General features: G+C 41.3%; 100 protein-coding genes, 3 tRNA genes and 1 riboswitch (1 of these 104 running past the window's edge). Of the genes, 47 read left to right on the forward strand and 56 right to left on the reverse strand.

Features of this window, described 5'->3' with window-relative positions; translation table 11 throughout:
• Nucleotides 1-50 precede the first annotated feature (50 nt).
• The 5 genes from C9J47_RS19680 to uvrY all read right to left on the reverse strand — a co-directional run bounded on the left by C9J47_RS19680 (nucleotide 51) and on the right by uvrY (nucleotide 3,626).
• A tRNA-Gly gene (locus tag C9J47_RS19680) sits at nucleotides 51-126 on the reverse strand.
• A gap of 21 nt (nucleotides 127-147) precedes the next feature.
• A tRNA-Cys gene (locus C9J47_RS19685) sits at nucleotides 148-221 on the reverse strand.
• A 294-nt stretch (nucleotides 222-515) separates the two neighbouring features.
• A complete protein-coding gene (gene pgsA / locus C9J47_RS19690; RefSeq protein WP_006233650.1) occupies nucleotides 516-1,073 on the reverse strand; it encodes a CDP-diacylglycerol--glycerol-3-phosphate 3-phosphatidyltransferase in 558 nt (185 codons plus the stop codon).
• A gap of 58 nt (nucleotides 1,074-1,131) precedes the next feature.
• Nucleotides 1,132-2,901, reverse strand: coding sequence for an excinuclease ABC subunit UvrC (uvrC, locus tag C9J47_RS19695; protein ID WP_245903554.1), 1,770 nt, complete (start codon nucleotides 2,899-2,901; stop codon nucleotides 1,132-1,134).
• An 80-nt stretch (nucleotides 2,902-2,981) separates the two neighbouring features.
• Nucleotides 2,982-3,626, reverse strand: a complete 645-nt coding sequence (gene uvrY / locus C9J47_RS19700; RefSeq protein ID WP_006233648.1) for a UvrY/SirA/GacA family response regulator transcription factor — start codon at nucleotides 3,624-3,626, stop codon at nucleotides 2,982-2,984.
• A 942-nt stretch (nucleotides 3,627-4,568) separates the two neighbouring features.
• On the opposite strand from uvrY, the gene C9J47_RS19705 reads away from it, so the two are divergent.
• From C9J47_RS19705 to C9J47_RS19745, 9 genes are all read left to right on the forward strand, one after another.
• Entirely contained in the window at nucleotides 4,569-5,120 is a 552-nt protein-coding gene (locus tag C9J47_RS19705; RefSeq protein ID WP_107255165.1) for an ECF-type riboflavin transporter substrate-binding protein, read from the forward strand.
• A gap of 3 nt (nucleotides 5,121-5,123) precedes the next feature.
• On the forward strand, nucleotides 5,124-6,818 hold the full coding sequence (locus tag C9J47_RS19710; protein ID WP_107255022.1) for an ABC transporter ATP-binding protein: 1,695 nt from the start codon (nucleotides 5,124-5,126) through the stop codon (nucleotides 6,816-6,818).
• Nucleotides 6,818-7,657, forward strand: coding sequence for an energy-coupling factor transporter transmembrane component T family protein (locus tag C9J47_RS19715; protein WP_107255023.1), 840 nt, complete (start codon nucleotides 6,818-6,820; stop codon nucleotides 7,655-7,657). The genes C9J47_RS19710 and C9J47_RS19715 overlap by 1 nt, the downstream gene beginning before the upstream one ends.
• Before the next feature lie 319 nt (nucleotides 7,658-7,976).
• Nucleotides 7,977-8,723: a GntR family transcriptional regulator gene (locus C9J47_RS19720; RefSeq protein ID WP_107255024.1), complete on the forward strand. Its 747-nt coding sequence runs from the start codon at nucleotides 7,977-7,979 to the stop codon at nucleotides 8,721-8,723.
• Between the two features lie 755 nt (nucleotides 8,724-9,478).
• Nucleotides 9,479-10,927 carry a xanthine dehydrogenase small subunit gene (gene xdhA, locus C9J47_RS19725; protein WP_107255025.1) on the forward strand — a complete coding sequence of 483 codons (1,449 nt, stop codon included), beginning with the start codon at nucleotides 9,479-9,481 and terminating at the stop codon, nucleotides 10,925-10,927.
• The gene (gene xdhB, locus C9J47_RS19730; protein WP_107255026.1) at nucleotides 10,920-13,322 is read left to right on the forward strand and encodes a xanthine dehydrogenase molybdopterin binding subunit; all 2,403 of its coding nucleotides are present in this window, start codon (nucleotides 10,920-10,922) and stop codon (nucleotides 13,320-13,322) included. The genes xdhA and xdhB overlap by 8 nt, the downstream gene beginning before the upstream one ends.
• A gap of 23 nt (nucleotides 13,323-13,345) precedes the next feature.
• A complete protein-coding gene (gene xdhC, locus C9J47_RS19735) occupies nucleotides 13,346-14,179 on the forward strand; it encodes a xanthine dehydrogenase accessory protein XdhC (protein ID WP_107255166.1) in 834 nt (277 codons plus the stop codon).
• 27 nt (nucleotides 14,180-14,206) lie between these two features.
• Nucleotides 14,207-15,544 carry a guanine deaminase gene (guaD, locus tag C9J47_RS19740; RefSeq protein ID WP_107255027.1) on the forward strand — a complete coding sequence of 446 codons (1,338 nt, stop codon included), beginning with the start codon at nucleotides 14,207-14,209 and terminating at the stop codon, nucleotides 15,542-15,544.
• A gap of 116 nt (nucleotides 15,545-15,660) precedes the next feature.
• Nucleotides 15,661-15,987: a hypothetical protein gene (locus tag C9J47_RS19745; RefSeq protein ID WP_107255028.1), complete on the forward strand. Its 327-nt coding sequence runs from the start codon at nucleotides 15,661-15,663 to the stop codon at nucleotides 15,985-15,987.
• Between the two features lie 133 nt (nucleotides 15,988-16,120).
• Here the strand turns inward: C9J47_RS19745 and C9J47_RS19750 are convergent, their stop codons facing one another.
• Nucleotides 16,121-16,534: a YybH family protein gene (locus C9J47_RS19750; protein WP_107255029.1), complete on the reverse strand. Its 414-nt coding sequence runs from the start codon at nucleotides 16,532-16,534 to the stop codon at nucleotides 16,121-16,123.
• A gap of 163 nt (nucleotides 16,535-16,697) precedes the next feature.
• Here C9J47_RS19750 and C9J47_RS19755 point away from each other — a divergent pair, with 163 nt between their 5' ends.
• Nucleotides 16,698-17,027, forward strand: a complete 330-nt coding sequence (locus tag C9J47_RS19755) for a winged helix-turn-helix transcriptional regulator (RefSeq protein ID WP_107255030.1) — start codon at nucleotides 16,698-16,700, stop codon at nucleotides 17,025-17,027.
• A 593-nt stretch (nucleotides 17,028-17,620) separates the two neighbouring features.
• Here the strand turns inward: C9J47_RS19755 and C9J47_RS19760 are convergent.
• Nucleotides 17,621-18,541, reverse strand: coding sequence for a GlxA family transcriptional regulator (locus tag C9J47_RS19760; RefSeq protein ID WP_107255031.1), 921 nt, complete (start codon nucleotides 18,539-18,541; stop codon nucleotides 17,621-17,623).
• Between the two features lie 173 nt (nucleotides 18,542-18,714).
• Between C9J47_RS19760 and C9J47_RS19765 the strand changes: the two genes are divergently transcribed.
• The 4 genes from C9J47_RS19765 (at nucleotide 18,715) to C9J47_RS19780 (ending at nucleotide 22,208) form a co-directional block, all read left to right on the forward strand.
• Nucleotides 18,715-19,233 carry a cysteine hydrolase family protein gene (locus C9J47_RS19765; RefSeq protein WP_107255032.1) on the forward strand — a complete coding sequence of 173 codons (519 nt, stop codon included), beginning with the start codon at nucleotides 18,715-18,717 and terminating at the stop codon, nucleotides 19,231-19,233.
• A 400-nt stretch (nucleotides 19,234-19,633) separates the two neighbouring features.
• Nucleotides 19,634-20,881: a maltoporin gene (locus C9J47_RS19770; RefSeq protein WP_245903545.1), complete on the forward strand. Its 1,248-nt coding sequence runs from the start codon at nucleotides 19,634-19,636 to the stop codon at nucleotides 20,879-20,881.
• A gap of 20 nt (nucleotides 20,882-20,901) precedes the next feature.
• On the forward strand, nucleotides 20,902-21,735 hold the full coding sequence (locus C9J47_RS19775) for a MalM family protein (protein WP_107255034.1): 834 nt from the start codon (nucleotides 20,902-20,904) through the stop codon (nucleotides 21,733-21,735).
• Nucleotides 21,736-21,845: 110 nt separating this feature from the next.
• Nucleotides 21,846-22,208 (forward strand): hypothetical protein, encoded by a 363-nt coding sequence (locus C9J47_RS19780; RefSeq protein ID WP_107255035.1) that lies wholly within the window; start codon nucleotides 21,846-21,848, stop codon nucleotides 22,206-22,208.
• Nucleotides 22,209-22,367: 159 nt separating this feature from the next.
• Here the strand turns inward: C9J47_RS19780 and C9J47_RS19785 are convergent, their stop codons facing one another.
• From C9J47_RS19785 to puuE, 5 genes are all read right to left on the reverse strand, one after another.
• Nucleotides 22,368-23,576 (reverse strand): urate hydroxylase PuuD, encoded by a 1,209-nt coding sequence (locus C9J47_RS19785; RefSeq protein ID WP_107255036.1) that lies wholly within the window; start codon nucleotides 23,574-23,576, stop codon nucleotides 22,368-22,370.
• Nucleotides 23,577-23,728: 152 nt separating this feature from the next.
• Nucleotides 23,729-24,328, reverse strand: coding sequence for an ureidoglycolate lyase (locus C9J47_RS19790; protein WP_245903547.1), 600 nt, complete (start codon nucleotides 24,326-24,328; stop codon nucleotides 23,729-23,731).
• A 30-nt stretch (nucleotides 24,329-24,358) separates the two neighbouring features.
• Nucleotides 24,359-25,351 carry an allantoicase gene (alc, locus tag C9J47_RS19795; RefSeq protein WP_107255037.1) on the reverse strand — a complete coding sequence of 331 codons (993 nt, stop codon included), beginning with the start codon at nucleotides 25,349-25,351 and terminating at the stop codon, nucleotides 24,359-24,361.
• A 97-nt stretch (nucleotides 25,352-25,448) separates the two neighbouring features.
• A complete protein-coding gene (uraD, locus tag C9J47_RS19800) occupies nucleotides 25,449-25,964 on the reverse strand; it encodes a 2-oxo-4-hydroxy-4-carboxy-5-ureidoimidazoline decarboxylase (protein ID WP_107255038.1) in 516 nt (171 codons plus the stop codon).
• A 2-nt stretch (nucleotides 25,965-25,966) separates the two neighbouring features.
• Nucleotides 25,967-26,890 carry an allantoinase PuuE gene (gene puuE / locus C9J47_RS19805; protein ID WP_107255039.1) on the reverse strand — a complete coding sequence of 308 codons (924 nt, stop codon included), beginning with the start codon at nucleotides 26,888-26,890 and terminating at the stop codon, nucleotides 25,967-25,969.
• 375 nt (nucleotides 26,891-27,265) lie between these two features.
• Between puuE and uraH the strand changes: the two genes are divergently transcribed.
• From uraH to C9J47_RS19825, 4 genes are all read left to right on the forward strand, one after another.
• Nucleotides 27,266-27,619 (forward strand): hydroxyisourate hydrolase, encoded by a 354-nt coding sequence (gene uraH / locus C9J47_RS19810; RefSeq protein WP_107255040.1) that lies wholly within the window; start codon nucleotides 27,266-27,268, stop codon nucleotides 27,617-27,619.
• 315 nt (nucleotides 27,620-27,934) lie between these two features.
• On the forward strand, nucleotides 27,935-29,284 hold the full coding sequence (locus tag C9J47_RS19815) for an NCS2 family permease (RefSeq protein ID WP_107255041.1): 1,350 nt from the start codon (nucleotides 27,935-27,937) through the stop codon (nucleotides 29,282-29,284).
• A 201-nt stretch (nucleotides 29,285-29,485) separates the two neighbouring features.
• Nucleotides 29,486-30,874: a nucleobase:cation symporter-2 family protein gene (locus C9J47_RS19820; RefSeq protein ID WP_107255042.1), complete on the forward strand. Its 1,389-nt coding sequence runs from the start codon at nucleotides 29,486-29,488 to the stop codon at nucleotides 30,872-30,874.
• Between the two features lie 187 nt (nucleotides 30,875-31,061).
• Nucleotides 31,062-32,426 (forward strand): 8-oxoguanine deaminase, encoded by a 1,365-nt coding sequence (locus C9J47_RS19825; RefSeq protein WP_107255043.1) that lies wholly within the window; start codon nucleotides 31,062-31,064, stop codon nucleotides 32,424-32,426.
• A gap of 184 nt (nucleotides 32,427-32,610) precedes the next feature.
• On the opposite strand, the gene C9J47_RS19830 is transcribed toward C9J47_RS19825, so the two are convergent.
• Nucleotides 32,611-33,111 (reverse strand): MarR family winged helix-turn-helix transcriptional regulator, encoded by a 501-nt coding sequence (locus tag C9J47_RS19830; RefSeq protein ID WP_107255044.1) that lies wholly within the window; start codon nucleotides 33,109-33,111, stop codon nucleotides 32,611-32,613.
• A gap of 405 nt (nucleotides 33,112-33,516) precedes the next feature.
• Between C9J47_RS19830 and C9J47_RS19840 the strand changes: the two genes are divergently transcribed.
• Nucleotides 33,517-34,410: a DMT family transporter gene (locus C9J47_RS19840; RefSeq protein WP_107255046.1), complete on the forward strand. Its 894-nt coding sequence runs from the start codon at nucleotides 33,517-33,519 to the stop codon at nucleotides 34,408-34,410.
• A 114-nt stretch (nucleotides 34,411-34,524) separates the two neighbouring features.
• Here C9J47_RS19840 and C9J47_RS19845 read toward each other — a convergent pair whose 3' ends face one another.
• On the reverse strand, nucleotides 34,525-35,142 hold the full coding sequence (locus tag C9J47_RS19845) for a TetR/AcrR family transcriptional regulator (protein WP_107255047.1): 618 nt from the start codon (nucleotides 35,140-35,142) through the stop codon (nucleotides 34,525-34,527).
• A gap of 284 nt (nucleotides 35,143-35,426) precedes the next feature.
• Between C9J47_RS19845 and C9J47_RS19850 the strand changes: the two genes are divergently transcribed.
• Nucleotides 35,427-36,533 (forward strand): DUF6363 domain-containing protein, encoded by a 1,107-nt coding sequence (locus C9J47_RS19850; RefSeq protein WP_107255048.1) that lies wholly within the window; start codon nucleotides 35,427-35,429, stop codon nucleotides 36,531-36,533.
• A 109-nt stretch (nucleotides 36,534-36,642) separates the two neighbouring features.
• On the opposite strand, the gene C9J47_RS19855 is transcribed toward C9J47_RS19850, so the two are convergent.
• The 5 genes from C9J47_RS19855 to gcl form a co-directional block, all read right to left on the reverse strand.
• Nucleotides 36,643-37,005, reverse strand: coding sequence for a cupin domain-containing protein (locus C9J47_RS19855; RefSeq protein ID WP_107255049.1), 363 nt, complete (start codon nucleotides 37,003-37,005; stop codon nucleotides 36,643-36,645).
• A gap of 107 nt (nucleotides 37,006-37,112) precedes the next feature.
• Nucleotides 37,113-38,423: a glycerate kinase type-2 family protein gene (locus C9J47_RS19860; RefSeq protein WP_107255050.1), complete on the reverse strand. Its 1,311-nt coding sequence runs from the start codon at nucleotides 38,421-38,423 to the stop codon at nucleotides 37,113-37,115.
• A gap of 342 nt (nucleotides 38,424-38,765) precedes the next feature.
• Complete coding sequence (locus C9J47_RS19865; protein WP_107255051.1) at nucleotides 38,766-39,653, reverse strand: 2-hydroxy-3-oxopropionate reductase; 888 nt, start codon at nucleotides 39,651-39,653, stop codon at nucleotides 38,766-38,768.
• 11 nt (nucleotides 39,654-39,664) lie between these two features.
• Complete coding sequence (gene hyi / locus C9J47_RS19870) at nucleotides 39,665-40,447, reverse strand: hydroxypyruvate isomerase (protein ID WP_107255052.1); 783 nt, start codon at nucleotides 40,445-40,447, stop codon at nucleotides 39,665-39,667.
• Nucleotides 40,448-40,464: 17 nt separating this feature from the next.
• Nucleotides 40,465-42,240 carry a glyoxylate carboligase gene (gene gcl, locus C9J47_RS19875; RefSeq protein ID WP_107255053.1) on the reverse strand — a complete coding sequence of 592 codons (1,776 nt, stop codon included), beginning with the start codon at nucleotides 42,238-42,240 and terminating at the stop codon, nucleotides 40,465-40,467.
• Nucleotides 42,241-42,559: 319 nt separating this feature from the next.
• On the opposite strand from gcl, the gene aceB reads away from it, so the two are divergent.
• The 3 genes from aceB (at nucleotide 42,560) to C9J47_RS19890 (ending at nucleotide 45,266) form a co-directional block, all read left to right on the forward strand.
• Nucleotides 42,560-44,206, forward strand: coding sequence for a malate synthase A (gene aceB, locus C9J47_RS19880; protein WP_107255054.1), 1,647 nt, complete (start codon nucleotides 42,560-42,562; stop codon nucleotides 44,204-44,206).
• Nucleotides 44,207-44,249: 43 nt separating this feature from the next.
• The gene (locus C9J47_RS19885) at nucleotides 44,250-44,681 is read left to right on the forward strand and encodes a GlcG/HbpS family heme-binding protein (RefSeq protein ID WP_107255055.1); all 432 of its coding nucleotides are present in this window, start codon (nucleotides 44,250-44,252) and stop codon (nucleotides 44,679-44,681) included.
• A gap of 294 nt (nucleotides 44,682-44,975) precedes the next feature.
• Nucleotides 44,976-45,266 (forward strand): hypothetical protein, encoded by a 291-nt coding sequence (locus C9J47_RS19890; RefSeq protein ID WP_107255056.1) that lies wholly within the window; start codon nucleotides 44,976-44,978, stop codon nucleotides 45,264-45,266.
• Nucleotides 45,267-45,724: 458 nt separating this feature from the next.
• Here the strand turns inward: C9J47_RS19890 and C9J47_RS19895 are convergent, their stop codons facing one another.
• The 8 genes from C9J47_RS19895 to C9J47_RS19930 form a co-directional block, all read right to left on the reverse strand.
• On the reverse strand, nucleotides 45,725-47,008 hold the full coding sequence (locus C9J47_RS19895) for a TRAP transporter large permease (protein WP_107255057.1): 1,284 nt from the start codon (nucleotides 47,006-47,008) through the stop codon (nucleotides 45,725-45,727).
• Between the two features lie 9 nt (nucleotides 47,009-47,017).
• Nucleotides 47,018-47,530: a TRAP transporter small permease gene (locus C9J47_RS27365; RefSeq protein ID WP_107255058.1), complete on the reverse strand. Its 513-nt coding sequence runs from the start codon at nucleotides 47,528-47,530 to the stop codon at nucleotides 47,018-47,020.
• Between the two features lie 94 nt (nucleotides 47,531-47,624).
• The gene (locus tag C9J47_RS19905) at nucleotides 47,625-48,593 is read right to left on the reverse strand and encodes a sialic acid TRAP transporter substrate-binding protein SiaP (protein ID WP_107255059.1); all 969 of its coding nucleotides are present in this window, start codon (nucleotides 48,591-48,593) and stop codon (nucleotides 47,625-47,627) included.
• A gap of 444 nt (nucleotides 48,594-49,037) precedes the next feature.
• Nucleotides 49,038-49,529 carry an N-acetylneuraminate anomerase gene (gene nanQ, locus C9J47_RS19910; protein ID WP_107255060.1) on the reverse strand — a complete coding sequence of 164 codons (492 nt, stop codon included), beginning with the start codon at nucleotides 49,527-49,529 and terminating at the stop codon, nucleotides 49,038-49,040.
• Between the two features lie 87 nt (nucleotides 49,530-49,616).
• Nucleotides 49,617-51,107, reverse strand: coding sequence for a sodium:solute symporter family protein (locus tag C9J47_RS19915; RefSeq protein WP_107255061.1), 1,491 nt, complete (start codon nucleotides 51,105-51,107; stop codon nucleotides 49,617-49,619).
• A 50-nt stretch (nucleotides 51,108-51,157) separates the two neighbouring features.
• Nucleotides 51,158-52,036, reverse strand: a complete 879-nt coding sequence (locus C9J47_RS19920) for an N-acetylmannosamine kinase (RefSeq protein WP_107255062.1) — start codon at nucleotides 52,034-52,036, stop codon at nucleotides 51,158-51,160.
• A complete protein-coding gene (locus C9J47_RS19925) occupies nucleotides 52,033-52,770 on the reverse strand; it encodes an N-acetylmannosamine-6-phosphate 2-epimerase (RefSeq protein ID WP_107255063.1) in 738 nt (245 codons plus the stop codon). The genes C9J47_RS19920 and C9J47_RS19925 overlap by 4 nt, the downstream gene beginning before the upstream one ends.
• A 589-nt stretch (nucleotides 52,771-53,359) precedes the next feature.
• Nucleotides 53,360-54,232, reverse strand: coding sequence for a MurR/RpiR family transcriptional regulator (locus tag C9J47_RS19930; RefSeq protein ID WP_107255064.1), 873 nt, complete (start codon nucleotides 54,230-54,232; stop codon nucleotides 53,360-53,362).
• A gap of 369 nt (nucleotides 54,233-54,601) precedes the next feature.
• On the opposite strand from C9J47_RS19930, the gene C9J47_RS19935 reads away from it, so the two are divergent.
• A complete protein-coding gene (locus C9J47_RS19935; protein ID WP_107255065.1) occupies nucleotides 54,602-55,498 on the forward strand; it encodes a dihydrodipicolinate synthase family protein in 897 nt (298 codons plus the stop codon).
• Between the two features lie 451 nt (nucleotides 55,499-55,949).
• Nucleotides 55,950-56,037, forward strand: a riboswitch (cyclic di-GMP riboswitch).
• Between the two features lie 100 nt (nucleotides 56,038-56,137).
• Nucleotides 56,138-58,792, forward strand: coding sequence for a M66 family metalloprotease (locus C9J47_RS19940; protein WP_107255066.1), 2,655 nt, complete (start codon nucleotides 56,138-56,140; stop codon nucleotides 58,790-58,792).
• A gap of 437 nt (nucleotides 58,793-59,229) precedes the next feature.
• Here C9J47_RS19940 and C9J47_RS19945 read toward each other — a convergent pair.
• A tRNA-Ser gene (locus C9J47_RS19945) sits at nucleotides 59,230-59,320 on the reverse strand.
• Nucleotides 59,321-59,532: 212 nt separating this feature from the next.
• Between C9J47_RS19945 and C9J47_RS19950 the strand changes: the two genes are divergently transcribed.
• The gene (locus C9J47_RS19950; protein WP_107255067.1) at nucleotides 59,533-59,853 is read left to right on the forward strand and encodes a hypothetical protein; all 321 of its coding nucleotides are present in this window, start codon (nucleotides 59,533-59,535) and stop codon (nucleotides 59,851-59,853) included.
• Between the two features lie 31 nt (nucleotides 59,854-59,884).
• Here the strand turns inward: C9J47_RS19950 and C9J47_RS19955 are convergent, their stop codons facing one another.
• The gene (locus tag C9J47_RS19955; protein WP_107255068.1) at nucleotides 59,885-60,790 is read right to left on the reverse strand and encodes a DMT family transporter; all 906 of its coding nucleotides are present in this window, start codon (nucleotides 60,788-60,790) and stop codon (nucleotides 59,885-59,887) included.
• Nucleotides 60,791-60,942: 152 nt separating this feature from the next.
• On the opposite strand from C9J47_RS19955, the gene C9J47_RS19960 reads away from it, so the two are divergent.
• Nucleotides 60,943-62,403, forward strand: coding sequence for an aminotransferase-like domain-containing protein (locus C9J47_RS19960; RefSeq protein ID WP_107255069.1), 1,461 nt, complete (start codon nucleotides 60,943-60,945; stop codon nucleotides 62,401-62,403).
• Nucleotides 62,404-62,496: 93 nt separating this feature from the next.
• Here the strand turns inward: C9J47_RS19960 and C9J47_RS19965 are convergent, their stop codons facing one another.
• The 5 genes from C9J47_RS19965 to C9J47_RS19990 all read right to left on the reverse strand — a co-directional run bounded on the left by C9J47_RS19965 (nucleotide 62,497) and on the right by C9J47_RS19990 (nucleotide 69,229).
• A complete protein-coding gene (locus C9J47_RS19965; RefSeq protein ID WP_107255070.1) occupies nucleotides 62,497-63,366 on the reverse strand; it encodes a TPR end-of-group domain-containing protein in 870 nt (289 codons plus the stop codon).
• A 729-nt stretch (nucleotides 63,367-64,095) separates the two neighbouring features.
• Nucleotides 64,096-65,190, reverse strand: a complete 1,095-nt coding sequence (locus C9J47_RS19970; RefSeq protein WP_342749876.1) for an ABC transporter permease — start codon at nucleotides 65,188-65,190, stop codon at nucleotides 64,096-64,098.
• 29 nt (nucleotides 65,191-65,219) lie between these two features.
• Nucleotides 65,220-66,188 (reverse strand): ABC transporter ATP-binding protein, encoded by a 969-nt coding sequence (locus C9J47_RS19975; RefSeq protein ID WP_107255072.1) that lies wholly within the window; start codon nucleotides 66,186-66,188, stop codon nucleotides 65,220-65,222.
• Nucleotides 66,178-67,131 (reverse strand): HlyD family secretion protein, encoded by a 954-nt coding sequence (locus C9J47_RS19980; protein WP_107255073.1) that lies wholly within the window; start codon nucleotides 67,129-67,131, stop codon nucleotides 66,178-66,180. The genes C9J47_RS19975 and C9J47_RS19980 overlap by 11 nt, the downstream gene beginning before the upstream one ends.
• Nucleotides 67,132-67,618: 487 nt before the next feature.
• Complete coding sequence (locus C9J47_RS19990; RefSeq protein WP_107255075.1) at nucleotides 67,619-69,229, reverse strand: NAD(P)/FAD-dependent oxidoreductase; 1,611 nt, start codon at nucleotides 69,227-69,229, stop codon at nucleotides 67,619-67,621.
• A gap of 150 nt (nucleotides 69,230-69,379) precedes the next feature.
• On the opposite strand from C9J47_RS19990, the gene C9J47_RS27165 reads away from it, so the two are divergent.
• Together C9J47_RS27165 and C9J47_RS19995 are read left to right on the forward strand one after the other, a co-directional pair.
• A complete protein-coding gene (locus C9J47_RS27165; protein ID WP_170107551.1) occupies nucleotides 69,380-69,517 on the forward strand; it encodes a DUF6500 family protein in 138 nt (45 codons plus the stop codon).
• A gap of 127 nt (nucleotides 69,518-69,644) precedes the next feature.
• Nucleotides 69,645-69,935: a YkgJ family cysteine cluster protein gene (locus tag C9J47_RS19995; protein WP_107255076.1), complete on the forward strand. Its 291-nt coding sequence runs from the start codon at nucleotides 69,645-69,647 to the stop codon at nucleotides 69,933-69,935.
• Between the two features lie 86 nt (nucleotides 69,936-70,021).
• Here C9J47_RS19995 and C9J47_RS20000 read toward each other — a convergent pair whose 3' ends face one another.
• From C9J47_RS20000 to C9J47_RS20010, 3 genes are all read right to left on the reverse strand, one after another.
• Nucleotides 70,022-70,453 carry a hypothetical protein gene (locus C9J47_RS20000; protein WP_245903549.1) on the reverse strand — a complete coding sequence of 144 codons (432 nt, stop codon included), beginning with the start codon at nucleotides 70,451-70,453 and terminating at the stop codon, nucleotides 70,022-70,024.
• A gap of 132 nt (nucleotides 70,454-70,585) precedes the next feature.
• On the reverse strand, nucleotides 70,586-73,687 hold the full coding sequence (locus C9J47_RS20005; RefSeq protein ID WP_107255077.1) for an efflux RND transporter permease subunit: 3,102 nt from the start codon (nucleotides 73,685-73,687) through the stop codon (nucleotides 70,586-70,588).
• Between the two features lie 3 nt (nucleotides 73,688-73,690).
• On the reverse strand, nucleotides 73,691-74,818 hold the full coding sequence (locus C9J47_RS20010; protein WP_107255078.1) for an efflux RND transporter periplasmic adaptor subunit: 1,128 nt from the start codon (nucleotides 74,816-74,818) through the stop codon (nucleotides 73,691-73,693).
• A 141-nt stretch (nucleotides 74,819-74,959) separates the two neighbouring features.
• On the opposite strand from C9J47_RS20010, the gene C9J47_RS20015 reads away from it, so the two are divergent.
• The 3 genes from C9J47_RS20015 (at nucleotide 74,960) to C9J47_RS20020 (ending at nucleotide 77,536) form a co-directional block, all read left to right on the forward strand.
• Nucleotides 74,960-75,895, forward strand: coding sequence for a LysR family transcriptional regulator (locus tag C9J47_RS20015; protein WP_107255079.1), 936 nt, complete (start codon nucleotides 74,960-74,962; stop codon nucleotides 75,893-75,895).
• A 229-nt stretch (nucleotides 75,896-76,124) separates the two neighbouring features.
• Complete coding sequence (locus tag C9J47_RS27170) at nucleotides 76,125-76,262, forward strand: hypothetical protein (protein WP_170107552.1); 138 nt, start codon at nucleotides 76,125-76,127, stop codon at nucleotides 76,260-76,262.
• Between the two features lie 35 nt (nucleotides 76,263-76,297).
• Entirely contained in the window at nucleotides 76,298-77,536 is a 1,239-nt protein-coding gene (locus C9J47_RS20020) for an MFS transporter (protein WP_107255080.1), read from the forward strand.
• 146 nt (nucleotides 77,537-77,682) lie between these two features.
• Here the strand turns inward: C9J47_RS20020 and htpX are convergent, their stop codons facing one another.
• Nucleotides 77,683-78,561, reverse strand: a complete 879-nt coding sequence (htpX, locus tag C9J47_RS20025) for a protease HtpX (RefSeq protein ID WP_107255081.1) — start codon at nucleotides 78,559-78,561, stop codon at nucleotides 77,683-77,685.
• A 602-nt stretch (nucleotides 78,562-79,163) separates the two neighbouring features.
• On the opposite strand from htpX, the gene C9J47_RS20030 reads away from it, so the two are divergent.
• From C9J47_RS20030 to C9J47_RS27175, 3 genes are all read left to right on the forward strand, one after another.
• On the forward strand, nucleotides 79,164-80,654 hold the full coding sequence (locus C9J47_RS20030) for a SulP family inorganic anion transporter (RefSeq protein ID WP_107255082.1): 1,491 nt from the start codon (nucleotides 79,164-79,166) through the stop codon (nucleotides 80,652-80,654).
• Nucleotides 80,655-80,664: 10 nt separating this feature from the next.
• On the forward strand, nucleotides 80,665-81,513 hold the full coding sequence (locus C9J47_RS20035) for a universal stress protein (RefSeq protein ID WP_107255083.1): 849 nt from the start codon (nucleotides 80,665-80,667) through the stop codon (nucleotides 81,511-81,513).
• 122 nt (nucleotides 81,514-81,635) lie between these two features.
• A complete protein-coding gene (locus tag C9J47_RS27175) occupies nucleotides 81,636-81,800 on the forward strand; it encodes a hypothetical protein (RefSeq protein WP_041394385.1) in 165 nt (54 codons plus the stop codon).
• 93 nt (nucleotides 81,801-81,893) lie between these two features.
• Here the strand turns inward: C9J47_RS27175 and bioD are convergent, their stop codons facing one another.
• The 4 genes from bioD to bioB are packed head-to-tail and all read right to left on the reverse strand — an operon-like array spanning nucleotide 81,894 to nucleotide 85,613.
• On the reverse strand, nucleotides 81,894-82,574 hold the full coding sequence (bioD, locus tag C9J47_RS20040) for a dethiobiotin synthase (protein WP_107255084.1): 681 nt from the start codon (nucleotides 82,572-82,574) through the stop codon (nucleotides 81,894-81,896).
• Nucleotides 82,567-83,406, reverse strand: a complete 840-nt coding sequence (gene bioC / locus C9J47_RS20045) for a malonyl-ACP O-methyltransferase BioC (protein ID WP_107255085.1) — start codon at nucleotides 83,404-83,406, stop codon at nucleotides 82,567-82,569. The genes bioD and bioC overlap by 8 nt, the downstream gene beginning before the upstream one ends.
• Nucleotides 83,396-84,574, reverse strand: coding sequence for an 8-amino-7-oxononanoate synthase (gene bioF, locus C9J47_RS20050; protein WP_107255086.1), 1,179 nt, complete (start codon nucleotides 84,572-84,574; stop codon nucleotides 83,396-83,398). The genes bioC and bioF overlap by 11 nt, the downstream gene beginning before the upstream one ends.
• Nucleotides 84,561-85,613 (reverse strand): biotin synthase BioB, encoded by a 1,053-nt coding sequence (gene bioB, locus C9J47_RS20055; RefSeq protein WP_107255087.1) that lies wholly within the window; start codon nucleotides 85,611-85,613, stop codon nucleotides 84,561-84,563. The genes bioF and bioB overlap by 14 nt, the downstream gene beginning before the upstream one ends.
• A 173-nt stretch (nucleotides 85,614-85,786) precedes the next feature.
• On the opposite strand from bioB, the gene bioA reads away from it, so the two are divergent.
• Entirely contained in the window at nucleotides 85,787-87,049 is a 1,263-nt protein-coding gene (bioA, locus tag C9J47_RS20060) for an adenosylmethionine--8-amino-7-oxononanoate transaminase (RefSeq protein WP_107255169.1), read from the forward strand.
• A 137-nt stretch (nucleotides 87,050-87,186) separates the two neighbouring features.
• Nucleotides 87,187-87,750, forward strand: a complete 564-nt coding sequence (locus C9J47_RS20065) for an LON peptidase substrate-binding domain-containing protein (protein WP_107255170.1) — start codon at nucleotides 87,187-87,189, stop codon at nucleotides 87,748-87,750.
• A gap of 75 nt (nucleotides 87,751-87,825) precedes the next feature.
• On the opposite strand, the gene mlc is transcribed toward C9J47_RS20065, so the two are convergent.
• Nucleotides 87,826-89,040 (reverse strand): sugar metabolism global transcriptional regulator Mlc, encoded by a 1,215-nt coding sequence (gene mlc / locus C9J47_RS20070; protein ID WP_107255088.1) that lies wholly within the window; start codon nucleotides 89,038-89,040, stop codon nucleotides 87,826-87,828.
• 281 nt (nucleotides 89,041-89,321) lie between these two features.
• Here mlc and queE point away from each other — a divergent pair, with 281 nt between their 5' ends.
• The 5 genes from queE to C9J47_RS20095 all read left to right on the forward strand — a co-directional run bounded on the left by queE (nucleotide 89,322) and on the right by C9J47_RS20095 (nucleotide 95,989).
• Nucleotides 89,322-89,990, forward strand: coding sequence for a 7-carboxy-7-deazaguanine synthase QueE (queE, locus tag C9J47_RS20075; protein WP_107255089.1), 669 nt, complete (start codon nucleotides 89,322-89,324; stop codon nucleotides 89,988-89,990).
• A gap of 280 nt (nucleotides 89,991-90,270) precedes the next feature.
• The gene (locus C9J47_RS20080) at nucleotides 90,271-93,111 is read left to right on the forward strand and encodes a hydrogenase expression protein HypA (RefSeq protein ID WP_107255090.1); all 2,841 of its coding nucleotides are present in this window, start codon (nucleotides 90,271-90,273) and stop codon (nucleotides 93,109-93,111) included.
• 341 nt (nucleotides 93,112-93,452) lie between these two features.
• Nucleotides 93,453-94,853, forward strand: a complete 1,401-nt coding sequence (gene asnS, locus C9J47_RS20085) for an asparagine--tRNA ligase (protein ID WP_107255171.1) — start codon at nucleotides 93,453-93,455, stop codon at nucleotides 94,851-94,853.
• 132 nt (nucleotides 94,854-94,985) lie between these two features.
• A complete protein-coding gene (gene thiM / locus C9J47_RS20090; protein WP_107255091.1) occupies nucleotides 94,986-95,810 on the forward strand; it encodes a hydroxyethylthiazole kinase in 825 nt (274 codons plus the stop codon).
• Nucleotides 95,801-95,989, forward strand: coding sequence for a thiamine phosphate synthase (locus C9J47_RS20095; protein WP_425440611.1), 189 nt, complete (start codon nucleotides 95,801-95,803; stop codon nucleotides 95,987-95,989). Before thiM ends, C9J47_RS20095 begins: the two co-directional genes overlap by 10 nt.
• Nucleotides 95,990-96,033: 44 nt before the next feature.
• On the opposite strand, the gene C9J47_RS20100 is transcribed toward C9J47_RS20095, so the two are convergent.
• Nucleotides 96,034-96,504 carry a YehS family protein gene (locus tag C9J47_RS20100; protein WP_107255092.1) on the reverse strand — a complete coding sequence of 157 codons (471 nt, stop codon included), beginning with the start codon at nucleotides 96,502-96,504 and terminating at the stop codon, nucleotides 96,034-96,036.
• Nucleotides 96,505-96,778: 274 nt separating this feature from the next.
• Here C9J47_RS20100 and C9J47_RS20105 point away from each other — a divergent pair, with 274 nt between their 5' ends.
• A complete protein-coding gene (locus C9J47_RS20105) occupies nucleotides 96,779-97,555 on the forward strand; it encodes an enoyl-CoA hydratase (RefSeq protein WP_107255093.1) in 777 nt (258 codons plus the stop codon).
• Between the two features lie 99 nt (nucleotides 97,556-97,654).
• Here the strand turns inward: C9J47_RS20105 and C9J47_RS20110 are convergent, their stop codons facing one another.
• The gene (locus tag C9J47_RS20110; protein ID WP_107255094.1) at nucleotides 97,655-99,037 is read right to left on the reverse strand and encodes an MFS transporter; all 1,383 of its coding nucleotides are present in this window, start codon (nucleotides 99,035-99,037) and stop codon (nucleotides 97,655-97,657) included.
• Nucleotides 99,038-99,566: 529 nt separating this feature from the next.
• On the opposite strand from C9J47_RS20110, the gene C9J47_RS20115 reads away from it, so the two are divergent.
• The gene (locus C9J47_RS20115) at nucleotides 99,567-100,757 is read left to right on the forward strand and encodes an amino acid aminotransferase (protein ID WP_107255095.1); all 1,191 of its coding nucleotides are present in this window, start codon (nucleotides 99,567-99,569) and stop codon (nucleotides 100,755-100,757) included.
• A 129-nt stretch (nucleotides 100,758-100,886) separates the two neighbouring features.
• Here C9J47_RS20115 and C9J47_RS20120 read toward each other — a convergent pair whose 3' ends face one another.
• Together C9J47_RS20120 and C9J47_RS20125 are read right to left on the reverse strand one after the other, a co-directional pair.
• Nucleotides 100,887-101,192 (reverse strand): hypothetical protein, encoded by a 306-nt coding sequence (locus C9J47_RS20120; RefSeq protein ID WP_006233675.1) that lies wholly within the window; start codon nucleotides 101,190-101,192, stop codon nucleotides 100,887-100,889.
• Nucleotides 101,193-101,513: 321 nt separating this feature from the next.
• Nucleotides 101,514-101,924: a MarR family transcriptional regulator gene (locus tag C9J47_RS20125; RefSeq protein WP_107242722.1), complete on the reverse strand. Its 411-nt coding sequence runs from the start codon at nucleotides 101,922-101,924 to the stop codon at nucleotides 101,514-101,516.
• Nucleotides 101,925-102,422: 498 nt separating this feature from the next.
• Between C9J47_RS20125 and C9J47_RS20130 the strand changes: the two genes are divergently transcribed.
• Complete coding sequence (locus C9J47_RS20130) at nucleotides 102,423-103,088, forward strand: DUF2982 domain-containing protein (RefSeq protein ID WP_245903550.1); 666 nt, start codon at nucleotides 102,423-102,425, stop codon at nucleotides 103,086-103,088.
• Between the two features lie 5 nt (nucleotides 103,089-103,093).
• On the opposite strand, the gene uhpC is transcribed toward C9J47_RS20130, so the two are convergent.
• The 7 genes from uhpC to C9J47_RS20165 all read right to left on the reverse strand — a co-directional run bounded on the left by uhpC (nucleotide 103,094) and on the right by C9J47_RS20165 (nucleotide 112,051).
• Nucleotides 103,094-104,437, reverse strand: coding sequence for an MFS transporter (uhpC, locus tag C9J47_RS20135; RefSeq protein ID WP_107255097.1), 1,344 nt, complete (start codon nucleotides 104,435-104,437; stop codon nucleotides 103,094-103,096).
• Nucleotides 104,438-104,501: 64 nt separating this feature from the next.
• The gene (uhpB, locus tag C9J47_RS20140; RefSeq protein ID WP_107255098.1) at nucleotides 104,502-106,082 is read right to left on the reverse strand and encodes a signal transduction histidine-protein kinase/phosphatase UhpB; all 1,581 of its coding nucleotides are present in this window, start codon (nucleotides 106,080-106,082) and stop codon (nucleotides 104,502-104,504) included.
• The gene (gene uhpA / locus C9J47_RS20145; RefSeq protein ID WP_107255099.1) at nucleotides 106,082-106,690 is read right to left on the reverse strand and encodes a response regulator transcription factor UhpA; all 609 of its coding nucleotides are present in this window, start codon (nucleotides 106,688-106,690) and stop codon (nucleotides 106,082-106,084) included. Before uhpA ends, uhpB begins: the two co-directional genes overlap by 1 nt.
• 217 nt (nucleotides 106,691-106,907) lie before the next feature.
• Nucleotides 106,908-108,308 carry a hexose-6-phosphate:phosphate antiporter gene (uhpT, locus tag C9J47_RS20150; protein ID WP_107255100.1) on the reverse strand — a complete coding sequence of 467 codons (1,401 nt, stop codon included), beginning with the start codon at nucleotides 108,306-108,308 and terminating at the stop codon, nucleotides 106,908-106,910.
• Nucleotides 108,309-108,736: 428 nt separating this feature from the next.
• The gene (locus C9J47_RS20155) at nucleotides 108,737-109,390 is read right to left on the reverse strand and encodes an MBL fold metallo-hydrolase (RefSeq protein ID WP_107255101.1); all 654 of its coding nucleotides are present in this window, start codon (nucleotides 109,388-109,390) and stop codon (nucleotides 108,737-108,739) included.
• Between the two features lie 240 nt (nucleotides 109,391-109,630).
• A complete protein-coding gene (gene mepK, locus C9J47_RS20160) occupies nucleotides 109,631-110,179 on the reverse strand; it encodes a peptidoglycan L,D-endopeptidase MepK (protein WP_107255102.1) in 549 nt (182 codons plus the stop codon).
• Between the two features lie 153 nt (nucleotides 110,180-110,332).
• Nucleotides 110,333-112,051, reverse strand: coding sequence for a L,D-transpeptidase family protein (locus tag C9J47_RS20165; RefSeq protein ID WP_107255103.1), 1,719 nt, complete (start codon nucleotides 112,049-112,051; stop codon nucleotides 110,333-110,335).
• A gap of 512 nt (nucleotides 112,052-112,563) precedes the next feature.
• On the opposite strand from C9J47_RS20165, the gene C9J47_RS20170 reads away from it, so the two are divergent.
• Nucleotides 112,564-113,058 carry a MarR family winged helix-turn-helix transcriptional regulator gene (locus tag C9J47_RS20170; protein ID WP_107255104.1) on the forward strand — a complete coding sequence of 165 codons (495 nt, stop codon included), beginning with the start codon at nucleotides 112,564-112,566 and terminating at the stop codon, nucleotides 113,056-113,058.
• A gap of 227 nt (nucleotides 113,059-113,285) precedes the next feature.
• Nucleotides 113,286-114,131 (forward strand): LysR family transcriptional regulator, encoded by an 846-nt coding sequence (locus tag C9J47_RS20175; RefSeq protein WP_107255105.1) that lies wholly within the window; start codon nucleotides 113,286-113,288, stop codon nucleotides 114,129-114,131.
• Here C9J47_RS20175 and C9J47_RS20180 read toward each other — a convergent pair.
• Together C9J47_RS20180 and C9J47_RS20185 are read right to left on the reverse strand one after the other, a co-directional pair.
• Entirely contained in the window at nucleotides 114,091-114,861 is a 771-nt protein-coding gene (locus C9J47_RS20180) for a TSUP family transporter (RefSeq protein WP_107255106.1), read from the reverse strand. The genes C9J47_RS20175 and C9J47_RS20180 overlap by 41 nt on opposite strands.
• A 190-nt stretch (nucleotides 114,862-115,051) precedes the next feature.
• Nucleotides 115,052-115,343, reverse strand: the 3' end of a protein-coding gene (locus C9J47_RS20185) for a LysR substrate-binding domain-containing protein (RefSeq protein WP_107255107.1). 593 nt of this gene lie beyond the right edge of the window; only the last 292 of its 885 coding nucleotides appear in the window; the start codon falls outside the window, past its right edge — the gene reads right to left on this strand; it ends in the stop codon at nucleotides 115,052-115,054.

Here is a 115,343-nt window from a genome sequence, read left to right on the forward strand (position 1 = left end):
CACCATCTTATAACGGTCTGCCAATGTAACGTGACCGTTAGTACAAAATTTGGAGCGACACACGAGGCTCGAACTCGTGACCTCAACCTTGGCAAGGTTGCGCTCTACCAGCTGAGCTAGTGTCGCAATATTATTCTCAAGGAATAATGGAGGCGCGTCCCGGAGTCGAACCGAGGTACACGGATTTGCAATCCGCTGCATAGCCACTCTGCCAACGCGCCATATTCTTTAAAGCCAAAACATCTTAAAGAATTTAGTAATTTTTCAATCACTAACCGTTAGTGGGTTGCCCCGCTGCGGTATGTCGGCCATTCTACAGATTCAAATGATGCTGTCACGAAAAAAATGCAACAAAAGTGTTCGTTCGCTTACCTTTTAGCCAAAGCCACTATAACAACATCAAAGAGATGAATTAATCAGCAAATAAATAAAATTCACTTTTTCATTTGGTAATAAAAAAGCGGCTCATTAGCCGCTTCCGAAATCTATTTTAGAACAAGATAATACCTTGAGACTTAATGATGCTCAGCATTAAGCAAGTCACCTTTTGCGGCTTTAAGGTATTGGTACATAGACCAATAAGTCAATACCATTGCTACATAAAGTGATACATAACCTAACCATGTTACCCATTCGTGTGGGTGCCAAAGTAATAACAATAATGCAAACATCTGAGATGCTGTCTTCACTTTACCGACCCAAGAAACGGCAACACTTGCACGCTTACCGAGTTCAGCCATCCACTCACGTAATGCAGAAATAATGATTTCTCGACCTATCATGGTAACGGCAGGAATGGTTACCCAAATAGAGTGGTAATGTTCAACAACCAACACCATCGCCGTGATTACCATTAGCTTATCAGCAACTGGATCAATAAATGCCCCGAAACGAGTCGTTTGATTCAGTTTGCGGGCAAGGTAACCATCAAACCAATCAGTGGCACCTGCAATAAAGAATATTAACGCAGTTGCAAACGCAGACCACTCATAAGGCAAGTAAAAAGCAATAACAAAGAAAGGGATGAGTATTAGTCTAATGAAGCTTAATATGTTCGGAATTGATAAACGCATAATTCTTAATTCTTATAATTAACGACAGTACCACTACAGATACAAGAGTGCCGCAAAGCTAGCCGTGTTGCAATGCGTCATATATCTTTTCTGCCAAAGCTTTACTGATTCCGGGCACTTTAGCGATCTCTTCTCTACTTGCGCGCTTTAATTCGTGTAAACCACCCATAAATTTAAGCAACGCTTGACGGCGTTTAGGGCCAATACCTTCCACATCTTCTAAAGCACTGCGTTTTCTTACTTTGGCACGTTGTGCACGATGACCACTAATCGCATGATTATGGCTTTCATCACGTATATGCTGAATCAAATGCAATGCGGGTGAATCGCTGGGCAGAGAAAATTCTTCACCCGTGATAAAAATTAATGTTTCAAGCCCTGCTTTGCGTGTTACCCCTTTTGCAATACCAATTAATAGTGGTTGCTTAGGCCATTCATCCATAAATGGTTTTACAACATTATACGCCCTTGATAGCTGACCTCGTCCACCATCAATGAAAATAATATCGGGGATTTTTTCGGGTTCCATCTGCTTGCCATAGCGACGCTCTAATACTTGCCCCATAGCAGCGTAATCATCACCACCAGTGATACCCGTAATATTATAACGTCGATAATCTTGCTTAAACGGACCTTCTTGATTAAATACCACACAAGAAGCCACCGTTTTTTCACCCATCGTATGGCTAATGTCAAAACATTCCATACGAGTTATAGTCTCGAGGTTAAGAGCCTTACGTAGCTCAGAGAACCGTTCATGAATAGTCATCTTATGACTAAGCTTGCTAGTGAGCGCTGTCATTGCGTTGGTTTGCGCCAATTTCAAATAACGTGCACGGTTACCACGAGGGTTCACTTTTAGTTCAATTTTCCGACCCGAAATGTCAGACAATGTTTCAGTAATAACCGCAGCATCATCACCTAAATTTTCACCTAAGATAATAACCGATGGGATCACCCGACCCTCAGCTTGATTCAGATAAAACTGCGTAATAAAGCTCGATAGCACTTCCGTTAGTTCAGCATCGCTTGGCATTTTAGGGAAATAGCTGCGGCTGCCTAAGATTTTACCTTGACGAATATAAAGCGCATGAATACATGCCATACCGTTTTGATGGGCAATTCCAACCACATCAAGATCATCTTCACTATCGTGACTAACAAATTGTTGCTCTTGAATGCGTCGTAGTGCCTGAATTTGATCGCGGAAAGTCGCGGCTTGTTCAAAATTCAAACTTTGGCTAGCTTGCTCCATTTTCTCTACAAGTGAAGCGATTACTTGACGATCTTTACCTTGTAAAAATAAACGGGCAAAACTGACTTGGTCTTCGTAATCTTTCTCGGTTATCAAATTTTTAACACACGGAGCTAAACACCTGCCAATTTGATACATCAAACAAGGGCGGCTTCGGTTTGCGTAAACAGAATCTTCACATTGACGAATAGGAAATAGTTTCTGCATTAAATGCAGGCTTTCACGTACCGCCCCCGCGTCAGGGTATGGACCAAAATATTCACCTTTGCGCTTTTTAGTGCCTCGGTGAATAGAAAGACGGGGATGATGGTGATTACTCAAGAAGATATACGGGTAAGATTTGTCATCACGCAATAGTACATTGTACTTAGGCAAGTACAATTTAATGTAGTTATGCTCAAGGATCAGCGCCTCTGTCTCGGTATGGGTTACCGTGACATCCACTTTACAGATATTTTTCACTAACGCTCTGGTTTTCTCTCCAGCTACGTTAGTTCGAAAATAACTCGATAGGCGCTTTTTAAGATCTTTAGCTTTCCCAACATAAATTACTTCACCAACGGCATCATACATACGATAGACGCCAGGTTGGTGAGTAACTGTTTTTAGAAAGCTTTTTGCATCAAAGCTCTTTTCATCTAATGCTTCTGACACTACAACGTCTCTGTGTCCAACATTCCATGACGAATTGCTAGATGGGTAAGCTCAACATCACCGCCTATATCCAGTTTGCTGAATAAACGGTAACGGTAACTATTCACTGTTTTTGGGCTTAAACTGAGTTGCTCTGAAATGTCAGTGACTTTTTGCCCCTTCGTGATCATCATCATAATTTGAAGCTCACGCTCTGAAAGGTCTTTAAACGGATTTTCAGAATCAGGTGCAAATTGGCTTAATGCCATCTGTTGAGCGATTTCAGGCGAAATATAACGTTGCCCACTATTAACCATGCGAATAGCATTAACCATTTCATCAGGACCAGCACCTTTAGTAAGGTATCCAGCCGCACCTGCTTGCATCACTTTCGTTGGGAAAGGATTTTCAGTATGAATCGTTAATACAATAATTTTGATGTCGGGATTGAAACGAAGAATCTTCCGTGTAGCTTCTAGACCACCGATACCAGGCATATTCATATCCATAAGAACAATATCGGCATGTTGCGCACGACACCATTTTACGGCTTCCTCACCACTGTCGGCTTCTCCTAGCACTTTTATTCCACGGACATCTTCAAGAAGACGTCGGATCCCTGTGCGAACCAGTTCGTGATCATCTACAAGGAATACATTAATCAAGCTGTATCTCCAATATGATTTGGCTCTGCACCCAGCCGGAATTGGCGGGATTGCAATTACTAATTTTACCCTAATTTTACCTTAACTTAAAATCAGTACACATACTGATTTTGTGTGATAGCGCAAAATTTCGAATAAATACAAACAAAGACACTATATAACGAAAATGTTTTTATTGCATGCTTCAAAATAAAACAAGGCAACCAGCAGTATTTACCATATATCAAGAAAAATAAAGTAGAAAATTCAGTATATCCAATTATTTACATTACATACAGGTAAGTTATTTAACAAACAAGGTAACGATTAGAAATCCATCCACACCAATTTCAACGCTATTACTACAGTTTTTACCTAAAGAAGGCTTCTTCACCACATTTCATGATAGCTCTATCAGTAATCACTAACTAAACAGTCAGTTACAGCAAAAACATAACAAATAGAGCACTCATGTACGACAGCTAAATTATGACTAACTCTTAATACAAGATTAGTTTACCCAGCCTAACTTTCACTGAATCTAGACAAAAATGATTATTACATTCTGTAAAATATTCATCACTTCCCTTTTGTAATCATATCTCCTGTTTATATATCAAACATGAAGGCTGTTTAAGCTAGAAATACCGTAAAGTTTATGAGTTTCGCTCAATACTTAGACGTCTAGATGGAAAGTTTTTATTTCTATCACAGCTTCATGTAGTATTGCCGCCGATTAAAGGAACGCTACACATACACCATCATCGCTCTTGCACAATAATGGATTATTCGCACTCAGAATCAGAGTTTTGACGATTTACGTTCTTACCGGTGGTTAGTAGCCATAAAATTAAAGCAGTATTTGCGACATCCATTATAACGAAGATTGTTCACATCAAAGAGGTTATCCAAACTTGCCTTCCCTATGATGAACAATCACCAGAGTTGACTGAAGGTTATATCATGAATCTTTCTGCTAAAACGGTGGTTTTAATCGCCATTGGTGCTGCACTTTACGGCATTGGCGGTTTACCTATGTTTGGTATCCCCGTATTTGCCAACACAACGCTTAAGCCTGCGATGGCAGTATTGGCATTATTTTCTGTTTTATTTGGTCCCCTTGTTGGTTTTCTTGTTGGCTTTATTGGCCATTGGGTCACCGATATGTTTGCGGGCTGGGGAGTATGGCTAACGTGGGTTCTTGGTTCGGGGTTAGTCGGACTAATAATTGGTTTTTACCCCAAGATTACCCGAGATCGTTTAGAGATGGGGAAATTCACTAAATTTGATTTTTCCTTGTTTGTATTCCTTGCTTTCCTCGGTAATGTTATTGGTTATGGCTGCTCTGCCTATTTAGATTCTGTGCTTTATGCCGAACCCTTTACCAAAGTGATGGCACAACTCATCATTATTGCCGCAGGTAACACCCTCTTAATTGCTATTGTCGGTCACTATATTTTGACCGCGGTGGCAAAAAGAAAACAACAAAGCTACAACCTTAAAGAAGCTGATTAACTGATGACTATTGAATTCTCTAATTTCACGTTCAAGTATTGGGCGTTAGAAAAGCCAACCCTAAAAAATATTAACCTAACAATTGGGAAAGGCGAAAAAGTTGTTATTGTTGGTCCAAGCGGCAGTGGAAAATCAACACTAGGCCAATGCTTGAATGGCTTAATCCCCTTTGCCGTTAAAGGCGATTGCTCTGGTAGCCTCAAGATTAACGGTAAAGACACAGAATCATTAGATCTTCATCAATGTACCAATATCGTAGGCACTGTACTACAAGATACTGATGGACAATTTGTCGGTCTAAGCGTGGGCGAAGATATTGCCTTTGCACTTGAAAACCAAATGGTTATTCAAGAAGAAATGCATACTATTGTTAAAAACACCGCAAAAATGGTTGAGCTTGATGACATCTTAGATGTGTCTCCTTTTGACCTTAGTGGTGGTCAAAAACAGCGCGTATCCCTTGCGGGCGTTATGGTCGATGATGTCGATATCTTATTGTTTGATGAACCGCTAGCAAGCTTAGACCCTAAAACAGGCAAAGCCGCCATCGACATTATTGATCACCTTCATCGTGATACAGGCAAAACGGTTATCATTATTGAACACCGCCTTGAAGACGTTCTTCATCGCCCTGTTGATCGCATCATCATGATGGAACAAGGTGAAATTGTTGCCAATATGACACCTGACCAACTCATTGCCAGTGATCTACTGGAACAGCATGGAATACGTGAGCCTCTTTACATATCGGCGTTAAAAGCGGCTGGATGCCAAATAACCGAAGACGATAAACCGGCATATTTCTCGACATTAAATCTTGATAAATTTAAGCCGCAGATCGAAAACTGGTATCGCCAATCAGCAGCTGAAGGCACCCCAGAAAACAGTGAGCGCTTGCTTACTGTCAATAACCTTTCGTACTCATACGATGGCATTAAAAATACGCTTGATGATGTGAGCTTTCATATCAATAAAGGGGAATTTGTTTCCATCTTAGGTAAGAATGGTTCAGGGAAATCAACGATCACACGTTTAATCATGGGGGTATTAGAACCTGATACTGGGTCTATTTTCATGAATGGACAAGATTTAGCACAATGCTCTATTTTTGAACGCAGCCAGAAGATCGGTATAGTGCTACAAAACCCTAATCATATGATTTCGCACCATATGATTTTTGATGAGATTGCATCAGGTTTACGCAACCGAGGAATCGATGAAGCAGTAGTCGAACGTAAGGTTCTAGATATTCTTGACCTGTGCGGTTTGAAAAAATACCGCCATTGGCCAATTGATGCTTTAAGTTATGGTCAGAAAAAGCGCGTGACCATTGCCACTATCTTAGTACTAGAACCTGAACTACTGATTCTGGATGAACCTACAGCAGGCCAAGACTACCATCACTACACATTAATGATGAAGTTTGTGCGAGAGCTTAACCGTAAACTCGGCATTACCATTCTGATCATCTCGCATGATATGCACCTTGTTCTCGAATATACTCAACGTGCCATTGTCATTGCTGATAGCCAATTATTAGCCGACGCACCTGTAAACACCATTTTTAGCCAGCCAGCTCTGCTAGAAAAAGCCAACTTAACCGTAACCAGCCTGTATTCATTAGCACATGTGATGGGGATTGAACGTATCGATAACTTCATTCATTGCTTTATTGAACATGAGGCAAAGAATAAATAATGAAAACAAATAAAATTAAATTTGGCATTAGCTATGTCAATACAGGCTCTGCCTTGCATGCGTTAAATGGTATCACTAAGTTCATCTTATTCATGAGCTGGGTAACCATGGTGCTGATCACCTTTGATTTACGTGTTATTTGCGCAATGATCTTAGTCGGCTTAGCACTATTAAAAATCAGTAAAGTGCCGTTCTCAGTCTATAAGCCTCTTTTAATCGGTACGTCTGTTGTTCTTTTAATGAACGCATTATTTATGTTTCTAATTGCCCCCTTACAAGGTGTCGAGTACATGGGGAGTGAAACAGTACTGTTAACACTCTTTGGTAACTATAAAATCACGGTTGAAACATTATTCTACCTGCTAACTGTCACACTTAAGTATTTCAGTATGTTCCCCATTGCGTTAGTCTTTGTCTTTACCACTCACCCTACTGAATTTTCAGCCAGCTTGAATAAATTAGGGGTGCCTTACAAGATCGCTTACGCCGTCAGTTTGACCTTGCGCTATTTACCCGAAGTAATGAAAGACTTCATGAATATCATGCATGCGCAGCAAGCCCGTGGTGTCGACATTTCAAATAATGTTCCGGTAATGAAGCGCATTAAAAACGTTGCTAAAATTCTAGGTCCATTGATTTTCTCTAGCCTTGATCGCGCCGACGTTATTTCCAACGCCATGACATTGCGTGGTTTTGGTCGCAATAAGCGACGCTCTTGGTACAGCTTAAAGCCAATGACCAAAAATGATTACCTAACTCTATTGGTCATCGCGATTGTTCTGACGTTAGGCTTTGTCAAACGTTATCAATCAGAACAGCTGTTTTGGTATCCATTCTGAGAGTTATTTGCCTAGCATAACCTAGATTACATATTGCCAAACATCATGAAAGCCAGTTATCTCTATAGCTGGCTTTCTTGTTTTCCCCCGCCTCAACCTAACGAATGAAACCAAATCATTCAGCTCAATCGAACACACCTCACCTAAAACACAATATTGATGCTTAATTTTGATAACTAAGTCGATTGCTGTAATAAAAAAGACAATAAAGCTAAGAAATTGTACACAAAACGAGTAATATTAAAGATAACGAATTATAACAAAGTACGCCTATACCCTAGTTACCTCAAGATGCAGGATTAGAAGGTTTATCATCCGAATGACAAGTCTCAGCAAATCAATACAAAAAAAATCAAAAACTAAATCCCCAAATCAGACTCAGGATGATGTTGTTTACTGTCATATTTTTGATGCTATTTTAGAACAACGATTACCGCCAGGCACCAAGCTGAATGAAGAGGCTTTAAGTGAAATATTCAGTGTTAGCCGTACCATTATCCGCCGAGCACTGCTGCGCCTTTCTCTTGAACAAGTTGTTGTGATTCGCCCTAACCGTGGGGCTATTGTTGCTGCACCAACGATTGAAGAAGCAAAGCAAATCTTTAAAGCACGAGAAGTAATGGAACTCGCTATTACTGAATTAGCGGTTGAAAATGCAACTCAAGAGCAAATAAAGCAAATCCGCAAGCTGGTAACAGCAGAATTAAATGCCTTTGAAAAAGGGGATTTTGGTAGTGGTATTCGCCTATCTGGTGAATTTCACCTCAAACTTGCAGAGATGGCAAACAATGCCCCTCTCCTCAATTTTCAACGAAGCTTGGTTTCTCAAACGTCTTTATTAATTGCGCAATACGAAGTAGGTAACAATGCTAATTGTTCTTTAGATGAACACACCATTTTATTGGATGCCATTGAAGCTGGTGATAAAGAAAAAGCCCTATCGTTAATGGCAGAACATTTAAACCATATTCGCTCCAAACTGAGCCTAGATGGTGAAACTGCGTCTAATGATTTGCATGTCGTTTTCTCTAATGTCATTAAGAGTAATGCCTTAAACAAAGCATAATTTCACATAGGCTCTGTTACCATAAACAGAGCCAACTTACCTTCACACTGCTTCCTGTATTTTATGTACTCCTACGCTTATACCAATTCACAAGTATTCCACTTTCGTGTATCTACGGTCTTTTTTTGTTTTAAAAACCTCACCTGACATAATCCTACCCACTTATACCAAATCCATTAATTATCTGATCAGTTCAGCGAGAGTTAAAATACTTTTAGGCAAGGAGATAAATTGAGGATCTAGTGGCTCTAAATTGAAATTTATTAACGCAGTATAAAAGTATTTTAAACTCGCCCAAAGGGAACACCACTGGAAGCCAACTTCTGTGTCTAGCAATTTCAAAAGAGAACCACTCTTCTATCAAACACTATCCTTGAACTCGACTCCCAGTGGTATTCTGAATGGGCAGATAATTAATGGAATTGGTATTTAATAAACATCATGCCAAGTATCAATCAATTATTCTGATAATCCACACAATAGCCATCTATATCTCTGCCATAATTGTATTTAGTAGTGTATGCAATATAAAAAACAAAATGTAACAACTAAACATCTTTAGCATACAAAAGCATTAAAACAATAAATAAAACTCAGAAAATCTAACTTAGATTATTGATTATTAAAGAATTGATAATAAAAGTAACCCCACACGCAATTGTTGCAAAGTTGTAAAATAACAGTTGACTAAAAAGTCAACTTGAACAATATTGACTCAAAGGTCAGAAAAATCGCAACCTAGCCAAGGAGGTCTCTTGATTAAATTCTTACTGAATCAGAAAGTACGAGAAGAAACTCAACTTTCACCTAATATGACCGTGCTCAATTATCTGCGCACTCAGACAAACAAAACAGGAACCAAGGAAGGTTGTGGTTCAGGTGACTGTGGCGCATGTACGGTTGTACTCGGTGAATTAGTGAATGGGCAACTACAATATCGCTCGGTTAACTCGTGTCTTACCTTTGTTTCAGCCCTGCACGGAAAACAATTAATCACGGTGGAGGATTTGCAAAATACAGATAAATCTCTTCACCCTGTGCAACAAGCCTTGGTTGAGTTTCATGGCTCACAGTGCGGTTACTGCACACCCGGCTTTATCATGTCGATGTTTGCACTCAGTAAGAATCGCCCTCAAGCCAACAAAGAAGATATTTTAGAATCATTAGCTGGCAACCTTTGTCGATGTACAGGCTACCGCCCGATTATTGATGCGGCGATGTCACTTAGCACTGATAAACCCATTCTCGATCAGTTTGCTGAACTTGAACTACGTACCATCGAAAAGCTTAAAAGTATCAGTAATGAACCCGCTACACTTTACTATAAGAATCTATCAAGCTTTTCACCAACAACAACAGATGAACTGGCGGAACTACTACTAACCTACCCTGACGCACGCCTACTGGCAGGCGGAACAGATTTGGCTCTGGAAGTAACACAGTTTCAACGTGAAATAAAACAGTTGATTAGCGTAAATCTGGTTGCTGATATGAAAGTATTAGAGGAAACCGATAGCGACATTATCATTGGTGCAAATTTACCAATCAGTGATTGCTACGATGTAATCAGCAAACACTACCCTGATTTTGGTGAATTGCTTCACCGCTTTGCATCGCTGCAAGTTCGTAACCAAGGCACGCTGGGTGGCAATATTGCGAATGCTTCCCCTATTGGTGATGCGCCCCCTTTACTGATTGCACTCAATGCCAACATTACGCTTCGTCGTGGTAAAAAGTCTCGCACTATTCCGATTGAAGATTACTTCATTAGCTACAAAGTGACTGCACAACAACCTTCAGAGTTCATCGAAAAAATCATTATCCCTAAGCCTGAAGCCCGTAAAGAGTTCCGTGCTTACAAGCTTTCCAAGCGACTCGATGATGATATTTCTGCGGTATGCGGCGCATTTAATCTTGAATTAACTAACGGCGTAGTCGCCTCAATTCGTATTGCCTTCGGTGGCATGGCTGCAACACCCAAACGCGCAGCAGCGTGTGAACAAGCGTTACTCGGGCAGAAATGGAATGTAGCCACAGTAAAACTGGCAATGGCGATATTAGAAAACGATTTCGAGCCTCTTTCTGATTTCAGAGCAAGTAAAGAATACCGCAGCCAAACAGCCGCTAATATGCTTTACCGCTTCTTTATCGAACAGCAAAACGTGAATAATCAAATTGAAACAAGGGTGACCTCTTATGTCTAATCATCATGGTAATGCGTTGAGCCACGAAGAGATGGTGGCTCTTGTAAAACAAGATTTAACAACTGGCGTGGGTAAAAGCGTTAAGCACGACAGCGCAGGTAAGCAAGTAACAGGTGAAGCTGTCTATATCGATGACCGTTTAGAATTTCCTAACCAACTTCATTTGTATGCACGTTTAAGCACCCAAGCACACGCCAATATCACCAAAATTGACGTTAGCCCGTGTTACGAGTTCGAGGGCGTCGAGGTGGTTATCACCAGTAAAGATGTGCCTGGGCAACTAGATATTGGTGCAATTTTACCCGGCGACCCACTACTGGCTGATGGAAAAGTAGAATACTACGGACAACCTATCTTGGCCGTTGCTGCCAATGATTTAGAAACGGCACGTAAAGCTGCTCAAGCAGCCATTATCGAATATGACCCTCTTCCAGCGATTCTTGATGTTAAAGAGGCGCTAGAAAAGAAGCATTTCGTAACTGAAAGCCACCAACAAAAACGCGGCGATTCGGCTGCTGCATTAAAGAAAGCCAAACATGTGCTTGAAGGTGATCTGCATATCGGTGGGCAAGAGCACTTCTATTTAGAAACACAAGTCAGCAGTGTAATGCCAACTGAAGATGGCGGCATGATTGTTTATACCTCTACCCAGAACCCAACCGAAGTACAAAAATTGGTTGCTGAAGTTTTGGGGGTGCCAATGCATAAAATCGTTATTGATATGCGCCGAATGGGTGGTGGTTTTGGCGGAAAAGAAACGCAAGCGGCAGGCCCTGCTTGTATGGCGGCTGTTGTTGCTCACCTCACCGGTCGCCCTACAAAAATGCGCTTATTGCGTAGTGAAGATATGCAAATGACAGGAAAACGCCACCCGTTCTACAACCAATACAAAGTTGGCTTTGATGATAATGGCCGTATCCAAGGTATTGATATTACGGTTGCTGGTAACTGTGGTTATTCGCCAGATCTATCAAGCTCCATTGTCGATCGCGCCATGTTCCACTCTGATAACGCCTATTACTTGGGTGATGCAACAGTCACGGGGCATCGTTGCAAAACCAATACTGCCTCTAACACCGCATACCGCGGATTTGGTGGCCCGCAAGGCATGATGACCATTGAACATATCATGGATGAAATCGCCTGCTACCTAAAGAAAGATCCGCTAGAAGTGCGTAAACACAACTACTACGATGATAAAGACCGTAATATCACGCACTACTACCAAACCGTCGAAGATAACTTCATACACGATATAACAGAACAACTTGAAGCCACCAGCCAGTACCACGAACGTCGTAAAGAAATCGACACCTTTAACAAAACAAGCCCAATACTCAAAAAGGGCTTAGCCATTACGCCTGTTAAGTTTGGTATCTCGTTCACAGCAACGTTCTTGAACCAAGCTGGCGCCCTACTTCATATTTATACCGACGGCAGCATTCACCTCAACCACGGTGGTACTGAAATGGGACAAGGTTTAAACACCAAAGTGGCACAAATTGTTGCTCAAGAGTTCCAAGTCGATATCGACCGCATTCAAATCACGGCTACCAATACCGATAAAGTACCCAATACCTCCCCGACGGCAGCTTCATCGGGTACCGATTTGAACGGTAAAGCAGCACAAAATGCCGCGCAAACGATTAAACGCAGATTAGTTGAATTTGCGAGTTCACACTTCAAGGTTAGCGAAGAAGAAGTGGTATTCAAAAGTGGTATTGTAAAAATTCGCGATAAATACATGCCGTTTGAAGAACTGATTCAATTGGCTTATTTCAATCAAATCTCACTTTCAAGTACCGGTTTTTATCGCACACCGAAGATTTTCTACGATCACCAAAAAGCGCGTGGTCGCCCGTTCTACTACTACGCCTATGGCGCATCTTGCTCTGAAGTGGTTATTGATACCTTAACTGGTGAATACAAAATACTGCGTGCCGATTTATTACATGATGTAGGGGCATCCTTAAACCCTGCCATTGATATCGGCCAGATTGAAGGTGGTTTCATTCAAGGCGTAGGTTGGTTAACAACTGAAGAGTTAGTGTGGAATGAACAAGGCAAGCTTACGACTAATGGTCCAGCAAGCTACAAGATCCCAGCAATTGCTGATATGCCTATCGATTTTCGCACTCACTTACTGGAAAACCGCAGCAACCCTGAAGATACCGTCTTTAATTCGAAAGCTGTCGGTGAACCCCCATTCATGCTTAGCATGTCTGTGTGGAGTGCATTAAAAGATGCCATCGCGTCTGTTGCTGTAAACAATGCGATTCCAAAACTGGATACGCCAGCAACACCAGAACGCGTGCTATGGGCAGTGCAAAATGTACAACAGGTTGATCAACCAGAGTTAGAAGTAACAGTAGAGCTCAACGAACAAGAAAAATAATGCAACTGATTGGGAGCGTCAATATGTTCAATGATAACTGGATTCATGAGCTAGCGAGACTGGAAGACAAAGGCGAAGCTTGCATAATGGTCACCGTTTTAGAAGACAAAGGCTCAGTGCCTCGCGATGCAGGTACAAAAATGCTAGTGACTCGTGACGGGCTCATCGCCACTATTGGCGGCGGTCATCTTGAACATTTGGCGACAAAAATGGCACGGGAAATGCTGTTAATTGGCGATAAACACTTAAAAGTGGAACGCTTTAATCTTGGTGCACGTTTGGGTCAATGCTGCGGTGGTATGGCAACACTAAGCTTTGAGCCCATAGGTCAACAGCAAAATCACTTAGTGCTATTTGGTGCAGGTAATGTGGCGAAAGCGCTGCTACATATTGTAGCAACGCTGCCCTTTAAAGTGACTTGGATTGACGAGCGCGAAAATGAATTTCCAGAACATCTTCCAACAGGCATCAATAAGCTAGTGAGTGACGATCCTGTTGCTGAAGTAAAGCATATGCCACCCAACAGCTATTACCTTGTTATGACACACAACCACCAGCTTGATTTCGATTTGGCAAAAGCCATTTTAAAGCGTGAAGACGTCACTTATTTCGGCATGATTGGATCGGAAACCAAGCGCAAAAAATTTGATTACAGATTAACAGAGCGCGGCTATGACCAAGCAACAGTAGAACGCATGGTCTGCCCTATTGGCATCGCAGCGGTGAAAGGAAAGCACCCTGCTGAAATTGCTGTTTCTGTCGCAGGCGAACTGATTGCTCACTATCAAGGTGAAGAACTGGAGCAAAAACGCCCAGTTGATACAGCATTAGCCGTTCGACAGAACAAGCTGGCTTAATCTGAACGGACAATAGGATTGAAAGAAATGACATCACAAAAAATCGCATACCGCTCAGCCATTGTACACAGCGTGGCTGACCCTAAAGATGTCGGACTCGACGATTCTTACCAGTATTTTGAGGATGGCGTTTTGGTTGTCGAAAATGGTCATATTGTTGATATTGGTTCAGCAGAAGACGTATTAGCAAGACAACCTAAACACATCACGGTTAAGGTCTTTAAAGATAAAATCATTACATCGGGTTTTATCGATACCCATATCCATTACCCACAAACGGGCATGATTGCCTCTTATGGTGAACAGCTTTTAGATTGGTTAGAGAACTATACTTTCCCTGAAGAGTTACGTTTTAAAAATCCAATCTATGCCCATCAGGTCGCGACACTGTTTCTTGATGAACTAGCCAGTAACGGAACAACAACCGCACTGGTATTTGGCACGGTACATAAAGAATCTGTTAATGTTTTTTTCGAAGAAGCCGAAAAACGTAATTTACGCATGATCGCCGGTAAAGTGCTAATGGATCGTAATGCGCCAGATTATCTTACCGACACACCGCAATCAGGTTACGAAGAATCTAAAGAACTCATTGAACGTTGGCACAATAAAGGGCGACTGCATTATGCAGTAACACCACGCTTTGCACCTACTAGTACCAATGAGCAGCTCGCCACTGTCGGTCAGTTGTTAAAGGAATACCCTGACGTTTTCATGCACACCCATCTTTCTGAAAATAAAAAAGAAATCGAATGGGTGTTAAATCTTTTCCCAGAACGTGAAAGCTACCTGGATGTGTACGACCACTACGGTCTATTACACAAACGTTCGGTGTTCGCCCATGGAATTCACCTTTCTGATTGTGAATGCCAGCGACTCGCAGACACTGACTCATCCATTGCTTTTTGCCCCACATCTAACCTTTTCTTAGGATCTGGCTTGTTCAATCTTCCTAAAATGGAAAAATTTAATATCAACGTAGGCATGGGAACGGATGTGGGTGCAGGTACAAGCTTTTCATTGCTGCAAACCATGAGTGAAGCCTACAAAATCATGCAGTTGCAACAAGAGAAACTTCACCCCGTTAAATCGTTATTTTTAGCGACATTAGGCGGAGCAAAAGCCCTTCATCTTGACGATAAAATTGGCAACCTTGCGATAGGGAAAGAAGCTGATTTCGTTGTACTCGATCTTCATGCAACACAGCTTATGCGTTTTAGAATGAAGCAAACTACCAACCTCGAAGAAAAGCTGTTTGTATTAATGAGCCTTGGAGACGACAGAACCGTTTCTCAAACTTATATTTATGGCAAGAAAGCTTACGACATTCATGGTGAAACGCCTAAAGCACAAATTGCAGTGTAAGCGCCGTAGAAATACTAATTAATATTAAAAACGATTACCCTCTACCCACAAATTTAAGGTTGTTATGGTTACCTCAACGCAACCATAACAACCTCTATACAGGAGCTCCAATTACTATGGCAGATAATAAAAACGCTCAGACACGCGTTGCCACTGTATTACATCGTATGAGTGAAATGGTTGCAGAAGATGCACGCTATGCTGAGTTGTTTGCTCACGACCTTTCGACCATGCTTGATACGATTCAAGCAAATAAGGGGTTTGGTGAAAAAGGCGAATATGATCCTCGTGGAAATGCGACGCAAGGTAGCTTTTCACTAAATCATGTCGAAGGTGTTGATGATGCTTGCCCACATGGTAATCCAACCACCCATGACTGCGAGCTTCGTATCCAACATGGTGTTTGTGCTGGTTGCGGTCGTCAGACTGTCTATCCTAAATAGACCGTATCCACCTTCAAATCTATATCATAAAATTTGATAAAACTACCCACCGCCTGTTTACAGCAATAAGACATAAACAGGCGATTTTCTACTTCCTTAGATAATTTTGAATATTTGAATAAGTGACCAGTCTTCAGAAGCCATTAGGGTTATCAATTACGTAAAGCCAACCTCCATCAGTGTATTTCATCACTTCAAGTGCCATTCCTGTTTGTACATTCGTAATTTCCCAGTCGGAGCGGATAAGAGCAGTGTCACCATTGATGTGAATAGATACACCGTGTGTGATCATTTCTACGTCACCTTGCATATAGCCTTTCAAAGTCTGCTTGATAGCCTCTCTACCTTTAGCGAGATTTCCTTCAGCGTCTAAGACGAATACTGCATCTTCATGGAATAGCGTACCTAGTCCAGTAATATCATTATTTGAAAAATACTCTGCAAATAACTGGTGTAATTCACGCGGCGTTTGCGGTTTCTTATAATCCATTGATGCATAAGAGAAAAAAGATAGAGTGCTTAAAACAATGAACCAAATTGCTTTCATACTATTTCCTTAGTTTAAATGTTCTGTGGCGATGGAGTGATAATATTGGAGTAAGTAATTAAAAGAAATTAGGCACCCAAAAGTAACTAGTTACCTTTGGGTAACTAGTGTGGGTATAGCAATTTGATTCAAGTTAGATATGATGAAAATTGAAGGAGACAGTATGAATAAACAAGGTAAACAGCCTGAAGGCTATTGTAGTGCTGATAAATACTTAACACTGATCTCTACAAAATGGACTTCTCATATTGTTTGGTTAGTTAGTCAGAATCATGAAATGCGATTTGGGCAAATACAGAAGCAGCTAGCTCTAGTTTCTAGCAAAGTACTCAGTGAGCGATTAAAGCTGTTAAAGGAAGAAGGATTTGTTTGGCGAAGACAAGAAGAAACTGTTCCTGTGACGGTGTATTACGGGTTGACACCAAAAGGTGAAGAGCTTGCTGAAGTTGTTGAAATTATAGTAAGAAAATCTGACGACTGGAAGAAGCAATAAGGATTAAGTGTGAGAGACAGTAACAGGGCGATGCGAAACGATTGAGAAGTGAGTATGACGTTAACAATAGGAAAATTAGCGATCTTCAACGTCTTAAATCTAACCTTAGTCGCCTAATGGACCAATGCTCCAACACCTCTGGCTTATCCTGCCCGATTGTCGCTTCTTTCAAAGAATAGTAACTTGACTGAGAACCATACGTACTAAGAAAGTGATTACTGTTCAGAATGAACAACCTTAACAAGAAACATTTCTATCTTGGAATAAAGCCGGACATCTTAAAGTGAGATAAACATAATAAGTTTCCATTCAGCTTTCATTTTGGATTATGAGTATAAAATAAAAGTAATCAAATTGAGGTATGTAAGATGAAACAGAAAAAATTAGTATCTATACGATTAGCCAAGGAAGCATCGAATCGTACGCGTGATAAATTTTTACGAATAATACTTGAACAATATAAGAGTAATTTAACGCCCGCAAGCTGAATTCAAAAGGTCACCTTTAATACGCCATAACACTCGGTCAAGAATTACCCACGTTGCCAAATTCAACACCGAGCGCTCTCCCTGTAAACTCTCCCTGTAAAACATTTAGTTTCGAGTGAATCTCATACGGAACTCTCTCGGTGTTAGCCCTATAATTTTAACGAATATTTTTCGACATGCACTGGTATCTTCATAACCCACTTGACTGGCTATATACTCAAAAGAATGTTGTGAACTTTCTAGTAAATCGCATACCTTTTGTACTCTTAATCGCTGCAAATAACGGTTGGGGTTATAACCAGTAGCCTTAAAGAAACGGCGCTGCATGGTACGTACGGTAAGGTTAACTTGCCCAGCCAAGGTTTGAATAGATAATGGTTTCGTATAGTCCAAGTTCATTATTTGCTGAATCTTAACTATGGTTTGGTCGCCATGTAAAAAAGAGGGAATGAATTGCTGGTAAAAACGCTGCTCCCTTGGCGCGGTATCGACGACAAGCTGTTTTCCCAATTTGCGCATTACACTTGCAGAGGAGTATTTAGCGACCAGTTCAAAACCTAGATCTAGCCAAGACATCATGCCCCCAGCGGTAATTACATCACCATGATCAATTAAGATTTCATTGCTGTTGACCACGATATGAGGGAACTGTGCACGAAGCGAATCTGACAAGCCCCAATGCGTAGTAACAGCTCTTGTTTCTACCAACTTTGTTGCTGCTAATATAAAAGCACCTGCGCAGGCAGAAGCAAGGATTGCCCCTTGGCTATGCTGTATTCTAAGCCAGTCAATAAGCTCTGTTTTAGGGTTGACATAATCATTACGTTGCAAGCTCGGAGGTAACAATATCACGACAAAAGTCTGCGGTAGCTGTTTTGTGTCTTCAAAGACAACTGGCTCGAATATCACATCAACACTCTGCTCTTTACAGATGTTATTTGCCATTAGGAACATTTCTTCTAGGCCATAAACAGCCGATTTCAAAGCATTAGGATAGTGATAAATACCTATTAATATTCGTTTCATTGACCAAACCACTTTTGTCGTTTTTAACTTGTTTTATGTCATTTTAGACTCTGACGTAAAGCCTGCAAGCTAAGATAATATCCCCTTATACCAATCTGGATAAGTAAATGGTCATAAATTTACTTATTTAGGTTGGTATTAGCATGTCAACATACAAATTGCGGAGAATGAAAATGAACAAGAAAGCGTTACTTGTTATTGATCTACAAAACGACTATTTCCCAAAGGGGAAATTCCCACTTTGGAATACCGAGCTGACACTAAGTAACATCAAAGCAGCGATTGAAAAAGCAAATGCACAAAACATTGCTGTGATTCATATCAAACATGAAGCAGCCCCTGAAAAAGGTATCGCACCATTCTTTAACCAAGGCAGCGAAGGGGTAGAGATACATCCAGAAATCATGGCTGTCGCACCAAATAGCGAAGTAATAGTAAAAACCTACGCAGATAGCTTTGAGCAAACCAACTTAGAAGAGGCCTTACAAAAGCAAGGGATTGAAGAACTACTGATATGTGGAATGATGACGCAAAACTGCGTAACACACACAGCCATCTCAAAAGCAGCTGAAAAATACTCAGTATCTGTATTGATGGATTGCTGTACGACAGTAGATGAAATAATTCATAAAATCGCTCTGAATGCAGTATCAACTCGTATACCGTTAGTGACTACTAATCAAGTGTTCTAATTATCCATAGTTACTAAAGACGGATCCGTTGAAACACCCTCCCCTTAAGTTACTTTTAGACAAAAGTACCAAGCACTGGTTTGAATAATACCAACAAAGGCACCAAAGGATGCTCCCAGAAGCAAAGTGCTTTCATTTGAATTCGGGGTTGTCATTAAATAGCTGGATTAGATGGAGAAAGAAGCGATTCTAAACCCGTTCTGAATTTTCTGCAGTAATGCCTAACTTTGCGACAAACTGTTTTTTTTGCACAACCCTGTCTCAATTGTAAGTTTGGAAAAGATAAATTACTGATTGCTCGATGGATGTAATGGAAGGCCTCTCAGAGGCGACTATGCTGTTTAAGGAGAAAATAAAAACGAAGAATAAAGCACTATAATTCATGCGGGGAATGCTACCAATGAACAGAAATACACTGGGCCAGGCCGTTACAATTGTAACCATATTCGCCTCTGCGACCGTTACTGCTGAGGTCGATTTTCACGGTTATGTGCGTGCTGGTATTGGTATCAGCGGTGAAAACGGCCAGCAGGTGCGTTACCAATCGAATAAAGTAGGCCGCCTCGGTAACGAAGACGATCTCTATTCTGAAATCCTATTGGGCAAAGAACTCTACAGCCAAGATGGAAAATCCTTCTATGTTGACTCTATGATGGCTTTACTTTCTGACGGAAGCAATGATTTCGAAGGCACGAATACATCATGTGAGCTGCTCAAAAATTCAGCAGGTGATGTTGACGATGTCTCCTGTGACAATGATGCGGAATTTGCCCTTCGTCAGTTCAATGTTCAGGCTAAGGGGCTCATTCCAAGCAATCCGGATGCTGTTTCTTGGGCAGGCAAACGTTACTATCAGCGACATGATATTCACATTTCTGATTTTTACTACTGGGATACATCAGGATCCGGTGCCGGTATAGAAAACCTGTCTGTCGGTACGGGCAAACTTTCATTAGCGGTACTTCGTCAAGATAGCGGTGATATCAATGTTAATAACTTCGATATCAGATACGCCGAAATTGCACTTTGGCAAGATGCCAATTTAGAGCTTGGTTTTAACTATGGCCTCATAAACGAAACGGATGAGCAGAAAGCGGAAGTTGGTGAAGACCCACTGATGCTTACCGCAGAAATGACCATGGCCAACGTTATTGGTGGTTTAAACAAAACGATATTCCAATATGCGACCGAAAGCTATGGTGAACAAATGGCCGGATTGGGAGCAGGTAACTCACCTGATGCAACCTCTGATGATGGTATTGACGGCTACCGAATCATTAATTGGGGGGTAATTGCTCCAACAAATACATGGGAAATCGGACATCAGATCGTTTATGCCAATTCAAGTTTTGACAGCCAAGATGATCATTCTATCTTCAATATAGTTGTTCGACCAATGTATAAGTGGGACGAAAATATGCGTACTGTGTTTGAGGGCGGTTGGTTTACAGAAGAGGACAATAAGGTCGATAGCTCCGGTAGCAAGTTTACTGTGGCACAAGCCTGGGCGGCCGGCTCTAGCTTCTGGGCCCGCCCTGAATTACGTGTATATGCCAGTTACCTGACAGACTATGAGAATGATAATGCCTTTGGCATAGGAAACGACACAGAATACAACCTGGGTGTCCAAGTTGAAGCTTGGTGGTAAACCAGATAAGGCTCAAGGAAATGGTAAAGCTAAAAAACGTAATGTTGTACCTATGGGCCATGTTTGTTGCGGGTTGTACCTCGGTGTCTGAAGTCAGCACTCAGGCCCAAAATCCCGCAAACAATAGAACCGTTTCGCAGGCAGAGTTAAACTGGCAGGAGCTAAGCCTTCCGGCAGATATTAATTTTGAATTTAATGAGAAAAGCCAGGTACTGCTAGACAATAACAGTACTGGCCCAGTCGCAAGTTTTGTTATTCCGGCAGACAGAGGCCCCGTAGACATGGTGCTGACTAGCCATGTAGGTAAAGAATTGACCCTTTATGAGCCAAATGTATTGGTCACCGATTCCAAAGGAGGCGTTCTTCACCACATAAAATCAAATGAATTCAAATATATACCGGCAAGACTTTTAGATGGTGATCGCGTTCAGAAACAATTTACCATTGTTCCGCAAATCGGGTCAGATCAGGTCAATGTTTTAATCTACACCACTTCCGAAGATCTAAAAGGCAGTACAACCGTTATTAATCCTGCTAAAGCTTTCGCTATAGGAACTGGCACGCAACCACCGATGATCCCAGATCTTACTGCGTTGCACAGCGAGTATGGTCAACTAAATTTAACCGTAACGGCTATGAGTCAAACTAATCTAAACCCAATTCTACCTACTATTGATTATGTGCCTGAAATCGAAGCGAAAAGTGCTTACTACCTTAATTCTATTCAGAACAGCGTAGAGCAAGGCGATATTGATCATGCCATGACGTTAGTTAGTGAAGCTGAAAAATTGGGTATCCCAAGTGCCAGAGCGACGTTCATCAATGCAGTTCAAAGTCAAAATGAACATAAGTAACAGCGAAATATTTTTGATGAATACACTCTTTGCCCTCCCTGAGAGTAATTGAAAGTTATTCGTTAAGGTTCGGTCTTCTTAACTGTGTACCTTCAACAAGGATACCTGTTATGAAGAGCAAACTTTCGCTACTTCCATTGTTAAGTAGCATTTTACTTATCAGTATTCCTGCCTTTGCCGATTTAAAAGATATTGGTCGATACAATGCCAATGGGCTTTATGAACCGGGTTATGTAAATTACAAGCATGCAAGAGAACGCAGCTCAACACTGAACCAAGGCTCCAACCTGTACGAGATTGGATTTAAGAATGCATCTGGTCATTACGAGCCTAACTACGTAAATTACCCTAGTCCAGAGAGCAAAAATGTTGATAACAAAACAGAGTTAGAACGGCTTTCTGATATGGGATATTACAACAAAAACGGTATTTACGAACCGGGCTATGTAAATTACAACCACACAAGAAAATAAGGACATAGTACTTGTCCAGAATGACATTACATAAAAAAGCCCCAGTAAAGCTCGCAACTTATTACGAATTTCACTGAGGAGCACATTATCGAATGCGAATGAGATTGTATTTACGGATAGTAAAGCTTACATCTAACGCTTACATTTAGCATGGCGCTGTTATTGAATAACAGCCCCCTGCTCGACCCAAGTACCGATGAGGTTGCGCTCATCATCGGTCATTTGAGTAAGGTTACCCAGAGGCATCACTTTCGTTTGCACCGCCTGAGCCATTATACGTGGTATGTTTATTTTAATTTCATCAGCAGTATCTAAAATAACCCCCGCTGGTGCTGTTTTAAATGCTGCATGCGTGGGTGTTGCGGAATGACACACACTACAACGCGCTTGAATCACGGTATTTACCGACTCAAAACTGACACCTGCAGACGCTGCTTCTGTCGTGGACGCCGTCGTAACAGTTGATGACTGAGAACCATAAGGTGATGTCACAAACGCTAAGGCAATCATACCTAGCGCTGCAATCGGCACTGTCCATGCATATTTTTGGCTACCATGACGTGTATTAAAGTAATGGCGAACCAAGATACTAAAGACAGCAAGCCCTGCTAAAATCAACCAGTTATACTGCGAACCGTACGTACTAGGAAAGTGATTACTGATCATAATAAACAACACTGGTAGTGTTAAGTAATTATTATGACGAGAACGCAAAAGCCCTTTTGCAGGTAACGTCAGATCTGGCGCTCGGTTTTCTTCAATCGCTTTTACAAGGTTACGCTGTGCAGGCATGATGACGCGAAATACGTTGCCGACCATAATCGTACCAATGATCGCACCGATATGAATGTAAGCACCACGCCCACTGAATACTTGAGTTAAGCCATATGTTGCCCCAACTAAAAGGAAGAATAAGATGGCCGCAAGCAATACTGGCTTCTTACCTAATGCCGAATCACACAAGAAGTCATAAACAAACCAGCCAGTGATTAAGACACCTAGCCCTAATGCAATTGCAGTCGTAGAATCTAAGCCAGAACCTGGCGCGATAAGATAGATTTCGGCATTTAGGTAGTAGACGACAAACAGCAAGCACATGCCGGTTATCCACGTGAAATACGCTTCCCACTTAAACCAATGCAGATTTTCAGGCATGCTTGGGGGGGCGAGTTTGTATTTTTCTAGGTGATAAATACCGCCGCCATGAATTGCCCACAAATCACCAGTTAATCCTGTTTTAGGGTTAACACGGTTCAAGTTATTTTCTAACCAGTTGAAATAGAATGATGCGCCAATCCATGCGACACCTACTACCATATGAGCCCAGCGGATTGCTAAGTTCAGCCATTCTGTAATATGCGGATCCATAATAAACTCCTCTAATACATTGCTATGTTCATCGCCTGTGGCTTATCAACATATTTAATTAAATTGTCTTCCATGCCTTTTTGTACACCGCTTTCTTCAACTGAGGAGTAAGAAAGAAAGTCGCATATACTAAAGTAACGCTGTCCTTGATGCTAAATCGACACGAGATCATCCAATGTTAATTCAACCTGTACCTTGTCAGAAAAATACACTTCATCACAATTATTGCCGGGGCCTGCTCTATCAACGATCAAGAACTGGTCTTGTTCGGTCAACGCTAAAACAGGATGGTGCCAAACACCTTTGTGATAATTCACGCCTTGCTTACCATTACTGATAAACGCACGTATTGCACTAGGATCTGGCGAGTCATCTTTAGGGGCAACAAGAATCAAATAAGGGTTACCCAAAAGAGGAACAAACGCCTGAGAACCCAGAGGGTGGCGTTCCATCATCTTTATTGATAGTGGATACTGCAATGGCGTTGCTTGAAATATACTGATAATCGGCTCGCCACCATTATCTGCAACATCGACATCAGCCATGCGGTGATAGCGTCGTGTAGATCCATTATTAATCATAAAGAACTCACTGGATTCTTTATCAATTAAATCACCAAATGGCTTAAAGGCTTCTGGTGTTAATGGTTCAATCTTCAATGTTTTATTCAACGTTAACGTTTCGGTTACCGCTGATAGTGCTTCTGTTGATGGCGCTTCTTTCGATTTTTCAGTGATATTCTGCGCTTCCATTACTCTCTCCTTTCAGCTTCTATCGTGTTGTTATTCGCTTTTAAAGCCGAAAAGACGCAGACGACTAATACCACCATCAGGGAAAATATTTAGTCGCACATGCGTGACAGCCCCAAGATCATTCACCTGTTCAACAAACTCATGAATATTATGAGCAGATAACTTTTGCGACGGCATTAATTCACGCCAGAACAAGCTTTGCGTCTCGACCTGATCATCTGTTCCACCTTGAACATACGCGGCTTGAATTGAACAGCTATCAGGAAAGTTGCCTTTAAAGTGTGCGGTATCAACTACGACTTTGCCAATTTTTCCTGGGCGACCTAGAGCAACAATAACCCAATCATTACCTGGCGTACGGCGACGCGCGGTTTCCCAACCATCCCCCATATTTTCACCACGGCCAGGGCCTAAGATATTAGACTTCTTTCCAAAGTGCTCATCACTACAAGCCAATGCACGACCGCCATTAACAACAGCGGCTAAATCAACTTCTTGGCCAGTATCGATTTGATCCCAGTTAACGCTTGGGCGACCATACACACGCAAACGTGCTACGCCACCATCTGGGTAAATATTTAAACGTACATGGGTAAATACTTGGTCATTGTCTAATGCATGTAAATGGTGGCTATCACCTTGCAGGCTTTGTGACGACAGAATCTCTTGCCATTCAGTACTATCAGACGGTTCACCGTCAGGGCTATAACAGGCATCAACAGACGCTGATGGTGGAAAATTACCAGTGAAAAATGAGGTATCAATATCTAGGCCCGCAATTGTTCCTGCAAGACCCAGTCGAACAACACAAAAGTCATAGCCTTCACTACGCTTACGGCGCGATTCCCAACCATCCATCCACTTGCCGTTATCATCATAAAGATCCTCTTTCCATTCCGCAGCTTCGGTACGGATCAAACGGCTTTTATCTGCAAAAAAATCATCGGTTGCAAAGATTGCTTCAGCGCCTAATTTAGGGTCTGCAAGGTTTACGTATTGTTCAAAATTCAATGCCTTTTCCATAATCATCCTGTTTAATTAAGTCCATAAAGAGTAAAGGTGTTATTCGCTATTTCGGGTCATCGATAACACCCAAATGCGAAGCTGTTGTTTTCTTGACTTACATATCCCGCAGACGAAAAAGAGCAATTTTATTGATCTCTTCTATCGCCTTAGCAAATTCAGTTTCACTGTCGTTATTAAGCCGTACTTCAAAAGATTCAAGAATTTGATAACGATTCGCACCTTTCACAGCCATGATAAAAGGGAAATTAAAACGACTTTTGTAGCTATTATTAAAATGCGTAAATTGCTTAAATTCTTCCTCAGAGCATTTATCAATCCCTGCACCCGCTTGCTCAGAGGTTGATGCCTCGGTCAATTCACCATTCACAGCCGCTCGGCCAGCTAAATCAGGGTGAGCACTAATTAATGCGAGTTGCTTGTCTTTGCTTGCTGCTAATAAAATATCTGACATACGCTGATGTAATGATTCAATGTCATCATCTTGTTCTGTTAGTACTGCATCAAAAACAGATTCAGCAACCCAAGGGCTATGCTCATAGACATCAGCGAAGTGAGCAACAAAATCACTACGATTCATTGTCGTTGGCTGACAATGTGAAAAACCTACCATGCTTAAAATTCCTTCATACTTGGATGGGGATGATGTTCATGCCAATGCTTCGCAATATCGACACGACGACAAAGCCACACTTTATCGTGTTGTTGTACATATTCGAGAAAACGCTTAAGTGCAGCAATTCGACCTGGGCGACCAATCAGACGGCAATGTAATCCTACCGACATCATCTTTGGGGCTGTTTCACCTTCTTCATATAAGGTATCGAACGTATCTTTTAGGTACTGGAAGAATTGTTCACCAGAGTTGAAACCTTGCACAGTGGCAAAACGCATATCGTTCACATCAAGAGTATAAGGAATAACCAATTGTGGTTTGCTGCCCTCTTCATGCCAATACGGTAGATCGTCATCGTAAGCGTCAGAGTCATATAAGAAGCCACCTTCTTCAGCTACAATCTTTCGGGTATTTAGCCCAGTACGACCGGTATACCAACCCAGTGGGCGTTCACCCGTAATACGTTCAATGATCTCGATGGCTTTATACATATGATCACGCTCTTCCGAGTAATCCATATGTTTATAATCAATCCAGCGGTAACCGTGGCTGCAAATTTCATGTTTAGCTTCAACCATCGCCTTGGCAACATCAGGGTGACGCTCTAATGCCATGGCGACAGCAAATACAGTTAATGGAATATCGTATTGCTTAAACAGTCGTAATACACGCCATACTCCAGCACGACTACCGTATTCATAGATGGATTCCATGCTCATATGGCGTTCGCCAGCAAACGGTTGAGCGGCAGGGATTTCTGATAAAAAAGCTTCAGACTCTGAATCACCGTGCAAAATACAACGCTCACCACCTTCTTCATAGTTCAATACAAATGAAACAGCGACTCGTGCTTCATTTGGCCAATGTGGGTGCGGTGGTACGGAACCATAACCAACGAGATTACGGGGATAGTCATTACTCATCGAGAGACTCCTTAAACAAAAAAAATGCCAACGTGAACTCGCTGCTACATTTTGCCAAACACGATTCGAGTTAATAGTTTGAGCACGTTTCTGAATCTGTTTTTTCTTTTTTCATCTTATGATCTAAATTTGTACCATGAATTGTATACAATCCACAAGCCAAATGTAAATTAAATGTTTCCAATGTTAATTATAGCGTGAATAAAGGCTAGAAAGCCTTTATTCATCACGTGCCAAGCAGGCTATAGCGGTAAAGGCCGCACAAATTCAATTAACATTTTTATCACAACGCACTTTACTATCAGCCAAATTGTGTACATAGTTAGTAAAACTTAGAAACAATCATTCAGGAGAGCGCATAGCGCTAAATATAAAATGGGCAGATTAACAACACACATTCTAGACACGGCAAATGGTGTTCCAGGTGCTGAGATAAAAGTAGAACTGTTTCGTGTTAACGGTTCTTCACTGGAGCTGTTAAGAACCGTATTTACCAATACTGATGGGCGTACAGATAGTCCAATTCTCGACACTGAAGAATTTGCCACAGGTAAATATCAATTAGTGTTTCATACCGCACCGTACTTTACGTTACGCGGTGTAGAGCTGCCTGACGTACCTTTTCTTGATGATGTTGTTATACGTTTTGGTATTGCAGATACCCATGCACATTACCATGTACCTTTATTAGTCTCGCCTTATAGCTTTTCGACTTATAGAGGCAGTTAGCCTTTCATCAATTAATAACACCACGATCTATAGATACGAGAGTAAATATATAACGCTGTAACAATTACAAATAACTGTGATTGCGCTTTCTCTCACTTTATTTTCAACATTGAAATAAAACTAAAAATATATAAGTAGCTAATTTAAATAAATTTATTTTTAAAACCAACAAAAATAATAAACTCAAGCTGGTATAGATCTTGATATATCAAAAATAAATACCTTTATTTACATAAATGATAAATCAATGAACTAAAGCAAATGGAAATTGTATTCATTTAAATTCAAATATGAGCAAAGAAAGGAAGATTCATAATGAACAATACCAAAGCAGAAGAGCTACACAGTAAGGAAGGTATATCGTCCTCTTTTTTAGAACGATTTTTTAAATTAAAAGAACATGGAACCAATGTTAAAAATGAATTAATAGGCGGAATTACTACTTTTGCAACAATGGCTTACATTATTTTCGTTAACCCCAGCATTATGGCAGCGACTGGCATGGATCCCGGCGCTGTATTTGTTGCAACCTGTATAGGTGCTGCCTTGGGAACGCTACTAATGGGGTTATTTGCTAATTGGCCAGTCGGTCTCGCACCGGGAATGGGCTTAAATGCATTTTTCTCTTTTACTGTTGTTGGCGAAATGGGTTATAGCTGGGAAGTTGCACTGGGTGCAGTCTTTATTTCAGGCATACTCTTTGTTGGCATGAGCTTCTATAAAGTTCGTGAATGGATAATAGAGAGTATACCTGAGAGCCTACGCTATTCGATGACTGCTGGTGTTGGTTTATTCCTTGGATTAATCGGTTTGAAAACGGCGGGTATTGTTGTTGATAACCCTGCGACATTAGTATCACTGGGTGACTTCACCCAACCCGATGCGCTATTAGCTGCAATTTGTTTCCTTATTATTGCAGTACTGAGTGAACGTAAAGTTTTTGGTGCTGTTCTTATCGGCATTATTGGCGTCACTCTGGTTGGCATGATGTTAGGTATCGTTCAGTACCAAGGCATTTTTGCAGCACCGCCAAGTATTGCACCGACCCTCTTTGCCATGGACATACAGGGCGCACTCAATATTTCGATGGTCAGTGTGATTCTAGCCTTCCTATTCGTCAACATGTTCGATACGGCAGGTACATTAATGGGGGTGGCAGATCGTGCCAACTTAATCAATAAAGACACAGGCAAGATTGAAGGCTTAAGTAAAGCACTGAAAGCCGACAGTATTGCAAGTGTTGCAGGTGCATGTGTGGGTTGTCCACCCGTTACCAGTTATGTTGAAAGTGCTGCAGGTGTTGCCGCGGGCGGTCGAACAGGTCTATCTGCGATTGTTATTTCACTACTGTTTGTGGCTGCTATTTTCTTATCTCCTTTGGCTAGTATGATTCCAGCCTACGCAACATCAGGAGCATTGATTTACGTTGCCTTCGTTATGATGAGCAGCATGCAACATATTAACTGGAAAGAGTTTACCGATTCAGCACCCGCCGCCATTACAGCACTGATGATGCCACTTACCTTTTCAATCGCAAATGGTATTGCGCTGGGCTTTATTACTTACACCGTACTAAAACTGGCAACAGGTAAAACCAAAGAAGTCTCAATTAGCATGTATGCGTTAACCGCCATTTTTATCGCCAAATTAGTGTATATCGGCTAACTGAACAGAGACTTTTTGAAATTAGACACACCCTATTTAAGGGGCTGTCGACGTTATTGCAGCTTAAACCGCATCACTCAAAGTAGAAATACGAACCTTAATCAGGAACTCTATTGACGCTACGCAGTTTGTAGAAGGTCAAACTTGTTCATAAACCAGTCAATTCGTAATTAATGGATTGAATTGACAGAGGGAATAACAATGAAACTTCTCTATACACTCAATGAACGCCCACCACATGGGTTAACTTTTTTACTGGCACTCCAACACATGTTGGCTTCTATTGGTGGGATCGTTGCCGTCCCTTTAATCGTCGGTACTTCAATTGGATTACCCGTCGATGAAATCGTTACACTGATCAACGCTGCATTATTAGCATCTGGTATTGTGACCATTGCCCAATGCGTTGGCATAGGCCCTGTCGGTATTAGGTTACCCGTTGTTATGGGGTCCAGCTTTGCCTTTTTAGGTGTGGCTATATCCATAGGTAAAGAAGGCGGTGTCAGTAGCATTATGGGGGCGTCGTTAGTTGGCTCTTTCGTGGTAATTCTGGCCAGTTTTTATATGGATAAGATCAGAAAACTATTTCCAACTGTTGTAAGTGGTGTTGTTGTCACCCTTATTGGTTTAACTATTCTACCCGTTGCGATGAATTGGGTGGGCGACGCACCTGCCGTCAGCGAAGAATTTGCCACACTGCCTAAGCTCTTTTTAGCAATGATCTCATTGGGCATCGTTATTGCGGTATCAGTTTATTGTAAAGGTGCTGTCGCAGCATCAGCCATTGTTATTGGCCTTGCAGGTGGTTACATCGTCGCATTATCTATGGGGATGGTTAACCTTGACCAAGTTGCTTCCGCTAAATGGATCAGTGGACCAGAGCCATTTAAATACGGCTTCACCTTTTCGTTTGGTGCCATCATCAGTATGAGCTTGGTGTACATCGTCGTTATTGCAGAAGCAACGGGCGACTTTATGGCACTAGGCAGTAACTGTCATGCAAAAGTTACTGGTCGAGATTTAAAGCGGGGGTTATTAGGTGATGGTATCGGCAGTACATTATCCGCAATTCTAACTGCGATGCCATTAGCATCATTCAGCCAAAACGTCGGCATAGTTGGTATTACGGGTGTGGCGAGTCGTTATGTTGTAGCAGCAACTGGTGGTTTGTTGATTCTTGGTGGTCTATTTCCAAAATTAGCGGCACTAGCCGTAACAATACCTAAACCCGTTCTTGGTGGTGTTGGTTTTGTTATGTTCGGTATGATTGCTTATGCCGGTATCCGCATGCTGATAAAAGCGGCTGATACGAAACGAAATGCGCTAGTTATTTGTGTCGGTCTAGCATCAGGATTGGCGGTAACATTTGAGCCTCGCCTTATTCAGCACTTACCTCATGAAATCGCCAACTTTTTTCACTCTGGCATCACGACGGGTACGATAATTACAGTGCTACTTCACCAAATTTTGCCTGAATCTTCAGCGAAAGAAGCGCTGGAAGATGATGAAGTCTACGAAGAAGTTAGCTTAAGCCCTGATTCAGATCTCGATGAAGAAGCAAAGCCACTAACAGCACAGAAAAACAGCTAATGTATAATTGTGCGAACAAAGCACATGTAATTTGTTCGCTTTTTAAATACTATTTCAGCAACATAAATCGGTAACTGTTATATACCCCAGTGCTTTTTATAACGTAATAAAAAGCACGTTTACTCACTCAATAATGAAAAAAGACCCTCTTCCCTGAAAAGGCTGAGATGGCTAAGGACAACTATGAATGGAAACAATCTGGCTTAAAAACCCTTTAGCGGTGTACACCGGCACAAATGAGGATGCCCGGGGTGGCATAGTCATTTCTGGCACAACGATTATTGAGCTTATAGCTCTAGGCTGTGAGCCCCAGAATAAGATCAATGTCGTGGTCGATGCTAGCCAGCATGTGGTAACACCGGGATTGATTAATGCCCACCATCATTTCTATCAAACACTCACCCGCGCCTACCCTGACGCACTCAATAAAGAACTCTTTCATTGGCTTAAAACACTCTACCCCGTTTGGTCGGGCTTAGATGAAGAAATGATGAGTTTTGCCACAGAAGTTGCACTGGTTGAAATGATGATGTCAGGTTGCACAACCGCATCAGACCACCATTATCTTATCCCTACGGGGTTAGAAAACGCGATTGATTTACAAGTCGAAGCGGCAAACAAACTCGGTATCCGCGCCATCTTCACCCGAGGTTCAATGAGCCTAGGTGAAGATGACGGTGGTTTACCGCCCCGCAATACTATTCAGACCGAGCAAACAATCGTCGATGACAGTCACCGTTTAATTCATGAATATCATCAACGTGCAGACGGCGCGATGATTCAAATAGCCCTCGCCCCCTGCTCACCATTCTCTGTCACTACTGAGTTGATGAAAGAAACAGCCCGTATCTCGAAGAATGAAGACGTCATGGTTCATACCCATTTATGTGAAACCATTGATGAAGAAGACTTCTGTTTACAGCGCTTTGGTCTACGACCTGTCGATTACCTTGAGGATGTTGGTTGGCTTAATCACCGAACCTGGTTAGCCCATGGCATTCATTTTAATGACGAAGAAATTAAACGACTCGGAAAAGCCCAAATAGGTATTAGCCATTGCCCAACTTCAAATATGATGTTGGCATCGGGTATTTGTCGTAATAATGAACTTGAAGCAGCAGGCGTAAAAGTCGGACTTGGTGTTGATGGTTCGGCATCGAATGACGGTTCAAACATGATTGGCGAAGTACGTATGGCGTTGTACTTACAACGTTTACGTTATGGCTCGGCTAACGTAAGTCATATCGATGCACTGCGCTGGGCAACACAAGGTTCAGCTCAAGCCATGGGACGCCAAGACATTGGTACATTAGCCGTTGGCAAGCAAGCTGATATTGCAATGTTCAAGCTAGATGAAATTCGTTTCTCTGGTTCACACGACCCACTAGCCGCGCTTATTTTATGTGGTGCACATCAGGCAGACAAAGTAATGATTGCTGGAAAATGGCGTGTTAGCGACGGACAAGTCATTGGCTTAGATCTCGAGCAGTTATTGTATAAACACCGTAACGCAGCGAAACGTTTAGCTGAAAAAGCATTAGCCATGCGTTAAGCATTCGTTTTATCACATAGCGCCCTTCCAAGGCAGGCCATCACATATGGACTTGCCTTGGGTATTCTCTTTTTTCTATATCCGATAAACATTGAAAAATAAGACATAAAGAACCTAAATGCGGTATCGAATGCACGTATTATTTGCCACCTTGAAAAAGAAAAAACCTGAACAAACTCAATCACTAGTCTTCAAAATGCTTTACCCACTTCTTTAACAGGCCATTCAACTGTATTTGGTCTTCATTTGTTAATGGCTCATACAGGGTAGCGACTTTATCAAAATACAATACGCTTCCTTTTTGGATTAACGATAACCCAGGATCCGTCAGTCCAACAACTACACATCGTCTATCTTCATCACTATGAGCGCGCTGGATCAGGCCCTTTTTCTCAAGTCTATCCAAACGATTAGTCATCGCCCCTGATGTCAGCAAAGTTTGTTTCACTAAATCACTTGGCATCAGTTTATACGGAGAGCCATTCCGATAGAGTGTCGCCAAGACATCGAACTCTCCCGCATTGATATTTAATGCGCTGTAAACTGTCGCTCGTTTATTTTCTAAATGCTTATTCAACCTTGAAAAACGACCAATTATTTCCACCAAACCATTATCAAGCTCAGAATGATTTTCTTTCCATTGTTGCGATATTTGATCAATATGATCGCGTTGTTTAGTCATCATTTTCTCTCAAGATTGCCACTTAGCCTAACCAGTTAATATACACATTGGTCTTTATTTTTTTGAAACTGATTCTTTCATATTTAGTATGAAAAACACATTAAGATCAGCTTCATAAACGTACCTATGCGGTGCCAATCTTAAAGTATATTGTGGAATGAGCCCATCAATTTCGCAATACTTTGCCTCTATTGTCCTCCCGTTAATAACCCACCAATGCGCTACTGGCTTCTTAACAATTGAATAAAGATAAAAAAGGTGTGTTTCTGAAGAAGATGACGGCGCTCTAACTATTAACGGTTTGCTGATTCCCATACCACCTCACGTTGCTGATATTTTTAAAGTGACTTTACCTTCGCAAAATCTTTATGTAAAGTATCTTTACGTCAAGATAAAATGGAATCATACATGAGAGTCTTTATCGCCCTTTTAGCACCACTTCTCTGGGGAACCACTTACGCAACAGTTTCAGCATTCTTTGCGGGCTGGTCCCCTTTTGCCCTTGCCGCATGGCGTGCGCTACCCGCTGGGGTATTGCTGTTCATCATCAAACCAAGCTTGCCTAAGATGTCAGAAATACCCTCATTGCTGCTGGTTGGTTTCATCAACATCACCTTATTCTTTAGCTTGTTATTTGAAAGTGCGATGCAACTACCCAGCGCTCTGGTTGGTGTTGGAATGATTACACTGCCAGTAATCGGATTGGTTGTTATGGCTGTTGTTCATAAAATGAAACCGAGTGTGATTCAACTTCTCTCTGCAATGGTACTAATTCTCTGTGCATCCTATTTATTCCTATCAAGTCATGCAGATATTAGCTTCGCATCAGTGGGATTTTTGATCGCGGCCATGACAGTGTTGATCGGGGGGAGTGTAGTAACAAAACACGTGATGAAGAAAATTTACTGGTGGAAGTTACTAACTTGGAAATTAATTTTTGGTGGGATAATTTTACTCCCTATTGCTTATTGGCATCTTTATTTCAGTGGCAACAATTACGCAGATCCATTTTCAATGACGTTGCCACAATGGGCGGCACTCATATGGTTGATCGTCGGTGTAACGGCTGTCAGTTATTGCGCTTATGTGTTTTCTATCCCACTGATTACTACTAGTGAACTCAGCTTCTTCGGTACATTTAACCCCATCCTTGCGATGGTAATAGGCGCAACAATAATGGAGGAAGCCTTCAGCCCCCTTCAGCTCTGTGTAATGGGTATGATGATTCTTTGTAATTTAGTGGCTCAGCTGTACGAAAAGCGACACCACCAACGCACAGAACAAACGGTAATTTCTTACTGAAGCTATCGGCAAGGCTGTCGTTCTAATACATTTATTCGTGATAAAAAAGTGGTTTATAAATTCTATAAGACCACTGAGTTAAATGTACCAATTTGATAACGACATATAGACAATTTATGATGCAGTGCTTTTTACCTGACAGCCATTAATCACAAATTGGGTTAAAAAAGTGGCAGCTTCAGCGTAATCATTATTATCCAATGCCGCTTTATCCATTACATTACAAATCTGCCAGCTAAAATCAGCGTAAGTTTGAGTCGCAGCCCAAATAGTAAACATCAAATGCTGGGGTGATAACGGGGCCATTACACCTTCATCGATCCATGATTCAAACTTGGCAATGATCATTTTTGACTGCTGTAATAAGCCATCAGCAATATCTTGTGGAAGATACTTTGCTCCCGACATAACTTCGTTTGCAAACACTTTTGATGCGTAAGGGTGATCACGAGAGATCCGTAGTTTGGTTTTGATATATTCAGTCAAGGCTTCAGCAGGATCGTCGAGCTGCTCTATCGGTTTAGAGGCATCTAATAACGGCTGAATAACACTTTCAAGTACAGCACGGTACAAGTTATCTTTGGTACTAAAGTAATAATAAACATTAGGCTTTGGAATATTCGCGGCTTTGGCAATATCTGCCATTTTTGTTGCTGCATATCCTTGCAAGGCAAATAGTCGACATGCAACCTCAATGATAAGAACTTGATTTTTTTCTCTTATTTTTGACATATATCGACCTTACATCCTTATATTAGCCAATTCATATTAATGCACCGCTTTGATTTGTAAAGGTGTTATACCTCAGTTATTGCAAGAGACATAATTTTTCGCCTAGCGACATGTACCTCACGGATTAAGCAAAAAACGAAACAGCAAACGAATAAAGCTTGCTTAAGATTGACCGTTAAATCATATTCGAAGAAGGGTGATGTTTACTATGCTATTCCCTAACAAGCAGTATACGTTTAGCGTATTAAATCTAAAAAGTGTTCTTTTAGTGTGGAGTAAGTAGATTGAATCAGCATTTTTTAGATGGGAACAACTTTTCACTTATTGTTCAAGGCGGAGGTCAAAGAGGGATCTTTGCATCGGGTGTATTAGATAAATTTCTAGAACGTAACTTCGACCCTTTTTCACTCTATATTGGCACATCAGCAGGGGCACTTAACGTCGCGACGTATGTTGCCCGTCAGCAAGGCCTAGGCTTTAATTTTGTACTGAATTACACCACACACGACCGCTTCTTTAATCTCAATAAATTCATCAGAAAAAAACAGCCGATGGATTTGGATTGGGCATTAAATATGGTGCAGCAAGATGGCGCTATCCCTCTTGATTTCACTACTGCCAATAATGTATTACAGAATGGTAAACATGCACTGGCTTGTGTTACTAATAAATCTGACTTACAAGATTACTACTACCCTATTTTTACCGACCAATGGCTTAACACACTCAAAGCTACGTGTGGTATTCCAATGCTGTATTACAACGACATCACCTTTGATAACCAACAATGGATTGATGGCAGTGTTTCAGCGGCAATTCCGGTGCACGAATCACATCGAAGAGGGTTTAAAAACATCGTCGTAATACGCACCACTCCGATTATTAATGGGATCGAGACTAATGAGGCAACTGATTTTTCCATTAACCAAGTTGAGAAAAAACGGAAAAATTTCGAAGTTAATATGGATCACTACTTAAAACGCATTGGAATGTTTAAAGAAAAACACCACCTTATTCATTTCCACCAAAAACTCTCTGATAAACTCAATGAGTTGAAGCAAAATCATGAACATACAAAATATAAGCTTAATAACCAACGCTGGTTGATGGATGACGATCACTTATATCGTTTAGTCACTTTGCAAGCCAAAGTCTCTCAATTTGGTATGAGTTCTGAAATGCTCGATATCATGATCGCACATTATAAGAATCATAATGCCGTCGAAGGCTTTCTAACCAATCCCCCTGATGACGTTAATTTAATTCAAATAGCGCCAGACAGATCGCTAAGCAGTCGTCCTTTGTTAAGTAAAAAAGATCATTTACTGGAAGACTATGAACACGGGCAAATGGTAGGCGAACGCTTTTTACAGTCGGTAGGCTATATTTAACTGAAAAAAGTTTGATTTGACCTAAATAAAAAGGACCGGTCACTGCCAGTCCTAATACTGTATATTAAGTAATAGTTCTTCTATTGGACATAAGAGTTCGGTCTTATAATCAAAGCGTCTTTGATGTCGATATCTCTAATACAATGCATTCTTGTTCACAAAAGAATGGGCCATGTACTTCACCTGGTGAACGGCTCGCGTAATGACCTTGTTCAAGCCATGCCTTATTAGTTTGGTCATATAACCGACCAGAAATAATAAAAACTTCTTCAGGATGCGGGTGGTGGTCACTACCAAATGAGCTCGTATCTGCCCCTGACTTAAATCGAGTTAAGCGGGTATATTCCCCTGTTTCATCATCTTTGCTTAGCGTCACTTGTTCGATCATACCATTGGTTTGCTCGAGAGCTTGCCACCGATTTCGACTCGATTCTGATAGTACATTCCAATATTTCACTGCATGCTTAGACACTGGATAGCCTCCTTGCTAATCAATATTCACCCTTCAGCGGGTTACGTTTTTTTAATCAGTAACTTAAACAATAGTTCAAATAACACACTAAATGATAACCCATCAGCTTACTCTTTAGCAGGTAAAATCAACAAAGCACGAAAGTCATTTACATTTGTGAGCGTTGGGCCCGTAATCACTAATGATTCCAATGCAGAGAAAAAATGGTAGCCATCGTTATTATCAAGATAATGCTGCGGATTTAGCCCTAATTGATGACCACGAGCAAAGCTATCAGGAGTAATACAAGCCCCTGCATTGTCTTCTACACCATCAATGCCATCGGTATCGCCTGCAAGCGCCTGTATTTGAGGGTGTCCTTTCAGCTCATTATATAAGCTAAGTAAAAACTCACTATTACGCCCACCCCGCCCCATTCCTTTTACTGTTACGGTTGTTTCACCGCCAGATAGCAACACACAAGGTGCTTTAAATGGCTGTCCTTTTTCAGCAATTTGCTTAGCGATAGCTGCATGTACTTTTGCGACATCTCGCGCTTCACCTTCAATACAATCACTCAATATATAAGCAGGAATACCCTGCTGTACCGCTTTATTCGCCGCCGCCTCTAACGCTGATTGCGGCGTAGCAATAATATGGATTTCACTGTTCGCTAAACAGGGATCATTTGGCTTTATTGTTTCGGACTTCGGGTTACTCAACCATTGAAAAACAGCTGTGGGTATTTCAATATCATAACGTTCTAGAATGGCCAGTGCATCAAAACGGGTTGTTGAATCAGCTACCGTAGGACCCGACGCTATCACGCTGGTATCATCACCAGGCACATCTGAAATTGCTAATGAAATCAATTTTGCAGGGTGAACCGCTTTAGCTAGTCGCCCACCTTTAATGGCTGATAGGTGTTTGCGCACACAGTTCATTTCATCTATCGCGGCACCCGACTTCAATAATGCTTTATTAATCGTTTGTTTGTCGCTCAGGGTTAGACCTTCTGCGGGTAAGCTCATCAATGCAGAGCCACCACCCGACATTAAACATATCACGACGTCATCTTCACGAAGATCAGACACTAACGAGAGAATACGCTCGCCAACCGCTTGCCCAGCGGCATCAGGAACCGGATGCGCGGCTTCAATAACCTCTATTTTTGGCGACGTAGAAGCTCTTTTTGATGAAACCGTGTGACCATAACGTGTTACCACAACACCTTGTAACTCACCCTGCCAAACAGCTTCTAATTCTGCCGCCATAGATGCCGCCGCTTTTCCTGCACCAATCACGATGGCTTTACCTGTTTTGTCATCAGGTAAATACTTCGCAATATGCCCATAGGGTAAGGCTTCATCAATGGCGCATTCAAACAGTGATAATAAAAAGGCATTGCTATTGATGTTGCTGTTATTGACGTTGCTCATAAATTGGCTTCCTGCGCGGTCTATTAAACAAAGAGATTAAAATTCAGATGATGTAAATAGTGTAATAAAAACAAAAAATCGATAACAAAAAGAAAAAGGAAAGGATCCCGAAGCTATACACAGATTGCCTGTCAGAGTTTGAGCCTTCAAACCATGTACTCTTAGTTACCTTGGTCTTGGTGTCTAAAAACATGACTTGATAGCCCATAAATCCATGTTGCTTCGGGAACGCGTACTAAGGAGACGTAACATACGCGTTTTATTAATGTGTCTGCTTGAAACTGTTAGCCAGTGAGTTTCCAATGACTAACTATCATCATAATTTGATAATAAATAAACGTTCTATTTACGTATTTCGTGATCGGCTAACTGCTCAATGGCACGGATCATAGCTGAGTGATCCCACCCTTCCCCGCCCATTGCAACACATTGGTCGAATAAGCCTTGTGCCATCACCGTATTGGGTAAGCTCACCCCTAACGTTTTCGCACCGCTAATCGCGAGGTTAAGATCTTTCTGGTGCAACGCAATTTTAAAGCCTGGATCAAACGTACCTTTAATCATACGATCACCATGTACTTCTAGAATTTTCGAGTTAGCAAATCCTCCCATTAGTGCTTCGCGTACACGCGCCGGATCTGCCCCTGCTTTAGATGCAAACACCAATGCCTCTGATACCGCTTCAATGTTTAAGGCCACGATAATTTGGTTGGCAACTTTACAGATTTGCCCAGCACCACTTTCACCTACTAACGTTATATTTTTACCCATAACTTCAAATAAAGGTTTGGCTTTTTCGAAACTTGACTCTTTACCACCCACCATAATGGTTAATGCAGCATTGATTGCGCCCACTTCACCACCAGAAACAGGAGCATCTAAATATTCTGCACCTGATTCTTTCACTCGTGCGGCAAATTGCTTGGTTTCAATCGGCGAAATCGAACTCATATCGATAACAACTTTACCAGCCGTAAGCGCTTCTTCTACACCACTTTTGCCAAAGAGTACTTCTTCCACTTGAGGTGTATTCGGTAGCATTAAAATAATGTAATCCGCTTGCTCTGTCGCTGCTTTCGGCGTTGGAAATGCAATGCCACCAGCCGCAATCAAATCAGTTGGCACTTGATTGAAATGTTCTGAAAAAACTAACTGATAACCTGCTTTTTGCAAGTTTACTGCCATTGGTTTTCCCATAATCCCTGTACCAATAAATGCAATTGTACTCATTGTGTCTCTCCTTAGATTTGGTTGAATGCTTTAAGCCAGCCGATACCCGCTAACGTGGTGGTTTTAGGTTTATATTCGCACCCAACCCAACCTTGATAACCGATATTATCGAGATGCTGTAAAATAAACGGATAGTTAATTTCGCCAGTACCCGGTTCATGTCGCCCAGGATTATCAGCTAATTGGATATGCTGAATGTGATCAATATTCTGGCTTAGCGTTGGGGCAAGATCACCTTCCATAATTTGCATATGATAAATGTCATATTGAAAACGTAGGTTCTTGCTACCAACTTGCTCAATAATATCCAGTGCCTGAGCCGTGTTTGTTAAGTAAAAACCCGGGATATCACGGGTGTTTATGGCTTCAATCACCAAGCTGATCCCTGCTTTCTCTAATTCAGCCGCGGCAAAACACAGATTAGTCACAAATGTTTCTGTGGCTTGTTCTTGGCTAACACCTGCCGGCACAATACCGGCTAAACAGTTCACTTGATTACAACCTAACGCCTTTGCATACGCGATAGCTTGTGGAACGCCTAATCGAAATTCATCGGTACGGGTAGGATCAACAGCAATTCCTCGCTCCCCAGCTTCCCAATTACCTGCGGGTAAATTAAACAGCACTTGTTTCAAATTAAAATTATCTAATCGCAGTTTAATTTCTTCAGGCGTATTGGCGTATGGAAATAAGTACTCCACCCCTTGAAACCCGGCATCGGCAGCAATTTCAAAACGGTCGAGAAAATCAAATTCTGTAAATAACATGGATAAATTGGCAGCAAACTTTGGCATGGTTGATCCCTTCATCTTTATTGATTGAACGTAATAGCAGTCGGTGCATCGGCACTGCCTTCTGCTAGCGGTTCAAATTCGTTAACACCATTTATCTCGACACCCATTGAAATATTAGTTACACGCTCAAGCATGATTTCAACGACTACAGGTACTTTGTGCTTAGCCATTAGCTCTTTGGCTTGAGCAAACGCATTGCCCACTTGGTCAGGATCTCGAACCCGAATAGCTTTACACCCTAACCCTTCAACAACCGCGACATGGTCAACACCATAGCCTTCAAGTTCTGGCGCATTTTGGTTATCAAATGCGAGCTGAACACAGTAATCAATATCAAACTGACGCTGTGCTTGGCGTATCAAACCAAGGTACGAGTTGTTCACGACAACATGGATGTAAGGCAAATTAAACTGTGCCCCAACAGCAAGTTCTTCTATCATGAATTGGAAATCATAATCACCTGATATAGCCACAATAGGACGGTCTGGATCAGCAGCGCGTACCCCCAATGCCGCAGGAATTGTCCAACCTAAAGGACCTGCCTGACCACAGTTGATCCAATGACGCGGCTTATAAACATGGAGGAACTGAGCAGCAGCAATCTGAGACAAACCGATCGTGCTTACGTAGCAGGTATCTTCATCAAATGCTTTGTTCATTTCTTCATAAACACGCATTGGTTTCATTGGTACTTCATCGAAATGCGTTTTACGTAACATGGTCGACTTACGGTGCTGGCACTCACCCGCCCAGTCGCTACGATCTTTTAATTTGCTGGCTTGCTTCCATTCTCGTGCCACCTCGACCAACAGTTCCAATGCAGCTTTGGCATCTGAAACAATGCCAAGATCAGGGCAGAAAACACGCCCAATCTGAGTTGGTTCTATATCGATATGGACGAACTTACGCCCTTCGGTATACACATCGACTGAACCGGTATGACGGTTTGCCCAGCGGTTACCAATGCCCAGCACAAAGTCAGAACCTAGCAAGGTGGCATTACCATAACGGTGTGCCGTTTGTAGCCCCACCATACCCGCCATTAGTTCATGATTATCAGGTATTGACCCCCAGCCCATCAGCGTAGGAATAACAGGAATGCCAGTAATTTCAGCAAATTGCTGTAAGAGTGCAGATGCCCCCGCATTAATAACCCCGCCACCCGAGACAATCACCGGATTGTTAGCATCGTTCAGCATGGTGATTGCTTTTTCAACCTGAGCACGGCTCGCCGTTGGCTTGTAGGCGTCAAGTGGCTCATAGCTATCAATATCAAATTCAATTTCTGTTAGCTGCACATCAATCGGTAAATCAATCAAGATAGGGCCTGGTCGTCCCGAGCGCATTAGATGAAATGCCTGTTGAAACGCACGTGGCACTTGGGCTGGCTCTAATACTGTCGTTGCCCACTTAGTGACGGGCTTAGCTATGGTTTCAATATCAACCGCTTGGAAATCTTCTTTATGAAGTCGAGCACGTGGGGCTTGCCCCGTAATACAAAGAATTGGAATTGAATCAGCCGATGCAGAATACAAACCTGTGATCATATCGGTTCCAGCAGGGCCTGATGTGCCAATACAGACGCCAATGTTGCCTTGGCTGGTTCTCGTATAGCCTTCAGCCATATGAGAAGCACCCTCGACATGTCGAGCCAATACGTGATCAATTCCACCCAACTTTTTCATTGCTGCATACATAGGGTTAATTGCTGCGCCGGGTACACCAAAAGCAATATCTACCCCTTCACGCTTTAATACTTCTACTGCCGCTTCTATTGCTGTCATTCTCGCCATACTGAACTCCATGTAAGATTGTATACAATTTAAGGAACAATTGTATTCTAAACACCAGTTCAAAATTTAAGCAAGTGATATGACACAAATAAATAACATATCGTTTAATGCAATAGACCAGATTGTGCAAATTATCGATTTAAATCAATAAAATAAAAACAGGTCCGATGTGGTTTAATTATTTAAGAAACCAAGGGCATGAAAATAAAATGTTAAATTATCTTTGATGAATTATTAAAAACACGATATATCTATACTTAAATAAGAAGATTTATGTATACAACAATATGTAAGTATTGTTTCAAAGGAGACGGCGAAAATGATTTCAGAAGATATGGTGATTAAACGACAATCAATGTGTATTGATGTACTCGGTACAACGGATAATACTGAGTACAAACAAGTGTTATCGGCAGAAGCACTTCTTTTCCTTGATGCGGTAGTAAAGAAATTTGCTGAACGCCGTAATGAACTATTAGCTTTACGTGATCAGCGTCAACTCGCATTTGATAACGGCGAGTTGCCTGATTTCCGTCAAGATACTAAAAATATTCGTGATGATAAGAGCTGGAAAGTGGCATCGATCCCTACGGCACTTCAAGATCGTCGCGTAGAAATTACCGGTCCTATCGATCGTAAGATGGTGATCAATGCTCTTAATTCTGGGGCAAAAGTCTTCATGTGCTGCTTTGAAGATGCATCGGCACCTTCGTGGGAAAATATGATCAATGGTCAGATCAATTTGCGCGATGCCAATGCAGGCACTATCAGTTATACCGATGACACTAAAAACAAACATTATGCGCTAAATGATAACCCAGCATTACTTATTGCTCGCCCGCGGGGTTTGCATTTGCCTGAAGATCATATTCAATATAACGATCAACCTATTCCCGGTAGCTTGATGGATTTCGCACTGTACTTCTTCCACAACTATCAAACTCGTGCAGCACAAGGTCTTGGGGTGTATTACTACATTCCTAAGCTAGAAAGTATGGAAGAAGCTCAGTGGTGGGATGATGTATTCGACTTTACCGAAAACTATTTCAAGGTTGAAACAGGCACAATTCGCGCCACCGTATTAATCGAAACCTTACCTGCAGTGTTTCAAATGGATGAAATACTGTATGTAATGCGTAATCACATAGTGGCAATGAACTGTGGCCGTTGGGACTATATCTTTAGCTACATTAAAACCCTCAAAAACCATAAAGATCGAATTCTGCCTGATCGCCATGGTGTTGGTATGGATAAAACCTTCTTAAACGCGTACAGCCAGTTACTTGTACGTACTTGCCATCAACGTGGTGCGCTAGCCATGGGCGGCATGTCGGCATTTATTCCCCATAAAGATCCTAAAGTGATGGATCAAGTGTTGGCAAAAGTCGTTGAAGACAAAAATCGTGAATCCAACAATGGTCACGACGGCACTTGGGTTGCTCACCCTCACCTTGTTTCAACCGCGATGGATATTTTTGATAAACACCTTGCAGGTAAAATAAACCAACTCGATTTCGATTCAAGCTATGTCGGCGATATTACAGCCAAGATATTACTTGAACCTTGCGAAGGCGTGCGTAATGAAGAAGGTGTTCGTAAAAATATTCGTATTGCCCTTTATTACATCGAGTCATGGATTCAGGGAGTTGGCTGTGTGCCTATTTATGGGCTAATGGAAGATGCCGCGACTGCCGAGATTTCACGTGCCAGCATCTGGCAATGGATTCACCACGGTGTATCACTCGATGACGGTCAAGTATTCACGGCTTCTCTTTTCCGCAAGTGGCTAAACGAAGAACTCGACACGATTAAAATTGAAGTCGGACAAAACCGCTATAACAACGGTCGCTTCAAAGAAACAGCTGCGCTATTTGACCAAATTTCGACCGCTGACGAATTTGCAGCGTTCTTAACTTTACCGAGTTATTCCCTACTAACAGGACAAAGAATTCAGACATTAACCTAACGCCATCTCGCTAATTCGGCAGATGGCACAGTCAGGAGATAAGATGATTAGTTTGACACTTCAGCAAGCACTGAAAATAACTGAAGGTACTTTTGGTGCCGGTATTTCTCAGCAAAGCGAGCCATTAACTGTCGCAATTTTGGACAGTGGCGGAAAACTTATTTCACTCCAGCGTCAAGATGGCTCAAGTATGATGAGACCAGACATCGCTATCGCCAAAGCCTGGGGGGCATTAGCTCTTGGTTGCTCATCCCGAAAATTAGCGCAAGATGCCGATAACAGACCCGCATTTATATCTGCTATAAATGTTCTCGCTAACGGCAATATGGTACCTGTTCCTGGTGGGCTTCTTATTAGAGATGATACCAACTACGTAATGGGCGCCGTAGGCGTCAGTGGTGATCATTCAGACCTCGACGAGAACTGTGCCATCAAAGGGATTCAGTTTGCAGACCTATATTCTGATGAATACTAGAGCCCGTTAACCTTCAGTAGATTCTACCATTAGCCGTATAGACACAATTTGTTTATGAAAGATCACCACTGCAATCCTCTTGAATAAGCCATCTATTTAAGGGGATTTTTTATCCTTGATACTAGGCATATAAATGATAGGTAAAAAAACGATAATTAACATGCCCTTGAATGCTCTGGCTTCAAGGGCTTTTTTTATAGTAATAAATCACGCCAAAACAGGTCTATATTATGTATTGAGGGGTAAACATCACAAACAACAGTATATTCCCCTTATTCAATCAGAGGATCTACAATGAAAACTCTATTCGCATTGTTCTTATTAACAGCATCTGGCTTTGTTTTAGCCTTTGGTAGCGGTGGCAGTCTTGGTGGTAACCCTGCAATTCTAACGGGTGGAAGCCAGATAGGTACACCTGTCTGCCTAAACAAAAATGGAGATGCTCTTCGTCATACAGAAAGTACAAAACTGAACCGTCAATGTTCTATTACTTGGGTAACAATTATTGATCGTATTAATTACGACGATTTCTACGATAACAAACCCAAAGGCGAAACATTGGCAGATGTTCGTAACAAATATTAAGTCACTCAATATTTGTAAAGTAAAACTACCTACTCAGTATTTAAAGCTTACAACATAATTTTCTCGCCACAATTTTCGCATATAAAACGAGCTTTAAAAAAGAAACGTTGAAAAGCCGTTCTCTTTAAGCGTTTAATTTTAGGTTTTTGGCAACAGTGCATTTTAACATCCCTACTCAATAAGTATTATACTGCGCATCATTATGCATAAAAAACCACCAAAGCATGTGATGCAAATCACACATTATGATTGAATTACAATGGATTGGAATAATTAGTATGGCAAACGTTGCACATTTGTTGCTTATCAGTGTTTTTTAAATGTAACCATTTATGCCTACAAAATATTCATAATGCTTCTAAATGCAAAGTCTAGAAATTAAAAATTCCAGTAGCTTTATCAGCTACTGGAATAGATCTTATAAACCCATTAAATTGTCACTATTTAGTGATCATAGCTTAAAGCCCATATCCCAGTACAAGTTGCGGTAAAAACAGTGTGATTTGTGGAAAAACGATAATTAAACCAAGCACAATAAATAAAGGTACGAGCAGTGGTAAGACACCACGTGTTAATACATGAAATGGAATATTACCGACCTTTGATACAACGTATAGAGCCATTCCCATTGGTGGTGTTAATATACCTATCATTAAATTAAGTATTGCCATCACACCAAAATGTACAGGATCAATACCAACAGCGGTTGCAACAGGAACTAAAAACGGTACAAGCAATAATAACAGCGCTAACGATTCAATAAAGGTACCCAAAAAAAGTAACAACAAATTAATGAGTAGCAATAAAATCAAAGGATTATCACTGATCGACAAAAAGAACTCTGCTAACTGCTGTGGTAATTGTTCGCGAGCAACTATCCAGCCAAATACAGTAACCCCCATTACCATTAAAGCGACAACAGATGTTGTGGTTACCGTTTCTTGAACCAGTTTAATAAACTTGTCCATAGTTAAAGATTTATATACAACAGTACCTAAAAAAAGTGCATATAACGACGAGATAATAGCCGCTTCAGTCGGGGTGAATTTACCAGAGAAAATACCACCAATAATAATGAACGGCGTTAACAAAGATAAGAATGCATCTCTAAATGCGATTAATCTTTCTTTACTTGATGCACGAGGTAACGTCATATAACCGCGTTTCTTCGCGATGAAATACGTCATGATACACAAAGCAATACAGCATAATAATCCTGGTATTGCACCAGCCAGAAATAACGCCCCAATTGATGTATTAGACACAACACCATAAATAACAAGAGGAATAGATGGTGGAACTAAGGGGCCAATAATACAGGATGCCGCGGTTAACCCACCGGCAAAATCATCATCATATTTCGCATCTCTCATTGATTTGATTTCAAGCTGACCAAGGCCACCTGCGTCAGCTAAGGCCGATCCCGACATGCCAGAAAACATCAAACTCGCAAGAATATTTACATGACCTAAGCTACCCGTTATATGCCCCACCATCGCTTTGGCAAAATTAAAAATACGTTCTGTAATACCGGCACTATTCATTAGGTGCCCAGTTAAGACAAAAAATGGTACAGCAAGCAAAGTAAAATTATCCAAGCCTCCGATCATTTGCTGAGCGGCAAAATTTATTCCCGTACTCTCTGTTAAGACTAAAAAGGCAAGACCAACAAATATTAAAGAGAACCCTACAGGCATACCTGCGAAAAGAAGCCCTAGCCAGCCCAATATGGATGTAAACATGAAAAATCCTTATTCATTAATGTCACAGGCAGTAAGATGGGATGTATTTTTATTTTCTTTGATACGCCAATCAATTAATACAAAATACAGTTTTTGGCATTGCCTCACTAACATAAAGCATCCGCCAATAGGCAGTGCGTAAGTCATCCAAGAGCTAGAGATACCAAGTGTGATTAATTCGAAAAAAGCAGTACGTTGAACATGTGCATATCCATAATAGATCATCGCTACAATCGTAATCAGTACCAAGAGCTCTAAAGCAAACAGTAAGCTATAGCGAATATTCCGCGGCAGTTTGTCAGAAAAAAAAGTGATTTTTACATGGTCATCTTTCTTAATGGCTATTGCTCCCCCAATGATTGCCATATGCAAAAAAAGAACTCGTGCAAGCTCCTCACTCCACAATGACGGAGAGTCAAACAACCAACGAGAGGATATTTGCCAAGTTAGAATACACAGTAGAGCAATCATAAGAGGAACAGTGATTATTTCTTCAATATTATCAATGATCTTACGAAACATTACAGACTCCTAGTCTTGGTCGGCTTAGCACCGACCAGACGGTAGTTATACCAACCTGAATAAGTAAGTGTTCAGATGTTAGCTTACGTTGGTATTAAATATCGCTTAGCTCTTCAACTAGTTGCTTGCCTATTTTCTTATCAAAGTCTTTATAAATTGGCAGCATTGCTTCTCGGAATGGTGCTAGATCAGGATACGTAATATTGACCCCTTCCGTTTTAAAGAATGTAATCAGTTCTTTCTCTTGATTGTTTACAAAGTTCGTATGTCGTTTACCAGCAATACTGACCGCTTCAGTGATAGTCGCTTGCTGATCTTTACTTAAGTTCTGCCAACGGTCTTCACTAATGAGTACCATTTGATCATTTACAATATGATTGGTCATTGCCAAGTTTGGCTGTACCTCATAAAACTTCATGGTATTAAATGTAGGTAGCGGATTTTCCTGACCATCAACGGCATTGGTTTGCAACGCTAAGTAAACTTCTGAGAATGCCATTGGTGTTGGTGATGCACCTGCATATTTCGCAAATGCCAAGTTTGCTTTTGCATTTGGCACTCGTAACTTTAATCCCTCAAAATCAGAAATAGTGTTTAAAGGGCGATTTGAAGACGTTTGGCGCGTACCGTTATACCAAGTATCTAATGCTCGCCAATTAAAGTTGGTTAGCATTTCTTCACGCACACCTTGACCAAATTTAGAATTAAAAATACGTTGAATATGCGCGTAATTTTTCACGACGTAAGGTAACATCACGGCTTCAGCACGAGGAATCCATAACCCCATTCTGCCGAATTCAGCAAACGTTATATCAAGATCACCCATACTTAATTGTTGTAGCATTGCTCGATCATCGCCAAGTTGTGCGCCAGGGTATAATAAGAGCTTCATCTCTCCGTCACTTAGCTCTGAAATTTTGTCTGATAATAGTTTTGCGGAATCATATTCAACCGAGCCAACATTGGCCTGCAAGCCCATTTTAAGTATTGTTTCTGCTTGTACAGCAGTAGTAGTAAATGCCATAGCTAGTAAGGAAAGAGTGATTTTATTTATGTTATTCATCTTTATACCTTTTATATTTAATTAGATTTATTAATTATAATATTGGATTTGAAATCTTACCCATCACGTCGAAGAATATTTACACCACAATTATTATCTTTATGAAGGTTTTCTTCAAACCTAATAACTAAGAAGTGTGACAACAAGCAACATAAACTTCACAAACTATCTAGCCTTTATAATCCTCATTAAAAATAACGCTAAATGTTTTATACCCATAATAAAACAACTCAAAATTAATTTATTCCCATGAGAATACAAACATAAAACAAGACATTAAAAACAAAGCACATATAACAAAAAGAAATAAGGTTATCGATATTATTGAAATAGTGCATGACGACTTAGTTACCCCATATTATGTCAACTGGTAAAATAAATCGTCACTATCATTGATATAATTAATAACAACTATCGATAAAAGATGGAATTAAATAGCAATAATTAAATCAATGAACGATGAACTTTAACTACCACCTTTTTTAGCATGTAATTATCACAAGTCATTGATACCTGTTCATCAGTATAACGACATCCTGGTTTATGGGGTTCCTCAGGGAAGAATATTGCAAACATACCAGGTTCAAGCAGCACCTCACATTCATGCTTCATACTCTCGACAAGGTAATAATCATTTTCTCTATCGTATTCTGTTGATATTGGGTTACTTTTATTTGCTAAACCATAACCAATACGTTCAAAGCCTGATATTAAAAACTGCACATCAATATACTCTTTATGAACTTCAGCTAACTTTTGCTCTGCAATCCCAGTTTCAAACTCCATCACATTGGCAAACATCAGCTCACCATCAATGTTATGTCGTCCTAATGGTAGTTTGTCCAATTCTGAAGATTGAACATACTCAAGTGCTTTTTTTAATGCACTAGGAAGAAAATCAAAGTCTTGTGAAGATATAATATTTCCGAAAATCATTATGTTACTCTCAAGAAAGAAGGCTTAAGCATGTAGCACTTAAGCCTTCAGGGGGAATGAAAAGAAGAGGCGTTACCTACTCACTGATTATGAATTTTGTGCAATAAGTGATTTATTCACATCTTCAACTGTATTTTGTTTAAATAATGGTGCAGTTATATAACCAACAAACACGACCATTAATGTTCCAATTACACCGTAGAAAAAGAAGTTAAGATCCGTTGCCGCTCGTACCCACAAGATTGCAATAACACTTGCAACCACACCAGCTAAAGCACTATTAGCATTGGCACGTTTAACAAACACGCCTAGCATAAACAAGCCTGTCATTGGGCCGCCCATCAAACCAATCAAGCTGTTAAATGCATCCCATAATTCACTTTCATTCGACATGATTAGGTATGTCGACGCAATAACACCAAAGACACCCGCAGCAACAATAACTGAACGTGCAACAAACATTGTTTTCTTAGGCGATTTTTCTCCGCCAAGTCGATGGTAAATATCAGATGTAAAACATGCTGAGATACTATTTAAACTACTCGAAATACTAGATTGTGACGCTGCGAATATTGCTGCAATAATTAAACCTGCAACCCCAGCTGGCATTTTTGATATGACAAAGAATGGTAATACCCCCCCCGTATTAAAGTTCTCAGGTAATAAGCCAGGGTTTTGAGTGTAATAAGCATATAATGCAGAACCAACAGCAAAGAAGAATACTGGAATAAATGCAACTAATTTGGCATTAGTGATTAATGCCTTTTTTGTTTCTTCAATTGAGTCAGTCACAATATAACGCTGAACAACATCTTGACTCGCAGTGAATTGTTGTAGACTAGCGAATAAAAAGCCAATAACAAGAACAGGAATCGTACCTTCAGTCCAGCTCCATGCAAATTGTTCTTTAGGGAAATATTTATCTGCTTCTGCAGACATACTGAATATTTCTGTCACCCCACCATCGACATTAAAGCAAATAACAGTGAAAATTAAAATTGCAGCCAAAGACAACATAATACCTTGAATTACATCAGTCCAAATAACACCTTCAATTCCGCCCATAAATGTATATACGATACACAGCACACCAATTAAGAAAACGATGGTTAATGGGTTAATATCAACAAATGGGATCAATGCCAGTGCAGTTAAGTACGTTATAATTGCAATTCGACCAATATGAAATAACATAAATGAAATACTGGCGAATAAACGCATTTTAACATCAAAGCGTTTTTCTAAATATTCGTAGGCAGAAGTCAGGTTTAGCTTTCTAAAAAACGGAATATAATATAAAAAGACAAATGGAAGAATTAATATAGCGACATATTGTCCGATTAAAAATGTCCAATCCCCCGTATAGGCTTTTGCAGGAATAGACATGAATGTAATTGAACTTAGTGTGGTGGCGAATACGCTAATACCTGCTGCCCAACCGGGTATACGACCACCCGCTTTAAAGTAATCATCTGCCGACTTTTGACGTTTAGCAAAATATACTCCAACAAGCATAACTGCAGTCAAATAAACCAGCAGAACTATGTAATTCAAGGTCCCAAATGCGTGCATTTCCATGCGGAGACTCCTTTCTGTTTAGTGTAGGTAAGGGGAATTTGTTATATCTTTTATTTAATATTTTGCTCTGCCCATAGCGCGACACCAAGTAGGCCAGCATCAGCACCAGAGCTTGCTGCAATTACGTCAGGAACATATATATTGGGTAGCCGCTCTAGATAAGTTTTCACCCTTGCTAAATATCCAGATGCCAGCCCAACACTCCCCCCTAATACAACGATATCGAGGTCAAGTGAGATAGTAAGATCAGCAATCAGGTTTGCAATCGTACTGGCAGAGCGATCAACAATGGCAATCGCGTTTTTATCGCCAGCAAGTAAGTGCTGATAAACGGTTTCACCATCGCAATCAGTGCCAAAGAAAGGCTGCCCGGCGACACCAATTGCGGTACCAGATGCAATGCTTTCTACACAACCTTTACGACCGCAACCACATACCGGTCCATTCGGATCTGCCAACATGTGACCAGCATGGCCCGCAATACCTCTAGTACCGGTATTGAGTATTTCTTTCTGCACGAAACCCGCCCCAACGCCAGTCGATACGGTAATAAATGCCATATCAGACACGGCTTGATCAAGTGCTTTATATTCAAACCAAGCAGCAGCTTGCGCATCGTTAATAACAACAACAGGTAACTGGGTTATTTCACTAATGACTTGGTGTAGAGGGAAATGATTTAAACCACCAAGGTTATCTGGGTTTAATGCAGTTAATACTCCATGATTAATAATACCTGTCGATGCAACAGCAACATGATCTGCTTTTAGAGCAAGAGGAGTTAATAAATCTGTTAACGCTACGGTTAATGCACTCGCCTCTTTTGAAGTGGGTGTCGAAATTTGAACACGTGTAACGATAACACTGTCTTTAACCAAAGCCGCGGCAATCTTAGTACCGCCGATATCGACCGCTAAACAGGTTTTCATGCGACAGCCTCAGATTGTGACTGATGAGCAAGTTCAACTGCTGATTGGAACCAGCTACATATATGCTCTACACGGGTAATCGCCGAACCAACTGTAACGCAGAATGCTCCAGCTTCAATGGCCTTGCCTGCTAACTCTGGGGTATTAAAGCGACCTTCAGCCATAACCGTACATCCTGCTTTTTTAAGTTGCTTAATTAAATCAAAGTCAGGCTCTGTGGGAATAGGTCCACCGGTATAACCAGATAAAGTTGAACCAATTATTTGAACGCCTCGCGCTTGGCAGTACATACCTTCATCGAACGTTGAGCAATCAGCCATTGCTAAACAGCCAACAGAGTGTATCGCATCAATCAAATCTTCAACCGAAGTCGGACGAGCACGATGGGTAGCATCGATAGCAATAATGTCTGCCCCTGCTTCTTTCAGCGCATATACATCTTCGATAAAAGGGGTAATACGAACGTCTGAATTTGCCAAATCACGTTTAATAATGCCGATAATAGGTACATTTACGTGAGGTCGAACCGCCTTAACATTCTCTATCCCTTCAATGCGAATACCCGCGGCACCACCCGCTACAGCAGCTTGCGCCATAGCGGCGACAATCATTGGTGAATCCATAGGTCCATCATCAACAGGCTGACATGATGCAACAAATCCTTGTTGCAAAGCCTTTAAAGCATTTTCTTGTGTCTTATTCACTTTAAGACAAGCCTTAGATTGGGTAATCATAAGTCGTACCGCTCCGAAACCAATAACCTAATGAAGTTTGACTCCAATTTAATCACGATGAAGTTTTACTTCAACAGGCAATTATTCAAACAGCGATCCTTACCTCATTTTTCATTGTCATAGGGGTAATAAATAAGATCCAGCTCACCATACAACCTATAATTGCGTACAAACTTACACGGAGTAAGACTCCACAAGTATAAAGAAGATGCATATAAAGGTCCGTGACATAAATAATCAGTTAAGCGTTACGCCATGTATAAAAACATATTACTTACCAAATAGCAGTCACGTCATGAAAGAGAATGAAATATAACTCCATAATGGAAACGTAAATGAAAGAACATATTTTGAAGTGAATTCAGCATAAATAGGCGCGATTATCCAATGGGACATAACAGAAAGTTGAATAACAAGAAGTATATGGACGATGAACAGTGCGTTAATCCAATTAATCAGCGCATATACATCTTTGATAATAGTGGAGTTTAGAGAGGTTGGAGCTCACCCAGAAAAGCGTTATAGCTAGCCAATCTGGGTGGATAAAAGATACGAAGCGTTAGCAAGCCATTGAGCATGAGGTTACTCGTTAGCTTTCAAGCGCATTTGTCGTCTTAATTTTATTTTCTTTAGCACTTTCCGCATCTTCATTAACAAGTAATGCATAGACCAGATCAAGAACAAACAATTGTGATATTTTCGTCCCAATCGAATCCCCTTGCAATTTCCCTTGTCGGTTACCATTCACCAATACAAAATCTGAAAACTCAGTGATAGCCGAACGAGGGTTATGGGTAATAGCAACGGTATCTGCACCCGCCTCTTTTGCGAGTTGAAGAGCTTTTGTCGTTTCTTTCGAACTACCTGAGTGACTAATGCCGACGGCTAAATCACCCTTCTGTAATAGTGATGCCTTCATATACATAAAATGATTATTGGTTAATGCATCAACATTAAAACCAATACGCATAAATTTATTCTTTGCATCTTCAGCAGTAATGCCCGAAGACCCTACCCCAAAAAAGTAGACTGCTTTAGCTGACTTTATCTGTCTTGCTACTTTTTCCAACGTATCAAAATTCAATAGATTCAATGTCTCTGCCAATACATTATTAATGGTTTTATGTAATTTCTGCCCAATTAACTCTGCATCATCTTGAAGGGTAACATCAGTATCTAAAATTGATTTTTCTTGTTGATTCAAACTGGAAAGCTCTATTGCTAGCTCCATTTTAAATTCTTGAAAGCCTTTAAAGCCAAGAGTACGGCAAAATCGAATTATCGTCGCTTCACCGACATTCGCAACTTGAGATAGCTCCGCAATAGATAACTTAGTAACTTCAGATGAATGAGCAAGTACGTAATCAGATATACGCTTCGCTGAAGGCGTTAAGCTATCGTATAGACTGCCTAAGGTGTCGATTACCTTTCCTGCTTTAAGAAGTGTTTGTTGATCTGTCATCCTTATTACCTCTATTTTTGCTTATCTCAATTCTAAAAAGTAATTTTACACGCTTACATCTTCATGTGAAGCTAAACTCCATATAATTCAATAAACAATATCAATATTGAAGCTATCTCGCTCTTAATAAAAGTGATTGATTATTGGAAACATAAAATTTACCGTGATCATTAGCAGAAAAAAACAATAAGATATTCAAAAAAGACCGCTAAAAATAAGGTTTGTAGACAAGGTCACAATTTTAAATTCTGGTTGTCTAAATCAGTAATCGTCAATTGCCTCTCGGAATATTACTCCATACAATAACCCCAACTCCACTTAAGACGAATAATTTGAAGTTTAACTTCACTGGTTATTATAAGGGCTACTATGGAAAAGCTTACTGGCTTGATTGCTGCACCTCACACCCCATTTGATGCGAAAGGTAATGTTAACCTGCCGATCATTGATAAAATTGCAGAGCACTTGATCAAAGATGGCGTCAATGGTGTTTATATTTGCGGTACAACTGGTGAAGGTATTCACTGTTCTGTAGAAGAACGCAAAGCAATCGCAGAGCGTTGGGCTGAAGTATCTCAAGGGCGTTTAAAAATCACCGTTCATACTGGCGCACTAAGTATTGTTGATACGCTTGAATTAACTCGCCATGCCGACACCCTTGATATTTTTGCTACTTCAGCAATTGGTCCATGCTTCTTCAAACCAGGTAGTGTTGACGATCTTGTCGACTACTGTGCTGCCGTTGCTGCTGCTGCACCATCAAAAGGGTTCTACTACTACCATTCAGGTATGTCTGGCGTAAATCTGGATATGGAGCAGTTCTTAATCAAAGCTGAAAACCGTATTCCAAACCTATACGGCTTAAAGTTTAACAGCGGTGATTTATACGAATACCAACGTTGCCTTCGGGCCTGCGACGGAAAATTTGACATTCCATTTGGCGTTGATGAATTCTTACCTGGTGCACTCGCTTTAGGTGCTATCGGCGCAGTAGGCAGTACGTACAACTATGCTGCTCCGCACTTTAATCAGATTATTGAAGATTTTCATAACGGCAAACATGCTGACGTTATTACAGGCATGGATAATGTTATTTCACTCATTCGAGTATTAGTTGAATACGGTGGGGTAGCCGCGGGTAAAGCAGCAATGGCATTACATGATATTGATGCTGGTGATCCTCGCCTTCCACTGAAAGCATTAACGCTTGAACAAAAACAAAATGTAATCAATAAAATGCGCGACGCAGACTTTATTAAGCACTAATTCCCCAAAGCAGTTAAGCAATAATAAATGCCTGTTAGTTAAACGCTAACGGGCTTTTTTTGTTCTATTCATATTTTTCCAATTCATAATAGTAGAGAACGTTAAAATAACATCAAAGTAACTGGATAAGTAAACGTTCAGGTACTTATTTTAGTTGGTATTAAATCATTTAGCTCCCTCGGTTCATCCCCTTCATAAAGCATTCCCCTCTTCTCAATGTGCATTTTTATTGTGCATTGATACTTTTTGAGCATATAACTAAAGAGCAAGGCTATAGATATGAAGCAGCTATACAAAATAATTATGCGCTTATTGCATTTAAAGTTGTATCGCTCTTTACTTCACCACCTGTAGCAGAATAACGCTTTATCGACAGTATTGCGTTTCAACAAAATGATAAGGACCTATAAAGATATACCCCAGCGTTTATAAAATCACAATCTTACATATAGTATGTAAAGGGCAAACTAGTCGAAAGGCTAGGACGCAAAGCTACCGGTTTAAGGGTTATAAAAACCTATGACAGCGGAGCCGCCATAGCTTTATTAACAGTTTTGAATAAACCCACAACTGTTATAGTTTTCCTGCTTGGTTGCAGCCCTTTTCGTTGATGACTCCTAACGAATAAGGATATACAACATGTTACACCAAACACCGTCACTGGTTTCCTCGGAACGACGCAACTTTTCATCCACTCACTCACGTTTAAAAGTCACCTATATCGTAAGCATAGTCGCTAGCCTTTTAGCCTCTGGAGCTGTCTATGCTGCCGAGCAAACAACAGAATCGTCCACAACATCTTCAACTTTAATGGTATTTAATAGCAATGACTTACCGAGTGATTTAGCTGGTAGCTTAGAAGCGTCGGTATCATTTGCCCAAAGCCAGATCATGCCATCAAAACATGGAATAGAGGGTGATGTTCAGCCTTACTTGACAGCCCTGCGAACGTCACTGCTTATGGTCAAACCTAAGCGAAGTGATCTAAATGTTGCCACACCATTACGTGTTACTGCAATTGATAACCAAGGTCGTAACCTAGGTACAATGAGTCTTAATCCCCCTAGCCAATTACCTAAAACAGCTTATGCCATTGATGGTGCGCCTGAAGGAGAACTTGATTTTACGCCGATTGAAGGAGCCTCTACTGCCATCAATTCAGCGGCAGCAATGACCAAGCTTAATGATCCTAGTGCAGCGTTTCTTCAAACAACATTAACAACCAATAATTTAGTTGAGATTAATACAGCAGATGGCGTGTGGACCAGAAATATTTACCTGCCAAATTCAGCATCAATGACAGATAAAGTCGTAAGAGTGACGTCAAGGGCTGGGTACTCGTCAAATATACATTACAGTGGTCGTTCTACGACCATTACCCGTGGTAACACACTCGTATTTAAACATTTAAATGGTCAATGGATTCGTGATGGTGAACTAGAGAACAATAAGCTAGTTTACGCCGATAACACTTGGAGCCTTAGGCTGCCACCAAACTGGATAAAACCTGGCATCAAGATGAAGTTCACTCATGGGGATCTTTCTGGTGAGCTAAGCGGTATTAAAGTCGGCGCACCTTCAGAGTTACTTATCCATACTATTGATATTGGTATGTTAACTAAGCCTCGTGACGCTTTTTACTTTGCGAAAGATACCTCAGCACAGCGTGAGTATTTCCAAACCGTACCAGTTAGCCGTATGACAGTAAGCCAATATGAATCACTTTATTTACCTGAAGTTATGTTGCCGAACGGTACCTTACTGACCGACTTCGACCCAAGCACCGGCGGATGGCATGGTGGTACGATGCGCCAACGAATTGGAAAAGAACTCATTTCTATCGGCATTGATAACGCCAACTATGGCATCAACAGCTCTATTGGTGAAGGTGAAAGTGGACATCCCTATTTAGCGTCACAGTTAGCAGCTCACAACAGCCGCGGTAATTATGAGAACGGTGTAGTGACTCACGGAGGTTCTGGTGGCGGCGGGATTGTGACTTTAGATGCCTCACTAGGTAATGAATTTAGCCATGAAGTTGGACACAACTTCGGCATGGGTCATTACCCCGGTGGGTTTAGTGGTTCGATCCACCGTCAAGCTGATGCCGTTAACTCCACTTGGGGCTGGGATGCCGATCTGAATAAGTTTATTCCGAACATGTCATCGAAGAAAAGCAATCAGAGCGCCTGCCTCAATGGTGAGTGCCAAGCACCTTTCGACGGTAGAAAGTTTGGTTCCGATTCCATGGCAGGGGGTGCGCCCATGTCGACGATTAATCGGTTCACTCTTTACACGCCTTATACTGCCGCCAACATCCAGCGTAACTTAGAGTCAAAAATCGTTTTTTCAGCAGATTCTGATACTGGTTTTAGAAAATGGGACCCAGTTACCCAAACTATGGAACCCTATCAGCACAGGGTAATGGATGGAGAGCAAGTGAATGCGTCAATCAACGATTTATCGGAAGATTATCTAACGGGTTTATTTGAAGATTATTCCTTAGTTACCATTGGGATGTACAACGGTAACTGGACCAAGTATATCAATGTTCCTACGGCATCAGAGAGTAATAAAGGTCGTACTATCACGATCAATCATAGAGCAGGTTACAATAGCCACCTTCAGATTAATGACAATTCTGTTCTTATTTATAATGGATTGAAAACATCTTATACCTCTGACGGTATAACTTGGAATGAAGACGAAGCCCCAGATCTTACGATAGCAAGAGTACCAACTTCATTTGGTATTCCAGTTACCACTCTTGTGGGTTATTACGATCCTAAAGGGATATTGCCTAGTTACATTTACCCTGCCCTACATGGTTCATATGGCTTTACTTACAGCAATGATAATGAACGCCTTTCTGCCAATAATTGTCAATTGCAGGTAGAGACGAGCAATGGCCAGTCGTTGAACTTTAAGCTCTCTGATGTACGCAGCAATAGAAATACGATGAATAAATTCCATGTAAATATACCTGAAGCAGATCTTCCACAAAGTGCTGCGATTGTATGTAAAGGGAATGCATTAGTCGAAAGAGCAATTGATCCGGTTAAAGCACCTTTGTCGTACACCGTAAATGGATATGATAAAGATGAAACCTATCACCAATGGGGAGACTATGACCGAATTGGAACCATTGGAGACATGTATGTATACGATAATCCTTACAATGGAGATAAGGAATTATTCAAGCTTTCAGGATTAGGCAGTGATGGCCGCTATTGGTATTACCCAACTAATAAAACCAATAACAGGTTCTGGACATACATCTCAGATATAAATTAACAGTCTATTTGTTAGTTTTATAAGAGAAGAGTATTTGAAGAACCCTGCTTTCAAGCTGTGGTTCTTTTTTTAGGATTCTGCATCCCTATCGGATTGGTAAACTACAGACGTAAAAAGCCGCTAACAATGTAGCGGCTTCTTTGAATATGGCGGAGTGCTCTGGGTAAGGCGGATTTGGCACAAATTACTCTAACCACAAACGCTAGATGCAAAAAAGGCGCTGATAAATCAGCGCCTTTCTCTAAATGTGGCGGAGAGATAGGGATTTATTACTCGCAAGCTCGTACCCTTCGGGCTATTGCCTTTTCGCACCTTCGGCACGGGCAATGTGCTTTCGCTTCGCTCAGGTGAACCCAGTCTAGGATTCTGCATCCCTATCGGATTGGTAAACTATAGACGTAAAAAAGCCGCTAACAATGTAGCGGCTTCTTTGAATGTGGCGGAGAGATAGGGATTTGAACCCTAGAAGGGCTATAAACCCTTGCCGGTTTTCAAGACCGGTGCTTTCGACCACTCAGCCATCTCTCCAACGCGGCGAATAATACCTATCCCCTAATGGGTTGTAAATACCTTGCAACGCTAACTGGATGGTTATTGAGCAGTATCGTAATAAAAACTTATATCAGGGTAAATAACATACAAAAACGATCAAAAAATGCCTTTAAATCAAGCATTGCACTCTTAGAACAACATGCGATACTAAAATCTATGTAGGTATTAACGGAGCACAGGCTGTAAAAATGCACATTCCCTCTTCGCTTTTCTTCTTCACCCTAATTATGGGTATATTTTCGGTGCATGCCTCTTCTTCTGATGCGTGGGAAGAATTTGAGCAAGCAGTTAGAACACAATGCAGTATTCAATTTGACCGTTCTTTTTCTCGTTATCATATCTACATCGACCCATACGGCACAGAGTCATATGGTATGGCAATAGCCAGAGGCAAACTGAAAAGTAGCACAGGATTACGCGCCCCCGATTCATCAATGGTTTGTATTTACAATAAACAATCTAAGCAAGCAGAGGTAGGCCAGAGCTTTAACAGTAATCGTCTTGATTAAGCCGTTGATCTACTACTTGTCTGGATTGGTATTATAATGCTGAGCTTTTTACCGTTGAGCCAGCCACTGTATTTAGCTTTGGCTTTCGTGTCACAAGGAAAACAGCGCAAGCGGCAAGCATAAAACCAATCACGCCGTAACCATCAAACTTTTCGCCAAATACCAACCATGCTTGGAATGCTGTCATCGGTGGTACAAGGTAAAACGTTGATGCAACTTTAGACGACTCGCCATGCTTAACCATATACAGCAGCAACATAATCGCCACCACAGACAACACAAAGACTAGCCATAGTAAGGTTAACGTAAATTCAGTGGTCCACTGTACCACCATTGTTTCAGTTGAAAGGGCAATAGGAACAAACAACAGCGCAGCCGCTGTATATTGCCACACTGCTCCACCAACCATATCGACACCCTGACAAAACTTCTTCTGATACAAGGTGCCCAATGTAATACCCAGCAGTGCCAAAACAGCAAAACTATAAGCCGCTTCGCGTTGACCTTCTTGCTGCCATTCCATATTACCTTGCAAAACAAAAGTGATACCGATAAAGCCAATGACCAAACCAACCCACTGTGATAAACGTAGCTTCTCAGAACTGAAACTCACTAATAATACGGCAGTTAAAATCGGCTGAAGTCCCACTAATAAAGCACATAGCCCTGCAGGCATACCCATCGAAATGCCTTCATAAGTGCCCCCCAAATAGAAACCATGAATCAACAGACCTGCAACCATTGAGTGTCCCAAGTCTTTACCTCTGGGTAAACGGGCACGCAGCAGCACCAATAGCACCAAAAAAACAGCCACATTGGCTAACATACGCATTAATAAAAATGTGGCGGGTTCGGCATAATCCAAGCCTAAGCGAGCACCAACAAAGCCTGAGCTCCACAGCACTACAAAGATAAAAGGAGCAAAGCGAGCTAACATGAAAACCTCTGTTCTTTTTGTTTATTTGCCTTTACTTTAATGGGTACAGTATTTTTAAAAAGGGACAGTTTACTTTCTTTTTATGGGTACAGATTGGTTGGAGTGGTCAGTGCTAGCCACACTCATTATTTTTTAAGAAAGGACAAACTTGAATGACAGCCTCTATCAGTAAAAAATACCACTCTGTAGAACGGTATATAACCCAACGTATCAGCCAAGGTAGCTATCAAGTTGGTGACAAATTACCGTCTATTAGAGAGCTAAGCGAACAATTGGCTGTTAGCAAAAATACGGTTATTCGTGCTTACCAAGAATTAGAAGCTATTAGTATCATTTCATCACTGCCGCGTTCGGGCTATGTTGTATGCCAACCGACCCAACCTGTATCACAACCAGCTAACGAACCTAGCTATGTCGACTTAATGTCAATTAGCAAAACTATTCTCAAGCACCCTTTAGAACAATATTCAATGCCTGCAGGTTCTGCACATCCGAATACCGATTTCCCTGCAATTCGTTCACTGTATGCTGAAATTGGTCGCCATAGTCGCTACCAAACGGCTATTCCTTGTCATTACCAAATGCCACCGGGTAATGAAACTCTGGTCAAGCAACTAGTACATATCAATGAAGAATTAGGGATAATCACATCACCCAATGAAATATTGATTACCCATGGCGCACAACAAGCCATTAGCCTGAGTTTACAAGCTTTAACTCAACCGGGTGATATTGTATTGGTAGATTCACCCTGCTATTTCGGTACCTTATTATTACTTGAATCACTTGGCTTAAAAGCATTGGAAATTCCGACCAATACCACCACAGGTATCGATTTGGTGGAATTATCGAAAGCCCTTAAACAATGGGCAGTCAAAGCCATTCTATTAAACCCAAGCTACAACAACCCAACAGGGGCAGTAATGCCCGATTCTGCACGGCATGCCCTACTCAATCTCACGACAGGCATTCCCATTATCGAAGATGATGTATTCGGTGGTTTGGCTTACCAGAACCGTCCGCAAACCTTGAAAACCTTGGATACTGAGGGACGCGTTATTTACTGCAATTCTCTTTCAAAAACCCTTGATTCACGTTTACGTCTTGGATGGGTTCTAGCGGGGAAATACCAGCACCAAATAGAAAAGCGCCTAATAAGCGATAATATGGGCAGCTTGAATTTGATGCAGTCGGCTGTGGGTGAATTTTTGACAACCGGAAAATATCGCCAACACTTGAATAAAATTCGTCGCACTTATCGTGTGAACCAACGTGACTTTACTACCAGCTTAACCCAAGCTTTCGACCGTTGTCCGTCACTCAAAGGGCAATACCATTTGTCTAAACCCGAGGGTAGTTTTTTATGTTGGCTAACCCTACCCCAACATGCCGACGGCTTTGTAATTTATCAAACAGCACTGGCTGCTGGTATCAGTCTGTTACCTGGTAAAATGTTCTCTACCCAAGGGCAATATAATCACTGTGTGCGGTTTAGCTTTGCAAGTTTTCAAAACAATGCACAGTGGCAACAAGGACTCACATTACTGGCGGGAATTATTGCAGCTCACTTAGAAGGAATTGCACACACAAGGAAGGAAAGTAGCGCAAGATAATTACCGATGTTGGTGTGTAAACACACCAACATCAATTTTTAATCTCGGTTAATTAATAGTAAAATAAATAGCATTTTTATACTGTGAGAAATATTAGCTATCGACACCTTCAATAAGAAGATCAAAACGTTCATTACCAAATAACGTTTCAAAATCAGCTTCTTCCGCTGCTAGCTCACGTAATGATTCACTGCCAACAATGGCACGCTCAAGATCAGAAATGGCCTGCTCTTCTACCCCAAGTCGTGCATACGCACAGGCACGCTGATACAGTGCATGCGCATTGGTATCATCCACTTCTAACACCCGATTACACAAGCTGAGTGCCCAATGAAATTCTTGAATTTCCATAGCAGCATCCGCTTTATAGGTTAAAGCTTCTAAATCGCCAGGACGTATTTTTAAAATTTCATCGTACACTTCAATTTTCTGTTCAGATGTCTGAGCACTTTGCGCACGTAACCATAAGTTATGAACTTCGTTAATGCGTTCAATTTCTTTATTGTTCTCACTGATATTGCGTGTTTTACGTTTAAGTTCACGCTCTAGTGCTTGGAACTTATTCTCGTATGACTCTGCAATTTCTTGCAATTTTTCATCTGCATCTTTTAGCTGCTGATCTGCCATTTTCTTGGTATTAGTGCGTAATTCACGTAATGATTGCCAACCAATCATTGCAATTAACGACGCAACACCCGCGATAATGTAGAAGAAATACGTCACGGTTACATTGGCATAGTTCAACGATTTATCGGCTACCGCTAATTCACGATCAGTAATTTGTATTATTAATCGACGTTCGAGATCTTGCTGATCGGTTCGAAGCGTTTTCAATTCGTCGAGTACGTATCGCTCCATTAATGGTTTATCATATATGCTTTGTTCTGCATATACCTGCTCTTGCGCCAATCCGGGCAAAGCAGTGCACAGCAAGGTCAAAGCAAATAAAATTCTAGGGAGCATAATACGGTCGTCCTTCGGTCATGATGTGGGTATATCTTTCGCACTGTAAGCAATATTGCATAAAATATGTAGCCACACATATCTCATACGATAAATCGATGTACACCCTAACAGATCTAAAGCTAGTTAATCCAACACTGCTTCGCAATATTGTAAGCAAATAACACCATCGATTCATTAAGATAAGTCATTGCCTTATAGCTTTACCTATACAACAAAAGCTCATCACCGATGTGATGTATTAAAGTAAATTGTATCGAGTTCAAAGGGTTTATCGCCTCTTAGCACGACAGTAAGGTCCAACATTAACTTTAAATAAGAATTCCACATAAACCACTGATAAATATTAAATTGGATCATCGCTATCAATCTAGTTCACATTAATAACAATTAAGTTACAAGTTTTTATTGATTTAATAATTATTAGAGTAATAATGAACACTGTTTTCAGTTATCAAGCTAGGTTCTACAAGGCTTGTTTGCTGAAACATTGGATCAACATTCACCTCTCATTAACGGATCTAAGGAGAGACTATGAAAGCAGATGATAAACATCTATGGCTTATTCCAACAGGTATTAGCATTCTCATGGCAGTATTGGGTGCCTTTATCTTGCAGCCATTTCTATAAACGTTATTAACATGCACAGCACACCACGCCGTTTAAAGGCAATGAAAAAGGGACAGCCGTTATCGACTGTCCCTTTATTTTTTGCCCAGTATCAGTGGCTTAATCCAAACTTTTCTTAAAGCGCATCGAGGCTACAATAATACCAATAACAGTAAAAACAAATAGCCACAAAGCATCACGCCATAAGTCCATTAAATCCGCACCACGTAATACAATGCCACGAATCATTCGCATGAAATGTGTCGCGGGCAATATCTCTGAAATCCACTGTGCGGCGACTGGCATTGCTTCATAAGGGAACATAAAGCCAGACAATAAGATGGACGGCAACAAGATAAAAATGGTCATTTGCATCGCTTGCAATTGCGTCTGTGCTATTGTCGAAATTAATAACCCTAACGTTAAACTCGCAGAAATAAACAATAGCGTGCCGAAAAGAATCTGAGTGAGCGCACCATTTATAGGCACCGCAAAAATATAATGCCCAAGGCCCAGAATGATGCACACTTGCAGTAACCCAACGAAAATATAGGGGATGATTTTCGCAACCATTAATTCGAGTGAATGTACTGGTGTCGTGATTAATAGCTCTAAATTTCCCCGTTCTCTTTCGCGTACAATCGCAGCTGACGTAAACAGAATCATTGTCATCGTTAAAATCACACCCAGCAAACCCGGCACAATATTTACCGCAGACCGTCGCTCTGGATTAAAAAACAAGGCGACCTCAAACGTTGAAGGCCCTGTAGGTTCATAATTCACCAGCTCTTGCAACGGCATGTCTCTCAATTGCAATAACGCTGCACTGACCATGGTATCGGAGCCATCGACCAGCCATTGACCCACGGTACGATCTTGGGCAATACGCTGTGCAAGATCCGATGGCAGCACTAACGCGCCACGTACTTCACCCGCTGTAATTGCCTGCTCTGCTTCACCAACCGTTGCATAAGCTGCTTTAACTGTGATCACTTGCGTCGCTTTAACCGATTCGGTGATCATTCGCCCAACAGCAGATTCACTTTGATCAACCACTGCGATGGGAATATCACGTACATCGGTATTGATCGCGTACCCGAACAATAACAGCTGAATTAATGGGATCATCACCACCATGCCAAATGTAATACGATCCCGCGACAGCTGACGGATCTCTTTGATCATGATGGCCTTTATACGAAAAAAACTTCCCACAACGCGTTGATGTAAAGTAAGCCTCGACATTATTGACGCCCCTTACCCGTACTGGTTACAAAAACATCTTCTAAACTCGGTCGAGCAATACTCAGTTCTGGTGCTGTATTTTGAGGGAAATTCGTTGCTAACCATGCTGTTAACCAACCTATAGGATCAACAACCGAGGCTTCAATCAATACTCGCAATCGAATACCTAACTGCGCCGCAGAACGCACTTCTGGTAATAGCAATAATGCCTCTTTAATATGACGTAACTGTTCTGCTTGCAGTTCCACCACCGTCACACCCATGTTCTCCATCAATTGTTCAGGTGCACCATCGGCACGTACAACCCCCGACTCCATAATCGCCAAACCATGACAGCGTTCAGCTTCATCCATGTAGTGGGTTGTCACCAAAATAGTCGTGCCTTGATCACTAAGATCGAATAACTGTTCCCAGAAATCACGCCTGTTCTCTGGATCTACCGCTGAGGTTGGTTCATCTAGCAGTAATAAATCAGGTTTATGCATGGTTGCAGCCGCCAAGCCCAAACGTTGTTTCTGACCACCACTCATGCTGCCAGCCCGCTGCTTGGCACGTTGGTCTAGCCCATAGGTTGCCATCTGTTCATGAATACGCAGGGTTAACTGTTTATTCGGCATACCAAAAATTTGCCCTATAAACTGCAAATTTTCATACACGGTTAAATCTTCATACAGGGAAAATTTTTGCGTCATATACCCAATACGCAAACGTAACTTTTCTGCCTCTTTGGGAATTGATAAACCCAACACATCCACTTCGCCTGAGGATGGACTAAGTAGCCCTGTTAGCATCCGTAGAGTCGTTGATTTACCGCAGCCATTGGGGCCTAAAAAACCATAGATACTGCCTTTCGGGACAACTAAATTTAAGCCATCTACCGCAGTAAAATCGCCGAATTTGCGCGTTAATTGCTTAGCGATAATTGCCGTATCAGTATGTTCACTAATCTTACTGCGACTATTTAGCATTGACAGGCATCTCCACTTGCGCTGGTACACCAGCAGGAAGATCTTTCCCTTCAATCGGTAAATCAATTTCGGCTAAATATACCAAACGAGCACGATCTTCTTCATTTAGCGCATAGTAAGGTGTAAACGACGGCTCTGTTGCAATCCAGCGTAATGTGCCTGTGAATGTGTTATCTAAGCCATCTACGTGCACAACTAAGTTATCACCCGCTTTTAGTTTTACACGATAAGGTTCAGGTACATATACACGCGCATAAGGAACAGTGTCCGCTTGAATTGCAGCCACAATACCATTCATAGGCACACGTTCGCCCACGTTGTAAGGCAGGCTATCGAGTACCCCATTGCGTGTCGCAGTAACTGTTAAGTCACTAAGAATTTGCTGTTGAAGTGCCACTTCCGCATTGGCTGCAGCTAATGACGCTTGTGCTTGCTTAATATCTTCTGGACGTTCGCCATTTGTCATCTTGGCATAATTCTCTTTGGCTGAATCATAGTCAGCTTGAGCCCCATCATTTTCAGCGCGTGCTTTATCTTTTTCAGCAAGGCTAGCAAGCTTTTGCAGCACCAGTTTACTGGTACGTTGGTAGCTTATTTTAGCTTCAACCAGCATGGCATTAGCACGTGATAATTTAGCCTGTGCCGCGGCAATATCTTCTGCTCGCTCACCATTAGTTAACCTTAATAAATATGCATCCGCTTTTGCTTCATCGGCCATTGCTCGGGCAAGGATTGCATGTTGCTGGGTGGTATCCAGCTTAACGAGCACATCGCCTTTTTCGATGTATTGCCCTTCTTTAATTGGCAATTCTCTAACGATTTCATTTGCCGTTGCTGTTAATGTCACGCGATCACGCTCTAATGTGCCTAGCGCTTGCGAAGGGGCATTTTGATCACAGCCTATAATGGACAAAGCAATCAACGAAATGAAAGCGAAACGCATGCTATTCACAATAAGTAATCCAATTATTAATTTGATGAAACAATTAGGCCGTATTGACGTTTCAAGATTCGGCCTGCTGAGAGCGATTTTTTCAGATAACAAGGCAGAAATTGCAGTGACTAGTAGTTCTAATCATAAGATTTCTAACGAAGTAAGGTGGAAAAATAGCCTCAGCCCAAAGGGTGAAGTCTGAAAAAGCTTTATACTGCGTTACTCAAGGTGCATTTAGGTGACTAAACATTACATTTCGTGCCTTGTCTAAAGACGTTTTCAGACTTCACAGGCTAGAATTTGAAACGTCAACACGCCCTAGTTAAAAGTCTACGCCTCTTTTCTTTGCATACAATTAAAACAATTCAACCAAAGTTCAGAATTTGAATAACTTCACGTTTGTATAATCAAAAAAAAAGCCCGCTAAAAATTAGCGAGCTGTTTATTTGTATATAAAAGTCTGTATATAAAAAGCTTATACCAAGCTAATCACATATTAATTAGTTTTCAGCATATCGAGTGCAACGGCTTCGGCAATTTTAATACCATCAATACCAGCAGATAAAATACCACCAGCGTAACCAGCACCTTCGCCAGCTGGGTATAAACCTTTCGTGCTTAAACTTTGGTAATCGGCACCACGTTTGATTTGCACAGGTGAAGAAGTACGTGTTTCAACACCAGTTAGCATTGCATCATCTTGTGCAAAGCCACGGATTTTCTTGTTGAACGCAGGCAGTGCTTCACGTATTGCTTCAATGGCAAAATCAGGCAGACTTGTGCTTAGATCTGTCATTGTAACTTCCGGCTTGTATGACGGTTCAACGTCGCCGTATGGCTTAGCTTCTGCACCTTTTAAGAAATCCCCTACACGTTGTGCAGGTGCTTGATAAGTGCTGCCACCTAAAATATAAGCATTACGCTCTAGCTTACGTTGTAATGCGATACCTTGAAGTGGATCATTATCAAAATCGCTTGGCGCAATACCAACAACAATCGCACTGTTTGCATTACGCTCACTACGTGAATATTGGCTCATGCCATTTGTTACAACTGCTTCTGTTTCTGAAGTAGCTGCAACCACCACACCACCCGGGCACATACAGAAGCTGTATACTGAACGTCCATTTTCACAGTGGTGAACCAGTTTATAATCGGCAGCACCTAAGATTGGGTGACCTGCATTAGTGCCAAAGCGTGCTTGGTCAATCAGTTCTTGTTTGTGTTCAATACGGAAACCAACAGAGAAAGACTGCGCTTCAAGGTAAACACCTTTATCATGCAACATTTGTACGGTATCACGCGCACTGTGCCCAATAGCTAACGTTACATGCTTCGAGTTAATGACTTCTCCGCCATTTAGCGTAACACCCGTTACTTGGTTATCTTCGATATTGATTTCGTCAACACGTGTTTCAAAACGAATTTCACCACCAAGCTCTATGATTTTGCGGCGCATGCGCTCAACCATAGTCACCAATTTGAACGTACCAATATGTGGTTTGCTCACATAAATAATTTCTGCAGGTGCGCCTGCGGCAACAAACTCTTCTTTTACTTTTAAGCCTAAGAACTTTGGATCTTTCACTTGGCTGTATAATTTACCGTCAGAGAATGTACCTGCACCACCTTCACCAAACTGTACGTTTGATTCGGTATTTAATTCACCTTTACGCCAAAAACGGAACGTATCTTTTGAACGTTCATGTACCGATTTACCACGCTCTAAAATAATTGGGTTGAAACCCATTTGAGCAAGAATTAAACCAGTAAATAAGCCACATGGTCCCATGCCAATAACGATTGGACGCTCTGTTAAATCAGCAGGTGCTTGTGCAACATACTTATACTCTGTATCAGGTGATTGCCTAACTTGCTGATCACGCTCAAAACGGCTTAATAGCTCATCTTCATCAACATTGGTTAATGTTAGATCAAGAGTATAAATTAGAGTGATCACATTACGTTTACGAGCATCATAACCACGTTTAAAGATATGGATGTCGACAAGTTGCTCTGCCGTAATCGACAGTTTATTGAAAACAAAATTGCGCAATGCATCTTCATCATGATCTAACGGTAATTTAACTTCGTTTAGACGTATCATCGTGTGTTCACCTAACAGGACATATGGTTCATAATCTATGGCGCGCAGTTTACGTGATCTAGATCTAAATTGAAATTAGCAAGGCAAGCACAACATACTAAATAACCGTGTATTTTCATCATTACTTCATTTGATCAAAAACAGGACAATATGAACCCAATTTTAAAGCAGAAAATCATTGATGTGTGTAATACCGACGATAACCCTGAATTATTAATGGAAGCCGCACAATGGTGGATAATGACGCATCAATTAGATCATTTTGAGAAAGCAATAAAAATAAAATAAATAGTTAAAGATATGCATCTAGTCTAGTAACAGTACAGGCTGAGTTGATGACTAACGCATAATTGAGTTGCGTCTACGTGCTACCATTGTTATAAGCTCTCCATAAATATCGACACTGTAGTAGTTTATGACGATAGAAATTAAAGTAATACCGGAACCTGAAATAACCTGTGCTAATTGTCAGGCTTGTTGTTGCCGTTTAGAGGTCATGCTAATTACCGATACTGGCGTACCTAAAAAGTACATCGCAACAGATGATTGGGGTGGTCAAGTAATGAACCGTCTTGATGATGGTTGGTGTGCCGCGTTAGATCGCGACACATTAATGTGTTCAATTTACGAAGTTCGCCCATTTATCTGCCGTGAGTTTGAGATGGGGGAATACGAATGTATCGATGAACGTAACGCTAATTTATAATGCGACTCCTTCTACAGAACATATTTAGTCAATATTTCAATTCACGGCAGACAAAAAAGGGATAGTACAGGCTGAACTTAATACGTTTAAATAAACATTGAGCCAATCAGCCACCCTGCGATCCCAAATGATACGACTATTAATAAAAAGCCTATGTTCTCTGATAGTTCAGAAAGTGTGAAATTAATAAACCAATCTTTCATTTTTATTCGCCAGTCATTGTAGGAAGCTGTACTTTCGAACGGTCGTTCAATATCTAACGGAACCATATTTCGCTTAATCCACTCAATGTGAATATACGCATTGTTATACCACTGAATAACACGGTTATTGACCGAATAAGAGTCACGCCGATCATCAGCAAGAACCTGTTCAAACAACACCTGCTGTTTAGCCAATGACATACAGTTAACCACGCCTCTTTCGCCACTACTCAATTCAATATACAAGGTGAAATCTTTTATGTAGGTGGCTGTAGTTATATGGTCTAGCCTCTTAATTCTTTTTATTAATTCCATTTTTATCAACCTTTCACTCTTTCATTGTGAATAGAGCGAGTTATATCAACCTAATGTTGGCATTAATAATCAAACCCAAAGAGAGGGATTAGAACCTCTCTCTTTGAGTTATCATCTATATAGCCACTAAGGTTACCCTGTCACAGGAGTTGCATCTTTCATTGTTTCTTTTTGCTTATTTGGAATTCGGAAAATAAGCACGTAGCTCACTGGTAACACAATCAATGTGAGCAAAGTGGCAAAACCTAGACCAAATATAATCGTGACGGCCATTGATTTAAAAAATGGGTCAAACAATAACGGGATCATACCAAGCATTGTCGTAATGGCCGCCATACACACAGGACGAACACGACTCACTGAAGATTCAAATACGGCATCATACGGATCTTTACCCTCAGCCAATTCAACCTGGATTTGATCAACCAATACAATCCCATTTTTAATGACCATACCGCTTAAACTTAATGTACCCAGTATCGCCATGAAGCTAAATGGTGCATCGAATATCAATAAGCCAGCAGCAATGCCTATAAGCGCTAAAGGCACATTGAACCAAATGATCAGCGGGAGTCTTACGGAATTAAACAGTACAACAGTGATCAAGAACATCGCTAAATAACCCAATGGTAAAGAGCTAGCAATACCTGCTTGTGCTTCACCTGCTGTTTCATATTCGCCTCCCCACTCCAGTTCATACCCTGCAGGCAGAGGGATCGCTTCTATTTTAGGGCGTAATATCTTTAGCACTGAATCTGCTGTTTCATTACTACCTAATAGTGGGTCAGCTAATACGGTTAATACCCGTTTGCGATCGCGACGCATAATAATAGGATTTTCCCACTCAGTATCGAATGACGATACAATTTGGGTTACTGGTACAAACGCACTATTTTCAGCACTCCACACCTGCAGCTTTAATAAACTATCGGCATCAAGGCGCTCTTGCTCTGGTGCACGTGCAACAATGGGCAATAAATGCGATTGTTCACGATACGTACCAACCGACATACCACTAAAGTTAATCAGCATGGCTGTATCAAGATCTTGTTTACTGATACCCACTTTTTTGGCTTGAGCATTATTCACTTGTGGACGAACAACATTCACCTGATTACGCCAATTATGACGAATATTTTCAGCTGTCGGCTCATCAATCATGATCTGCTCTGCCTGAGTAGCAAGCTGACGCAGTACAACGGGATCTTCACCATAGAATCGCGCTTCAATTGCAGCGGCTGGTGATGGGCCATTACTCAGCAACTTCACGCGAAACTCAGCTTCAGGATAATTGTCACGCAATACTTTCGTGAGTTCAGGTACGCCTGCATTCAACGATTCTAAATCTGTCATTTCGATAATTAACTGCGCATACGCGTCGTAGCCTTTTTCTGGCACATACGGTAAGACGAATCTTTGTGCACCTTGGCCTATCACCGAAGTGACATTTTTAAGCCCAACGCCAACCTCTTTGTCGGTTGCGATAATTTTCTCTTCAAGTTCGCGTACAAAACCTTCTGTTGATCGAATATCTGAGCCTTCTGGCAACCATACATCAACAAAGAAAATAGGCGTACTTGATGGAGGGAAGAATACATTTTTCACATGCCCCATACCCACTATCGCTACAAACAACATGGCAATAACTAAGCCTAAACTGAGCACACGAAATCGCATGGCTAACGAAAGCATTGAACGATAAGCCGTAAAGAACCAGCCTTTATATAAGTCTTCAGTCGTATCGCTAACGTCGCCATCTTTAAATAATAAATTACAGAAAAATGGCGTAATGGTAATCGCTGTAACCCAACTGATAAACAGTGAAACTAGCAGCACTTGAAATAACGATTTACAGAATTCACCGGTGGCATTTTGTGACAACCCAATCGGTGCAAAGGCTAAAATAGCAATAATTGTCGCGCCCAATAATGGCCATTGGGTTTGCTTAACTACCTGACCTGCCGCTTCATAACGGGTTTGACCCCGTTTTATACCGATTAAAATGCCTTCAGTGACCACAATGGCGTTATCGACCAGCATACCTAATGCAATAATGAGTGCGCCCAATGAGATAATTTGCAGCTGAATATTCAATATACTCATCACAATGAACGTACCAAAAATAGTCAGTAACAGCACTGCACCCATTAATAGCCCAGAGCGCACGCCCATGAATACCAATAGCACCACGATCACAATTGCCACAGACTCAGCAAGGTTGATCAAAAAACCCGTAACAGACACATCAACCATTGCACCTTGGTCATACACGGTGTTCAAGCTCATTCCTATCGGTAAACCTGATTCAAACTGTGTGATCTTTGCTGATATTTCATTCGAGATATCAACAACATTGACACCTTGGCTAAAGGATATTCCTAAAGACAGCGCATTCTCGCCCATATTGTGATAAATCAGCTTTGGTGTTTCAGTTTCCGTTTTATAGACATTAGCAATATCACCCAGATACACCATGTCTTTGCTAGTTGGTGGGCTCACCAGTAAGCGTTTCATATCAGTAACATCGATAAACTCGCCCGTAGGATGAATACGAATTCGCCCTTCACCTACTCGAATTTTTCCGGCGTTAGATACACCATTTTGATTCTTTATTTGGCTGTATATCGTATTTTGATCAAGCCCTAATGTGGCCAATTTCTGTTGGCTAATTTCGACAACGACTTGCTCTTGCGGATCGCCGACGACAGAAACCTTTTTAACACCCTTAATTAATACCAATTCTCGACGTAGGTAATTGGCATAATTTTTAAGTTCTCGGTAGCTATATCCTTCACCTGTGATGTTCATTAAAACACCGTAGACATCGGAAAAATCATCAATCACTTGCGGCATTACAGCGCCTGGCGGTAAATCGGCAACCGCATCATTCACCTTACGACGTAGCTCATCCCAGATCTGTGGCAGGGCTTTCGCGTCGTACTGCTCTTTCATCTCGATTTCAATTTGAGATAAACCCGCACTATTGATCGATGTAATATGCTTTATCTGTGGCATCTGCTGAATAGCATCTTCCAACCGAAGCGTTACTTCTTCTTCAACTTGTTCAGGTGAAGCCCCTGGGTAAGCCGTAATAACAAGGGCATTTTTTAATGTAAATTCAGGAAATTCTAATTGGCCTAATCCCGTAAATGAAATTCCACCACCAATTAACATCAGTAAAATAAACATCCAACTGATGACTTTGTTTTTGATACTGTAATGCGCGATATTCATCAATTACACGCCTCTTTCCCAGCGAAGGGGTTTTACTTCCATGCCTGATTTAATCGCATTCGCCCCCACACTGACGATTTGATCGCCTTTGTTTAATCCAGATAACACTTCAATACCATTCGTTCGCACTTGCCCTAACGTCACGATCACAGATTCAACTCTGTTACTATCTTGATTGTATCGCCACACTTTGATCTGGTTATCGTTATCCGCTTTCACGATGGCTGATTGCGGCAAAATAGTGAGAAAATCGCTTATCCCATTATCTTGAGAACGACGGTGATCGATTGACATATCGAGTAATAATTCAGCACTCATACCCGGAATCACGTTCAAGCCATCTTCGGGTTTAAAACTAAAGGTAACGGCATAAGTTTGTGTACCAGGGCTAACTTTACTAGAGCTCTCTTTAAAACGAACAGGATAAGTCGTCACACTTTCACCTTGAGAAACAAAGCGCACGCGTGGCATGTAATGTTCATCTAAGTTCTTTTTATTTAAACGTATGATGAGTGATTCAGGCACTTGAATAGTGACATCCATAAGCTGATCACCTTGCAACGATAATACGACCTGCGATGCTTGAATCATTTGATAGTTATCAGATTCAACTTTGGCAACAATGCCTGAAAAAGGGGCTGTTAAATTGGTATATTGCAGTTGGTCTCTAGCTGAATTCAATGATGATTTAGCAGACTTTAATGTGGCTTTTGCAGAATCAAACTCTGCTTTCGAAATAAGTTTTCGGGCTAATAACTGTTCTTTACGGTTGTAATCGGCATTGGCTAAATCGTAATTTGCTTCTGAATTTAATAGCGCATTCTTAGCATCTCGATCATCCAGTTTCGCCAACAATTGCCCTTTGTTAACTTTCTGACCTTCAATTAAATCTAATGTAACCAGTTCACCACTCACACGGAAAGCTAAATCTGCTTGTTGATTGGCCACCAATTCAGCAGGAAAAATTCGACTTTGTTCAAACGCTACATCACCAATTGTGATTAATTTTACCGGACGCACGGTGGCAGTTTCTACCACAGCACTCTCTGCAGAGTCACACCCTGTCAGAACTGAGCTCATTAAAACAGTTCCTAGCACCAGTGCTAACAAACTCGGTTTGGCTGACATCATTGAATTATTCCTTAAAGTTATCTTTCACCGCAAACTATAACCTGATAACGTGTTCTGAATAACCGAACGATATAGAACTGAGAGTTTCACTTTATGGAACGCTTAATCTATTGATCTATCATTAACTCTGTGAGCAACATCATGAAAACAGAAGATCTCAAGCTCTTTCACCAAATTGTGGATACGGGTAGCTTAAATCGCGCATCTGAAATTTTCGACTTACCAAAATCAAACATTAGCCGACGTATCAAATCACTGGAAGAAGAGCTGAATATTCTGCTGTTTCATCGCCAAAACCGCGCTTTGCAGCTAACAGAAGCAGGTACCAAGTTCTACACAAAAACCAAAGCGATGCTGATTGATTTGGAAGCGAGTATTCAAGAAATCACTGCACCGACTTATGAAGTATCTGGGCACCTACGCATTCAATTACTGCCCTTTCCTGAGATTCTTGATATTGGCCGAATGATTTTCACATTCATGGATATGTACCCGAAGATCAGTGTCGAGATCATTACCAGTGCAGAAGACAAAAATATGGTCGAGAATCACATTGATATTGCGCTGCGTGTTGCTGAAGGCAAAACCCTTGAAGATTCCAGCTTGGTGGCTCGTCCATTCAAACATGCCTCTTTCGGATTTTTCTGTACACAGGAATATGTAGAACAACACGGCATGCCACAAACTGCTGACGATTTACGTAAACTGAATGTTATTCGCTTTCGTTTTCCCAACGGACAAATATACGGCAACCTGCCTTTTGGCAAAAATGAAACGGTAGAAGTGTCGGGTAACTTAATAACGAACAGCGTGTCACTGTGTATGGAGGCTTGCTTGCAGAACCGAGGCATCATCTTTATTCCAGAAGATATTGGTAATTATTATCTAGAACGTGACATGTTAATACGCTTATTCGAACATATAGAACCGTCTATTAATTATGGTTGGCTGGTGTATCCATCGCGTAAAAACCTGACCTTAGCTGCTCGTACTTTTGTGGAATTCATATTAGCTGAAGTCGAAAAAGAACCAATTTGCGGGCTTATTAAAACCGATGTACGTGGAATAGTAGTGTGATTTTTTATTCATCGGCTGTCGTAAGATCTATCATCATCAATATATTGTGTTAAACCCACCAACAGCGTAATGCATATTTTGGAACAAACTGTCATCAGTTACCCTGAATATGCTCACTTCCCTATCAAAGTGCATATTATGCATAACCGTCCTGATTTTTATTCATTTGTGTCATGCCGCTGAGTTACCTATTATCCGCGCTCGCTAATTTTGGCGATTGGAGGCACTGATGTTTTCACAATCATTATTTGCGCAGCTATTACGCATGCTAGTACTGCTCATAATCACACTTTTTGGCGTGCATCACTGTCAACCTTTACTCGATGCGTTGGCGCAACACGCCACCAGTGGTGGTTGCCACCAATAATCATCTATCGAACACGACAATAAAGAGCACCATTAATGAGTATTTTTCGTTTTCCACTACTAGTATGGTTGGGAATAGGGACGCTAATTATTAGTCTTGGGATAAGACAATCTTTCGGCATTTTCATGATGCCGATTTCTGATTCATTCAATACCGGTCGAGAGTTCTTTAGCTTTACGATCGCACTGCAAAACCTGCTTTTTGGTCTGTTCCAACCTTTCGTTGGTATGGCAGCCGATCGCTGGGGATCACGCCGTATCATTACCGTTGGGGCAATATCGTATGCGGCCGGCTTGTATCTGACCTCTTTAGCGACTGAACCTAGCATTCTTTATGTCACCTTTGGTGCTTTGATCGGTTTTGGTTTAAGTGCCACCAGCTATGTGATTATTTTAGGAACTATTGCTCGCGTAGTACCCGCAGAACATACGGCAAAAGCTTTTGGTTTAACCACAGCCGCTGGCTCATTTGGCATGTTTGCCGTCATACCTGGCGCACAATCACTCATGAATATATACGATTGGCAAACAACGTTACAAATTTTTGCTCTAGCATGCTGTGTGATCATCGCTTTTGCCAGCTTCATGAAAACGGCCAACAAAGAAGCTAAGTCTTCATTAAAAGCAGTGTCTACTGCACCGAAAATAGATGATACACAAACCTTACGCGAAGCATTGAAAGAAGCCTTTAACAATAAAAGTTACTGGTTAATTCATGCGGGATTTTTTGTTTGTGGCTTTCATGTCATGTTTATTGCCACTCACCTTCCTAGCTATTTAGCCGATAAAGGGCTGCCGGGATCAACAGCTGCGATGGCGCTCGCCTACGTCGGTATTTTTAATATTTTCGGGTCGTACTTTTGGGGCGTGATGGGTGACAAGTTCGATAAACGCTATGTAATGACATCGCTATATTTAATACGAACTGTTGTGATTGCAGCTTTTGTGACATTACCTGTAACAGTTGATACCGCGGCTATTTTTGGTGGTGCTATTGGTTTTTGCTGGCTAGGCACAGTGCCACTAACCTCGGGCTTAGTACGTCAAATGTTTGGAGCTCGATACATGTCGACACTATATGGGCTCGTATTTTTCACTCACCAGGTAGGTAGTTTCTTAGGGGCTTGGGTCGGTGGTCGTATTTATGACTATTACGGCAGCTACGAACCAATTTGGTGGTCTACTGTCTTTCTCGCCTTCTGCGCAGCATTAATTCACTTGCCGATAAATGACAAGCCCGTTCCTCGTTTAGCTACATTGAGTGCAGCGGCATAACAAGGGTAATACCACATCCAATAAAAAACCCTTTTGCCCTGTTACTCGTCGTAACATAAGGTCAAAAGGGTTTGCTTTATCTATAATCAAATAAGATCATCTATAATCAAATAACGTAACGTTTATAAACGCTTAGCTATTCTTGATTAAAGGTGCTCACCACGGCGCAAAGCATCAATACGCTTGTCTAGCGGTGGGTGAGTCATAAACAATTCAGACAATGATTTTTTACCATTGATACCGAATGCCATCATAGAGCCTTCTAGCTGTGGCTCATGGCTCACTTTCAAACGCTCTAACGCTGCAATCATCTTTTCTTTACCGACTAAGTTCGCAGAACCCGCGTCCGCTTTAAATTCACGGTGTCGGCTATACCACATTGTTAGAATGCTTGCTAAGAAGCCAAACAGTACTTCCATAATTGAAGATACGATGAAGTACGTTATGTAGCTGCCGCCTCCGCCTTCCTCATCACTGTTATTAACACCACTGATTGCACCCGCCACTAAACGAGAAACAAAAATGACAAAGGTATTCACAACACCTTGCATCAAGGTCATCGTTACCATATCACCATTAGAGATATGGCTGATTTCATGAGCAAGTACCGCTTCAGCTTCATCACGTGTCATGCTGTGAAGCAAACCCGTTGATACCGCAACAAGTGAATCATCACGCTTAGCGCCTGTTGCAAATGCGTTGATATCAGCAGAGTCATAAACAGCAACGGTTGGCATACCAATGCCCGCTTGTTGCGCTTGACGAGAAACTGTTTCCATCAACCAGTGCTCTGTTTCATTGCGAGGGTGTTCAATAACTGAACCACCGACAGAACGAAGAGCCATCTTCTTTGACATGAAGAGTGAGAATAGCGAGCCACCAAAACCGAACAGCGCAGCCATTACCAATAAGCCAGATAGGCTACCAGGCTGCATACCTGTTACAGCATAAACAACATTCAAGACAACGCTGAATACCAGCATTACGGCAAGGTTGGTTGCCAAGAACAGAGCAATTCGCTTCATATTTCCAATTATCTCCAATAAATAAAAGAAGCTTCAAATACATAATAGATGGTATGTGCCACCTACAGTTTAGTTAATATATGGTCGTTCAAAGCAATTACAAGTGAAAGAACATAATTGTTACCATTCGTATCAAAGTAAAAAATGACTATTAAATTTAATGCGTTGATATTACATAGCTAAATTCAAGGATTACAGCCCTTGTTATTAAAACGTTACAATTCCAGTGCGGCATAATGTCAATGTTTATAATTGTTACCACTCAGATGTTATAACAATCACGGCTTACTTAGAGCTGAACACCGTACAATACAATGAATATTTGGCCTACATACGCACTTGTTTCTTCCAATCTTTATCTCTACAATGTGCGCCTACACATTTTGTGGATATAAACTTTTGACGATCACTCCGCCTTAGACAATCACTTCGGAACACTCTCGTTCCACTAAATCACTATCTAGGTAGCACTCTTGCTGCCCATCTTGCTGTGCGTTTTTAATCGCTAACAGCACCCCCTATAAAATTTGTCGCTACATTTTTATCAGGTTATTACCTGATGGTTTCCGTTCGCGCAAATTTTAATAATTTGAGTATATTGAATGTTAGATACTGTAAAAAAAGACTGGTTCTTCAATGTGAAGGGCGATCTTCTTGCTGGCCTTGTTGTTGCTTTGGCACTTATTCCTGAAGCTATTGCCTTCTCAATTATTGCTGGTCTCGATCCGAAAGTCGGTCTTTATGCGTCATTTTCTATGGCAGTTATTATTGCATTTACAGGCGGCAGGCCTGGCATGATTTCAGCTGCAACCGGTGCAATGGCGTTACTGATGGTCACGTTAGTAAAAGATCATGGGTTAGAATACCTCTTAGCGGCAACCGTGCTCACTGGCGTTATACAAATAGCCGCTGGGTATCTTAAACTAGGCAGCTTAATGCGTTTTGTTTCTCGCTCGGTTGTCACTGGTTTTGTAAATGCGCTCGCCATTTTAATTTTCATGGCACAGTTACCAGAGCTGACGAATGTAACTTGGCACGTTTACGCAATGACAGTTGCTGGTTTGGGTATTATTTACCTGTTCCCCTACCTACCCGTTATCGGAAAATTATTACCTTCTCCTTTAGTGTGTATTGTTTCTCTCACCATTGTTTCTATCTTGCTCGGTTTAGATATTAAAACCGTGGGTGATATGGGGCAGCTTCCCGATACACTTCCTATTTTCCTTTGGCCTGATGTTCCTTTAAACCTAGAAACATTGATGATCATTCTTCCCTACTCGCTTGGGTTAGCGGCTGTTGGCTTACTTGAATCCCTAATGACAGCAACCATTGTTGATGATCTTACTGATACAGAAAGTGATAAAAACCGTGAATGTAAAGGTCAAGGCTTAGCGAATATTGGCGCGGGTTTGATGGGTGGTATGGCGGGCTGTGCAATGATCGGCCAGTCAATAATCAACATTAAGTCAGGCGGTCGTAGTCGGTTATCGTGTTTATCGGCAGGCGTGTTCTTATTAGTGATGGTGGTTTTCCTCGGTGATTGGCTCAAGCAGATCCCAATGGCTGCGTTAGTTGCCGTCATGATTATGGTATCAATTGGTACATTCTCATGGGATTCGCTACGAAACCTAAAAAAGCATCCGCTTTCGAGCAATATTGTGATGGTGGTTACCGTTGCTGTGGTAGTTGCCAGTCATAATCTCGCTATCGGCGTTTTTGTCGGTGTATTACTCGCGGCTTTATTCTTTGCAAACAAAATCAGTCGTTTTATGGTGGTGAAAAGTGCTGACAACACCGCTAGTGCATCACGTCACTATAAAGTGATAGGACAAATATTCTTTGCCTCTTCAGAGCAATTTTTGAAGTCATTTGATTTTAAAGAAGTATTAGATCACGTCACTATCGATCTTTCTTCCGCCCACTTTTGGGATATCACCTCAGTATCAGCACTTGATAAAGTCGTTATCAAATTCCGTCGTGAAGGTGCAACCGTTGAGTTAATTGGAATGAATGAAGCAACAAATACCATTGTCGATAAATTTGGTATTCACGACAAACCTGAAGAAGTTGAAAAACTAATGGCTGGTCACTAAGGAATTTATAATGAAAAATATTATCGCGTGTATTGATGGTTCATCCATGTCGACATCTGTGTGTGATGCTAGCATTTGGGCAGCCAAGCACTTAGACATCCCTTTAAAAATACTCCATGTATTAGATAAATCAGAATACCCTGTAACAAGCGAGTTATCAGGCAGTATTGGATTAGGCAGCCGAGAGCAACTTCTTGAAGATTTAACCGCGTTAGATGAACAACGCAGTAAATTGGCCCTTAAGCATGGGAAGTATTTACTTGCCGATATGATGGAAAGAGCGAATCAGCAAGGTTTGCCTAACGTTATTAAGCAACAAAGACACGGTGACTTTGTTGAATCTTTGCTTGATATTGAAGCTGAAACTCGCTTACTGGTTATTGGGAAATCAGGTGAGGCACATCAAAATCAAACCACCGCTATTGGTTCTCAACTTGAAAGTGTTATTCGCTCTATAAAGGCACACACCTTAGTCGCAATAAAACCGTTTAACGAACCAACGTCGTTCATGATTGCGTTTGATGGTAGTGATATCAGCCTAAAACTCATCGATAAAGCGATAAAAACCCCATTATTAAATGGATTAACTTGCCACTTAGTGATGGTGAAAGACGAGAATGATCGCACAGAATCTTTCCATGTAGCCGCTAAGAAATTACGTGCTGCAAATATCGATGTCTTGGAAAAAATCATTGAGGGCGATATCCACTCTGCACTGGTGCACTATCAAACACACAATGATATTGGTCTTATTGTGATGGGCGCTTATGGGCATTCACGCGTTAGGCAGTTTTTCTTAGGCAGTAATACCACTGAAATGCTAACCAAAAGCCAAGTGCCGCTCTTACTCATTCGCTAAAAATGAGATGCAGATATGATAAGGCTAAATCTTAGACTTTAGTCTTATTGCATCGAGTGCGCATATTGATTATTGTTGATGTCAGGTGTTTTAAACACCAGTCTATTTATCAAGGAGGAATGATGGCCGACAAAGAGAACTACAAAGTTGCGATTGATATTCTTTGCTGTCATCTTGGTATGTCAGTTGATGAAGCTCATAAGGAATTAGGGCTTGATGCATCAGGTAAACCTAAACTGACAAATACCCAAGAAGCACTTATCGGATTAACAGGCGATAACAGCTAAGATGATTTAGTTTTAGAGAATTGAATTATAAAAAGGCACTTTTCAGTGCCTTTTTTCATGTCTAGTATTTACTAACTTACACACTAAACAACGCTATAAACCTAACGCACTTAAATCAATATACTTTGATAAGTCACGTTTTTTAATTGCTGGCATGTATGGGATTTCGCCCATCTTTTTACCTGGCAGATTGTGCTCTAGCATTTTAATAATATCAGCATAGTTTTCTGTGCCTGGATTGATACGATTAGCAACCCAACCAACTAACTCTAAACCATCATTTTTAATCGCTTCTGCAGTAAGCATTGCATGGCTTAAACAACCCAGCTTTATACCCACAACCAAGATAACAGGCAGCTTTTCACGCTTTACCCAACTTGATAGAAAATCGGTATGAGAAATCGGCACACGCCAGCCACCAGCACCTTCGATAAGGACGGCTTCTGATTTACTTTTAAGATGCTCTAAGCCTGCGCTTAATACATCAAAATCTATCACCTGCCCTTCTTGCTCTGCCGCAAGGTGGGGAGAAATGGCGGCTTCGAATGCGTATGGATTAACTTCTTGATAGTCCAGTTCAACCACTGAAGCACCTTGAATATACAATGCGTCTGAATTACGCATCCCTTCATCTGTTGGTTTGCTATCTGATGCTACAGGCTTATAACCCGCCATCTTAATATTCGCGCTACCAGCTGCGTGTAAAATTGCGCGAGAGGCTACAGTTTTACCTACTTCGGTATCTGTACCTGTAAGAAAGAAAGCGTTAGTCATTTATTATTACTCCAAAACAGACTTGATATGTAGCAGGCAGTTGACCATTCTCATCTCGAAACTCATTGTAGGCGCTCTCTAATGCCATGATCGTTTTACGACCGGCCAAGCCTGCTTTGCGCCCTTGTGGTAAATGAGTCGCCCCTATCCCTTTTAGGTCCTTCATGAGTCCAACTGCCGCTGGGTAATTCACCCTAATTGGTTTGAAGTCTAGGGTATCGATTGCCCCTCCCGCTTGAGCCAGCGCAAGTTTTATCGCCTTTTGCGAAAGAAAATGATTCACATGTTGATATCGATCAACCTCTTGCCATGCCTGTGAAAGCTCAAATAACGAACCCTCTACTAAAGTGGTAAACATAATTCGTCCACCTGGCTTTACCACACGCCGCAACTCTTTCAATGGTACAGACAGGTCATCACACCACTGCAGGGCAAGGCTGCTGAACGCAACATCAAACTGATTATCTTCAATCGGTAAGTTTTCAGCATCCGCTTCTAAATAGGTAACACAATCCCCGCAACGAGACTTAGCCTGTGCCAGCATTTCTATCGACAAATCAGCGGCAGAAACATCATAACCACGTTGCATTAATTGTTCTGAAAAATACCCCGTGCCGCACCCTAAATCTAATACGCGAGTACCTGTGGGAATAACGGCAGGTAAACGCTCAAGCAACTGATGACCAACAATGCGCTGAAAAGCAGCCGCTTTATCGTAATGCTTAGCTGCACGGCCAAATGCTTCTGCCACGGCTTGTTTATCAATTCGAGGAATGTTGTTTGTTTTAAATTCTGCTTTGTCATGGGTGACAGCATTAACTTTATTCATCATTAATCACCTCATTTAACGTTGTTGCTAATCGTTTAATATCTTGTTCTGTGTGTGCGGCTGTTAACGTTATTCTTAAACGTGCACTATTTACGGGTACGGTTGGTGGTCTAATTGCACTTACCCATAAACCTTTCGCTTTTAATGCATTGGAAACCGATAACGCTTTATGACTATCACCAATAATTAAAGGCTTGATAGGCGTGTGCGTATCAACCAGTTGTATTGAGTTCTCGACACTTTCAAAGAGTAAGTGCCCTAAATCGTGCAATTTTTCACGACGCCAATCATCTGATTGAATAAGACGACAAGCTGCACTTAACGCGTGAGCTTGTGATGGAGGCATTGACGTCGAATAAATGAAATGGCGAGCAAATTGAATCAAGTATTCAGCAGTATCGTTATTGCACATGACAGCAGCACCTGATAATCCAAAGGCTTTACCAAATGTCACAATAAGTATGTCGGCTTTCACCCCTGAAAAGTCACAACTGCCTCGCCCTTTATCACCCAATACCCCACAGCCATGTGCATCATCAACCATTAACCACGCATCATGCTGGCTACATTGCTCAGAAATTGTAGCCAACGGTGATAGATCACCATCCATGCTGAAGACCCCTTCAGTAATCACTAATGGGTTAATAGACGGAGATTTATCATTGGTTTGATGAAGTAAGCGAGTTAATGCAGAGAGATCATTATGAGCGAATCGGCGCATGGTTGCAGGTGATAACAGGCCAGCTTCCATCAATGATGCATGGTTCAATTTATCTTGAATTAATACATCATGCTTATCTGGAATCGTAAACAAAACTGCTTGGTTCGCACTGAAACCGCTATTGAATAATAACGCGCGCTCGTAACCCAGCCAGTCGGCGAGTTGATCTTCTAGTGCTTTGTGAGCGGAATGAAACCCCGTTACTAAAGGTGATGCACCACTACCGGCACCGAACAGGGTTAAGCCCTCTTGCCATGCCGATAGTATGGCGGGATCTTGCGCCAGTCCAAGATAGTCGTTACTTGAAAAGTTAAGTAACGATTTACCTTGATGCTCAACACTTTGATCAGCACGAGACAAACAAGCACGCTGGCGATATAACCCTTGGGTTTCTCGTGCTTCCAGCGCGTGTTTTATTTTGTGGTTAAAACGACGATTAGACAGTGGCATCGTAGAATAAATCATCTTTACCCGGACGCGCAGCAACACGTTGTGCAACCTGCCCTAATAGCTCATGTTCTTGCACTTCATCAGGTTTCGACGCTTGTTCTTGGCTATTAATACCTAGCTTAGCAAACAACTGCATGTCTTTATCTTCACCTGGATTTGGTGTCGTTAATAGCTTACAACCATAGAAGACTGAGTTAGCACCCGCCATGAAGCATAACGTTTGCATCTGTTCATTCATGTCTTCACGACCTGCTGACAAACGTACTGAAGACATTGGCATGATGATACGTGCAACGGCAATGATACGAATGAAATCAAACGGATCGACATCTTCCACATCTTCCATTGGTGTGCCTTTTACTTTCACCAACATATTAATTGGCACACTTTCAGGGTGGGTTGGCAATGTTGCAAGCTCTACCAATAGACCTGCACGGTCACGTGAACTTTCACCCATACCGATAATACCGCCAGAACAAATTTTCATGCCCGCATCGCGCACATGGCTTAATGTGTCTAAGCGATCTTGGTAAGTACGTGTTGTAATAACCTGACCGTAATATTCTGGCGACGTATCAAGGTTATGGTTGTAGTAATCTAAACCTGCATCCGCTAATTCATCGGCTTGACCACCAGTGATCATACCGAGTGTCATACACGTCTCAAGGCCTATATCTTTAACACCGCGGATCATATCCATTAAGTACGGCATATCACGTTCTTTAGGATTCTTCCAAGCAGCGCCCATACAAAAACGCGTAGCACCCGATGTTTTCGCTTTCTGCGCAGCATCCAGTACTTTTTCAACTTCTAATAAACGCTCACGTTCGACATCTGTACGATAATGCGCACTTTGTGGGCAGTATTTACAATCTTCAGGGCATGCACCCGTTTTGATTGAAAGTAATGTACTCACCTGCACCTTGTTAGGTTCATGATATTGGCGGTGTACTTGCTGAGCTTCAAATACAAGATCCATAAACGGCTTTTCAAACAAGGCTTGAACTTCCGCAACTGTCCAATCGTGACGTACTTCCACAGTGTATAACCTCTTTATAGTAATAATATTGTTGCTCTCACTAGAATCCTCTTTTTAAGAAAATATCTGGACCCTAGCGGCTTTCTATACTTGGCTAGTCTACTGAGAGTTAGTAGACTGTCAACATACAATAGACATCAAGGTTTACATCTGTGCAAAAAACAACCAGCAATATTGATTTGGAATTTGACCAACAGCATGTTTGGCACCCCTACACATCAACGATAAATCCGCTGCCTTGTTATCCGGTTGAAAGTGCCAGCGGGGTCTATCTCACATTAGAAGATGGTCGTAAGCTTATCGATGGTATGTCTTCATGGTGGTCAACAATCCATGGCTATAACCACCCAGCTCTTAATCAGGCAGCAAAAAATCAAATCGACAAAATGTCACATGTTATGTTTGGTGGTATTACGCATGAACCTGCTGTCGAACTTTGCCGTAAACTTATCGCCATAACGCCTGAACCTTTACAGCATGTTTTCTTAGCTGATTCTGGTTCTGTTGCGGTTGAAGTCTCGTTAAAAATGGCATTGCAGTATTGGCATGCAAAAGGGCAACGTCGCCCTAAATTCTTAACCGTTCGTCACGGTTACCATGGCGATACATTTGCTGCGATGTCGGTTACCGACCCTGATAATTCCATGCATAGCCTATACAAAGGCTTCTTACCTGAGCACATTTTTGCAGAATCATCAGAACGTGGTTTTTACGAAGAATGGTGTGAAAGTGACATTAGCGATTTCAAAGAGAAGCTAAACAATAATAAAGAACAATTAGCCGCTGTTATTATTGAACCCATTGTTCAAGGTGCAGGAGGCATGCGTATTTACCACCCGATGTACCTCAAACGCATTCGTGAATTATGCGATGAACATGATGTATTATTAATTGCAGACGAAATTGCAACGGGCTTCGGTAGAACAGGAAAAATGTTTGCCTGTGAACATGCAGGAATTAGCCCTGATATTATGTGTGTCGGCAAAGCTCTCACTGGTGGGTACATGACATTGTCGGCTACGCTAGCCACCAAACACGTGGCAGATACAGTATGCAGTGGTGAAGCCGCTTGTTTTATGCACGGTCCCACTTTCATGGGTAACCCGCTAGCATGTGCCGTTGGTAATGCCAGCCTCGAGATTTTAATGCAGAATGAATGGCAGCAACAAGTCTTAAGCATTGAACAACAACTGTCAGAACTATTGCCAGAAATTGGTCAACTTGATTGTGTTAAAGCTGTTAGGTGGTTAGGCGCTATTGGCGTAGTCGAACTGCACGAACCAGTCAATATGGCTGAAATTCAAAAAAGTTTTGTCGATGCTGGAGTATGGATTCGCCCATTTGGCAAACTGATTTACATTATGCCCCCTTTTATTATTACACCACAAGAGCTTAGCTGTCTCACTGTAGCAATAATGCGATCGTTAAAACCATAATAAATTCAGGGGATGATTACTCTTTCGTATTATCGAAAAGCAGACAGATTCCTATATTTGTCTGCTTATACTGAATACTGATCGTTAAAGAAACATCATACGTAATACAGGTATAACGACAGTAAGGGTGACCGATGATACAACTGCCCCTTTTTCCTATGCAAATGTATTTGTTACCAGGTGGTATCAGTAAGCTTAGGATTTTCGAACCACGCTACATACGTTTAGTGAAGCTTGCGATGGCTTGCAATAACGGTTTTGGCTTGTGCATGAAAAATAATGAAACGCTTTGCCATTTTGGTACTCGTGTCATCATTACAGATTTTGAAGCGCTTCCTGATGGGTTACTTGGTATCACTATCAAAGGTGTTGAAAAATTTATAATTAACGACCACTGGGAAGAAGAGGATGGTTTAATTCTCGGCGAGGTAACTATGTTAGAAAATTGGTCAAAATCCGACATTAAATTTGTTGACCGCGATATAGCTAATAGCTTAAAAACCCTTTTTAAGGAGTACCCTGAACATGGTGAGTACTATCAAGAACCTGATTTCAATGACATGACCTGGGTATGCCAGCGATGGTTAGAAATATTACCTCTCGAGACAAATCAAAAACAATGGTTCATGAGCAGAGTTGATAATCGTGCCGCCATGTCTTTTCTTCATACTGTGATTGAAGAAGAATTGAAAAAAAGATAAAACCTACTTTTTATTTGTATATTCAAATAAAAAAACGCAGTTATTCACTGCGTTTTCTATTTTGGGTACAAACGCCTAACCATCAACTAACTTCATTAATAAGTGGCCGTCATACATTGCTTGTTTAACCAGAGCAGCACCAGGCATCGTCGCTTGTGTATAAAAACAACTTTCTTCAACAATTAAATCACGATTATAAACAGGTAAAGATTGATTACGAATACACTCTAATATCGCAGGGTATAACACGCTTTTCGCACGATTAAACTCCCCTCCGATTAAGATTTTATCTGGGTTAAATAAGTTCACCATAATCGCAATAGCTTGCCCAAGATGATGGCCCAGTTCAATAATAATCTGACGCGCTAACGTGTCTCCAGCAACTGCTGCATCACAAATACTTTCAATTGTAAGTGTTGTGCCATGCAAACAAGAAGGGTGACCTTCTTTTAATCGCAGTTCAACTTGTTCTAAAATCGCTTTTAAGCTAGCAACAGTCTCTAAACAACCGTGATTACCACAGAAACAGCGTTTGCCATAAGGCTTAATTTGAATGTGCCCTAACTCACCAACATTACCCGTTTTGCCTTGTAATACTTTGTCATCTAAAATAATACCAGCACCAACACCATTATGAATCGACACTAAAATGGAGTTGGCAACACCTTGGGAGTTACCAAATAACTTCTCAGCCAGCGCCCAAGATCGGGTATCGTTACCAATAAATACTGGTAACCCCGTCGCTTCATGAATAGTCGGACCCAACGCCAAATTTTTCACATCGTAATGTGGCATCTGTAAAACAATACCTTCTTGTGAATTCACCAAGCCTGGCAATGTTAAAGCAATTGCGGTAATTCGATCTAATTCACTGACATGGTTAGCAAAAAATACGTTTATTTCACTAAGTAGTTTATCAATAACAGCATCTTGCTGCAGTTCTTCAATATCTTGGCGTTCTTCCACCAAGATATCGCCACCTAATTCATGCAAAGCAATGGTTAAATAACCACGCCCCAATCGCATTGATAAAAATTGCCAGCCTTCATTAGCAGGCACTAAACCAATCGCAGGACGACCACGACTTAATTTTTCTTGGTACTGCGTTTCTTTGATTAAATGCGCATCTATCAACTCACGCGTAATCTTTGTAATACTTGCAGGTGCTAACAGACTTCGTTTAGATAATTCAATTCGCGAAATAGGCCCAAATAAATCGATGAGTTTGTACACGCTGCCGGCATTATTACGTTTAATGTGGTCAATATGTCCAGGCTGAGCGACATACATGCCATTACTCCCGTCTAAAAATAAAAAATCGATACTTTAAAAAAACAAAAAATAACATTATTTTTCGTTGCGAACTAATTTTTTTACTTTGCGAACTAATTGTGAAGACTATTCTTCTCAGTACGTGATACAAGTCACGAGGAATGAGTAAAGACAAGCACTTTTTGTTCTGACATAATGCCCCGCTTATGTGTTTTGCACATTTAATTTTGAAAATGAAATTTATATTTTTTTGAATCAGAATCCTTCATCACAATTCTGATTCGCCATGAGGTTATACGGTGTACAAGATAAATGAAGTCTTCGAGACAATTCAGGGTGAAGGTACTTTCACTGGTGTTCCTGCGATATTTGTTCGTTTACAGGTTTGTCCTGTTGGTTGCTCATGGTGTGATACCAAGCAAACATGGGATGCAGAACCAACTGATTACGCATCGTTAGATGACATCATGGCAAAAAAAGGGGACTCCCCTCTTTGGACGAATATTGACGCCCAAGGCATTGTCACGTTACTGCAAGATCAAGGCTACACAGCAAGGCATGTGGTTATTACTGGTGGCGAACCTTGCATTTATGACCTTGTGCCATTAACTGCAGCATTAGAAACTGCTGGATTTAACTGCCAGATAGAAACCAGTGGTACATCTGAGGTTCTGGCAACTGAAAACACATGGGTGACGGTTTCCCCTAAAATCAATATGAAAGCGAAGCTGCCCGTTTTAGCTTCAGCACTTTCACGTGCCGATGAAATCAAGCACCCTGTTGGCACAAGTAAAGACATTGAACAGCTTGATGCACTTATTGACGGTGTAACATTAAAACAAAACGTGACCATCGCCCTGCAGCCGATCAGTCAGAAACCGAGAGCAACGGATTTATGTATCGAAACCTGCATTAAACGTAACTGGCGGTTGTCTATTCAGACACACAAATATTTAGCTATTGCTTAAATTCTGACGTTTATATTTTTGTCTACAACGATCGCCAAGTATCACAATTACTGCATATTAAGAAGAACGGTGGCTCATAATGAGGCACCGTTTTTCTTTAAAAAACATCATCAGCCAGATCGTAAACCCGCTTCTCACTACCTGTCTCACAATAATCTCAAATATTAGAATTCGTTCCATAGCCAAGATCGACTCTCTCCTTTTACACAAAATAATTCCCCTATATCTATACTCAGCAAAAATAAAGACACATAAAAATTTACCAATTAGGGAAGTCAGCATGCGCAATTATCTGAGTCTATTACTCTGTGCTGTGGCATTGGGTTTATTACAAGCCTGTGGCGGCGGAGGACCTGAAGATCCTGTTGCAGCAGCACCTACAGAACAAGCACCAATATCTACCCGCTTCAATATCAGTGTCGATGTACCGATTGGTGTTAACACAGCCTATCAATCAACGCCTGATATCATAAATAGTGCCTATGCCGATGCACTCACGAGTCTTAGTGAACGTAATTTTGCTATTGTTCTGATTGATGCTGAAGGTAAAATCTATCGACAAGCTGATATAACCCATTGGGATGAAGACCCAGTAGGAACGTATATTATCGATGCCGATACGCTTACACGTTTCAATGCTGTTGTTCTTGTTAGCCGCTTCAATACCCCTGATTTTACCATTGGTGAAGCACTGCCTGATAATGTCTTTATTGCGCCACTCCTCTCTACCGATGTTGCTGTCACGCTCAGCTCAACACTTGCCTACTTATCTGTTGCACAAAAAGTAGTTAATGATGAAGATTGGGGAATATTTAGTGAGGTCGTTTCTGATCCTGGCTTTATCGAATTACGCACTGCCACAGAAATGTTTGATGAAATAGGTGCCGAACTCAACAATATTTTAGTTTCTCAAATTGGCTTAAGGGGAATAACCGTTGAAGAGATGATGTCATTAACCCTTGTTAAAGCAATGACATCAGGCTTAATTGAACGTAAATATACTGAGCAAACTAGCGCAATTTCAGACGTACAAGCGATTTTAACGGAAGGATTCTGGCAGCTAAAAAGTCAAGCATCTAACGATGGTAATAACATCAATGCCGACCATACCTCTTATGACGGACAAGAGAGCATAACCGCTCAATATAAGTGGGAGAAAAATGATGATGCAGACATCGCATTGAATGAATATTTCACCTATTTCAGCGGCACAACCGCATTCAGTGACAATGATATTACGGAGCAAATTCTTACCACTGAAGGTTGGGTTGGGCTGTACGATTATTTACAAGTGCTGTTTATTACACCAAGAACCGCTATTTTGACCAATGCAGCACTCAATAACGATGATGATAAAGGGCTGACACTTGAAGTTAATGCTTACTCGCTAACTGATAAAAAAATGTATGACTACTTAGCGACAGAAGAGAATCATCGACTGACTAAATACATAAAAGAAGATGGCGTGTTTGAAGAGGGTGCATACGGCTTTTATTTCACATGGAAGCCTCAAACAGACCAACACCTATTATGTAATAACCGAAATGATGTTGCTGATTGCCGTGTTGCACCTATCATCGCCCCGCTTCTTTATTACACAGACCTTGACGATATCTTTACCAACGAGCCTAGCGAAACATTCTTAAACGTTAATGGTTTTAAAATCTCAGATAATATCGTGGCTGAATTTATTAGTAATGAGTTCAATACCGTCTTTTACTGGTACAAGATTGCAGGTGATAATTGGCAAGTTCAAGCCGAAGGTACATGGGGCTCAGTCAATACATTTGGTAAAGAGCTCATTCGCTTCGAGGTCCCCAATCTTATTACCCAACTTGATGCAAGTTATGACTTCGATACACGCCAACTGTTCTTAGTGAATGATAAGAATTACATCAATATCGGTGAAACACTCCTCGATGGTGAACAATCTCATTTTTCAGCATTTAACGTTGCAGCTAAGGAACAAATCTTTGCCCTAGCGACACGAGACAACCTTCCAAGTTTTGGTCTGTGTGATTATGGCAATACATCTAATGCGAATGAAGATAAATACCTTAATGCTGTGACTGAATGTGGTGGCGATGATCGTTTTAATACTCAAACCATTAGCGAATTAATCGATCAACATATTGTTCAAATCACTTCTGAAGGTGAAATAAGTACCATCATTTTAAAGGAAAATAATAATTGGGAATTTTACAAAAATAGCGTTAAAGAAGACATTGCCAGAACATGGTCTTTAACAGACGATGGCTATTTACGTATGGATTGGACATCACCAGCCAGTGATGAAGATTTCGATTATTGGGCAAGAACGAACCGCGCTCTAAACGATAAATTACATGTGATAAAGGCCTATTCAATTAACGATGACGGTGTCGGGTCCCCCTCTAAAACGGTTTATTCTAAAATAGTAAAAGAATACGCACCCGATCAGCTTTTAGCCTGTGATACCAATGATTCTGGTTGGAGCTTTGACACCATAGCCCCAATCACCAAACAATCACTGACTCAATACACAACGCAAACAGCAGCCTGCCTTGTTAGCTGGGAGCAAAAGACCACTCGTTTTACAGAAAATATGTTGCTTAATGATGCTGGTGTTACCGGCGATGACCTTGCTTTAACGTTTGCTAGTGATAGTTCACGGTATTTAAAACTCACAGACAATTTTGACGGTGACTACTTCAAAGGTTCATACGGCGATACTGATGGTTGTGGTTTTAACTTCGAAATCAGGTGGCAAATTGAAGATGATGGCACCCTTTATTATCAAGCACTTGATGGTTCAATGAATGAGCGAATTAAAGTCACAGAATCTGATGGCCTGCACTTTGCGATTAAAGCCTTTAATCACCAAACACGTTGGCAGAGTGATGAAGCCTTAATGTACACCACGCAAGAAGGTGAAATGTGGAGTGATATTGTGACCTTAGTCCGCGCTGATGACATACCTGAAGCAGTCATCATTCCACCACCTCCTCCACCTGAGCCTGAAGTGCCAGCAGAAGGAGAAACACCAGTTGATCCGCCAGCAGAACCTGAAGTCCCCCCAGTACCTGCAAAAGGGACTATTTTGAATGACGGTCAAACCTGTGAATACCTTAACCAAGCCTAAGCCACTTAAATGATAATGATCAGGCAAGGATACTTGCCTGATTTTTTTATCTATATTTATTTCGCAACTCGTTATACCTACCTGATTGGATGACGCCAGCCTCAGTATCACCATTTCTGGTTAAATTACGCACAATAACCTCAACATTAAGAGATTCGTGCAATTATTAGGCAGCAATCATAGCGTCTAGAGCGATTACTTTCGCTATTTACGCTTTCAAGTGATAACAAAGCTTGATGCCTGACGTAAGAAAGGTAATATTGATTATTCGGAATGTATTTTAAAGCACGACTTATCTTTAATGATGAAGTATGAGTGCCTTAACGGAGAATATTTTAAACATGACTTACGCGCCTGTAACAGACGTACTAAGCGGAAAGCTAGCAGTAGACAGTGAAGTTACTGTTCGAGGCTGGATCCGTTCACGTCGTGATTCCAAAGCTGGGATCTCTTTTCTTGCCATTTATGACGGCTCTTGTTTCGACCCGATTCAGGCCGTGGTCCCGAATGAGTTAAATAATTATCAAGAAGAAGTCCTAAAACTAACTACTGGTTGCTCTGTTGAAGTAACAGGTAAAATTGTTGAGTCTCCAGCTAAAGGTCAAGATTTTGAGCTTGCTGCAACTGACGTTAAAGTTGTAGGTTTAGTTGAAGACCCAGACACATACCCAATGGCGAAAACTCGTCACTCAATTGAGTACCTTCGTGAAGTTGCGCACCTACGTCCGCGTACTAACATGATTGGTGCTGTAGCGCGTGTACGTAACTGTCTGTCTCAGGCAATTCACCGCTTCTACCACGAGCAAGGTTTCTTCTGGATGTCAGCTCCACTTATCACAGCGTCTGACTGTGAAGGTGCGGGTGAGATGTTCCGTGTATCAACACTTGATATGGCTAACGTTCCGATGACGGACGCTGGCGAAGTTGATTACGATAAAGACTTCTTCGGTAAAGAAACATTCCTGACAGTTTCTGGTCAGTTGAACGCTGAAACTTATGCCTGTGCATTAAGCAAAGTATACACATTCGGCCCGACTTTCCGTGCTGAAAACTCAAACACCAGCCGCCACCTTGCGGAATTCTGGATGGTTGAACCTGAAGTTGCTTTCGCCGATCTTGATGACGCAGCGAAACTGGCTGAAGACATGCTTAAGTACGTATTCAAAGCCGTACTTGAAGAACGTCGTGATGACCTTGAGTTCTTTGCACAGCGTATCAACAAAGAAGCAATCACTCGTCTAGAGCAGTTTGTAACATCTGACTTTGCACAAGTTGATTACACTGATGCAATCCAGATCCTACAAGATTCTGGTCGTAAGTTTGAGTTTGATGTTGAATGGGGCATTGATATGTCTTCTGAGCACGAGCGCTACCTTGCAGAAGAGCACTTCAAAGCACCTGTAGTTGTTAAAAACTACCCGAAAGGTATCAAAGCATTCTACATGCGTATGAATGACGACGGTAAAACGGTTGCTGCAATGGACGTTCTAGCACCAGGCATCGGTGAGATTATCGGTGGTTCTCAGCGTGAAGAGCGTTTAGATCTTCTAGATAAGCGTATTGCTGAAATGGGTATCGATGCAAGCCACATCGAATGGTACCGCGACCTACGTCGTTACGGCACCGTTCCTCACTCAGGCTTCGGTCTAGGTTTTGAGCGTTTGGTTACTTACGTTACTGGTATGCAAAACATCCGTGACGTAATTCCGTTCCCACGCGCACCACGTTCTGCAAACTTCTAATTTGAAATTGCAACTAACGTAAATTAAAAGGCTGCCTTCTGGTAGCCTTTTTTGTAGGTGTTATTGTTGGTTAGTAATAAGCCTTAGTTGGTAATAAACACTGGCTAGTAATAAACAAAAAGGAATGGATGCATGAAAAAGTGCGACCTCGATTACACGCAGTCTATCTGCGATGCATTAAATACGCTGCGCCAACAAAAGCCACTCGTGGTCAATATTACTAATTACGTCGTCATGAATAATACCGCCAATGCTCTGCTAGCGATTGGTGCCTCTCCTATCATGGCGCATAGCCAAGAAGAAATGGCTGAGATGATGGGCTTTGCAGGCAGTTTAGTGATCAATATTGGTACCTTAGACTCAGTCTGGATTCCTCGTATGATCTACGCAGTAGAACAAGCCAACGCCAATAATAAGCCCGTCATACTCGATCCTGTCGGTTGTGGGGCAAGTGCGCTACGTACTAATACCGCACAGCAGATTGTGGCATTAGCCGATCAATTGACTATTCGTGGTAATGCATCTGAAATTATTGCTCTTGCAGGCGAACAAGCTCAATCGAAAGGCGTAGATGCACTCGATAGCAGCGATAAAGCCGTTCACGCGGCACACCACCTTGCGACACAAAATAACTGTAGCGTCGTGATCTCTGGTGCTACAGATTATATTGTTACCACAACAGCAACCATTGCGCTTAACAACGGCCATGAAATGATGCCTTATGTGACAGGGATGGGCTGCTCTCACACAGCTCTTACTGGCGCATTCGCCGCTATTGGAGAGCCTACAGGCTTAGCTGCAACCGCTGTATTGGGTATTGCAGGAGAGATAGCAGCTCGTGACGCAGCAGGACCAGGTAGCTTACAAGTAAACCTATTAGATACGCTCTACCATCTTGATGAAGCTGTATTACGAGAATACATTCGCATTAATCTTGTTGAAGACGGATGTCACTAAAAGGTCATGCTATCTTCCCGACGCCAACCAAAACCGACACCGTCTATGCGTGGGGAATCAATAGCTTAACCAAAGTTGTTAAAACCAGTAAATTACCGCTGGTCGCCATTGGTGGTATTAACAAAGAGAACATTCAAACAGTCGCCAAAACACACGTGTACAAAAAAGGTTACCCATAATAGGTAACCTTTTTATCTGTAATACTTACGTATTTACTTTCTCTTTATTCAGCTGATTCTGGACGAATATCTAGCTGAATACCTTGTAAGAAGTTACGTAAAATTTGATCTTTACATTCACGGTAGTGCTTATTGTCTGGCTTGCGGAAGAACGAGCTAAGCTCATGCTTACTTACATCAAACTCAACTAACTTCAAGATATCAATGATATCTTCAGCTTTAAGGTTTAAAGCAATACGCAGCTTCATGAAAACCATGTTATTTGTTAGGCGTTTTTCAGGCTCAACTTGAGGACCTTCTTTTTTACCGCGCTTAACATTGATCAAACCATTTAAGAAAGTTGCTAATTCAATATCACGAATTTTTACAAAATCTGAATCATCATCTTTCTTCAACCAATTGCTGACCTGCTCGCGCGTCACCTCAAGTTCAGCAGAGCCGAAGATTTCAATCATCTTGCTGTCGTTAAAATCAAAGGTAAAGCGAATACGGCGCAAGATATCGTTATTGGTCACAAATATGTCCTAGTTCAATGGCAGCAGCATCACAATGATCCACTGCAAAGTTAGTAGCCGAGTATTTTAACAGATTTCACCACAACCTCACCACTTTCTCGTCTTCCAGCGATTAAATTATCAAATTAATAGATAAGAAAAACGCATTACAGCTTATTGATCGCGTCAATATCTGGCTGAGGTAGCGTTACCGATGTAACTATAAAGTTAAACGTATGTTTGAATTTGTGCCAAAATAGTGAGGGTGAAATAAATTATAGAATGGAAGCTTACTATGTCTAACTTTATTAGCGTTCAATATGACCAACATATTTATACTATTTCAATTGATCGCCCTAATGCTAAAAACGCACTCAATATCGACATGTACACAACCTTAGCGAATATACTCATTGAGGCTAATAACGACGATAGCGTACGAGCAATATTATTAACCCACACAACCGAAGTATTCTGTAGCGGTAATGACATGCATGATTTTTTACACATGTCTCAGGGTACTTTAAACAATAGCGACAGCCGCCAACAGGTTGAGCGCTTTATGGTTGCCCTACTCAACTGCCGTAAGCCCATTGTAGCAGCCGTGAATGGCGCAGCTATCGGTATTGGAACTACCCTACTCCAATATTGCGATTTTGTGTTTTGCTCGCCTCACACTCGCTTTCAGACCCCATTTACGCCCTTGGGCTTATGCCCTGAATTTGCTTCTAGCATTCAGCTCGAAAAAATCATTGGCACAAGAAAAGCCAAGGCAATGCTCATGATGGGTGAGCCAATGATGGCAAGCGAAGCTGAAGGCCTCGGTTTCGTTAATCAAGTGGTTGATAGTCCATTCCACAAAGCGCAAACCTACGTCAAACAATTAGCGAGTCTTCCCCCTAATGCCATGCGCAATACGAAAGCCTTATTAAACGCATCATCAATCGAGCCATTATTAGCCTGTATTGAACTAGAAAATCAGCTGTTGTTTGATTTATTAGCACAACCGGAGGCAAAAGAAGCCATTTCGGCATTCCTTGAGAAACGCGCGCCTGACTTCAGTCAATTCTGAGCCAGCGCTTCTCAAACTGAGTATTCACAACACCGAACGTGCTTAGAAATAGACAAGCCGACGAATCGTCGGCTTGTTTGAGTGTTATAGCGAAATAATTTAAGCCGTTGTAGCTTGCGACTTCAGCATTGAACTACGCTGGGTTGCTGACGGTATTTTATTTGGTTCATCTTCATCTTTCACGAAAACAACCAACATACCTGCAAATACCATTGATGCCCCACCTAAGACGATTGCCATCATAGTGTCACCGTTAAAGGCCCAGCGAGTAAAGAAGCCCAGAATACCAGCAGCTAGAATTTGAGGTAATACGATAAAGAAGTTAAACACTCCCATGTAGAATCCCATTTTCTTTGCAGGCAACGCACCAGCAAGAATTGCATAAGGCATACATAGAATACTTGCCCATGCTAACCCTATACCCACCATGTTTAGCATCAACATATTAGGTGATTCAACTAAAGACACCGTTGCTAAGCTGATACCACCAATAATTAAGCTCAGGCTATGTACAAACTTACGGCTTGTACGTCTTGCAAGCCACGGCAGTGCAAATGCAGCCAGTGCAGAAATACCGTTATAAGCCGCGAAGCATAACCCCACCCAGTCAGCACCTTCGTTGTAAAGTGCAGAGCTGCTATCTGTTGCACCAAAAATTTGAGAGGTTACCGCTGAGGTGGTGTAAATCCACATTGCAAATAAAGCAAACCAAGAGAAGAATTGCACCAAGGCTAGCTGCATCATGGTTTTAGGCATAGCACGAAGATCAGTCAGAATCTCTTTCATACTTGCTTTTTCTTCGGGTTCAGATGCCATTTTCACATCCGAAATATCTTCACCGTTGAATACAGCTAATTCTTTCGGGGAATATTCTTTGGTGCGATAAACCGTCCATAAAATAGAACCTAAGAACACCACTGCGCCACAAATGAACGAGATTTTAACAGACGGTGGTACTTCACCAACAGGTGCTGTATTCGCAACATTGAATACGTTACTCAGCACATATGGCATTGCAGAAGCAATAACAGAACCCACACCAATAAAGAAGGTTTGAACCGCAAAGCCTTCGGTACGTTGATCGGATGGTAGATTATCAGCAACTAACGCTCGGAACGGTTCCATCGACACGTTAATTGATGCATCTAAGATCCACAACATACCAGCCGCAACCCAAAGATAAGGTGAATACGGCATAACGACTAACGCTAGCGATGATGCTATTGCACCAAATAAGAAATATGGACGTCGACGCCCTAGCGGCGTCCAGGTTCGATCACTAAAATAACCAATGATAGGTTGTACAAGTAAGCCTGTAAGTGGTGCTGCAATCCATAGGATAGGGATTTGATCAATACTCGCACCAAGGGTTTCGAAAATTCGACTGACATTGGCATTTTGTAAACCAAAACCGAATTGAATCCCCATGAATCCAAAGCTCATATTCCATATTTGCCAAAAAGATAGGCGTGGCTTTTCCATTTCTCTTTCCCAAAGTAATTCCAATTCTCTTAAATGATCGTCTTTTACTTTTCGACAATCACTTAAGAGAATTGGAGCATTCCTTTCAATCTAACCACTCTTAATATTCACTTAAGTAATGATCTAACAGTAAACAAAGCTTTTTTATACTTTGGATACATAACCTGATAAAAATCATTGTATTAGAACGATTTCTTTCGGGGTGCAATCCTATGACAGACACTAGCCTACCAACCGTGATCAGACTCACATCAACAAGTTGCAGTTGTAATTATTTTGGTTAAATAACTACATTTATGGTAACTCTTCGGCGAATTGAACGCTAAATAGCCATTTGAGTGGTAAAGTTTCAACAAGAAAGGAGAGGGGAAATATTGATGATATGTAGTAAAAGTTAAGCAAAAGTTCTAACTAAGGCGTGCTACAGATTTTTTTACCGCCAAATTGTTACAATTTCTTGTCAACAATCCACTGCAAAGGGTATAAATAGACTACTAAACAAATTATTTCTTAGCATGGATGATCACTAATGTTTGAAAAAATCACTGCAGCGCCCGCCGACCCTATTCTTGGCTTAACTGATGAGTTTAAAAATGATGCTCGCCCAGAGAAAATTAACTTGGGTGTCGGTATCTATAAAGACGAGTCAGGAAACACGCCAGTACTTGCTACAGTAAAAAAAGCAGAAGCTATTTTGCTGGAAAAAGAAACGACTAAGTCATACTTAGGCATTCCTGGTACAGCAGAGTACGGTCTTGCCGTTCAGCAGTTATTATTTGGTACTGACGCTACTATTATTTCAGACAAACGTGCTCAAACAGCACAAGCTCCAGGTGGTACAGGCGCACTACGTGTTGCTGCCGAGTTCATTAAACGTCAACTTGGCGATATGAAAGTATGGATCAGTAACCCAACATGGGCTAACCACATCGGTGTATTCGCGGCTGCAGGGTTAGAAACGGCCTCTTACTCTTATTACAATGCAGAAACTAAAGATATCGATTTTGATGCCGCTTTAGCTGATCTTGCAAACGCAAATGAAGGCGATATCGTTTTACTACACGGTTGCTGCCACAACCCAACAGGTATCGACCCTGTTGAAACTCAGTGGCACCAGCTAGCGGCGCTGTGTGTAGAGAAAAAGTTACTGCCAATGTTCGACTTTGCATACCAAGGCTTCGCAGTGGGCGTTGAAGAAGATGCACAAGGTCTGCGTATTTTCGCCGAGCAATGTTCAGAGCTATTAGTCGCTAGCTCTTTCTCTAAAAACTTCGGTCTATACAACGAACGTGTTGGCGCATTCACTCTTGTGGGTACGACTGCAGAGCAAGCTGCAACAGCATTTAGCCAAGTGAAAAGTATTGCTCGTGTTATTTACTCGAACCCGCCGGCGCACGGTGCTGCAATTGTTACCCAGATTCTAAATGATGAAGCATTGCGTAATGAGTGGGAACAAGAAGTCGCTGATATGCGTGATCGTATTCAAGAAATGCGCACGCTTTTTGTCCAAACATTAAAAGACTGTGGTGTTGATGCTGACTTCAGCTTTATTGAACGTCAGAATGGTATGTTTTCGTTTTCTGGTCTAAACAAAGACCAAGTAAATCGCCTAAAAGAAGAGTTTGGCATTTACATTGTTGGTTCTGGCCGCATTAGTGTTGCTGGTATGACAAAGAACAACATGCTGCCATTATGTAAAGGTATTGCCGCAGTACTTTAAGAGCTCTCTATTACTCTAAATAATCGGGTAAATAAAAAAAGGCGCTAATCAGCGCCTTTTTTACATTTTTACGAATAACCTAACTGCTTTATTATAATCGTTTTGTTGATGCGACTGCTGTAGCGCACATTAGCCAGATTTACCTAAAGGTAGCACATTACAAAAAAGTTCCCTTTCATACTGAGTCTCTAATTGTGCTCGCCAAGGTTTTGTTGATATAGGTACTAAATAAAAAGTTTCGCGTGTTGTATCTGTAACAAACGCCATGCCATGTCTCATTAACTCGTAATGAATATCATGAACAAATCCAAGCGAGAAGCTCTGCCTTCCCGTCAATTGATTAATATCATCGCGCGTTAAACATACCCCTTGCTCATCTTCAGCAAAACGATTACGAAGCCAGTCAGAAAATTCTCTAGCACTTATCATTGTCATAAAAGATTGCCTCCGAGTGTCATGGCTAGGTACCTGATAAATTTCACTTCGTTATCAATAGTTATAGCAGAGAGACAAAAAATAGTCATTTTTGTGACATAGCTAAAGGTATCAATCAATAAAACAAGGAAATGAATAGAATTCTAATTAACAAGAAATAACGAGGTAAGCCGCATGATAGAAGGGACGAATAAGGATAACAAGCACAGGGATTATGCCAAAGTCTTATAAGTAAGAATAATGAAAAAAGATTGGAATTTAGAGGTTGAAAAAGAATGGGGACACCCGCTTCTTAAAATTAAGAAGCGGGTTTAGCTATAATTAAGCCGCTTTATAAAGCACTTTATTACCTGCTAATTGGATACGCTCAACTAAGCCTTCTTCAGCTAGTTTTTTAAGCGCACCAGTGGCCCATGAAGCCGCTTTCGCATCTTCTTGGCCAGCCTGAAGACCAATACCTTTCGGATTTAGGCCTTCTGGATTGCTAACAACAATATCCAGTACTTGTTGTTGCTTTGGAGTTAAAGACACTTGAGCCGCAGCAGGTGCTGTAGCTTCAACTGGCTTTTGCTCTTCAACAACTTTTGACGCTGGTACAGCAGCTTTAACTGTTTCTGCAGTTGATGCTTTTTTTACAACAACTTTCTCAGCTGTTGGCTTTGCTACCGCTACAGTCGCTTTAATACGCTTTTGTAACTTAAGCTGAACTTTACGTTTGTGAGAGATTCTCATTAAATTTCCTACTCCGTTGCACTACTTTCAGTCACCACTGTTCCAGCGGGAAAAAGTAAGCGCGTGTTATACCAAGTATGTTAGAGGAATGCCAGCAAACGGTTATTTAACATGCAACAAAGCCTGACTTTACTCAAAAATAGAAGAGAAGTTCTCACTTTTAACAAAAAGATCGCTCAATTAGTGACAAAATCATTCCTACTGCTGTGATGTTTTTCTGTTGTAAAAATGATAATCAAATAGGGTAAACCATTGTGAAATGGTTAATTAATACGATAAGAATGAAGATGAACAGCCTATTAATCGACCTGTTGCATAGTTTACTTGCTTTAGAGGCTATTTCTCGGAATATTTCATCTGTAATTGAGATTCGGTTCGATTAGGCAGATATGCCAAGATTACACCATACTATTTAAAGTGGTTATTTTAATCGTATAACCCCTAAATACATGATATCGGCTACTTTAAAAACTCTGATTCAAACATAAGAGAACGCGATTGAATACGGTATATATAAAACCACCAGTCCCTAAATCAGGGGCATACTTGATGATATTTAGCCTTGTGGCATTAATGCTGCTTGGTGTTGGTGTGTTTTTATTTCCACAAGCCAATGGTGCCGCTATAGCCATTATTCTTATCATATGCATTACACTTCTTATCATCGCGTTCAAACAAGCTAATGATACCGAACTGTCTTTCACCCTTACTTTTATGCATTTGCAATACCATAGTCCAACGGGGGGATGGGTAACAAGGTGGCAGAATATTAGCGAAATTGGTCCTGCAACTATTTCAAAAGAAGGTTGGCATCAAGCCTTGCCATGGGCGGGGGTGAAAATTAAAGATTACGACGAATTTTTAAATACAATTTGCCCTCGGATCGCCAGTGAAATACTGATAGAGCAGCGAGGGCTATTGATATTGGCGTACAAGCAATTAACGCCCCCACCCCATGAAATCGAAGATATGCTTTTTGATGATACCCATTACATTACTTCCAGCGGTAAAAGAATGAAGGGATTGCTAGCCATGTTGGCAAATAGGATGCGATACAACCGTGAATTACTTGGTTACGATTTTTTTATTTCAGAAGACGTACTCGATAGACCAATAAATGATTTTATTGGTCTGACGCGGCAATATATTGCGCACTCTCGCTAATCACACTATCTATATTTGGGTATAGCTGCAGCACTTACATCTGACGTTTGTGCTTTTAAGAACGGTAACAACAGTAACCCGACGACTGCTGCGGCACATGAAATAACCGTAAAAAAGCCAGCCCAATGGTATTGCTCCATAACTAACGCTAGAGGATACCCAGCTAAAGCCGCCCCCATATAAGCAAAAAGGCCAACAAAGCCTGTAGCAGCGCCTACAGAGTCTTTATGTGAGCATTCTGCAGCAGCCATACCGATCAACATCTGAGGTCCGAAAACAAAAAAGCCAATTGCAAAGAAACATCCCGCTTGAAGCACAAACCCAGTCATCGGCATTAACCACAAAGCCGCAACCGATAAAAAGATCCCAATGGCAAAAATCAGGTTCATGGGACCACGGTTTCCATCAAATAATTTATCTGACCCCCAACCAGCAACTAAAGAACCAACAAAACCACCGACTTCGAATAACGACAAAGCAGCATTCGCGGTAATTAGACTGTAATGATGTTGCTCAGTCAGGTAGAGGTTACCCCAATCATTGATAGCGGTTCGCACGATATAAACAAGAACATAGCTAAAAGCGAGCAACCAAATGTACTTATTATTTAAAACGTATTTCTTCAATATTTCAGCGTTAGTTAAGCCTAATCCTTCATTTTCTTGCGCTAGCTCTAGCGTATCATTACGCCAATGCCCAACAGTAGGCAACCCCAATGTCACAGGTTTATCACGCAAGCGCCAACAAAGAAACAGTCCTACAAAAACCGCTAAGATACCGGGAATAATAAACCCATATCGCCAGCCGTAATGCAGCGTTACAACACCCACAAGTAAAGGGATCAGCGCTCCCCCTACATTATGTGCGGTATTCCATAAAGACCACCAAAATCCACGTTCTGAACGGGAGTACCAGGTTGTCAGTAATTTGGAGCAAGAGGGCCAGCCCCACCCTTGAAACCACGCATTAACCATCCACAATAAGGTGAACATAACGATAGAACTAGAAAAGCCAAAAAGAATATTCACGATACCCGTCATAACCAATCCTATTCCCATAAAATAGCGAGGGTTTGACCGATCAGACACGATGCCAGATAGAAACTTAGAAACACCGTAAGTAATATAAAAGAGTGTACCCATTAAGCCAATATCTGACTTATCGAGCCCTAAATCAGCGATCATTGCTGGCATCGCGTAATTAAAGCTTTTACGAGTGAAGTAAAACAAAGCATAACCCGCATACATGGTAAACATAATATGAAAGCGCCAGTACTTATAAAGCTCATCAATTTGCTTTGGATCTTTCACTGGCTGTACATGCTGTTCCGACTTTAAAAAACCGATCATATATTCAGGTCTTCATTTGGAAAATAAATAATGTGTCATAAGAAACGTATTGAACGTTCATGATTTAAAGCTTAGGTAATACAACATGTAATGCTGTACCGGGCTGTTGGGTGCCAGAATCACTACTAAGGGTAAATTCCCCTCCTAAGGCTTGCACCCTTTCTTTCATTCCACGTAAACCAAAACCACGTAACGTCTCTTCAGGTTTAAACCCCACACCATTATCTTTTACGGTTAAGTAGACATCTTGCTCGAAGGTTACTGTGATTCTGGCTTCAGTCGCTTGTGCATATTTCACCATATTATTTAATGCTTCTTGGCAAATTCGGTAGAGTGTTACGCTGGTCGCATCGCTTAAATCTAAATCAACATCCGTCGGTTCATTCCAAATAATGGTTGTCGAAATCCCATTGGCTTCGCACTCTAACTCGCGCACTAACTGGTGAATTGCTTCTTCTAAACCAAGGTCGTCTAATGTTTTAGGCCGTAACTGCGTTAATAACCCTTTCGTGGTGTCATAAATATTCAATGACAGGCTTTCAATGGTTGATGCGCAACTCTCACCCATAGGGGTATTTTCAACCCGCTTTAAAATGCTGGCTTGAGTACGAATAGCGGTAATATTTTGCCCTATTTCATCATGCAGTTCTCGGGCGATATCTCGACGCACAGACTCTTCAGCTTTTACTAACTGACGGGATAAATTGTGATTACGATTTAGCTCATGTCTGAGTTTTTGATTCAATTCACGCTGGCGTTGAATACCCATACCCAACAATATTCCCGTTAAACTTTGCGCAGAAAGTGATAATAACAGGTCTGTTATTTCCATATTACTCACGCCACTACGGGCAGCAATTAAGGCGACACTGTTCAGTAATGTACCCAATAATGCTCCCTGCCATCCGTAACGAAAAGCGAGCAAAATAATAGGTATGGCTAAACAAAATGGCGCAAAGCGACGTAATTCTTCGGGTAATCCAACTTGAGCGGCAATACTTAATGCAAACAACACAACATAGATAACCACGTGTCTGCTTCTTAGCTCAATGGGTTTAGATACAAGATTAACCGTTAAGGGGACCCACGATTTCTGGAACAAATAGCTCCAGATTAAATAGCAGCTTGGCACCAGCATTAGACCGCCAGTCACGCTTACAAGAAATACCATCCATAATGAATACAGTGGTGCAGTGTTCAATACGGCGTCTTGTGCACCCAGCACCTGTAAGCTAGGCATTTGTAAACTAAGTATTTGTGAACTAAATACTAATACATTCAATAGTGCCGTTGACAAAATGACCGCGCCCATAACGCACAACCGACGCCATTGAGAGCCATAATAATATTGTTGTGCAAACCAAATAATTGGCACACTTATCACGCTGGCCACAATCACTGATAGCCATTGCGACTGTTCAAGTAAAATAGCCAATGACACCATTAGCCACCATTCGGCACCGTAAACCGCCAACCAATAACGTTTGGGGGTATGTAACACGGTGCCAAGGCGCAGAGCAAAAGGAAAAAGTAAAATCGCAAGCTCTGGATCCATGATGAAATAATAGGAAAGCACCCATAAGCAAAACCAGCTACAAGATATCAGTAACCAGCCACATAAGGATGTGATGCCGAAATTACGCATTACACAGTTTCACTCTCGAAGCATTTCGCAAGCTCTACATTGTTTTTGACATTCAACTTATCCATGGCATTAGCGCGGTGCACATGAACCGTTTTATGGCTTAGACCAAGACGAATAGCAACAGCTTTAACATCTAAACCTAGTGCTAACATTTCACCTATTTGACGCTCACGTTTGGTCAGTTGCTCAATGGGCTGTCGGCTACGATTAGGAGTCACAAGTTTCATTGTAAGATCGGGCGTTAAATAACAGCCCCCACTCGCCACCGTTCGAACGGCTTGTATGAGCTCGTCAGGACTACACCGTTTGGTTAAATATCCTCTCGCACCCGACTCTAACGCTTTTTCTACAATTGCCGCTGAATCATGAACGCTTAACATAATGCAAGATATACCAGAAGGAAGATCGGCTAATAATGAAAGGCCACTTTCATCAGGCATCGAGATATCAAGAATACACACATTAGCGTCTGAACCCGGTAAACCTTTGCGCGCTTCTAAAGCAGAACCAAACTCGCCAACAACATCAATATCAGCTTCCAGTGATAAGAGTTGAGCAAACCCTGAACGGACAATAATGTGATCATCAACCAATGCAACTTTGATCATCTGAAGATACCCAAGAAAATGAAAAAGGAGGCTAAACTACATCCATCCTACATCGCAAGCAAGGTAGAAAAGAGACAACTGAACAACCAACATGATATTTCACGGTTTTATTTTTGGTTGCTCTTTATTATCAGTAACCATTTTGTTCTAAATACAAAAATAACCCATACAAAAAAGCCACCCGTTAGAGGTGGCTTCTTTTTATGTATTCTTCAAATTACGCAGCGTCTGTTGCTAACTGCTGTTGAAGACGCTTTTCACGGCGAATTTTTTTCTCTTCGGCAATTGCCACGAAAAGTAATAACCCGATACAGATCGCTGCTGACGTATCTAATGCAGCAAATGTACCTTTCCAACCTGTTAGACCAAAAATAGGCGTGCCATCAGCAATCATACCTAAGCCTAATTTTGCAAAGCTATCACCAATTAGGTATGCAAACGTGCCTTTTACACCATCAGCTACACTGATTGCTTTTTTCGGTACAAAGCCTACAGCAGCAACACCGATTAATAGCTGAGGACCAAATACTAAGAAGCCAAGAGCGAATAATGAACCAAGGTACATGTATTCGTTCGTTGCATTCTGGTAAAACTCAAGTGTAAAGATAATGAGTACTAATGAAACACAAGCAACGATTGCACGGCGACCGTTTGCCAAGTCAGATAAGTAACCCCACATTAACGTACCAACTAATGCACCGACTTCAAATAAGGTAAATCCTGTGATTGCAGTTTCTTTCGATAAACCCAATTCTTGATAAGCATATACCGTAGACCATTGATCGATACCAATACGTACCACGTATAAGAAGATATTCGCGAAACAAAGTAGCCAAATCACTTTATTTTTCAGCACGTATTCCATGAATATTTCGCGCTTCGTCATTTGGTTTTCTTCAGCTTCTAGATCTTCTGCACTCGCCTCTTCACCAAATAATTCTTCTGCGGTGCCTAAGCCATAAGCTTCAGGTGAATCATTACCGTAACGTAGACCAATAAAGCCAACAACTAGCGCAATAATAGATGGGAAGATGAACATACCAATAACGTGGCCGTCAAATAGGTAATTCGAACCAAATAATGCAACACCCGCAGCGGCTGCACCACCGACATTGTGAGACATATTCCACAGACCAAGGTACGAACCACGCTTGTTACGCGGAGTCCATTTAGTGATTGTAGAATAACTTGAAGGGCCACCCGTACTTTGGAAAAAGCCGCTTAAGCCATAAAAGGCAATCATCAAGAATAAGCTAACACCTGAACCGCCCATGCTGACACTGAAGCCCAGCATTGCGATACCTGACAGAATCAACATGAATGGAAGAAACTGTTTTGTATTCTTTCCGTCAGCGTAATAAGAAACAACGGTTTTACCTATGCCGTAAGTAATTGAGAAACCAAGGCCAATTAAACCAAGCTCTGTCATCGACAGGCCATAGGTAGAGATCATGTCATTTTGGGCAACGTTAAAGTTCTTACGAATTAAATACATTGCCATGTAGCCAATAAATACAACCAAGTACGATTGAATAAATGGCTTAAACCACATTTTACGGCGTTCATCTACAGGCAGATCTAAGGTCGGTTTTCTGACCTGTTCCAACAATTTAAACATGTGAAACCCTCTACAAATTTGTTCAAAATAAGCCTGCTTACTGAATGTTATGAACATTACGTAGCATTCAGTAAGCAGAATCGCTGGATATCATCAGGGCTAGAATAATTATTATTTGTCCAGCGGTGGCAAATTCAAAACAGAACACATATCGGGGGAAAGTGTTCTATAACAAAAGCCAAAAGCAATGATGAACCAGATATGTTGAGAATTTTAAAGAGTACGAAGAAGGCTGGCTTGAGAAGGCGACCTAAAACAATTAGGAATAATTCCTAGTTCTAGATGTTTTGTCAGAAAAGCGTGAAAGTAATCACACTTTCATTGAGGATAAGTAACACGGCGAAACACATGATAAAAAAAGTTGATACGAAAGTAAGGAGATTCTACGTGCTCATCCCCTTATTTTTAGATACTTGTCTAAATTGGACCTAGTACAATGGCATCTCATCAGCAACAAACGGGTTAGATACACGCTCATTACCAAAAGTAGACAACGGTCCATGACCCGGAACAAAAGTCACATCATTACCAAGCGGCCACAGTTTGCCTTTGATGGAATCGATCAATGTTTGGTAATCACCTTGAGGGAAATCTGTACGCCCTACACCACCTTTAAACAGCACATCACCCACAAATGCCACTTTTGCATCATCATTAAACAAAATAACATGACCTGGGGTATGGCCTGGTGTGTGAATAACCTGAAGCTTCTGATTACCAATCGTAATTTCATCGCCTTCAGATAGCCACTGAGTTGGTGCAAAAGCTTCAGTTAACGGGAAACCAAACATCTCACTCTGGCGAGGTAAACCTTCAAGCCAGAATGCATCATCTTTATGAGGACCAATAATAGGAACATCTAATTCAGCGGCTAATGGTGCAGTACCGCCAACATGATCGAGATGACCATGGGTCAACAACAGTTGTGTCACATCCAAACCAAGCTGCTGAATTTTTGCTTTAAGAAGGTGGATATCGCCACCTGGATCCACAATCGCCGCGTCTTTAGTTTCATCGCACCAAACAATAGAACAATTCTGTTGGAATGGGGTAACAGGAACAATTTCAAACTGGAGACTCATACGTCCTCTTTTCCTAAACTGATACCATTCTTGATAAGTACTTGTCGAGATTGGCATAACATAAAAACTAGGGGCAAGAATGCCATGGTTACTGCCAAAAGGGAATGAAGAGTAGTTATATCGAAGGCTTAAAGAGGCGAAGAAACATTAAATATATTGAGAGAACAAAGAAAATAACATCAGAAAAAAGCGTATAAAGCGAGAGAGTTATCCCTCGCACTCAAGCATGAATAGGCTATATTACCAGCGCCGAACGGGGCCTGTATCAATATGAACAAAATTACTTTTAGGGTAATAACCAACACCACCGAGTTGTAAATCGATGGCAGCTTTGCGCACTTTAGATAAAGACACGCCTTCTAGGTTAAAATCTATCGCTTGACCTTTCATGTGATAGCTCTTGGTTGCCACGCCACCTTTCTTTTGTAACATCTTATTGGTTGCCGGAGAGCGGTAACCTGAAATTATACGCACTTGGCCTTTATGACCTAAGTTTGCTTGAATTTCAGTAATGGCATCAAAAAGACGTTTATCCATTTTAGCCACTTCATTTTGTCGGAAATCACGGCAGATATTATCAATACGTTTTAACTCAGTTTTGATGTAGCTTTCACCGTTAAAAAACTCACTATCTATATCTTCACCAGTATGAATATTACACAGTGAAATCTTACGCGGATTGGTGGCTTTAAAAGGGCTCGCAATCGCCATACCTGGCACTAGACATGCACCTAACGTGAGTCCACCAGCAATCAAAAGCTGACGGCGCATGTAATCAAAATCAGACATCGAAACAAAACCAAAATCAAACGAATAAAAAGGTGTACTACTTAAGTAGCTCAAGCAAGATAACGTTCAGGTAAGGTTCAGTCAAATAGCAAAATGACAAAAAAACACTGCTTTTTTATCAAAGCAGTGTCTAATTATTGAGAAATAAGTAATTTAATGATTGTAAGCAGATGTATATTTTTGATCGCTTTGCGAACTACCACTCACTTTATCGTATAAATACACATCATCACGGAAGTTCACAAGCCCACCGTCATCAACCCAAGCCGTCTGATAAATGAGGTGTACTTGCACCTTATTCCGAAGCCCTACTGTCTTGGTTTGCTTACGTCCAGATAGCTCATAAAAACGCTGATCTGTAACGCCAGAATAATTGAGTAAGATCAACGCCAAAACATCAGCATTCTCGACCCTTACACAACCAGAACTAAATGCCCGATCATCTTTATTAAATAAGCTTTTGGCTGGAGTATCATGCAGATAAATTGAATTATCGTTCGGAATATTAAACTTATACAAACCCAACGCATTCTTATTGCCAGGCTTTTGACGTAATCGATACGGGAACGTTTTTGCATACAGCATGCTTGGATGAATCGTATGTATTGGAATTTGCTCTGAACTGTTCCAGCTTCGAATGACCGCATAGTTATGGCGATACAAGTAACTTCTATCTCGACGAGCTTTAGGCAAGATGTCTTTTCGCATAATAGATTTAGGGACATTCCAGTAAGGATTAAATACCACTGAATTCACCCTTGATGATATTAAAGGGGTGCGCCGGCTTGGGCGACCTACTATCACTTTACTATCAAATACATGTTTATTATCAAGCCATAAATTAAGCTCATAACCCGGAATATTTACAATTAACACTGAATTATATTCTACAGGCCATAAACGCACTCGTTGAGCGTTTAACGCCAAAACACGAATACGTTCTTTTGGCGTTATGGCAAGCCAGTATCGCGTTTTAGGTCCAATAACGCCATCGACCTTTAATCCATGCCGTTTTTGAAATGTTTTAACCCCAAGAGAAAGCTCGATAGTCAGTGTGCGGAGTTGAGACGCCCGCATTCTATCAGCATCGTATTCTGTTATATCTCCCATTCTTTCAAGAATAGTAATAAGACTGTCAGGATCTTTAAGGCGATCGCCCAGTCGGATAATCCCCTGCTGATAGAACCCAGGCCAATGTTCAGACTCTGATGATTCTAGTGTCTGCATTGCCAGTATCATTTTATTGTAATTATCATTTACAGGCTTAAGCGAGGTAACAAAATAACGCATGCGATTATTGTCAATCGCATCCAGCAAGCGCCCTGTTTGCATCTCGGTAGGCAACGGTAATGGTACATCGACGCCAGTTCCAAATAGCCATCCACGACCAAATTCAGGCAAATTTTCGATATAACTCATATACGCTAACAATGTATCTGTCGCCAATAAATCATACTGGCGCCAATCATTCGCTAATTTGTAATGATTAAGTTGAGAGTAGCGGCGAGACAAGTCAGAACTAACACCCGAAAGAGCGACAATACGTAATTGCTCTTCAAGTTCAGTGGCTGCAAATGCATCTTGCCAGATGGGAGTGTAAGCAAAAGAGGCATAAAGCTGTGCGAGTTTATCAATATATTGGATAGATGAGAGATCATCGGCAACTTCTTTCACCCAAAGTCGCGACTTTTGCTGTTGCAATGCGGCTTCGGGCGACACCACTGGCTCAGATATAAATTGTTGCTGTGTGCTAATGCCTTGCTCAGATAGAAGAGCTGGTGTTGGCGTTAACACTGGCTCATTTGCTGATACACTAACGCTGATGATTGCGCTAAGAAGTAAAGAAATACATGATTGCCGTATCATTGCCATTACTATTTCCCCAAGGATCACCACATAAGTATGGCAAATACACTTGCCTTTGGGCTTAAATGTAGCTTGTACTGGCAATTTTGTGTGTTTCAAAACTACAACAACGTCTGAGCGCTTACACGTTATTCTCAAGTTTAAAAGCTATCATACTGATAGATAAAGGCTCACTTCAGCGAGAATTCTGCATCTTGAGGTAACTGGGGTATATATTAAAAACAAGGCATAAAAAACGCCCCTGCATCAGTAAAACATTTGCATATTTAAGCATTTTCTCTTCAAAATACACCGACAAATACATGCCGTACATATCATTGAGATAAAAATCGTTTAGTGCACTAAACTTTTTATATCAAACGAATATCGTAAAATGTACCGATATAATCGTTCTGAGCGTGTCGCTATTTTAATCAAGTATATCTGAGTTATAAAAAATGTCGTCCAGAGCAAAAACTAAAGCTTCCATGTTAGTTCAGTTTGTTGTACTTTCGCGGCAATTATCTTTGGAGAGTTAAATGGACAAGCACGAAGAAGTTCTCATTGCCCTTCGACAAATTATCCGAGCAATCGACCTGCACTCAAGAAAACTGAATAAAGACGCAGGTTTAACTGGACCGCAACTTGTTTTGATGCGTGCTATCCGTGATTCCGGAGAAGACGTCACTATTCGCCAGCTTTCAAATAACACCAATATGAGCCAGGCGACGGCAACTACCATTCTAGATCGTCTTGAAAAACGAGAACTAGTGGTACGAGAAAGAAGTAAGCTAGATAAACGAAAAGTACACGCACACTTAACTGAAAAAGGTATAGAGGTCATCGCAAAAGCTCCTCTTCCTTTACAAGACAGTTTTGTCTCTCAATATCAAGATCTTGATGATTGGGAACAATCTTTGTTGTTGTCATCAGTTCAGCGTATCTCTTCGATGATGAATGCAGAACATTTAAATGTTGCGCCGCTTTTAGAAGTAGGCAGCATTACGCAGCAAGAAACAACGACAGAACAATAAGTAAGCCACTCAGCTTATTCATTTTGTGCATTGTTATTGCTCAATAAAGAAAGTCGATTTTTATTGGCTTTCTTTATTTATACCCAAAACACCTTCTTGTGGTACGCCCACAGTGAACGCATTACTCCCTTCTATCACTGTATATCAAGTAATAATCTTCCAACCCCTAGCTTTCAACCTAAAGCATGATTATATTAATTCCAATAATTCAATGATTGGATAACAGTGTGCTATTAGAAGGAATCGAAACATTATTGGTGTTGGCTAAAGAAGGCACCATGAGTAAAACAGGTAGCCGTCTATATATAAGCCAATCAGCCGTCAGTAAACGTATTGCAAGACTAGAGAAGAGATTAGGCAAAAAATTAATCGAACCTGCTGGTCGTCATATCAAACTAACAGCCGATGCCATTACGCTTATTGACAATGTCGGACCAAGCTATAAAGAAATAAAAGGGCTGATCTTTGATCAACAACCTTATCAAGACCATACCCTCATTAATCTCGCCTGTTCCGAAACCTTAGTCGCTGGCTATCTGGGTAATATGATGGGGGCTTACATTCAGCATGACCCATACATTAGCATTACGACTCACCATACCCCGTTCATCATCGAGAGAGTGCAATCTGGCGATGCAACAATTGGCTTTTGTGCTGGGCATTTAACCCCCCAACATGGCCTATCGACTCGTCACCTATTCAATGAACCTTTCTCTGTTATTAGTCACCAACCATTGCGACAGCAGCCCCAGCAGTTACTGGTTAATGACTTCAATAATCCATCAAATGCTAACCAAGCCAGCTTGCTTCAAAAAGCAGGCATTATTCCGTTAATGGAGATGGACTCTTATACAGCAGCTGCACAACTGGCATTAGGTGGTGTTGCACCTGCATTAGTACCTGTTTCGATCATCAAAACCTTAAAAATCGAACCAATTTACTGCCATCATTTTGAGTTTCTTGATGAGCTCACCCGTCCGGTTCATTTATGCTACCGCCCGAAGAGCTATCAATCAGATCGTGTTAATAAGCTTATTGAAACCATTGCGGATTCTGTTCCCAAAGCAATTTAATCGCCATTACCATCGAGATAATCACGACCATAGGTCGGATAAGTTTCTGCCCTTTAGAAATGACTACCTTTGCCCCCATACGTGCACCAATAAAGCCACCAACCGCCATCAACAAACCTATTTCCCAAATCGGTAGCCCAGCCATTATAAAGAATAATAATGCTGCAAAATTGGACGTAAAATTAAGAATTTTTGTTCTTGCCGTTGCTTCCACTAATCCAAATTGAGCAATAGCAACAAAACAAACCGTAAACAAAGAGCCCGCACCTGGCCCAAAAAAACCATCGTAAAATCCGATACTTGTACCAACGGTGAAAGCAAAGGCATTCTCTGACAGCTTCGGAGTGCCTCCTCCCTTACCCGTTTGAGGGGCAAATAGAAAATACAACGAAATACAAACCAGTAAAGCAGGGATCAGACTTGTTAGCACCCCAGCATCAATACGCTGAACAAGCAAAGCACCAATGGCAGAACCAATAAACGTAAACACAATCGCGTTACGCATTTCCTTCAAACTGACAAAACCGTTGCGAACAAAATATAATGAAGCAGAAAAGCTGCCAAACGAACCTTGAAGTTTATTTGTGGCCAATGCCTGAGCTGGCGGTACACCAACGGCAAGTAAAGCAGGTACGGTTATCATTCCGCCGCCGCCAGCGATCGCATCAATAAAACCTGCTACACCTGCCACCAAAAACAGTAACCCAAGAATTTCAAACGACAAGTCCATTTAATAATGTCTCTTTTAACAACCAGTAAGAGCGATGACGGTAACACTACGCACGAATAACGAATAGCGAAAGATAGGACGACAACCCATTCCACCTAGGAATTGGTAGTAGAATGTAACCAATGAAATGAAGTCACATCTTTTCCCGAAATTTAAGAGTTCGTAAACTCACCGGTATAATTTCGTCGATTCATTCACCGTTCAAGTTGCGCAATGTTTGCCATACTTGCTCACCTGCTGGGTGTAAACGAGCCTGGTAGCGATAAGCATAATAGGTGATCGGTAATCTAAGATAGGGTTCACCGACAACCGCCACTTTCCCGCTCGCCAATTCTTCCTGTATAGCATAATCCGGTAACCAAGCGACTCCCTGCCCTTTGAGTACCAGTACTTTAAGTAAATCTGTCATCGATGATAAAAATACTGCCTTCAGGTTAACCTGATCACGAATAGCTTCAATTTGACGCCCCATATAAGAACTC

Origin of the sequence: Photobacterium indicum, from assembly GCF_003026215.1 — a bacterium.
Classification (GTDB): domain Bacteria; phylum Pseudomonadota; class Gammaproteobacteria; order Enterobacterales; family Vibrionaceae; genus Photobacterium; species Photobacterium indicum.

Bases quoted from the DNA above. Each gene is read 5' to 3' on its own strand.
- C9J47_RS19960 (WP_107255069.1), top strand. From the start codon at position 60,943: ATGACAGCCTCTATCAGTAAAAAATACCACTCTGTAGAACGGTATATA.
- C9J47_RS20165 (WP_107255103.1), bottom strand. From the start codon at position 112,051: ATGGCAATGATACGGCAATCATGTATTTCTTTACTTCTTAGCGCAATC.
- C9J47_RS19820 (WP_107255042.1), top strand. From the start codon at position 29,486: ATGAAACTTCTCTATACACTCAATGAACGCCCACCACATGGGTTAACT.
- C9J47_RS20000 (WP_245903549.1), bottom strand. From the start codon at position 70,453: ATGGAATTAATAAAAAGAATTAAGAGGCTAGACCATATAACTACAGCC.
- C9J47_RS19995 (WP_107255076.1), top strand. From the start codon at position 69,645: ATGACGATAGAAATTAAAGTAATACCGGAACCTGAAATAACCTGTGCT.
- bioC (WP_107255085.1), bottom strand. From the start codon at position 83,406: ATGATGAATAAAGTTAATGCTGTCACCCATGACAAAGCAGAATTTAAA.
- C9J47_RS19915 (WP_107255061.1), bottom strand. From the start codon at position 51,107: ATGGAAATGCACGCATTTGGGACCTTGAATTACATAGTTCTGCTGGTT.
- C9J47_RS20005 (WP_107255077.1), bottom strand. From the start codon at position 73,687: ATGAATATCGCGCATTACAGTATCAAAAACAAAGTCATCAGTTGGATG.
- C9J47_RS27165 (WP_170107551.1), top strand. From the start codon at position 69,380: ATGAACCCAATTTTAAAGCAGAAAATCATTGATGTGTGTAATACCGAC.
- C9J47_RS20020 (WP_107255080.1), top strand. From the start codon at position 76,298: ATGAGTATTTTTCGTTTTCCACTACTAGTATGGTTGGGAATAGGGACG.
- C9J47_RS19845 (WP_107255047.1), bottom strand. From the start codon at position 35,142: ATGTCAAAAATAAGAGAAAAAAATCAAGTTCTTATCATTGAGGTTGCA.
- C9J47_RS19790 (WP_245903547.1), bottom strand. From the start codon at position 24,328: ATGGAAGCGCAGAATATCACTGAAAAATCGAAAGAAGCGCCATCAACA.
- C9J47_RS20125 (WP_107242722.1), bottom strand. From the start codon at position 101,924: ATGAGAATCTCTCACAAACGTAAAGTTCAGCTTAAGTTACAAAAGCGT.
- C9J47_RS19815 (WP_107255041.1), top strand. From the start codon at position 27,935: ATGAACAATACCAAAGCAGAAGAGCTACACAGTAAGGAAGGTATATCG.
- C9J47_RS20120 (WP_006233675.1), bottom strand. From the start codon at position 101,192: ATGACAATGATAAGTGCTAGAGAATTTTCTGACTGGCTTCGTAATCGT.
- C9J47_RS20110 (WP_107255094.1), bottom strand. From the start codon at position 99,037: ATGGAAAAGCCACGCCTATCTTTTTGGCAAATATGGAATATGAGCTTT.
- C9J47_RS19840 (WP_107255046.1), top strand. From the start codon at position 33,517: ATGAGAGTCTTTATCGCCCTTTTAGCACCACTTCTCTGGGGAACCACT.
- htpX (WP_107255081.1), bottom strand. From the start codon at position 78,561: ATGAAGCGAATTGCTCTGTTCTTGGCAACCAACCTTGCCGTAATGCTG.
- uraH (WP_107255040.1), top strand. From the start codon at position 27,266: ATGGGCAGATTAACAACACACATTCTAGACACGGCAAATGGTGTTCCA.
- uhpC (WP_107255097.1), bottom strand. From the start codon at position 104,437: ATGATCGGTTTTTTAAAGTCGGAACAGCATGTACAGCCAGTGAAAGAT.
- C9J47_RS20170 (WP_107255104.1), top strand. From the start codon at position 112,564: ATGGACAAGCACGAAGAAGTTCTCATTGCCCTTCGACAAATTATCCGA.
- C9J47_RS20115 (WP_107255095.1), top strand. From the start codon at position 99,567: ATGTTTGAAAAAATCACTGCAGCGCCCGCCGACCCTATTCTTGGCTTA.
- pgsA (WP_006233650.1), bottom strand. From the start codon at position 1,073: ATGCGTTTATCAATTCCGAACATATTAAGCTTCATTAGACTAATACTC.
- C9J47_RS19775 (WP_107255034.1), top strand. From the start codon at position 20,902: ATGGTAAAGCTAAAAAACGTAATGTTGTACCTATGGGCCATGTTTGTT.
- C9J47_RS27365 (WP_107255058.1), bottom strand. From the start codon at position 47,530: ATGTTTCGTAAGATCATTGATAATATTGAAGAAATAATCACTGTTCCT.
- asnS (WP_107255171.1), top strand. From the start codon at position 93,453: ATGACTTACGCGCCTGTAACAGACGTACTAAGCGGAAAGCTAGCAGTA.
- nanQ (WP_107255060.1), bottom strand. From the start codon at position 49,529: ATGATTTTCGGAAATATTATATCTTCACAAGACTTTGATTTTCTTCCT.
- C9J47_RS19710 (WP_107255022.1), top strand. From the start codon at position 5,124: ATGACTATTGAATTCTCTAATTTCACGTTCAAGTATTGGGCGTTAGAA.
- uhpT (WP_107255100.1), bottom strand. From the start codon at position 108,308: ATGTTTAAATTGTTGGAACAGGTCAGAAAACCGACCTTAGATCTGCCT.
- C9J47_RS19950 (WP_107255067.1), top strand. From the start codon at position 59,533: ATGCACATTCCCTCTTCGCTTTTCTTCTTCACCCTAATTATGGGTATA.
- C9J47_RS20180 (WP_107255106.1), bottom strand. From the start codon at position 114,861: ATGGACTTGTCGTTTGAAATTCTTGGGTTACTGTTTTTGGTGGCAGGT.
- C9J47_RS19980 (WP_107255073.1), bottom strand. From the start codon at position 67,131: ATGCGTTTCGCTTTCATTTCGTTGATTGCTTTGTCCATTATAGGCTGT.
- C9J47_RS19755 (WP_107255030.1), top strand. From the start codon at position 16,698: ATGAATAAACAAGGTAAACAGCCTGAAGGCTATTGTAGTGCTGATAAA.
- C9J47_RS20030 (WP_107255082.1), top strand. From the start codon at position 79,164: ATGTTAGATACTGTAAAAAAAGACTGGTTCTTCAATGTGAAGGGCGAT.
- bioD (WP_107255084.1), bottom strand. From the start codon at position 82,574: ATGACTAACGCTTTCTTTCTTACAGGTACAGATACCGAAGTAGGTAAA.
- C9J47_RS19865 (WP_107255051.1), bottom strand. From the start codon at position 39,653: ATGAGTACAATTGCATTTATTGGTACAGGGATTATGGGAAAACCAATG.
- hyi (WP_107255052.1), bottom strand. From the start codon at position 40,447: ATGCCAAAGTTTGCTGCCAATTTATCCATGTTATTTACAGAATTTGAT.
- C9J47_RS20105 (WP_107255093.1), top strand. From the start codon at position 96,779: ATGTCTAACTTTATTAGCGTTCAATATGACCAACATATTTATACTATT.
- guaD (WP_107255027.1), top strand. From the start codon at position 14,207: ATGACATCACAAAAAATCGCATACCGCTCAGCCATTGTACACAGCGTG.
- thiM (WP_107255091.1), top strand. From the start codon at position 94,986: ATGAAAAAGTGCGACCTCGATTACACGCAGTCTATCTGCGATGCATTA.
- C9J47_RS19905 (WP_107255059.1), bottom strand. From the start codon at position 48,593: ATGAATAACATAAATAAAATCACTCTTTCCTTACTAGCTATGGCATTT.
- C9J47_RS19885 (WP_107255055.1), top strand. From the start codon at position 44,250: ATGATTAGTTTGACACTTCAGCAAGCACTGAAAATAACTGAAGGTACT.
- C9J47_RS19720 (WP_107255024.1), top strand. From the start codon at position 7,977: ATGACAAGTCTCAGCAAATCAATACAAAAAAAATCAAAAACTAAATCC.
- C9J47_RS19930 (WP_107255064.1), bottom strand. From the start codon at position 54,232: ATGACAGATCAACAAACACTTCTTAAAGCAGGAAAGGTAATCGACACC.
- C9J47_RS20080 (WP_107255090.1), top strand. From the start codon at position 90,271: ATGCGCAATTATCTGAGTCTATTACTCTGTGCTGTGGCATTGGGTTTA.
- C9J47_RS19895 (WP_107255057.1), bottom strand. From the start codon at position 47,008: ATGTTTACATCCATATTGGGCTGGCTAGGGCTTCTTTTCGCAGGTATG.
- gcl (WP_107255053.1), bottom strand. From the start codon at position 42,240: ATGGCGAGAATGACAGCAATAGAAGCGGCAGTAGAAGTATTAAAGCGT.
- aceB (WP_107255054.1), top strand. From the start codon at position 42,560: ATGATTTCAGAAGATATGGTGATTAAACGACAATCAATGTGTATTGAT.
- C9J47_RS19975 (WP_107255072.1), bottom strand. From the start codon at position 66,188: ATGCTAAATAGTCGCAGTAAGATTAGTGAACATACTGATACGGCAATT.
- uraD (WP_107255038.1), bottom strand. From the start codon at position 25,964: ATGGTAGGTTTTTCACATTGTCAGCCAACGACAATGAATCGTAGTGAT.
- puuE (WP_107255039.1), bottom strand. From the start codon at position 26,890: ATGAGTAATGACTATCCCCGTAATCTCGTTGGTTATGGTTCCGTACCA.
- C9J47_RS19705 (WP_107255165.1), top strand. From the start codon at position 4,569: ATGAATCTTTCTGCTAAAACGGTGGTTTTAATCGCCATTGGTGCTGCA.
- C9J47_RS19925 (WP_107255063.1), bottom strand. From the start codon at position 52,770: ATGATTACCCAATCTAAGGCTTGTCTTAAAGTGAATAAGACACAAGAA.
- bioF (WP_107255086.1), bottom strand. From the start codon at position 84,574: ATGCCACTGTCTAATCGTCGTTTTAACCACAAAATAAAACACGCGCTG.
- C9J47_RS19990 (WP_107255075.1), bottom strand. From the start codon at position 69,229: ATGATACGTCTAAACGAAGTTAAATTACCGTTAGATCATGATGAAGAT.
- C9J47_RS19920 (WP_107255062.1), bottom strand. From the start codon at position 52,036: ATGAAAACCTGTTTAGCGGTCGATATCGGCGGTACTAAGATTGCCGCG.
- C9J47_RS20035 (WP_107255083.1), top strand. From the start codon at position 80,665: ATGAAAAATATTATCGCGTGTATTGATGGTTCATCCATGTCGACATCT.
- C9J47_RS19780 (WP_107255035.1), top strand. From the start codon at position 21,846: ATGAAGAGCAAACTTTCGCTACTTCCATTGTTAAGTAGCATTTTACTT.
- C9J47_RS19785 (WP_107255036.1), bottom strand. From the start codon at position 23,576: ATGGATCCGCATATTACAGAATGGCTGAACTTAGCAATCCGCTGGGCT.
- C9J47_RS20010 (WP_107255078.1), bottom strand. From the start codon at position 74,818: ATGATGTCAGCCAAACCGAGTTTGTTAGCACTGGTGCTAGGAACTGTT.
- C9J47_RS20015 (WP_107255079.1), top strand. From the start codon at position 74,960: ATGAAAACAGAAGATCTCAAGCTCTTTCACCAAATTGTGGATACGGGT.
- C9J47_RS19955 (WP_107255068.1), bottom strand. From the start codon at position 60,790: ATGTTAGCTCGCTTTGCTCCTTTTATCTTTGTAGTGCTGTGGAGCTCA.
- C9J47_RS19860 (WP_107255050.1), bottom strand. From the start codon at position 38,423: ATGAGCAACGTCAATAACAGCAACATCAATAGCAATGCCTTTTTATTA.
- C9J47_RS20155 (WP_107255101.1), bottom strand. From the start codon at position 109,390: ATGAGTCTCCAGTTTGAAATTGTTCCTGTTACCCCATTCCAACAGAAT.
- C9J47_RS19825 (WP_107255043.1), top strand. From the start codon at position 31,062: ATGGAAACAATCTGGCTTAAAAACCCTTTAGCGGTGTACACCGGCACA.
- uvrC (WP_245903554.1), bottom strand. From the start codon at position 2,901: ATGTATGATGCCGTTGGTGAAGTAATTTATGTTGGGAAAGCTAAAGAT.
- C9J47_RS19965 (WP_107255070.1), bottom strand. From the start codon at position 63,366: ATGCTCCCTAGAATTTTATTTGCTTTGACCTTGCTGTGCACTGCTTTG.
- C9J47_RS27175 (WP_041394385.1), top strand. From the start codon at position 81,636: ATGGCCGACAAAGAGAACTACAAAGTTGCGATTGATATTCTTTGCTGT.
- xdhC (WP_107255166.1), top strand. From the start codon at position 13,346: ATGTTCAATGATAACTGGATTCATGAGCTAGCGAGACTGGAAGACAAA.
- C9J47_RS19745 (WP_107255028.1), top strand. From the start codon at position 15,661: ATGGCAGATAATAAAAACGCTCAGACACGCGTTGCCACTGTATTACAT.
- C9J47_RS19765 (WP_107255032.1), top strand. From the start codon at position 18,715: ATGAACAAGAAAGCGTTACTTGTTATTGATCTACAAAACGACTATTTC.
- alc (WP_107255037.1), bottom strand. From the start codon at position 25,351: ATGGAAAAGGCATTGAATTTTGAACAATACGTAAACCTTGCAGACCCT.
- C9J47_RS19890 (WP_107255056.1), top strand. From the start codon at position 44,976: ATGAAAACTCTATTCGCATTGTTCTTATTAACAGCATCTGGCTTTGTT.
- C9J47_RS27170 (WP_170107552.1), top strand. From the start codon at position 76,125: ATGTTTTCACAATCATTATTTGCGCAGCTATTACGCATGCTAGTACTG.
- mlc (WP_107255088.1), bottom strand. From the start codon at position 89,040: ATGTATGTCGCTCAGCCTGGACATATTGACCACATTAAACGTAATAAT.
- mepK (WP_107255102.1), bottom strand. From the start codon at position 110,179: ATGTCTGATTTTGATTACATGCGCCGTCAGCTTTTGATTGCTGGTGGA.
- xdhB (WP_107255026.1), top strand. From the start codon at position 10,920: ATGTCTAATCATCATGGTAATGCGTTGAGCCACGAAGAGATGGTGGCT.
- C9J47_RS19935 (WP_107255065.1), top strand. From the start codon at position 54,602: ATGGAAAAGCTTACTGGCTTGATTGCTGCACCTCACACCCCATTTGAT.
- C9J47_RS19830 (WP_107255044.1), bottom strand. From the start codon at position 33,111: ATGATGACTAAACAACGCGATCATATTGATCAAATATCGCAACAATGG.
- C9J47_RS20095 (WP_425440611.1), top strand. From the start codon at position 95,801: ATGTCACTAAAAGGTCATGCTATCTTCCCGACGCCAACCAAAACCGAC.
- C9J47_RS19770 (WP_245903545.1), top strand. From the start codon at position 19,634: ATGAACAGAAATACACTGGGCCAGGCCGTTACAATTGTAACCATATTC.
- uhpB (WP_107255098.1), bottom strand. From the start codon at position 106,082: ATGCGTAATTTCGGCATCACATCCTTATGTGGCTGGTTACTGATATCT.
- C9J47_RS19760 (WP_107255031.1), bottom strand. From the start codon at position 18,541: ATGAAACGAATATTAATAGGTATTTATCACTATCCTAATGCTTTGAAA.
- C9J47_RS19750 (WP_107255029.1), bottom strand. From the start codon at position 16,534: ATGAAAGCAATTTGGTTCATTGTTTTAAGCACTCTATCTTTTTTCTCT.
- C9J47_RS19940 (WP_107255066.1), top strand. From the start codon at position 56,138: ATGTTACACCAAACACCGTCACTGGTTTCCTCGGAACGACGCAACTTT.
- C9J47_RS19715 (WP_107255023.1), top strand. From the start codon at position 6,818: ATGAAAACAAATAAAATTAAATTTGGCATTAGCTATGTCAATACAGGC.
- uhpA (WP_107255099.1), bottom strand. From the start codon at position 106,690: ATGATCAAAGTTGCATTGGTTGATGATCACATTATTGTCCGTTCAGGG.